Raw genomic sequence first — 115343 nt, 5'->3', positions numbered from 1 at the left:
AACCCAACAACAATAAACGCAAATCATATTGATAAACCATCTCGAAAGCCCACGTTGAGAACCCGTATTGACAATGACAGGAACTAAACGCACCGCCGTCACTTTGGTTGTAATAACAGTACTTTTGTCACTCGTCATAGGTGTGGTAGGGATTGTTAGCGTGACAGGGCTGTCTGATACGGCGGCTGAACTAAAACAGCATATTATCGTTCAGCTTCAAATACCGCTTATTCTTACTGCGTGTTTAGTAGGAGCGGCACTGTCTACAAGTGGCGCTACCTTGCAGGTGGTGCTGCGGAATCCCTTAGCAGACCCAGGAATTATTGGCATTACGAGTGGCGCAAGCTTGGTTGCTGCGCTTTTGCTACTGCTAACCCCACAATGGGCTACAGCTTATCTGCACTATTTATTGCCGTTGGGGTGTTTTATCGGTGCGTTGTTATCTACATTTATCATCTACCGCTTAGCAAGAAAACTGCTGGGTTCCTCTACGGCTGTTATTCTTGCTGGTATTGCCATCTCTACTCTTAGCGGCGCCGTTATAGCGTGGCTTTACATGTTCAGCGACGCTAATGCCCTGCGCAATCTTACTTTCTGGTTAATGGGTAGTTTGTACCAAACTAACTGGTTAATTTTGTCGGTGGGCGGCCCGTTAATCGCTGTTGCTGTCGCATTACAGCTTTATTTCGCTGGCGATTTAAACAAGCTCTATGCTGGTGAACTTGCAGCAAAAAGCAGTGGTGTGGATGTGGAGAAACTCACTGAGCGCGCACTCATTGTCTGCGCTATTGCTGTAGGCACTGCGGTGTCTATGGCAGGCTCTATTGCTTTTGTTGGCTTATTAGTACCGCATATCTTACGTTTGATCATCGGGCATAATAATCGCTATTTGTTGCCGTTAAGTGCATTAAGTGGTGCAAGCCTGCTGATGCTGGTTGCGTTAAGCTCTGAAATGACCCGTGCCATTACGCTTCCGGTGTCTATGGTAACAGCTACGTTAGGCGGTCCATTATTAATTTGGGCATTAGCAAAAGGTCAAATAAAAGGGTAGTGAAGGGGGAAATGAAATGACGACAAACAATAGTACTACCCACCAACGCCCAGTTTCGACCAGCGATGTAAAAATAAATACAAGTGGCCATGCCGCACTTGGTGTTAACACAAAGCAAAACAGCAGCAAAAATGGTGTAGGAGAAAGTCCAAGCGAAGCGGATAGCAATAGCCCAGCGAATAGCCATAACCTAGCAGATAGTCGTACCGTTTTAAGCTTACAGAATGTAAAAGTAGCATCGCGACTTTCGGTGGAAGGTTTACGTGCAAAAAAAGGCGAGTGCGTTCACATTATAGGGCCAAATGGGGCAGGGAAATCAACGCTGTTGCTTACCCTTGCGGGCCTTATTGACGCTGATGAGGGCACCGTCATGCTGCTAGGTAAACCAATGAACGATTGGTCGCTGGCAACACTTGCGAGTGTGCGCACCTTTTTAGCGCAACAAAGCGAAAGTGGTTTTCACTTGTCGGTAAAAGAGTACCTAAGCTTTTATGCAACAGCACAGCAAGATGTACTAATTCCTCCGGTTTTAGAAAAAGCACTCGAAATATCGGGTTTCTTGAACCAAATTGTCACCCAGCTTTCTGGCGGTGAGCGTCAGCGAGTAGAAATTTGTCGTTCGCTTTTGCAAATATGGCCGCAGTTAGAGCGCGGAGAGGGGGTTGTGCTTTTAGACGAGCCATTGCAAGGACTTGATATAAGACATCAATATGCACTGGCTAGTTTGGTAAAATTCCTTTGCGACAAAGGGAATACCCTACTTATGACGTCTCACGATATCGCGCTTAGTGCCAACTATTGCGATAGTTTATGGCTTATGCAAAAAGGTCGCATGGTAGCGTTCGGTAAGCCACAAGAGGTGGCCACGCAAACAAACTTAGAAAGTGTGTTTGAATGCCATTTTGCTATAAGCAAGCACGATAACTTTCTAGAAATTCAAGTTTGCGCACCTATTTCCCTAGAATAAATGTGGTAAAGTGCCCCCAGCATTTTTTTAGATTCACATTTTCACATTAGGCTGATTAGAAAAAAGCGCTACAGACGCACTGTTAAGCGCGTTACAGTCTTTTTATTCGAAGCATCTAGCTTCAATAAATATTTTCAGTAAAACGTTTGCCCTACGTTTTTTATTCAGGAGAACACCGTTGAGTAATTGGCAAGTAGACAGTTGGAGAAATAAACCTATTCTTCAGCAACCAGAGTACGACGACAAAGTACGTTTAAAAGAAGTAGAGCAAACATTAAGTTCTTATCCACCGCTTGTATTTGCTGCTGAAGCCCGTGAGCTTAGACGCCAGCTAGGTGAAGTCAGCTTGGGTAAAGGCTTTCTTTTACAAGGCGGCGACTGTGCTGAGTCGTTTGACGAATTTAATGCGCCTAAAATTCGCGATACCTTTAAAGTTATTCTTCAAATGGCCATTGTGCTTACCTTTGCTGGTCGTTGTCCGGTAACTAAGGTTGCCCGTATGGCAGGCCAGTACGCCAAGCCGCGCTCATCAGATTTCGAAACCCGCGATGGCGTGACCTTGCCAAGCTATCGTGGTGATATCATCAACAACTTCGAATTTACCGAAGCGGCCCGTCGACCAGATCCTGACCGTTTGTTGGAAGCCTACCATCGCAGTGCGTCAACACTGAATTTACTTCGCGCGTTCGCGCAAGGTGGTTTGGCCGACCTTCACGAAGTCAACCGCTGGAACATGGCGTTTGTTGAAAATAACCCGCTTAAAGAGCGTTATTCGGATATGGCTAACCGTATTCAAGATACCCTTGAGTTTATGGATGTTATTGGCATTAATGCACAAACCAGTTCTACACTGCATGAGACTTCGCTGTTTACTTCGCATGAAGCATTGCTGTTGAACTACGAACAGGCGCTAACGCGTATCGACACCCTTACCGGTAAGCCTTACGACTGTTCGGCTCACATGGTATGGATTGGCGAGCGTACGCGTCAACTAGACCACGCACACGTTGAGTTTTTCCGTGGCATTCACAACCCAATTGGTGTGAAAGTAGGGCCAAGCATGCAAGAAGACGAGCTTATTCGTTTGATTGATGCGCTTAACCCGCTAAACGATCCAGGTCGTTTAACGCTAATTACGCGTATGGGCGCCGATAATTTAGCCGACAATTTGCCACGCTTATTGCGTAAAGTGAAAGCTGAAGGCAGACACGTAGTGTGGAGCTCTGACCCGATGCACGGCAACACGTTCTCGGCATCTAGCGGCTATAAAACCCGTAACTTCGATGCAATTTTGAAAGAAATTAAGCAGTTCTTCCAAGCTCACGAAGCAGAAGGTACTCACGCAGGTGGTATTCACCTTGAAATGACCGGTCAGCACGTAACGGAGTGTACAGGCGGTGCTTATGAAATTAGCGATGAAGACTTAGCGCAAGCCTACAAAACGCAATGCGACCCGCGCTTAAATGCAGACCAAGTACTTGAAATGGCATTCTTGGTGGCTGATCATTTGCGTAATGCTTAAAGTGACCAACATCGCATTGGCAAGTTGAAGAAACGGCATCATTGGGATGCCGTTTTTTTTACCTAAATTTTACGCGTATATTTGAGGTTAGGTTGATATGCTCATTGTGTTGAAGTAAACACGATTGACCTATGACCCAATTTAAACACGGTTTCTATACACTCTTTATTATGGCTGTGGCTATTTTAGGGTGTTTAGCACTTAGCAACTGGTTACTGCCGCTTGGCGGTATTTTGCTCATTCTACAGCTTGCGTGTGCCATTGTGGCGTTAACGACCTCAAGGTTTTACGGCTTGCTTGCAGGGGTAGCCGGAGCACTGAGCTTTAATTATTTTTTCACCGAGCCTTTGCACTCATTTCAAATTGCAGAAGTTGAAGACAGCATAAATTTTGTCGTTTTCATCATTGTAGCCATCCTCATTAGCGAGCTTGCTGTCTACGTTAATTCTCAACAACATGCACTACAGGTTGTTAAAACACAATCTAGTGTCCTGCGATCTGTGTCCCACGATTTGCGTACGCCGCTCTCTACCATTATCGGTTCTGTTGAAACCTATATGACATATCAAGACAAGCTTGATGACATTGAGAGACAGGCACTGTTAAAAGGGGTTCACGATGAAGGTAAACGCCTTTATGTTTACGTTGAGAACCTGCTTCAAGCCACACGAATTGAGCATAACGCGTTAGCGCTAAATTTAACCCATGTAAACCTGACTGCCTTTTTAGCTAACCTTGAAAGTCGTATTAACAGTGGACGACTAAAAGTGATCAACAACAGTGACAGTCGCGGTATAACTGTGTCTGAATCACTGTTTGAACAAGCTTTATTTAACGTAATTGATAATGCCCTTAAATTCAGCGATGACAGTGTATTGCTGATGGTTAGCCACTCTGATGGAGAGTTTAAGTTTCAAATAGCCGATAAAGGCGAAGGGATCAGCGATGAACAGCTACAAGCGCCAATACAGCTTTTTCAAACCAGTCGTCGCAGCGATAGTGGAAAAGGCGGCATTGGCTTAGGGCTAAGCGTAGCAGCAGGTATAGTTCACGCCCATAGTGGTGCTATCAAGCTGTCGAATACCACACCAGGCCTTCTCGTCAGTATTACAATTCCAAAAAGGGATTAGCGCAATGAGCCACACCATTCTACTTGTTGAAGATGATGCGAATATTCGTCAGATGCTGAGCATTGCGCTAGGTGCAGAAGGCTACCTTTGTGTTGAAGCTGCTTCGGTTCGAGAAGCTCTGTCATTGTTTAATCAGCACCGTCCTGACCTTGTCATACTCGATTTAGGGTTACCTGATGGTGAGGGGAGTGAAGTACTTAAACGCATAAGAGAATCTAGTCGCCTGCCAGTGCTCGTGTTGTCTGCAAGAGATCAGGAGTTAGACAAAGTCGACTTGTTGTCCCGGGGGGCCAATGACTATGTTAGCAAGCCTTTTGGGATCAGAGAGCTTGTCACCCGGGTGAAAGTACTGCTAAGAGACTTCAATCCTGTGGTTGAGCCCACAACGCCCACACGACAGATTGGCAAGATAGCATTGGATATTACCGAGCGACGGCTGCTCGTTGAAGGCGAAGTTATCGCGCTGGCCCCAAAAGAAGTTCAGCTTCTTGACGAGCTCACAAAACAGCCTGGGGCGTTTGTTAGTCAGCAAGAATTGTTAAGAAGAATATGGGGTCTGCATCACAGTGAAGATACCCACTACATCCGCGTTCTTGTAAGACAGCTAAGAAAGAAGATAGATCCGTTCGAGAAAGATTTAATAGAGACAATGCCTAAACAAGGCTACCGAATAGTGGTTGATAAACCGGAGGCTAATTAATGTCGCACTTTAGTGTAATTGGGCTTGGCAAGTTTGGCTTAACGGCCAGTTTAGAGTTAATTCATATGGGACACACCGTTACAGGAATTGACCAAAGTGAAAAGCTGGTTGAACAGTATGCAGGTGAGTTTACACAGTGCGTTGTGTGTGATGCCAGTGATGAGCGTGCACTCAAGGAATTAAACTTGTGTCAGAGCGAAGCCGTGCTTGTTGCTATTGGCGAGGATATGCAAGCTAGCTTACTGTGTACGTTGGCACTAAAAAACTTGGGCGTAGCCAATATTTGGGTGAAAGCTAATAGCTCTGCTCACCACGCTATTTTATCCAAGCTGGGTGTGTCGAAAATTATTCATCCTGAAGAAGAGATGGGAGCAAGGGTGGCGCAAGCGCTTAACTACCCAATGGTTAATGACTACTTGGGTATAGGGCACGGCGTTTATATCGTTGATGTCATTTTGTCTGATCACTTTTCTTCACAGCGCTTAAAAGACGTGCTGTCCGTCGGTAAGGGGCAAGTCTCTTGTTTGTTAGTTAAGCGAGGTCACCAGCTACATCATAATCCATCATTAGACTTTGAAGTTACTTCGAAAGATACCGTTATTCTCTGCGGCCATAGAGAGAACCTTGTTAAAATAGCGCCCAGGCTAGCACAATGAACAGATGGGATCCTGGCTACAGACCGATAGAGCGCTCGCCTAAAGGTATCAATAAAATTCAGGTAGGGCCGCCTCTTATTCTCTCCCTAAGCTTTGTGGCGGTGATTTTCTTAGGCACCGTTATCTTAAAATTACCAATGATGACTCATGAGCCCATCTCGTGGATCCAAAGCCTATTTACTTCCACATCGGCGGTGACAGTAACGGGTCTTGTGGTAGTCGATACCGGATCTGTTTTTACAACTGCTGGACAAGCGGTGATTGCGGTTTTAATTCAGCTGGGGGGCTTAGGGTTGATGACGTTTGCCATCGTCACGCTCATTGCCTTAGGAAGTAAAATAAGTTTCTTGCAGCAATCGGCAGTGAAGGAGGCGTTTAATCAAACAGATTTATCAACGCTTGTATCTACAGCAAAGTCGGTACTGATTTTTGCATTCTTCGTTGAGTTTGTGGGTTTTTGTATTCTGTCGGCCTACTGGATGCAGGAAAAAGGAGTAAGTGAAGCGTTATTTCACGCGTTTTTTTACACCATCTCTGCGTTCAACAACGCAGGATTTGCACTTAGTGGGGATAGTCTTTCCGCCTATGTGGGAGACCCGATTATCAACATCACTATTTCTGCATTATTTATTATTGGTGGTCTCGGGTTTTCCGTTTGGATAGAGCTTCATAAAAAGCGCAGATGGCAACGTATCTCTGTGTATGCCAAGACAATGATATTGGGTACGCTAATTGTCAATGTAACCGCCTTTTTGCTTATCTTTGTTATTGAAAGTGATAATCCTGCAACCTTGGCGAACCTCGATACTCAAAGCGCATTATGGGCATCATGGTTTCAAGCTGTTACTCCAAGAACTGCCGGATTTAATACGCTGGATATAGCGTCGTTAGAAGATCCAACGACAGCATTAATGTTGTTGCTAATGTTTATCGGCGGGGGCTCAATGAGTACCGCAAGCGGTATAAAACTGATGACTTTCATCGTTTTGATCATTGCCGCATACAACTATATTCAGCGGGGAGCTGCGCCACGACTCTTTGGCAGAACAATTTCAAATGACACTATCAGCAAAGCGCTAGCGCTTACGATGATTTCCATAGGTATTACGTGGATAGCTATTTTTCTTTTATTAATGTCAGAAAAAGCTGACTTTTTGGATATCGTGTTCGAAGCGGTTTCTGCTCTTGGGACCGTGGGTCTTTCCAGAGGGCTAACTGGCGAGCTGTCAAACAGTGGTGAGTGGATCATTATCTTACTGATGTACGCGGGTAGATTAGGGCCTTTGACATTGGCTTATTTTATTGCCAGCCCTCGAATAAGCCGCATTAAATACCCAGAAGCTAAACTAGCAATTGGTTAACCTGCAAAAATAGCGGCTCGTTCATCTTCACTTAAAATACCGACGAAGATGGTTTCTCTTCTTAAGTTGGCTGTGCGCTCGTCGTCAGCCAAAAGAAGCGCCTTAAATACGTCTGGTTGATGGCGAGCCTCAATTATTCCTTTCCAAAGGAGGTAGCTTCCATAGCGCATCATTTTGTTGTGATAACGGGTTTCTAATGTTTTTTCGACTTCTTCGAATAGTTCTGGTTGCAACATCAGTTTTTCGGCAATGGCATTATGTATTTTTTTGATGCGTTCGTTTACGTCACTTCGACGTTGCTTTCTGGGTCTTGCTAACATAAATCTTCGTGTGGTTAGAGTTTACTCATTTTGCCATTAGGGGACGGTGAGTCCCCTTGTGATTGCTAGTCATCATTTAATAGCGGTTCTACAACAGACTCTAAGCCGTTTAGCTTAATTTCATACATTAAAGCGAGCTGTTCACCAAGCTTGTTTTCTGGAAAGCCTTGCTTGTGAAACCAGACCAAATAGGGTTCAGGTAAATGAAATAGGCGTCTTCCAGCGTATTTGCCAAAGGGCATCACTTGGTTAATAGCGGCTTTAATAAGCGTTGGGTCCATTTACTGATTACCTTTTGTCTTGGGATTTTCGTTGAGGTCTTCATCTTCACGTTGTTGTGCTTGCCATAGTGCTGCGTATTCACCACCTTGCTCAAGCAAATAAGTGTGTGTCCCTTCCTCTACAATGGTACCGTTTTTAAGTACAAGGATCTTGTCGGCATCAACAATTGTGGACAGTCTATGGGCGATGACTAAGCTGGTGTGTCCCTTTGCAGCGTCGCGAAGGGCCGCTAATATCGCACGTTCTGACGTGCTGTCTAACGAGCTGGTGGCTTCATCAAAAATCATGATTGGCGCGCCTTTAAGTAAGGCCCTTGCGATAGAAACGCGCTGCTTTTCGCCACCAGAAAGTTTTAGGCCTCGCTCACCTACCGTTGTGTCTAGCTTTTCAGGTAGGCTTTCTACAAATGCTTCAAGATGCGCGAGTTTGATAACTTGCTTAATGTCTTCATCGCTGGCGTCAGGGTTACCGTAGCGAATGTTCTCCAGCAAGGTAGTGTTAAACAGCACCGTATCCTGAGGGACAATGCCGATATGTGAACGCAGACTTTGTTGCGTAACCGATGTGATGTCTTTTCCATTTATCGTGATGTCGCCCTGTTGAGGCTCATAAAACCGAAAGAGTAGTTTCATCAGCGTTGATTTTCCCGCGCCGCTTTCACCCACTACCGCTACTTTTGAGCCTGGCGGTACATCAAAGCTTAAGCCGTTAAGTATTTGTCGTTTCTCAGTATATGCAAAATGGACATTGTTAAATCGCAGTGCGGGGTTCGCACAGGTTAATTCCGTAGCGTCGTGGGCATCTTTTATGGCCGGAGTTTGGGCGAGAAGGTCAAACAGTTTATCGATATTCGCAAGGCTCCCTCGAATTTCACGGTACACAAACCCCAAGAAGTTTAAGGGCATAAAAATTTGCATGGTGAAGGCGTTTATCAATACAAAGTCACCTATGGTCATCTCGCCATTCATGACGCCAAAGGCAGCGTTTGCCATCATAGATGTCATGGCGATAGCGATAATGGCAGCTTGGCCGCCATTCAATGCAAATAGTGACAAGCGGTTTTTTCTTCGTGCCTTTTCCCATGCAGCTAAATCCGTGTCGTAGCGATTGGCTTCAAAGGATTCGTTGTTAAAGTATTTAACGGTTTCAAAATTTAGCAGGCTGTCTACCGCCCTAGAATTGGTGGTCGAGTCTGCTTCATTCATCTGAGTAACAAAGCGAGTGCGCCAATCCGTGGCTTTCATCGAAAAGCCAATGTAAGCCACCACGCTAACTACAATAATTAACGCGAAAGATACGCCAAACTGAAACAAGAGTAAGCCTACAACAAGAGTGATCTCTAACAGGGTAGGAACAATATTAAACACCATAAAACGCATGAGGAAGCTTACGCCGTTGGTACCGCGCTCTATATCTCGTGACAATCCGCCTGTGCGTCGATTTAAATGAAAGCCCAAGTCTAAGTTGTGCAAATGTTTGAAGACTTTTAGTCCAAGGCGGCGCATGGCACGCTCTGTAACCCGACCAAATAGCGTGTCGCGTACTTCGCCGAGCAAAACATTCAGTAAACGCAGTGTTCCGTAGGCAACGATAAGGCTGATAGGTACCGCTAATGCAAGCGTGGTTAGGTCGCCATTTAAGCTATCGACGGTGTATTTCAATACATAGGGTAGGCCGATGCTGGCAAGCTTTGCTGCTACTAGGCACAGTAGAGCAAGAAATACACGGTGCTTGAACTCTAGGAGATAAGGCCAAAGCTGTGAGAGAACGTGCCATTTAACAGGTTCGTCGACATTGGTAGGAAAACGGTTTTTTCTCATTTTATAGTGTGCTTTATTATTGTGTTTACAGTGTTAGGAACGCGCTGATTCAAAAAATCGCTTTTCGTAAACGTTGTAATAGATATTGAGCTAACCTGCTCGTGTAGGGCGATTTTCGCTTTTTGAAGTACGTTTTGAAATAGGCTAGAGATTAAAATGGTCTTATTTATAGCGATGAATGTGTTTAATTTTGGTTTCACCGCGCGTACACTAGAGGTAGTTTAATTTAGTTACCTTGTTATTTACTCAATGTTTTACTGGCTTATGTTAGATTGAGAAAGTCGTGAATTGAATGACTAAGCAGCACAGGATTAAGGAGTTAGTTTGTTAGAAGATAGTTTCGGTAGACAGTTTCATTATTTACGTTTGTCAGTGACCGAAGCGTGCAACTTTCGTTGTCAGTACTGTTTGCCAGACGGATATGAAGGCCCGACGAGCGATCAGTTTATGACGCTAAACGAGATTGATACCTTGCTCAAAGCGTTCGCTAAGCTAGGTACGTCGAAAGTGCGCCTAACAGGCGGCGAACCAACGCTGCGAAGAGACTTTCTTGATATTTTACAGCTAACAAGTAATACGCCTGGTATCGAACGTGTAGCGATGACAACACACGGAGCGCGAATGGAAAAGTTTGCGCATCAGTGGAAAGTAGCAGGGTTACACCAAGTAAATGTAAGTATTGACAGTTTAGATCCCCGTCAGTTTGCCGCTATAACAGGACAAGACAAGCTTAAAGCTGTACTTCGAGGGTTAGACGCAGCGATTGATGCCGGCTTAGACGTGAAAGTGAACTCTGTCTTACTCAACGATTTTTCAGATAGCCGTCTACATAGGTTTCTTGCTTGGCTAAAAGATATGCCAGTAACGCTCCGGTTTATAGAGCTAATGGAGACAGGCGACTTAAATCAGTTTTTCAATAAGCAACATCAAAGTGGTACGCCGCTAAAAAGTTCGTTGTTAGACATGGGCTGGCAGCCCTTGTTGCGTAGAAAAGATGCGGGGCCAGCGCAAGAGTTTTACCACCCTGACTATGCCGGTAAAATTGGCTTAATCATGCCTTACAGCAAAGATTTTTGTAAAACTTGTAATCGACTACGTGTTTCTGCCCCAGGAAAGCTTCACCTATGCTTGTTTAGTGAAAATGGGATAGACATGAGACATCTTCTTGCCACTGGAAATGTGGATGAAGTGGTCGCTTTTTTACAAGATGTGCTGGGTCAAAAACACGAAACACACTATTTGCATGAAGGTAAAACAGGGGCAACCAAGCACCTTGCCATGCTGGGAGGCTAGTTAATTGGCTCTACGTTAAAGGAAAATGTAGGCAAAATAAATACATCGAATAAGTTTGGTTTGTTGTAAAAATGAGCTATATTACAGCGGTGTAAGTATATTAAAAATAATAACGATAAAGGAAGTATATGCATATCAAGGACAGTGCGCGTCTTTCCTACCACTATATCACCGAACAAGACGCAGACTTTTTATGGGAGCTCGATCAAGATGAGCTTGTCATGAAATATATCAACGGTGGCAAGAAGTCTTCTAAGGAAGATATTCGGGAAATCTTTGTTCCTCGTTTCCAAGCCTATTCCAATCCAGCTCTAGGGTGGGGACTGTGGCGCGTGGAAACGCTAGTCGAAAAGGAAAGCATTGGTTGGATTTTAGTTCGCCCCTTTGGCTTTTTTACTCAACACCCCGAAAGTGACAATATGGAACTAGGGTGGCGTTTTAAGCGCCATACGTGGGGCAAGGGCTACGCAACAGAGGCTGCGGAGTCTGTTAAAGAAGCGCTGTATGATATAGGTGTTGAAAAATTCTCTGCTATTGCTAACCCGCAAAATAGTGCGTCTATCAATATTATGAAAAAGCTAGGAATGACGTTTAGTCACGAGCTCGAGTATAAAGACAAACTCTATCACGAGACAGTAGTCGTCTACTCTAATTAAGTAAGCGTATTGGTATAAGAAGGGCGAGGGGAATAACTGACGTTATCATTCGCTCTTTAGAATGCTTTTCACGTTCTCGTAGCGAGAATACTGATCTTCTGACAAAGCTGCCGACTCGAGTGTTTCTCTGCATTTTTTGATGGCCGAAAGGGTGTCGGGAAGCATAGGCGCGTTAGCTTTTCGGGCCCTTACTATTGCTTGAAGGTAGTTAAGCGCAATAGAGGGATTTTTAGGCATAACGCGGAACGCTTGAGCAAATGTTGTGTAAGACTGTTCTAAATTACCTCGTTTATACTGCGCAACGGCGGTGTTGTTAAGTATTTTAGGGCTTAGCGTAATCGCCTCTTTTTCTTCTTTCTCTTGTTTTAAGTAGGTGGCCATGAGGTTTAATTCATCGTTCTCCTCATCCTGCCTTGATGAAATGGCGTCTAAGATCGCAAGGGACTCTTTCTTCATTCCTACTTCATGAAGGGCTTTGGCTCTATCAAGCAAGGCTTCTGTGGAGTGGTGTTGGGCATGATCTGTGTGAAAATCTGACAACAGCATTTGTGCTTTCACTGTGTCGTCTTTCAAATAATGAAGACGCGCGTCAATCACCGTCAGCTCATCGTTTAAGGCTGCTTTCGGGTGAGCCTTTTTCAACTGTCGCAAATACTCATTAGTTTGTTTAACTATGTTGTTTACGTGTTCGGGCTCAGATGTCATAGCAAAATCAACGCCCGCTCTTGCGGCAGTTAAATAAATATCTGGCTTGTCATGGATAGAGTCTTTCGCGTAGCGGACCACCTTTTTAGCGCTGTTAAACTGACTTTCGTAATCATGGGTGATCCGCGCCAAATTTATCGCTAACTTATGTCTAGCAATGTTTTGAGGTGAGATATTGCACGCCAGCGATGTACACTCCAGCGCGTCGTCAAAAGCTGACTGCTTAATTTGTAGTTTGGCGAGTAAGTCATAGGCCTCAAGCGCAGAGTCAGGTCGCATTGCTAACTGGATAACTTCTCTTTCGGCATCGTCCAATTCATTGAGCGCCAACAGACTCTTCGCGATCCCCATTTTTGCCCAGCTAAAATCTTGAACGTTAATTATCGATTCAAAGAAGGCTACGGCTTCTTGAAACCTTTCTGTGATAATCAACAAATCGCCTTTAATCTTCATCGCTAGCGGAAAGTGTTCGGCTTGCTCAGGCTGCAATAGAAAGAACTCAACCTCGGCCAGGGCTTTTTCGTAGTCCTTTTTATCCATGAATGAATAGATATTCTTTAGCGCTTTTTTCCTTGATAAAACCCTGGAAAGTCGCCTGTCTAACTCGTTAACCGAAAAGGGCTTAGCGATAAACTCATCCGGCTGTAACTCTATGATGGCGTGTACGACTTCTGCTGAGGTATCTGCACTGGTGAAGATGAATGCGCTGGTGAGGGGTAGTGATTGAGTTTCGTTTAGTTGCTCAAGTAAAAAATAACCGCCTTGTTCAGAGCGCAAATTATAAGAGCAGATAATGGCGTCATAATCATGTTCTTGCAGTGCGGAAAGGGCATGAGAGGGCCTATCAACATAGTTCATGTTCTTGAAACCTAACTGCTCAAGTGCATAGTGCATATGGCTTTTCGCCAGCACCTGGTTTTCAGCAATTAACAACTTAGTATTTCTAGCTAAGTGTAGTTTCATCAATTAGTAGCCTCTGAAACATGAGAACCCTTATTTTTCTTACCATATCACGGTAAGTACACCTTAAGTATAGTTCTTTATGGAGACTATCGCATAATGGAAGCTGCTCGTAGCTGAATTTCAGTACTGGTTATTGATAATGATTGCTGGATTTGGTGTAGGAGTAGCCAAAATGCTTTAACGTGACAACGACTAAGACATAGTTAGATTGTTGTGTTTGTAAAGATTGATATATTGAGAGGGATGGTGGACGCTACTGGGCTTGAACCAGTGACCCTCGCCTTGTAAGGGCGATGCTCTCCCAACTGAGCTAAGCGTCCGTATTTTTGATTTCACTGTTTAACCACGGTGAGGAAGTGGTGGACGCTACTGGGCTTGAACCAGTGACCCTCGCCTTGTAAGGGCGATGCTCTCCCAACTGAGCTAAGCGTCCATATTTTTGATTTCACTATTTAACCACGGTGAGGATGTGGTGGACGCTACTGGGCTTGAACCAGTGACCCTCGCCTTGTAAGGGCGATGCTCTCCCAACTGAGCTAAGCGTCCATATTTTTGATTTCACTATTTAACCACGGTGAAGAAGTGGTGGACGCTACTGGGCTTGAACCAGTGACCCTCGCCTTGTAAGGGCGATGCTCTCCCAACTGAGCTAAGCGTCCATATTTCTTTAAAGCTTGCCTAAGCAAGTGGGGCGGTATTATAGAGTCGGTTCCGTTAGTGTCAACAATAAAATTAAAGAAAAATGACTGTGTGCCCGAATTTTAGACACTCTGGCTGCATCTTAACTAAATTGATGAAAAGAACAGCGTTTTTAATCGCGTTTTTAATCCATCGATAGACAAAAACTGCAGCGTGGGTTTACACGAAAAAGCTGGAGCTTGGGTGGACAGACACTCGCTTCTTACTAAGAGTTGAAATAGAGGTTGGCTGGAATTGAAGTGGACAGTCACTTATTTACCACAAACATATAATTAAATTGGCCTCGCACAATGGGGCTTCGCACAATGGACACACACTCATTTTTTAAAAGAAGAAGTGGCAAACAAGGACAAAGTGCAAGCGCACAATGGAGCACAATGGACACCCACTTATTTTTTCGTAGCTTAACGCTAGTAAAACTAACCAAATAAAAGTGGTGCTTACTTTATTCTTGAAGTATCAATTGAATTACCAAGTGGACAGTTACTTATAAAACACGCAACGAAAAAACAAAGGAGAGAAGGAGAAAGGACAGACACTCACGTAAACCTGATAAAGTGCGTGCAGTATCTTCTTATTCAAAGTACCTGGTCTTTTCGGACACCCACTTACTTTTTTGAATCTATTATCGGTTCAGTCACTCTCTGATCGTTGGACTTATCTGAGTGTGTGTCCACTTCAGCAAGAAATGAATTTTGAAAAAGTGGGCTTCAACAATAAGTGTCTGTCCACTTTATAGCTCACTTTCTTCGTACCATCTAAACTACTTCAAAAGATTTCTTTTTCCTTCTATTCTTATCTTACTTTTGAAGTCGCGCTTACACTGGTAGAATGCGCCCAACTTTAGAAATACATTAACAATAGAGAGTGACCATGTCGGTTGTTACACGATTTGCACCCAGCCCAACAGGCTATCTTCACGTTGGCGGCGCACGAACTGCGCTTTATTCTTGGCTTCTTGCTAAAAGCAAAGGCGGCGAGTTTGTTCTTCGTATTGAAGATACAGATATCGAGCGTTCAACTGAAGAAGCAAAGCAGGCCATTCTAGACGGAATGCAATGGTTAGGTTTAACGTGGGATACGGGGCCAATCTATCAGACTGAGCGGTTCGATAGATATAAAGAACTTATTCAGCAGCTTTTGGATGAAGGTAAAGCGTATAAATGCTTTATGAGCTCTGAAGAGTTAGATGCGATTCGTGAAGCGCAAAAAGAACGTGGTGAGAAGCCTCGCTACCCAGGTACGTGGAGAGACAGAACTGATCATCCAGAAGGTCAGCCTTTTGTTATCCGCTTCAAAAACCCTCTAGAAGGTAAAGTGGTGATAAATGATCACGTGCGTGGAAAAATCGAGATTAGCAATACTGAGCTAGACGATCTTATTATTCAGCGCTCTGACGGTACCCCTACATATAACTTCTGTGTAGTTGTTGATGATTGGGACATGGGTATTACTCACGTAGTTCGTGGTGAAGACCATATTAATAACACGCCACGTCAAATCAATATTCTTGAAGCGCTTGGTGCACCTGTTCCAGAATATGCTCACGTTTCTATGATTTTGGGTGATGACGGCAAGAAGTTATCTAAGCGTCATGGCGCTGTAAGCGTGATGCAATATCGCGATGATGGTTTCCTACCGCAAGCTGTGCTTAATTACCTTGTTAGGTTGGGGTGGTCTCACGGCGACCAAGAAATTTTCTCAGTTGATGAAATGATTGAGAAATTCAGTTTAGATGCCATTGGGCAATCTGCATCGGCATTTAACACAGAAAAGCTAATCTGGTTGAATCAACACTACATTAAGACATTACCAGCAAGTGAAGTTGCGTCACACGCTAAATGGCACTTTGAAGAGTTGAATGTTGATTTAACGACAGGCCCAGCGCTTGAATCTATAATTGCTATTCAGGCCGATAGAGTAAAAACGCTAAAAGAGTTAGCTGAGATTTCTACGTACTTTTATCAAGACTATGAAGATTTTGATGCGAACGCAGCAAAAAAACACCTTCGCCCAGTAGCTCGCGGCCCATTAGAGCTTGCTAAAGATAAATTAATGGCAATTGAAGAGTGGAACCCAGAAAATATTCAGGCTGCTATAAATAGTACAGCCGAAGAATTGGAAGTGGGCATGGGGAAAGTAGGTATGCCGCTACGTGTAGCTGTGACAGGTGGTGGTAATTCACCGTCGTTAGATATCACGTTGAATCTTATCTCAAAAGAGAAAATTGGCGAGAGAATCGACAAAGCGCTTACTTTTATAGCAAACAGAGAAAATTCATAAAAAAAGCGTTGACATGACAGGGGGGGATGCCTAGAATGCGCCCCGCTGTCACGGAACAGTCACACAAAATGACTGGTACCATGATGGGGCCATAGCTCAGCTGGGAGAGCGCCTGCATGGCATGCAGGAGGTCGGCGGTTCGATCCCGCCTGGCTCCACCAAGTCACATTGAGATGTGGTTTGATATAGGCTGAAGTTGTTAACGCAGCTTCGGACTGAAAATTCGAAAACTTAGTTTCGAAGAAAGAATTCAGTCCCCTTCGTCTAGAGGCCTAGGACACCGCCCTTTCACGGCGGTAACAGGGGTTCGAATCCCCTAGGGGACGCCATTTTATCGCGTCACAGTCGATTAAAACTGTGAAATAGGCTGGAGTTGATTAATCAACTTCTGACTGAAAGTTTCGGTAAGGAAAGGTCGCTCAGTTCGCTGGCTCACTTCGCCTTACTGAAAATCTCGAAAGCGGTGCTTTCGACAGAAGATTTTCAGTCCCCTTCGTCTAGAGGCCTAGGACACCGCCCTTTCACGGCGGTAACAGGGGTTCGAATCCCCTAGGGGACGCCATTTTATCGCGTCGCAGTCGATTAAAACTGTGAAATAGGCTGGAGTTGATTATTCAACTTCTGACTGAAAGTTTCGGTAGGGTAAGGTCGCTCAGTTCGCTGACTCACTTTTCCTAACTGAAAATCTCGAAAGCGTTACTTTCGAAAGAAAATTTTCAGTCCCCTTCGTCTAGAGGCCTAGGACACCGCCCTTTCACGGCGGTAACAGGGGTTCGAATCCCCTAGGGGACGCCATTTTATCGCGTCACAGTCGATTAAAACTGTGAAATAGGCTGGAGTTGATTATTCAACTTCTGACTGAAAGTTTCGGTAAGGAAAAGTCGCTCAGTTCGCTAGCTCACTTTGCCTTACTGAAAATCTCGAAAGCGGTGCTTTTGAAAGAAGATTTCAGTCCCCTTCGTCTAGAGGCCTAGGACACCGCCCTTTCACGGCGGTAACAGGGGTTCGAATCCCCTAGGGGACGCCATATCGAAAAAACCAGCCATTCGGCTGGTTTTTTTGTTTCTGGCTTAAAACTTTGTGGACAGACACTGCAATTAAATCTGTAAGCAAATAAATGCAAAGCCATCTTAAGAAAGCTTCAGTGGACAGACACTCTTCTTTCCCTCTTTAAACCATCTACCTAGACATACACCGATCATTTTCATCGGAATTTGCAATTCTTACAAAAGAGGCGTCAACACCTTCGCGCAAGTACTTTTCAGAGGTTCAATGCGTAAAGAACTCATGTCACAACCCTTTAAGAAACTTTTGTGTGATAGATACGTGAGCTTGTTGAACTGTTATGATCTAAAAAATACAAAAGAGGTGTTATATGCAGAATTATCCAATTGGAACTCCTGGTGAGCCGTGGGGCGAAGAAGAAAAAGCCCAATGGAAAGCACAGCAGACTGTGAAAAGAAGCTATCAGGAAGAAGTACTTAATAAACTCTTCAACATTATCCCTGAAGGCTTTGAGTTAAAGCAGTATGGCGCACTTCCTTATGATACAGCGCGTTACCCACTATATGTTGTCACTCCCAAGAGTTTTGACGCTGAAAAGCCGTCTGCACTCGTTACGGGCGGAGTTCATGGTTACGAAACCAGCGGTGTGCAAGGAGCGCTTCAATTTATTGAAACCAAGTTGGCTCAGTACGCGGAGCAAGTAAATATAGTTGTGGTGCCATGTGTAAGTCCCTGGGGATACGAGTCGATAAATCGATGGAACCCAATGGCATTAGATCCGAATCGCTCGTTTTTCAGTGATTCTCCTGCACCTGAGTCTGCTCAGCTTATGCAATTAGTATCTGATTTAGCGTTATCTCTTACGCTTCATATTGATTTGCACGAAACGACAGACACGGACAATAGTGAGTTTAGACCAGCACTAGCTGCACGGGATGGGGTGAGCCATGATAACTGGAACATTCCAGATGGTTTCTATACGGTTGCTAATACTCCAAGCCCCCAAATAGAGTTTCAAAAAGCAGTTATTGAGGCTGTGAAAAAAGTAACGCATATCGCACCGGCCGATGAAAACGGAAAGATTATAGGTGCAGATGTGGTGAGTGAAGGTGTAATTTGCTATGACAAGAAGTCGTTGTACCTTTGTGGAGGTATGACAGATGCTAAGTACGTCACAACCACAGAAGTCTATCCCGATAGCGATAATGCGACACCCGAGAATTGCAATGATGCTCAGGTGGCCGCAATTTGCGCTGCACTCGATTATTTAAATTAGACGCTTGAACGTTTAGACGTCTAGATGTATATTTGAGCCTCTTTTTTAGGAGGCTCTTTGTGTTTACTTATTCTGCGGTTATTTACGACGGTAAAAAGCAAAATTTAGTGAGGTATGACTGTGGGACAGACACTGAGTTTTCCTCATATCTTGAATCGCGCTTTGGTTGTCATGTCTGTTTGTGGTCCAATAAAGAGCTATCAGAAACTACAATGGCAGCTATCGCAGCTTCGCGAGTAAAGAGTAAAAAAGACGGTCTGGATAAAACAGAAGCTTTATGAACTTAATTTCCCCCTGTGTAGCCTTGTGCAAATTAACCGAAGAAGACATTTGCATTGGGTGTAAACGTACGATTGAAGAAATCATTAATTGGCGGACATACACCGATAATCAAAAGAAGGGCGTATTCACTCGCCTTGAAAATTTAGAAAAGGAAGCCGCTACCCAGTTACAGCCTCGTAAATAGGCTAAGTGCGAATTTCTATCAAAATTTCTCTACAAACGGACAGACACACAAGTTTTTCTATTCGTATAGAATTAGAAGCCTGCATCACTCCCACATGAAGTAAAGTGTCTAGAGGACAGACACTTACTAAATTTAAACAGTTGCAATTTAAAACCACCTTAAATAGACAGTCACAGAAGTTGAAAAACTAAGCATCAAAGCCTGGCTGATATAAGTGCTTTTTGCTAAACTCCCGCGCCAATTTTATGTTCTATTAATCTGAGACGTTTGCAATGAAAGTAATGCTTGCCCCTATGGAGGGCGTTGTCGACCACTTAATGAGAGATATGCTCACTCGCGTGGGTGGTTTCGATCAGTGCGTTACTGAATTTGTAAGAGTGGTCGATCAAAAGTTACCAAAGAAAACGTTTTATAGACTTTGCCCTGAGCTTCACAATGGCGGCAAAACTCCGGCAGGTGTGCCTGTCCGAGTTCAATTATTAGGACAACATCCACAGTGGCTTGCAGAGAATGCACAAACAGCGATAGAGCTGGGCTCTCCTGGTGTTGACCTAAATTTTGGTTGCCCTGCCAAAACAGTTAATAAAAGTAAGGGCGGGGCGGTTTTGTTGAAAGAAACCCAAACCCTTTATGACATTGTGAAAGCTGTAAGGGACGCTGTTCCTGCAGAAATCCCAGTTTCAGCCAAAATCAGACTAGGTTTTGAAGACAAATCTTTAGCTATCGAGAATGCTATAGCTATCACTGAAGCGGGCGCTTCTGAGCTCGTTGTTCATGCGCGGACCAAAACGGAGGGATATAAACCACCGGCTTATTGGGACTGGATAGCGAAGATAAAGCAACACACCGATATTCCACTTGTTGCAAATGGTGAAATTTGGAACGCTGAAGACGCTAAGCGATGTCAGAGCCAATCAGAGTGTACCAACCTTATGATTGGACGAGGTGCATTGGCAATGCCTAATTTGGCGCTGAGTATTAAAGAGGGTGTAGCACCTATGCCATGGTCTGAACTGGCTGCTTTGCTGATTCAGTACTCTGGCTACGAAATTTTTGGTGATAAGGGCAAATATTACCCCAACCGAATTAAGCAATGGTGCGGCTATCTGAAAAGACAATACCCTGAAGCTGAAGTTCTGTTCAATGACATAAGGCGCCTAACGAAATCTCAGGACATTGTTGATGTGCTTGCACGCCAAGCCGGTATTTAGCCAAGTACTTTTGCAATAGTGTTAGAGGTTCACGACAGATACCTTTGAGCATTTGCAACGTTTGGGCGACATGCCCTTTGGCAGCATTTGGCGAAATTCTCCATCATCTCGGGGCAACCGACAGGCCCAGTAAAAAGTGTTTCAAAATTACTAGTTACTAGCTGCCAGTTCTCTTTTGTCATTCCAAGCTTACTTAGCAAGCGGTTGGGAAGCTTTGGGACTTTGCAGGTATCGTTATTACTCTCTGCATTCATCGTATCAGTGATAAGCTGCAAATAATCGGTAAATGCGAAGGGCAACGGCACGGTGTTCTTGTGGTGACTATCGCTAAAGGGCATCAAAAACTTAGGCGTTTTATTCGAGCATTTGGCATTCAACCGATATTGGATACTAGTATGGTGAGAGTTGCTTAGCGTCGTCGCTATTTTTGCTCGAATGGGATTTAAATCGACGTAAGCCATTACACTGGCCAGTGCTTTCTCATCGAGTATAGCTTGTGACCTAAACCTTCTTTCCCAGAAATAGCCCTTACATTCATCTTCTTTGTTAGCTCTTCGAGCAATATATTCATTGAGCATACGCATAAACCAGCTGATGCTTTGAAGTCGCTCTCGATATATAACAGATAGTGATTTTAATTCTGCTAGCTCATCCAACGTTACAGAATCAAAATTTTCTAAATATCGCTGCACTACGGGCGGGCATTTATAGAACATCCTCCACCGAAGCAAGACCTCATCCATCGTCCAGCCTTCAGCTCTGCCTTTTGCTATATGCAAGACCACATGAATGTGATTGTGCATAACAGCGTAGGCGCATAAGTCGATGGCAAAAGCTTGAGAAAGCTTATGGAGCCTGTCTTGAATCCACTTCCTTCTATGCTCGTAGTTAATGCCAGTGCGAGCATCGCGACCACAAAGGTAAGATTGCCTCACACAGCGAGAAATGCAGTGGTAATAAGGCGTGACATCGGTGTTTATTTGCTTGTAACGAGGTAGAGGCATATCCGTATCCCATAGTTATTTAGTAACATTATGAGATTTACGGCGTCAATTTTAAGTGGTCTTTGGGACAGTTTTAGGGACGGTTATTTTTGCTGAGTGCTCTTTCGATCAAATCTCAGAACTGACAATCGTGGACAGACACTCGAATTTCATAACGGATAGACGTCAATCGTTAGGTCAATTTGACCCAAAAGAAAAAGGACAGACACCCTTATTCACCGGGTGTCTGTCCCTAACAATTTAATTTAAAGGGCAAGTTATACAAACACGTCAACCCTAGAACCCACACGCCCATCGTTAGCGCTTGAGGTCTGCTGTGTGCTCTGGGGCTGAGTCTCGCGACTTTCTTGCACATTACGGGGCTCAACCTGTTGAGTAGGTCGCTGTGGCGATTCTAAGACAGTGGAAACAGGAGACGAATTAACAGAAGAAACGTCCATAAACAAACCTCGCATTTAAAAAATCACTTGATAAGATTAGCACAATTATTGAGCGATAAGAATTAAACTTCTTAAGTGTCTGTCCATAAAATTAGCGATCAAAGGCTGTGCCTCAGCATTGGGATGAATACCATCGTTTTGCATTAAGTCCTTATTTAGCGCTATTTCTTGAAGGAAAAATGGAATTTTTTGAACGTCCTGAGCTTCCGCTACTTTATTGAAGTTTTGAGTAAACATCTGCGTATAGCGCTTGCCATAATTAGAAGGAATTTGCATTTCTTGCAGAAACACTACGGCATTACTCTCCTTCGCAACGGTTACCAGAGAGTCTAAATTATCCTTAATCTTACCGATATTGTGCCCCTGAAGGCCGTCATTACCACCCAGTTCAATCAATACATGGGTAGGATTGTGTTGCTCTAATAAACGAGGAAATCGCGCTAAACCACCGTCAGTGGTCTCTCCGCTTACCGCAGCATTTACAATATCAATCGGAATGTTGTCGTCTTGCCACATCTTTTGTAACAAACTGACCCAACCCTCATGTTGCTGTAATCCATAGGCCGCGGATAAACTGTCACCTAAGATAAGTAAAACCGCATTTTCGCTTGTGTCGCTCTGCTCAGCTTGATCTGATAGCGCTTGAAAGGGTATTAAAAGAATAAGTAAAAAAGCGAACAAATAACGAAATTTAACAAACACGAATTGATGACCTCTTATGATAAAAGCTAATGCTGTAACCAAAGTAGTGGATACGAGTGAAGGTTCACTGCAGATCCTTCGTCCTATTTCTTTTGAAGTCAAGTCTGGTGAGTCCGTTGCCATTATTGGCGCGTCAGGCTCGGGTAAGTCAACCCTTTTGGGCTTGTTGGCAGGGCTTGACCAAGTTACAGAAGGGGAAATTTTCTTAGATGGCGAAGCTCTTCACAGCATGAATGAAGAAGAGCGCGCAATTTTAAGAGGAAATAAAGTAGGCTTCATTTTCCAAAGCTTTATGTTAGTTCAAAGCTTAACAGCCTTGGAAAACGTGATGCTACCGGCAGAAATTGCAGGGCTTGATAACCCAAAGGCACTAGCTTTGGATATTCTAGAGCAGGTCGGATTGAAACATCGCGCACATCACTTCCCTAATCAGTTGTCGGGGGGCGAGCAACAGCGCGTTGCCATAGCGCGAGCATTTATTACCTCTCCCAAAATACTTTTCGCCGATGAGCCTACCGGCAATCTTGACGCCAAAAATAGTGAAAAAATCGAAGCGCTGTTGTTCGAGATGAATAGAGAAAAAGGCACAACTCTCGTACTCGTAACTCATGATAACGAGCTTGCGGAACATTGTGACAGGCAACTCACTATGAATGCTGGCGAATTAGTTGAAACAACTGGCGCGAACACAATGAATAAGAAAGAGGCGGTTTAGATGTCGACGTCTTTTAATTTAGCTTGGCGGCTTTTCAAGCATGAGGCTAGACGTGGTGAACTGACCATCATATTGCTGGCCATTGTGCTATCTGTGGCAGCCGTTTTGTCGCTGTCACTTTTCAGTGAGCGTTTACAGGGAGCGCTCAAGTCTCGTTCTGCGGAATTCATTGCAGCAGATGCTCAACTTCGCTCAGACGATCCTATAAATGAGGAATGGTTGGCTAGAGCCCAAGAAGAGGGCCTTGAGACTGCAAAGCAGGTGGCAACACGTTCAATGGTATTTAAAGGGGACGAGATGTCGCTTGTTGATTTACGAGCTGTGAATGACGCTTATCCACTGAAAGGGACAGTCAATATTACCGACCAGCCTTTTGGAGAAAAACGCAAAACTGCAGAATTACCTCAGTCTGGGGAAGCATGGGTACAGTCTCGGCTTTTTCAGAGCTTGGGGCTTTCTATTGGCGATAGTATCGAAATTGGTGATGGAACTTTTACCGTCACCCATGTATTGGTAGATATTCCCGATGCTGGCTTTAGCGTGTTTAATACTGACCCTATTGCGCTAATTAACTTAAACGACTTGGAAAAAACTGCGATAACCGGACCAGGGAGTCGCGCTCGTTATGTGGGCTTTTTTGCCGGTGATGCGGGTGATATAGAAAGTTTCAATACCTGGTTATTACCCCAATTAAATGATGACCTACATTCGTGGCGGACAGTCGAAGATGACGAGTCAGCGATAGGGCGTTCTGTCGCAAGTGCTGAGCGCTATTTTCTGTTAGCGAGTTTGTTGGCAATAGTATTAGCGGCCGTTTCCATTGCCGTTGCAGCTCAGCGTTATGCTCAACGTCACTTTGATCCCGTAGCAATAATGAAGACCTTGGGGGCAACAAGCAGCACCATTCGAAAAGTCTATTTGTTCCAAATTTTATTTATCACTGGGCTTGGTATTTTTATTGGCCTCGTTATAGGTTTTATCGGTCAGCAAGTGGTGGTTTCACTTGTAGCGGACAGAGTGGATGTATCTCTTGACGTGTGGCATTGGCGGCCGCTTTTAATCGCCGTTGCTACAGGCGCTACGTGTGCATTGCTCTTTTCCTTATATCCGCTTTTGCAGCTATTTTCAGTTCCCCCGCTTCGCGTATTAAGAAAGGACATATCAGCGAATTTACGTTCCAGAAGCATTCAGTTCGTGGCATCAGGTGGTGCGATATTTTTATTGATGTGGATGTATAGCCGCGATTTAAAAATTAGCGCTATTCTTTTCGTTTCCGGCGCTGCGTTGGTGCTCGGATTACTTGGTGCTACGTATATCTTAATTGCAGTAGGTCGCAAGCTGGGCAGTGGAAGAATGGGGGCGTGGCAGTTGGCATGGGCACGTATTAAGCGACGTGCAATGGACAACAGCGTGCAGCTTATTAGCTTTTCCGTCACCATTATGTTGCTTTTAGTGGTGCTGGTAATGCGCAACGATATGGTTTCACAATGGCGCTCGCAATTGCCAGAAGGTACACCCAATTATTTCTTAATTAACATTACGCCAGACATCCAACCAGAATTGGACAGACACTTCGCTGACAATGGCTTAAAAATTGAAGAGTTTTATCCTGTCATTCGAGGCCGATTTGTTTCGGTAAATGGAGAAGGGGTAAACACCGAGGTTTCTAAAGAAGATGAGCCGAATCGAGAAGGCCGAAGAGGTTTAGGCAGAGAAGCAAACCTAACTTGGAGCAACACGCTTCAAAAAGAAAACGAGGTCATTGACGGGAACTGGCATGGCGATGAGAATAAGCAATACAGCGAAGGATGGTTCCCGGTTTCCGTTGAAGAAGGCGTTGCAGAAAGGTTGAATATTAAAATGGGCGATCGGCTTACTTTTAATGTGGGAAGCGAGATTGTCGAAACGAAAGTAACGAGTATTCGTACTGTGAATTGGCAGACTATGCAGCCTAACTTTTTCTTCGTTATTCACCCTGAGGCAATGGCCGCATTTAGCCCAACTTATATTACTAGTTTCTACCTTCCTACCGAGAGAAAGGCAGAGTTAACTAACCTACTTAAACCGTTTGCATCAATAACTATGTTCGACGTTGATGCTCGAATTAATCAGTTGCGAGAGATTGTGGATCAGGTGTCTGTTGCCGTTGAATTTATTTTGGTGCTGGTATTGTTAGCGGGCAGTCTGGTATTGATTGCACAAGTACAGGCGAGTATGGATGAACGCAGACAGGAAATAGCCATACTTCGGACGCTAGGTGCAAAGGGGGCGTTGATAAGAAAAAGTGTTATTTTTGAGTTTGTTATCATTGGTGTAGTAGCAGGCTTTATGGCAGCAATGGCCAATGAGTTGAGCCTTTATTTACTTCAAACCTCTGTATTCCAAATGGAAGCAAGCTTACACCCAGAATACTGGGCAATAGCGCCAAGCGTTGGCGCTGTCGTTGTAGGCATATTAGGTGCGTTTGGATGCTGGCGTTTGCTTACACTTAATACCAGTCAGATGCTGCGGAATATGGTTTAGGTATTGTTGCGTTAGTTTAAAATGCGCTTTAATACAAAACGGACAGACGCTCGGTCAAGTGCCGTTTAGATTAAGGGCAGTGGACAGTCACTCAATTCAAATGAGTGTCTGTCCACTGTGCATTTCACAGCAAAGTTCACTAATTACAAAAGAATGGTTTTCGCGAAGAGTTTGAGAAGTGCTCTGGTTTGATAGTAAATAGATGTTTTTGAGGTTTGTAACTAAGCAAAGTGCCTCGCGATAATGTTGTGCAATAAATGTGGACACACACTTGCTTAGCAATTCAAGTGACTGTCCACAAGGCACATACACAAGGCACATAACGAATTTCAGTAATTCAACTATGCGCGATATATTTCTCTTAGCGCTTCGTCGATAGAAGGGAAGTCAAAACTGAAACCGGCGGTAGTGAGCTTTTGAGGAATGACTCTTTGCCCTTCAAGTATCATCGTCGATGATTCGCCCATGGCTACTTTCATAACAAAGCCCGGGACATTGAACAGGCAAGGTCGGTTAAGTGATTTTGCGAGCGCTTTAGAGAACTCCTTGTTCGTCACTGGTTCCGGTGCCGTTAAATTAAATGCACCAGAACATGCACTATTCTCGAGCAAGAACGAGATAGCACGCACCATATCTTGTAAGTGGATCCAGGCCAAATACTGACTACCACTCCCAAGTGTACCTCCGGCCCCCAATTTAAACGGTAGTGCCATTTTCCCTAACGCTCCGCCTTTTTCGGTGAGAACTACACCAGTTCGAAGCGTTACGACACGTGTCTTAGCTTGATCTACACTTTGGGCAATAGTCTCCCATTTAGCGCACAGTTCATGGGTGAACTCGTTATGAGGAGGAGTTTCTTCAGTTACAAGCTTGTCTCCTTGATTGCCGTAGTAACCAATCGCGGAGCCCGATAAGAAAACAGGCGGAGGCCCATCACAACTATTTATTTTTGAGACTAGCTCAGAAGTGATGTCCCAGCGGCTATTGCAAATTATTTTCTTTTGAGTGTCTGTCCAGCGCTTATCGGCGATAGGCTCACCAGCTAAATTAATTACTGCGTCGAAACTTTCAAAATTTTCTATCGAAGAAACGTTCTCGACGATTTTGACGTTATCCCCCAATTTGCTCTTTGCTTTTGTAAAGTCGCGAGAAATCACCGTAAATTCATGTTCTCGAGAATATTGACGAATAAATTCGCTTCCTATCAGCCCTGTTCCACCGGTCAAAAGAATGTTCACAATTAGCTCCTCGAGGTATGACCTTATCCCGTCTTATTGCAAGATAGTGTCAGGGACACGGAATCAGAAAATCTAAGGGCATGTGGCTTATCGACCTCAACCTCAGCGTAGCGCACCGAAGAATGTTCTGCGGCAATGCTTAGCACATCGGCGGTAAGTTTTTCCAGAAGAGAAAAACGGTTGTCTTCTACAAGCTTGATGATTGCCTTTGTAATCGTTTTATAGTTAAGCGCATCACTCATATCGTCGGTGTTCGTCGCTTTTTCAGCGTCGTAATCAATTTTCACGTTAACAACAACGTCCTGCTTGTTTTTTATTTCATCTTCATTGATGCCAATGTATGTGCGTAGTCTTAGGTTTTTAATTTTAATAGTGGCAAGATTAAAGTTCATTGAAGTCTCTTGTTTGTAGTTGTTTATAAGTCGTTGTAAAGTGTTGTCGTTTCAGTCAGGAATGTAGCACAAAATGTCAATGGAACTACGCTCGCCAACAGCAAAAATTTTAATCGTTTTAGCATGTTTAGTAGTGGTAATGGCTGGTATTAAAGCCGCCAGTACGATCATGGTACCGTTTTTTCTCTCTATTTTTATAGCGATCGCGTGTAGCCCAATAATACGTTGGACTTCGAAATTTGGCGTGCCTAAATGGCTCTCTATAACTTTTGTTATACTGCTTATCGTTGTTTTTGGTTTTCTTTTAGCTGGCTTAGTTGGCCAGTCTATGACCGAGTTTCGAGAAAATTTGCCAGAATATAGAAGTAAGCTTGATACAGAGTTTGCCTGGGTTGTGTCCAAATTGGCTGAATTTAATATTCACATCAATAGAGAGTTAATCGCTTCGCACCTTGATCCAGCAACGGCTATGTCTGTAGCAACAAATTTCATCAGCGGAATGGGCGGCGTACTTTCAAACCTTTTCCTTATTCTTCTTACTGTCATTTTTATGCTTTTTGAAGCAGACAGTATTCCACGCCGGTTGCATATTGCCCTTGCCGATCCTGGAATGAAACTAAAGCATATCGACAGATTTATTCGTTCTGTGAACAGTTACTTAGCGATAAAAACTGTGGTCAGTTTAGGAACAGGTCTGATTATTGGTATTTGGCTGTATGTGATGGGAGTAGATCATTTCATGCTTTGGGCTGTGTTGGCTTTCATGCTCAACTTTATTCCTAACATTGGCTCAATTATCGCTGCTGTGCCCGCAGTATTGATAGCCTTTGTTCAACTTGGCCCTGCCTCGGCAGGTTTCGCAGCGCTTGGCTTTGTGCTTGTTAATACCATCATGGGTAATATAGTGGAACCTCGATTGATGGGTAAGGGCATGGGGCTCTCTACGCTCGTAGTATTCCTTTCGTTAATATTTTGGGGGTGGCTGCTAGGCACCGTTGGAATGTTGCTATCAGTTCCGTTAACCATGGTGGTAAAAATAGCTCTAGAGTCTCGCGAGGAGAGCAAGTGGCTTGCAGTGCTGTTATCGAGTGAAGGTGAGAAGTCTGCGTCGTAACTTAGTGGAAGTAGAAAGTGGACAGACACCTGTTTGAAAGTCGATAGTGGACAGACACTCAATCGATTTAAAAAAAACTCTCATTGGTCTCTAGCTAAACAGTCAATTGAGAATGTGTCAGTCCCCCCAAACTTTTGTGCAAGATTAAGTGTGTGTCCGCTTTCCATACGCCCCAACTTTTGTAGGAACTCAAGTGTCTGTTCACTCTCATATTTGAGCAATTGAAAGCTCAAGGATTTAACGGTCATGCACAAACTTCGTTGTACTTTTTAAAGCACTATTCGTGATTGGGAAATTGAATAACGATACGTGCACCGCCAAGCGAACTGTCCTCGATGAGCATTCTGCCTTCGTAGATTGAAACTAAATCGGCCGCCAACGCCATGCCTATTCCGTGGCCTTCTGTATAGGTATCAAGTCGAGTTCCTCGCTCTAACAAAAGCACCTTTTTGTCGTCAGGAATACCAGGGCCGTCGTCTTCTACTTTAATTGTTAGCCAACCAGCACGCTTCGACGCTGATACGATAATTCTATTGGTCGCTGCTTTGCATGCATTGTCTAGAAGGTTGCCACATAGTTCCATGAAGTCGGTCTCGTCTCCTTTAAACTGAGTATCCTCATCCAGTTCAAACTCTATAGTAAGGGCTTTATCTTGGTAGACCTTGTCCATTGCATCGGCAAGCTTGTGCAAAATGGGTAGTATATAGATAGCTTGTTGCCAGCTAGATTTTCCAGCACTCGCTCTTTTCAACTGGCGTTTAATGATTCGGTCAATTTGCTGTAATGCTTCGTTTACCCCAGTAGGTAAATCGCTAGTGCCCGATGCTACTGCCAAAGGCGTTTTCAAACTATGTGCTAAGTCTCCTAAACTGTTTTTATATCTCGCCCTTTGGGCGGCCTCAGTTTGAAGCAAACCATTAATGGATTGTTTTAAGGAATCGAATTCAACGGGATAGCGTGATTCTAACTGGCGTTTATGTCCACTTGAGGCTTGTGAAATTTCGTCAATTAACTTCCTAACAGGAAGAAGTACTAGGCTAATCCCGATAATAATAAAAATTAGGAGCGCTATACAGAGCGTGAAAATCCACTGCCACGTCGTGTCTAAGAACGTATTCCGCTCTGCTTCAAAAAGTGCTTTATTGTTAAATATATAAAACCGAACAGGCTCGAAGTCTCTACTTGAAGCAAATTCTGCTGTGAAGGCATATACAAAAAACTGGGAATCTTCTTCAAACTTAGGTGTATGAGAATCCAGAAATAACTCGTTACCGACTGCAACGTCTATCTCAGGTGGTGAAAAGGTATATTCAAGAGCTGAGGCTGACTGCCAAATTACTTCGTCTCGAAACACAATCACGCCAAGATAACCTGATCCCGGAAGGTTTAACTGCTCTTCGTATAAAATTTCAGGCATATAGGGCAGGTCGCCATCTAACTCGAAAGCCGATAACAGACCTAAGTTCATCAACCTAAGCTCACTCATCTTGGCTTGCGTAAGGCTATCAGTATATGCCTCGTCTAAAATGACAACAGTAAACGGCGCAAATAACGCTAGAAGAACAATCGCTAGAAAGATACTCCGAAGACGTAGCGACAATTGCCTCATAAACTTCTATTTATCCTATAGCCTCTACCTCGAAGGGTTTCGATTGGCTTTAACTCACCGGTTGGGTCCAGCTTTTTCCGCAGTCTTCCCACGAAAACCTCTATGACATTACTATCTAAATCGAAATCTTGGTCATAAATGTGCTCGGTTAGCTCTGTTTTTGAGATGACCTTTTGCGGATTAAGCATAAGGTACTCCATGACTTTGTATTCGTAAGCTGTTAGATCCAAAGCTTGACCGTTTAACGATAGTTCTTCACTAACGGTATCCAGCGAGATAGGGCCGAACTGAATGGTTGGGTTCGCTTGTCCAGAAGCTCGTCGAATTAGTGCTTTTGTTCGAGCAAGTAACTCTTCGTTATGAAAGGGTTTGGTGAGGTAGTCATCGGCTCCGGCATCAAGGCCTTCCACTTTCTCTTGCCACCTATCTCTAGCAGTTAAAATGAGTATAGGGCAGGAAATATCAGCTTGACGGGCTTTTCGTATAACCTCAAATCCGTCTAGCTTTGGCATGCCGATGTCGACGATAGCCAGGTCATAGCTATATTCTTTAATGAGAAAAAGCGCGTGCTCACCATTATCTGCGAGGTCTACGCTATAGCCATTTTGCTGAAGGAGCGCATCAAGCTGGGTTAATAATCTGCTATCGTCTTCGGCTACGAGGATACGCATGTTAGTCCTTATCTTTATTTGTTTTTACCTTGCCTGAGCGTTTGTCTACATCTACTGATACTACTCGCCCTGACTTTTTAAGTACTTTTACCCGGTAGTTTTTTGAGGTCTGTTCAACTTTTAAGACGCGTCCATTTACAGCAACGCGAGCACGCTCAGCAGCTTCGCTTTTTGATATATCGCCGCCAGAGTCTTGAAACGCCAAAGCTGGCGCTGTGTTAGACAAAGCTAACACTAAACAAACTACTGCAACACGAAGCGATAATTTCATACAACCTCACAATTATTATCCCACTCAGGCCAAACTACAGATAAGTATAACTTGGTTAACTGAACCCATTCTGAACTAGGTTTAGTCTACCTTGCGGAGCAAAAGCTGTATATAAGCCTTAAGTAAATGGCATTTACGAAAGAGCAAATATTGTGGACAGACACTTAGTTGCTAAGAGGCCGGAAGTCAAAATGAGAGTGTCTGTCCACAAGTCTATTTCTAAGCTTCAAAGTGGCGCATATATTTAAGTGCTCTCGTTAGTAAGTCATATTGAGTAATCTTTACTCTTATTTTGAAAAAGTGTCTGTCCACTTTGTTGATTGTTATTAAGGGGGACCAATGTTTATTGTGCAAACGAGTGACTGTCCACGGTTTTTGTAAATTAGTTCTCAACGCTCATATGGATGTATGAGTGTGTGTCCAAAGCTGTATCTAACTAGTGTGTAGTGAAGAGCTTACGTTTCTCAATAACTCTTTTGGCAGCTGAGCGGGATGATATTGATTTTTTTGGCATGCCACGTGCGAGGCATAAGCTTCAGATGAATCAATAAAATGAAAATAAGGCGTTTAGTTCAACTACCCCATTCAATAGTAACGTCGGACAGACACTTATTTTCAACAAGGAGGAGCTATGTCTAGCGATATTAAGAAAACAATGTGGAAAGCAATGTCAGATAGTCCAAAAGTAATGGTAAGTCTGGTAGGCGAGGATATGCATGCCGAGCCTATGTACGCCCAACTTGATAAAGACGCTGATAGCGAGTTTTGGTTTTACACTAGTCGAGACAACCGCATTGCTAAAGGTGGAAAAGCCATGGTTCATTTTGCATCCAAAGGTCATGATGTATTTGCTTGTATCCGAGGCAACCTCACTGTTGAATCACGTAAAGAGGTGATTGATAAATACTGGTCTAATCCAGTAGAAGCATGGTTCGAGAAAGGTAAAGATGATCCTTCTTTATTAATGCTTCGCTTCGAACTTATAGATGCAGAAGTGTGGGATGCAGACCCTTCACTCAAAGGCATGTTTAAAATGCTTACTGGTAAAACGGTAAAGCCAGAAGAGATGGGTGAACACGAAAAGGTCGATCTTTAAACGCAGTATAATGGGCCAATTTTATGACGAAGCTTTGAGGCGCTGGGACACTTACTCAGAGGAGCGAGTGTCTGTCCACAAGGGATTGGTTATTACGGTTGTTGGCTGATTATTAAGTGACTGCCCATTATCAACCAAAGGAAGCTTGGCAAACAATTACGAGTGCGTGTCCTCATTAGTCTAGCAATTGAGTGTCTGTCCACACTAGTTTAATGAATAAGTGTTAGCTTTGTTACTGTTGAAGCAACAAAAAAGCCCCTTAAAACCGGAGCTATTCGCTCTTAAGGGGCTTTCGCTATTTATCGCTGTTTACTATGTAGCGTTTAGCTAAAATTTAAGGCAAAACCTTTTTATAAGGTTTAACTACAACACTTTCGTAAACACCCGCTTCGATGTACGGGTCGGCTTCTGCCCATGCTTGAGCAGCTTCTAGTGAATCAAACTCTGCGACTACTAGCGAGCCAGTAAATCCGGCCGGACCTGGGTCTGGACTACCTACAGCAGGGAAAGGGCCAGCCATAACTAAACGGCCCGCATCTTTTAATGCATTCAGGCGTTCAAGGTGAGCAGGTCGCGCCGCTAGGCGTTTTTCTAGACTGTCCGCCACATCGGTTGCACAAATCATATATAGCATACGTTTATCCTTTTGCCGTAGCGGATTTCATGCTTTCAACAAAGCTGCCGAGCTCGCTTAGCATTTTGTGACTGTCCGATAAATTGGCTGCGATAATATTCACTGTCGCCGAGCCTGAAATTGCGCCAGCGGCACCTGCGTCAATAGCAGATTTAACCTGTTCAGGTGTAGAAATACCAAAACCTAACAATGCTGGTGCTGCTTTGTGTTTGTTCAAGCGCTCAATAAGCTCTGAAGCAGGCACGTTTGCGGCAGTTTCTGCGCCAGTAACGCCCGCACGACCCAGCAAATACGTGTAACCTTTCGAGTATTCCCCGATTTTTTCCATGGTTTCGTCAGTAGCATTAGGTGGTGCAATCAGAATTTGTGAAATGCCAGTGGCTTCGGCTGCTTTTTGAAAAGGTGCCGCTTCGCGAATAGGAACGTCAGCGACCAAAATTGAGTCAACGCCTGCCTCTTGCGCTTTATTGTAAAAATTTTCGATGCCTTGGGCCATTACTAAGTTGCTGTACAGAAGCAAGCCGATAGGCACATTAGGATATTTTGCGCGAACACGTGAAATAACACCCAAGCAATCTGCTACCGTCACCTTATTACTTAACGCGCGAATGGCAGAAGCTTGTATTGTGGGGCCATCAGCGATGGGGTCAGAGTAAGGTATACCTAACTCAAGTGCGTCTGCACCGCTTTCTACTAGCTGGCAAATAATGGCTTCAGATTGCGCTAAATCTGGGTCACCCACCATTACAAAAGGTACGAAAGCGCCTTGGTTCTTTTCATCAAGGCCTGCAAACATCTGTGCATATCTATCCATTATAAATCGTCCCCTAAAATATTGATAACGTGCGCTAAATCTTTGTCGCCACGACCTGATAAGTTAACTACGATGATGGTTTCTTCTTCCGCTTCATCTGCCATATTAAGCGCGTGCGCTAAGGCATGCGACGATTCAAGGGCAGGAATAATACCTTCTTTCCTTGCAAGCAATTGAAATGCGTTCAGAGCTTCTTCGTCGGTAGCGGCCACGTATTCCGCTCGGCCAATGTCGTGAAGATAGGCATGCTGAGGGCCAACAGCAGGGTAGTCGAGACCAGCAGATACTGAGTAGCTCTCTTCAATCTGGCCTTCTTTGTCTTGCATGATGAAGGTGTAAGCGCCGTGAAGAATACCTTTTGTACCCGTCACGATAGTTGCGCCGTGCTCTTTGGTGTGCACACCTTTACCCGCAGGCTCAACGCCAATTAGGCGTACAGATGGCTCATCAATAAAGTCTGCAAACATACCGATAGCATTTGAGCCTCCGCCCACACATGCTACTACTGCGTCAGGTAAGCGACCTTCTTTTTCCATAATTTGTGCACGAGTTTCTTCACCAATCATACGGTGATATTCACGAACAATAGTCGGGAACGGGTGTGGGCCCGCGGCTGTGCCTAACAAATAGTGCGCTTTATCATAGTTTGCCGACCAGTCGCGCATGGCTTCGTTTACGGCATCTTTAAGCGTACCAGAACCGGCATTTACAGGAATAACCTCTGCGCCCATAAGCTTCATACGGAACACGTTTGGCGCTTGACGCTCAACATCTTTCGCACCCATATAAATACGTGCTTTTAGCCCCAACAATGCACATGCTAACGCGGTTGCAACACCATGTTGGCCTGCGCCTGTTTCGGCGATCACTTCTTTTTTACCCATGCGTTTGGTAAGTAGCGCTTGGCCCAACACCTGGTTAGTTTTGTGTGCACCACCGTGTAGTAAGTCTTCACGCTTTAGGTATAACTTTACCTTTGGGTTACTTACCAGATTGCGAGTTAACGTCATTGACGTTGGGCGACCGGCGTAGTCTTTTAACAGAGATAAAAACTCTTCGTTAAATGTCGGGTCGTCCTTGGCATCCAAAAATGCTTTTTCCAGCTGGTCTAGCGCTGGAATAAGTAGCTCGGGCACGTACATGCCACCAAATTCACCAAATTTTGTATCTAACTGGTTCATTACGTTGTCCTGTATTTAAATTAGTAACGGCGGCAAATGGCAAAAAGCGCGTCGAGTTTTTCTTCGCTTTTCACACCGGGGGCGGTTTCTACGCCTGAATTCACATCAATAGCACCACAGCCGGTTGCAATAGCTTCTGCAACATTCTGGGCGTTAATACCGCCAGCAAGCACTAATTTATGCTTCGCTTCGATATCGGTTAATAGCTGCCAGTTGAACGCTTCGCCTGTACCGCCTTTGGCATCACCCACTTGGCAATCCAGAAGAACACGGCTTACAAGGCTATTTTTTAAGTGTCTGTCCACTGCGTCTGGTAGTGCGCCAGAAGAGGTTGCTTTAACACCTTCGACTTTCCAAATTTCACAACCTTCTGGAAGCTTGGCAGCAAGCGCTGAAATGTAGGTGTCATGTTCGCTGCCGTGAAGCTGCACGGCAAAAAGGTTGAGCGAGGCGGCGAGCGATGCCACTTCATCAATGTCGTGATTAACGAACACACCAACAAAAGCACCGTCAATGCTCTGCGTTATAGTCAAAGCCTGTGCTTCGCTCACACAGCGTGGCGATTTTTCAGCGAAGATAAGCCCGCCAAAGCTAGCGCCTTTATCAAACGCCATTTGCGCTTGTTCGGGGTTGGTAAGCCCGCACACTTTAACTGCACCATTCACTAACGTTTTCACAGCGCGCGGTAGGTCAGACTCTGCCATTAACGCACTGCCCACCAAAAAGCCTTGGGATACAGGCGCTAAACGAAGCACGTCTTGGTGTGTGTATATGCCCGACTCTGAAATAACCACGTAGTCGTGCGTGGCTTTTTCAAGCATGGGCACAAGGCGTTCGGTGGTCGCTAAATCGGTAGAAAGGTCGCGTAAGTTGCGATTATTGATACCAATGATGTTGGCTTCAAGGGCAATAGCGCGCTCTATTTCTTCTTCATTACTTACTTCGGTAAGAATGTCTAATGACAGAGCATTGGCAACGCTTGCCAACTCGCGATATTCGTCATCATTTAGCACACTAAGCATTAATAGCACTGCGTCGGCATTATAGTGACGGGCTAGATACACTTGATAGGTATCAACGAAGAAATCTTTGTTAAGCACAGGCTGAGCAACACGCTCAGTAACATAAGCTAAGTACTCAAATTTACCTTGGAAGTACTTCTCGTCTGTCAGCACAGAAATACCGGCAGCATAAGGCGTGTAAGCCGCTAAGATCTCGTCTAAATCGAAATGCTCTCGAATAAGGCCTTTTGAAGGCGATGCTTTTTTGCATTCGAAGATAAAGCCTGCGTTTGGCTCACTAAGTGCGGCAAATAAACTCTTTTCGGAAGGAACTAGATTCGTCTTGAAGCTTTCCAGCGGCAGTGCATCTTTGCGTGCGGCCACTTCTTCTCGTTTGTCTGCAACAATTTTCTCAAGCACATTAGCCATTCGTGCTTACCTCCTGAGTAATTTTGGCAACCTTCGTTAATAACTGCATGGGTAACCCTTCGGCCATAGCGTTCATCGCCATTTCAGCCCCTTCTTTGAAGGTTGAGGCTTTGCCGGTTACTTTCAACAGTGCCCCGCAGTTCATGGCGATAGCGGCACGGTGCGCCTCTTTACCTTCGCCGTTTAGCGCTGCTTCAACAAATTGTCTGTTTTCTTCAGGTTCACCGCCCTCAATCGCAGAAAGAGGATAATGAGGTAAACCGAAGTCTTCGGCGGTAACGGTAAGCTTGCGAATATCGCCATGCTCAAGGTCGTAAATCATTGATTCGCCGTGAAGCGCCAGTTCATCCAAGCCATCGCCATGCACTATCATTGCGCGGTGTTGGCCAAGCAGCATAAGGGTTTTTGCGTAAGGTTCAAGCAGTTCAGGAGAGTATACGCCGAAAACGCCATGAGTTGGACCCGCCGGGTTTGCCAGCGGCCCCAGTATATTAAATAAGGTTCTGGTCTTCATCGCAGCGCGCACGGGGGCTGCGTGGCGCATACCGGCGTGATAAACCGGTGCAAAAAGAAATGTGAAATTTGCTTCATCTAAGCACTTGCGGGATGTTTCTGGGCTAATTTCCAAATTAAGACCAAACTGGCGAAACAAATCAGCAGAGCCAGACTTACTCGATACACTGCGATTACCGTGTTTCGCCACCTTCACGCCACAAGATGCGGCAACTACACCGGCTGCACTGGAAATATTAATGGTGTTGTGGCCATCTCCGCCTGTACCAACGATATCTGCAAACTCATAAGAAGGTGTGGGAAAGGGCAGTGCATTGGCAACCATGGCACTCGCTGCACCCGCAATTTCGCTGGGTGATTCTTTTTTCATTTTCAGCGCAGTCAGCACTGAAGCAATCATCACTTCGCTTTGCTCACCGTGCATGATGCTGTTGAATAAGCTGTATGCTTCGGTTTGCGACAGTGATTCTCGCAACATAATTTGTTCTAGTAGAGGGCCTGCGTTAAGCATGGTTCGCTCCCTGTAACGTTAAATAGTCAATACTTTGCTTTAACAGCAAACTGCCGTGGGCTGTTAAAATAGATTCTGGGTGAAATTGGAAACCCAACATGCGATCTTCGCTGTTGTAAACTGCCATTACGGCCTCACTGCCGTCATCGTTTATTGTAGATGCGCAAACAGTAAGGTTTTCAGGCAATGAATGTGCCACTAAAGAGTGGTAGCGTGCTACATGTAAGGGCTGCTGTAAGCCTTTGAACATAGCGTCTTCAGAATGAGTAATGGCAGAAGATTTGCCGTGCATAACTTGGCTGGCGCGACCTACGGTGCCGCCGTAATGCTCAACAATAGCTTGATGGCCTAAACAAATACCAATTACGGGGAACACGCCGTGTACTTTTTTAAGTAGCTCAGGCATACAGCCAGCTTCACTTGGTGCACCTGGGCCTGGCGACAGCATAAGAAGCACTGGGCCTTTCGTTGCTTGTTCCTGCATTCTTTCAAACAGAGCATTTGCTGAAACCGTGTTGCGATAGACTTTAATGTCTAGGTTTAAGGTGCGCAGTTCGTCCACAAGGTTGTAGGTAAATGAGTCTACATTGTCGAGCAAAAATAGGGTGGTCACTTGCTGATTCATGCGTTGCCTCCTTCATTTAATGCAACGTTGATACTTTCAGCTTCTTCTTGTAGCGCTGCTTTTACTGCACCAATTACCGCTTGTGCCTTAGCGCGGGTTTCATCAGCTTCAGCTTGTGGAACCGAGTCATATACTACACCTGCACCCGCTTGAATATAAGCCGTGCCGTTTTTCACAAACGCTGAGCGAATGACAATACAAGTGTCCATTTCGCCTTGACCATTCAAGTAGCCAACCGCGCCGCCATAACTGCCGCGGCGTTTTTTCTCTACTTCGCGAATTAACGTCGCTGCGCTTACTTTTGGTGCGCCAACTAGAGTGCCCATATTCATGCAGGCTTGATAAGCGTGCAGTGGATCTAAGTCGTCACGTAGCTGGCCAACCACGCGTGACACCAAGTGCATCACGTGAGAGTAACGGTCAACTTTTAGCAAGTCTTTCACATAGCGCGTACCTGGGCGACTCACTTTTGCCACATCGTTTCGGGCAAGGTCAACCAGCATAATGTGCTCAGACTTTTCTTTGGTGTCTTCGCGAAGGTTAAGCTCAATACGGCTGTCTAAATCTCTGTCGATACTGCCATCAGGGCGCTTGCCACGTGGACGGGTACCGGCAATCGGGTAGATTTCTACTTGATTACTTTCTCTTTCGTATTTAAGCGCTGACTCAGGAGAGGCGCCAAATATGCTAAAAGCGGCATCTTGCATGTAAAACATGTAAGGGCTTGGGTTTGATTCTTTAAGTTTAGCGTAAGCAAGTAGCGGCGACGGGCAGGGGAGAGAGAATGTGCGCGAGGGCACAACCTGAAAAATGTCGCCGGCTAAAATGTGCTGTTTTAAGTCCAGCACATGGTTGCAAAACTGTTCATCGCTTAAATCAACACTCACTTCAACGCTTGGGTCAAAAGAAGAAAGTGACTGTCCGTTTTCGGTTTCGTTTGGGCTTTCTGAGTTGGAAACGAGTGACTGTCCGCTTTGAGCTTCACTTTCTACATCAGTAATTCTTGCTGTCTTTACACCCAGTAGCACGGGCTTGGCAGGCATATCGTGTAGCTGCTGATGAATTGCTTCTAAGCGCTGAGCAATGGCAAAGTATTGCTGGGCAACGTCTTGTCCACTAAAAACACTGCCAATTAAATGTGTCTCGCGGGTTTGGTGGTCAACGGTAATTAAGGTCTCTGCCAAGTAAAACACAAAGTCTGGACAGTCATTTTCACCTTCTGCAACATCGGGTAGTTTTTCAAAGCCTGCTAGCATGTCGTAGGCAAATACACCGCCTAAGAAAACCGCGTGGGGATGTTGGCGGATTGGTGTAATCTTATTGATAACAATGCGAAGCGCGTCCATTACGCTTGCGGCCTTTAAGCGGCTGTCTTCGTCAAGTTCACCGTCAGCCTCATCACACACCAACGTAATTGAAGTGTCTGTCCTTTCTTTGATGTGTAGGCCGTCAGGGGCGTGGTCAACAAATAAAGGTAACACTGAAGCGCCGTTGCCTGTCAGTGCTTTCACTTCAACGCAGTTGCCCCGGCATTCCATGCGCAGTGCTGCGTCAACCATTAACAAGCTTTGTAAATCGTCTTTAGAATCAATTTCTGCCGACTCTAAAAGCAATGCGTTATTTTTATTGCCACAAAGGTGGGCAAACGCGGCAAGTGGATCATCGACATAGTGTCCCACCTGCTCAATTGTCTCTACCTTACCTGGAGAAATCCCCAGTTCCGCTAAACTCATTTTTGCTACTCTCCAACTGCAAAAAGACAAAAAAAAGGCCCGTATAAACGGGCCTTTATGTGTATTCATTCACGCACTACAGTGCACACCGCCCGTTAAGTTAGGGAGTGCCACCACCAAGCTGCAACTGTCATTGCTGTTGAAATATTGTATGAATGCATGAATTACTCGTTGTTTTTCCAAACTTCAATAGGATTTGAAGCGGTTAGTACGTATACTTTGTGTGTATAGAAGAAAACAAATTGCCGTTTGTGTCAACCTAAAATTTGCATAAGACATTGAAAATAGATCTACACAGTCATACAAAATTCTCTGATGGCCACCTAACGCCAGAAGAATTAATCCTTCGCGCACACACCATGCAGGTGGATGCGCTTGCCGTTACCGACCACGATACCGTAGCCGGTTTGGAAGAAGCACATGCTACCCAATCGAAGCAAAAACGTGCTTTAACCATTATTGATGGTGTTGAAATTTCCACCACTTGGCACAGTTTCGATATCCATATAGTTGGATTAAATGTGGACAGACACTGCCCAACGTTTCTTGAGCGGCTGCAAGGCCAGTCTCAAACCCGAGAAGCCCGAGCTGAAAAAATTGCTGATAAGCTCGAAAAGTGTGGGTTTGAAGGTGTTCTAACGCGAGCAAAAGCGCTAGCGGGCGTTGGCCAGGTGACACGGGCGCACTTTGCGCGCGTATTAGTAAACAACTACGGTGTGCCAAGTATGGACGCCGCGTTTAAGAAGTATCTTGGCAAAGGCAAACGAGCTGCAGTTAAAGCAGAGTGGCCAAGTATCGAAACGGCTATCGAGTGGATACACGATGCAGGTGGACAAGCAGTACTGGCTCATCCTGCTCATTATGATATGACAGCGAAGTGGCTACGGCGTTTGGTGGCCTTGTTCGAACAAGCCGGTGGCGACGCCATTGAAACCGCATTCCCAGGTATCAATAAAACCAAACAAGAGCTTATTAATGAGCTTGCACAAACCCATCATTTACTAGCATCGGCGGGCTCTGATTTTCACTTTCCGTCTCGTTGGACTGAGCTGGGTAAGAACCTCGGCATTAGCAGTAAGCTCACACCCGTATGGCATAATTGGAAACAATTTGAAGGGCAGATGGCCGAGAGCTAAGGAAATCTAATTTGCAACGCTCTCGGTATAAATGGGCAAGGTAAGGCAAATGGTTCACGTACGGTTGATGAGCGCTAAAGCTAATTAAAATGCCGAGAGTTGGTTGGTAAAAAGCTTAAAAGCGAGTTTTACCCACGAGCTTAACCAGTAAGCTTTACGAGTGGACAGACACTGGCCTCGTTGGCAAAGTAGTATCGTTCTGCGCGTTTAAGAAAAGGAAGTAATTATGAGTCAATTTTTCTATGTGCACCCCGACAACCCGCAAAAGCGTCTAATTAGTCAGGCTTGTGAGTTAATTCGAGAGGGAGCAGTGGTGGTGTATCCGACAGACTCAGGCTACGCCATAGGTTGCCAAATGGAAGACAAAAAGGCGCTTGAGCAGTTGTGTCGTATTCGTCAAATCGATAAAGATCACAACTTTACCTTAATGTGTCGAGACATGTCTGAGCTATCAATTTACGCAAAGGTAGACAACACGGCGTTCAGGCAAATTAAAAACAATACGCCGGGGCGTTACACCTTCGTCTTGAAAGCGACCCGCGAAGTACCAAAGCGTTTGCAAAACCCTAAACGTAAAACCATAGGAATTCGTGTGCCCGACAACGCCATTGCACTTGCATTATTGGAAGAACTGGGCGAGCCGTTGATGTCTACGTCTTTGATTTTGCCAGGCAATACCATGGCTGAATCAGACCCAGATGTCATTCGAGACAACTTAGAAAAGCAAGTAGGGCTTATTATTCATGGTGGTTACATTGGTGAGCAGCCTACTACCGTGGTTGATTTGTCGGAAGACACGCCAGTAATTGTGCGACATGGCACGGGCGATCCGTCTCCCTTTGAGTAACTTTCGTTAGGCTGACTTTTTGAAAAGATAGTTTTAAATAGGTTATTTTAAATAGCTTCTTTTGCTAGTTGCAGGTGGGAGTTATAGTAGGAAACCGTAAGCTAAGTTTGTAAGGCCTGTAGCGCTTCGGTTTGCAGCGAAGCACTACAGGCCCTCGCGTGAACGCGTAAATAATAATATCAATAATCGCCGCTTTGTTAGCGCGTAAAAACGGTTGTGGAACTGTGTCAGAGCTTGTTGAAGACAATAATAACGATAATGACGCCTCTGTTGAGACGAGGCTTTCGACACCTGTTCAGCAGCCGTTGCCACTTGCGTTTATTAATGGCGAAGCGCTAATTGAAAAGCCTGAAGATCTCTTCATTCCCCCCGATGCCCTAGAGGTCATATTAGAAACCTTCGAAGGGCCGCTCGACTTACTGCTTTATCTGATTAGAAAACAAAAGTTTGATATCACCACACTGCCCATCGCTGATGTTACCAAGCAGTATATGGAATATGTGGATGCCATGATGTCGCTAAAATTGGAGCTGGCGGCAGAGTACTTGCTGATGGCAGCCATATTGGCAGAAATTAAGTCCAGGCTTCTACTACCTAAACGCAGTGACGATTCCGACGAAGAAGAAGACCCGCGCGCAGAGCTTATTCGCCGATTAAAAGAATACGAGCTGGTAAAGCAAGCGGCAGAAGATTTAGATATTCAGCCTAGACTTGAACGGGATATTTTCACCACTCACGTTGAACTAAGTGAGAATGTGGCGCCAATTCGCATTGAGCCCGATGTGTCTTTAGCTGAAATTGTATTGGCGTTCAGTGCGGCCATGAAGCGCGCTGAAGCGTTTGAACACCATACCATTGCACGGGAAGCACTGAGCACGCGAGAGCGCATGTCGCTCATCTTGTCGTTACTCACAACAACAGAATATACGCCACTTGAACGCCTATTTACGGTTGAAGAAGGTAAAGCTGGGGTAGTGGTTTGCTTCTTAGCAATTTTAGAATTAGTAAAAGAACAGCTAATTTTATGCATTCAGGCAGGTCCTTATGCAAAAATTCATGTAAAATTAGGTGCCCATGAAGAAAATTAACACGGCGCAGCTTAAACAATTGGTAGAGGCAGCAATATTTGTTGCTGATAAGCCTATTTCAAAGCAGCATTTAAAAGAAACGGTACTCAATGAATTTACCGTCGCTGATAGAACCTTGAGTAAGGTGATTAACGAGCTAAAGTTAGACTATCAGCCAAGAGGCATTCAGCTGGTGGAAGTAGCTAGTGGCTATCGCTTTCAATCGTTAGATGCGTTAAGCCCGTGGTTAAGCAAATTGTGGCAGGAAAATGCGCCAAAGTATTCTAGAGCAATGCTCGAAACCTTGGCACTCATTGCCTATCGTCAACCTATAACCCGCGGAGAAATAGAGCAGGTCAGGGGCGTGGCGGTAAGCAGTAATATTATAAAGACACTCACAGAACGAGACTGGGTAAAGGTAGTAGGTCACAAAGAAGTGCCTGGGCGACCAGCGCTTTATGCAACTACCAAAGGCTTCTTAGACTATTTTTCGATGACGTCGTTGAGCGATTTGCCCAATGCCGACGTTTTCGAAAACATGGCTGAAAGTATTGCGTCAGACTCGCCGCTTAAGGTGTTAAATGAGGCACCGTCTGAATAGACCGTGCGACCGTAAACAAGCAATTAAAGAGTGAAAACCCATGACTGAAAAGTTGCAAAAAGTACTGGCTAACCAAGGGCTAGGCTCGCGACGAGAAATGGAACGTTGGATTGAAGAAGGCCGAGTATCGGTCGATGGCACCAAAGCAACATTAGGAGATAGAGTCGATCACACTGCACAAATTCGTGTTGATGGTCATTTGCTATCTCGTCAAACAGAACAGCCAATCTGCCGCGTGTTGATGTACAACAAACCCGAAGGTGAATTGTGTAGTCGTCACGACCCAGAAGGTCGCGATACGGTTTTTGACCGTCTTCCCGCTATTCGACTAGGGCGTTGGATCACAGTGGGTCGTCTAGACATGAACACCAGTGGCCTGCTGTTATTCACCAACGATGGTGAATTGGCAAACCGCCTAATGCACCCAAAATGTGAAGTAGAGCGCGAATACGCAGTGCGTGTATTTGGTGAAGTTACGGGTAAAACGCTACATACGCTCCAAAAGGGTGTGGAGCTGGAAGACGGTGAAGCAAAGTTCCTGACAATTTCAGGTGCGCCTACGCCGCAGCATGCTGAAGATGAAAGCATGAACCGTTGGTATAATGTGACCTTGAAAGAGGGGCGTAACCGTGAAGTGCGTCGTCTTTGGGAGTCGCAAGGCGTGCAGGTAAGCCGTTTGATCCGTGTTAAATATGGCCCAATCGAGCTACAAAAGCGTTTACCGCAAGGTGCGTGGGTAGAACTAGGGTTAGAAGACGTGAACGCGCTTCGTAGCCATGTTCAATTGCCGGATGAAACGCAAACTATGGTCAACGTACGCCAGGGTAAACTTGACCACGCGCGCTTAAGTCGCATGCGTCGCTCGGTTAAAAAGCATAAAGTGCGTAAGCAACAAGGCTTAAATAAACGAGCTGGACGTCCCGCCAAACGTAAGTAATACTTAATTTATTCTTCACGTGTAAGTGATTACTCAAAGCCGCAAGCGTTCGCTAGCGGCTTTTTTATTTCAGTGACGTGCATTCTTCAACTTAATCACTAGGTTTGTCCCCCATTTAATTCTGATTTCAGTCACGATGATTACGATCTTCTTTCTAAGCGATGGCGTAGCAAAGTGTGAAGCTGCTACGTCAGGTACGGTAAGACCAAAACGGAAAAGGAGAAAGTAATGAAAGAGATGCCTCAGTTAGGAATGGGAACGTTTCGGTTGAAAGGTGACGAGGCCCGTGAGTCAGTCAGTAAAGCGCTAGAGGTTGGTTTCAGACACATTGATACCGCACAATTTTATGACAACGAAGCACAAGTTGGTGATGCCATAAAAACCAGCGGCCTTGATAGAAGCGAACTGTTTGTCACCACCAAGGTGTGGCACGAGTCATTGGGCGATGCTTATTTTATTCCAAGTGTTCACGAAAGCTTAGAAAAGCTGAAGCTAGAATATGTTGATTTGCTTCTTATCCATTGGCCATATCCTGGCAATGATATTTCACTCGAAAGTTACTTAGGCAATCTTGCGAAGGCGAAAGAGCAAGGGCTTACTCGTCATATTGGGGTGTCTAATTTCACTATTGATTTGTTAGATAAGGCCGAAAAGGTTCTTGGTAAAGGCGAGATTTACACCAACCAAATTGAAATCCATCCTTTCATGCAAAATAAGAAAGTTGTTGAAGCGTGTAAGGAAAAAGGCATAAAAGCGACTGCATATATGCCATTTGCGGTAGGAAAAGTAATGAAGGACGAAACTTTATTGCGAATAGCGCAAAACCACGATGCGACGCCTGCGCAAGTTGTTCTGGCGTGGATGGAGAAACGTCACATTTACGCAATCCCTTCATCAACCAGTAAAGTACACTTGGCGGAGAATTTAGCTTACGGTGGTGTACATTTAACTGATTCAGAGCTCGCGCTTATTGATGATCTTGATAACGGCGACCGAATTGTAAACCCAGATTTTGCTCCAGACTGGGATTAACGATTTATAGAGCGCGTTTGTCTTTAGACTACTAACGGGATAGCGTTTAATTTTACCTAGCTCTGTGTACTAGGCTAAAAACAGGGGCCGCCTTTGAGGTACTAATGGCGGCCCTTGAAGAGTCTTTGAATTACCGGTTCAGATTAAATCGATAGATGTGACTTGGTATGGACTCGTGTAAAGGTGTTTTTTAAGACATGTGATACCGAAAACATCACATGCTCTATTCGGCTTGCTCTATTTCTTTGATGACTTTGGCGGGGTTACCACCTATGACCACATTGTCGCCAAAAGACTTAGTTACCACCGCGCCAGAGGCCACAACCACATTGTCTCCCAACGTTACGCCAGGGTTTATGACCGCCATACCACCAATCCAGCAATTATCGCCAATAGTAATGGGCTTGGCGAACTCGATGCCGGTTGCCCTTTGTACAGGATCTAATGGGTGCGTAGCGGTGTACAAACCGACTTGAGGCGCAATCATGCAGTTATCACCTATCGTGACCTTCGCTGCATCTAAAATCACACAATTGAAGTTAGCGAAAAAATTTTCGCCTACGTGAATATTTTCGCCGTAATCACATTTGAATGAAGACTCGATGTAAAGCCTTTTTCCAGTACTACCAAACAGCTCTTTTAGTAGTCTTGTACGCTTTTTGTGGTCACTTTGACAAGTTGTGTTGAGCTCGTCTAATTGCATACGACATTGCTTGCGCAATGCCGATAATGTTTTGTCTGACGGAAAGTATAAATCGCCAGCAAGCATCTTTTCTTGTTCAGTCATGCATTTCCAGAATGTTAGCTTAAATGATTAAGCTGATAAGTTACTGCGCACCACTGTAGCTTACAATGACTTTTTGCTTAAGTTCGTCGCTTTCAATATCTAAGTTAACAGGACGGTGCAAAACAATGTTGCCGTCCACAGTAACCGATGCACTAATCGATAGGATAGGTTTGTTGTCTGATTTCTTGCCCCAAGCGCTTTCACTTTCCTTATATACGATATCGCCTAAAACGTGAGAAGAGCCAGACAAAGTAATATCGCCGTTGAGTGTTTTGATGTGTTTTTCAATGGTTGTATCAACGGCTGTTATGTCTCCATTCACTGTTTCAACGCTACCGCCAATTGTACTTTGCGTAGGAAGCGTAACATTTCCATTCACGGTCTCTACACCCTTAAGCACATTGAGGTGTGAAGCTGCACTTACATCGCCATTTACAATATCGATATTTCGGACAGACACATGGCTACCCATTTCAAGATTTCCGTTAACGATGCTGACTTCATCCGCGCCACCATGATCGCTAATTTCCACATTGCCATTAACAGAAGAAATATCGCCAGCGTGCTTCCCTTCAGCTATGTCAATATTGCCCAGAATAGAACTGAAATCGCTGCCTTCTAATGCACTAGCGTCTCCAACATGGATAACGCAGCCAGTAAGCAAAGAGGCTGAAAGCAACATAGCTGCACTAGCAATTATAGACTTTTTCATATTCTTATATCCTTGATTATTTTATAAATACTTAATAACACGCTTTAACGGTATTAATATCAAACACAAATTTTGTTGTGTATTTATAAAATACGTTTCACGTATCATGCCACTCTTAAAAAGTATTTTAAATCAAAAGGTTAGTTTAATGTGCCAAAGGGGGGAGACTGGCTCAATGGTGTAATGACTAATTTTATAGTTTCATCTGCCACCGGATGGCGAATTTGACCATTTTGTGCCACATGGCTCTAAGCTCAGAAGGGATTTCAGAAGGGGACAGACACTCGCTTGAAGAAATTATTTAAAGAAATGGACAGACACTCATTGTGAATACATCTTTTTGGTTACAAGCTGCTTTTTTGAGTGTGTGTCCGAGAAGTACAGGTAGCTATTTGAGTGTGTGTCCAACGAGTACAGGCAAGGTTTTAGCCTATGCGAGTGTCTGTCCTCGAATTTTAATAGTATGTTGGTATATGTGGTTTTTACTTTTTAGTGAGGTTAGGTGGCGATGATAAAGATTTATCACAACCCAGAGTGCGGCACGTCTAGGAATGTACTGGCGGTGATCAAGGCCGCTGGGTATGAGGTGCAGGTTATTGAGTATTTACGTGTTGGGTGGGAACGTGAACAACTAATTTATTTGTTGAATGCAGCTAACCTTAACCCTCGACAAGCGCTTCGCACAACAAAGTCTCCTGCTGCTGAATTAGGGCTACTTGATGAAACAGTGAGTAACGAAATCATCTTTGAATTGATGCTGGAACATCCCGTTTTAGTGAATAGGCCTATTGTTTGCATTCCCGAAGGTGAACACGAAAAAGCAGTTTCTTTACCTCTTGGGAGAGTTGAAGGTAATTCCTATTCGAATAACGCAAAAGAAACAGTGAAATTATGCCGGCCAAGTGAAGCTGTACTGGATATTTTGCCTGTATGGCCACAAGGCCCTTTTGCTAAAGAAGACGGCACACCACTTATAGACCAAGATGGTAAACGAGTAATTTAAACGGAGTAGTTTATGCAGGACAAGTACACGCAATTAAATAAGGCTAAAAGGCTTGCATTGGCCTGTTTGATTTTTGCCGCAAGTGTATTTGTTTTAACGGTTTTACTTCCCAAGTTTTATCCAAACTTGCAAGGAGCATGGTGGTTGGGGCTTATTAAGATGGCCAGTGAGGCGGCGCTCATCGGTGGTCTAGCTGACTGGTTTGCAGTGACAGCATTATTTAAGCCAATTCCAGCGAAGTACCCCATTCCGCACACCAATATCGTGGCTAGTAACAAGTCTGTTATTGCTAATAACCTGTCATTGTTCGTTAAGGAAAAGTTCTTTCATCCTGAAGCAATAGAGAAGCTAATTCGGGACAGCGACCCTGCTAAGGGCGCGGGAAGGTGGTTGTCACAGGATAGAAACGCTACCCGTTTAAGTCGCTTTCTATGCGATGCTTTTGCAGGCGTTCTTCGCGTGCTCGATGACAAACCTGTGAAATCGTTTATCGCTAAAACCGCACAGAAGGGCATTAACCAACTTGATCTTAGGCAATTGATGGCAACCTCGTTAAGCGCCGTTACGAAAGAGCGCCAGCATCAGGTAGTGCTTGATAGGGTGTTAGGGAAATTGGCCTCACTGCTTGCAGAGCCAGAAACCCAAATCTACATAGCAGATACGTTAGTAGTCTGGCTAAAAACCGAATACAGTCGTATTGAAAAGCTATTGCCGTCTAGTTGGCTAAGCGAGCAGGGGGCACTCATAGCTGTTAAAGCGGTTTCAAGTATTTTGGAAGATGTATACGAAGATGAGCATCACCCCATTCGCCATGCATTTGATGAGCAAGTACAAGAATTCCTCTACGAACTACAGCACAGCCCGTTAATGGAGAAAAAGGTAAACAGCTATCGGGAAAAAATTATTAATGACCCAGCGTTAAACGCGTATGTTCAGCAATCATGGGCCAAGTTTCATCAATGGCTTTTAACGTCTCTTGAACAGCAAAATGGTAAAGCAGAAACAAAGGTGTCGAGCCTTTTAAACGATTTGGGTACCACGTTAACGCAAGACAGTGAGCTAGCAAAAGCGTTCAATAAGCACATTGGAGAAGCGGCTAAATATATGGCGCCTGAGTTGGCTGAATTTCTAACCCGTCACATTTGCGACACCATCAATAGTTGGGATGAACGTGAAATGGCTGAGCAGGTAGAGTTGAATATTGGCCGCGATCTTCAAAAAGTTCGCATAAACGGCACGATCGTAGGCGGGTTGATAGGTGCAATATTGTTTGGCATAGAGGCACTGCTTGGCCTCTAGTCATTTATTTAAGCAAGTCGCATTAGCTGGTGTGGTATGAATAGCTTGAGTGTCGCTGTTAATCAGTGCTAAAACGCAAACTATAAAGCAACCATTTCAACGCTTTCTATTGGCAACAAGTCTTAAAAAAGTCTACTTCGCCGTTAGTGCAAATACCAAATTATCAGCGTCTACTTTGCCTTTCAAACCGCCTTCAAGCACCGAGCGCTCTAACCTTTGAATGTTGTAGTCCGCTGAATAAAGAGCGTCGACGGTTTTTTCGTTTACGCTAAAGGGAGGGCCGGCCATTTCATTCTGGTCATACTCGAAAGAAATGATTAGCTGGGGGGCGCATTGAGTAATGGCCATTAAATGCGCAGCATATTGCTCGCGGAGCGGGCTAGGCAGCGCGACTAAAGCGGCTCTATCATAAATGCCCGTAACGTCACCTAAGTCGCTTGATGTAAGTTTAAAGATATCACCTACGTAAATGGTTAAACCGTCTTTAGCGTAAATTTTACCGTTGGAAGTAGTGGTAACAGTAGGCTCTACACCTAGCTCTTCAAACAGCTGTATAATAGCCACTTCGCTTAGCTCAGCACCAACCACTTCACAACCCTTGGAGAGTAACCAACCAATATCTCGGGTCTTTCCACATAGTGGTACAAAAATGCGCTTTAAAGATGTGCTAGGACTATCGTCGCCAAACAGAAAAGACGCATACTTTACCAGAAGTGCATTCCCTTCAGGTTCGTGAAATCCAATCTCGTTCTTTTGCCATTTACTGTGCCAAAAACTATGTTCCATATAAACCTCAAGTAAGTAAGCGATATATCTCTAAAAAAACAGACGTTTTTATGAAGGGTATTAGAAACAAAAAAGGTAGCGAGAAACGCTACCTTTTAAACAAAATTAGTTATCAAGCGGTGTATTGAAGTCTTCAGATAACTCGAAGTCACCTTCAACCGTTGTCACTTTGTTGTCTACAAAGTTAATCACCATTTGCTTTTGAAAATCTTCACCACGCTTTTTCATACCGCGCTTCATATCGTAAACGTAGTACCAAGTGTCATCGTCGAATGAGTCTTGAACAACAGGGTTACCTAGTACATAAATAACTTGTTCTTTTGTCATTCCAACGCGCAGCTTTTCCACATCTCTTTGATCAAGGAAGTTACCTTGAGGAACGTCGATTCGATAAATCCAGTTCGAGCAAGCGGTTGATGTTAGTGTGATACCAAGAATTACTAATAGGTGTTGCAACTTCATGCGTTAATTTGTCCAGTATTGCCTTTGTTAGTGTCATTGAACTTCGCTAAAGCGAATTTCGAGACTGTTTTATTGCAAGCGCGAAGGCATGCTACATTGACAACTATGACCAATCAACTGCATTTTAGTTCGATGCTGCGCTTTTAAGCAGTTCTTTTGCATTCGCTAGCGCCGACTTGGTTACTTTATCACCGGCTAATAGTCTTGCAAGCTCATCGATCCTGTCTTGCTTCGTCAACGCCAACATCTGGGTTTCAGTACTTTCCCCGTCGGTAAGCTTGGTAACAAACAATTGATTATGTGCCTGTGCCGCTACTTGAGGTAGATGGGTAACACACATTACTTGCGATTGTTTACCTAATTTACGTAAAAGCCCGCCAACGATTGATGCTGTTGGGCCGCTAATGCCCGTATCGACTTCATCGAAAATCATAGTAGGGGTAGCGTGATGGCCGCTCGCGATAACCTGAATAGCCAGTCCTATACGAGAAAGTTCACCACCTGATACGACTTTTTCTAATTTGTCTGCATCTTGACCAGGGTTGGTAGACACTTTAAATTCTACGGTATCTAGACCTGTGCTCACCGGCTTCTTAAGTTCGTCGTATTGAATCTGAATATCCACTTTTGCGTGGGGCATATTCATTTGGCGAATTTGCACTTCAATATCTTCGCTTAGCTTACCAGCAGCACGTTGCCTGCTCTCAGAAAGCGCTTTGGTCGCGGTTAAATACGTTGCTCGTGCTTCTTCTACTTCGCCTTCAAGCGTACCTAACAGTGTTTCCTGTTCCGATAAAGCATTGAATTCGGCGGCTAGCTCTTGGTGATGCTGATAAAGTCCCTCTGGCATCACAGTATGTTTACGGGCAAGTTCCATCGCCTTCGCATAGCGCGCCTCAACTTGCTGTAAGCGAAGTGGATCGATCTCTAAGTGATCGCAGTAGCTACGTAGCTCTCCTGCCGCTTCTTCTACTTGAATTGCTGCATCATTAAGCATTGCAATGATTGGCGTTAAAGTAGCGTCGTGCGCCTCTAGTTCGCCTAAACGTTCAATACTGCTTTGTATTACTGACAATGCGTTGCCTTCATCGCTTTCATATAAATTGTATACGCTGGTCTGTGCTTGCTCTAAAAGGCTTTGCCCGTTACTCAGGCGTTTGTGCTCTATTTCTAACTCTTCAAATTCACCCTCTTCAATGGCGAATTCATCAAGTTCTTGAACCTGATAAGTTAACAGCTGAATTCTGTCTTCGCGCTGCTGGGCTTGTTCTTGAAGCGCCTTTAACGTGCGCTGCTTATCACGCCAAAGAGAGTAGGTTTCTCTAACCTCCACTAATATGTCGTTGTGCTTAGCGTAACCATCGACTAATTCCCTTTGATGGTCTTCTTTCAGCAACTGTAGGTGAGTATTTTGACCGTGAATGGCCAACAAAAACTGGCCTAAGCCTTTTAACTGCTGAAGTGAGGCGGGAATACCGTTGATAAAAGCTTTTGAACGGCCTTCCTTTGAAATAACTCTGCGAATAAAGCAGCTATTCTCATCTTCATCTGAGGTGAGCTCATGTTCATCGAGGAAGGCTTTAGCTAATACATTGCCGTTTAGAGAAAAGTGAGCAATGATCTCCGCTTTTGCGCTGCCTTTTCGCACCGCATTTGCGTCGGCGCGCTCGCCTAAGCACAAACTTAAAGCATCAATGGCGATGGATTTACCAGCACCGGTTTCGCCGGTTATAGCAGTCAACCCGTTTTCCAGTTGAACCGATAATTGTTTTACAACAGCAAAATTTGAAATAGAAAGATGCGCTAACATAACCACACTCGAAAAAAGTTGAACATGATGATATATACAGTAACTGATAATATATACAGTATTTTTTCTGTGTAAAGTTAAGTCGTAAATATTTTACTTAAAAATTAAAGTGGATTGTGAAAAGTTTAAAGAAATCAATATTGTATAGAGCGTTTAAAAAGGAGTGGTTATGAGTAACCCATTAATAATAGGCTGCGCTAGATGCGTTCGTTACAGTGGTTATACAGTAGTAAATTAGCTCAATGCTAAGTAGCTGAATAACTCAAAAGCAAGCGGTAAACAATTCCACAACGCAGTAGAGAACCTTATAGCAAAAAGGAGAGCGTAAGCTCTCCTTAAAATTCAATTTCAATTAAATAGCAGGTAGTCCGAATGACTATGTGGTTTACCAGCAATTATACATTATTGCTGTAGCTCACCGCTGCCAGACTCAATGTGCGCGCGCACAAACCACTGGAACTGTTCTAAATCTGCAAGTTGGCCGGTAATCATATCTTCCGATACTGGGTCAATTTCACCTAAAAGCTCTAACGCTTTTCTATGGTCACCATTTACACCGTCATATACGGCATCCAGCGCCTTAAGGTGGTCAAGTACTAAACCTTTACCCAATTCATAATCGTTCCAGCTGCGACCTTCAACAATGGCTTTTGGTGTACCTTTCGGTACGCCACCTAACGTGGCAATTCGCTCTGCAATTGTGTCGGTCATTTCGCGTACCGCATCTACCTGCGGGTCCAACATTTCATGCACACCGATAAAATTTGGTCCTACTACATTCCAATGAATGTGCTTCAACGTTAACTGTAAATCTAATAGTGCAACCAATCGCTGATCCAATACCTTGATTGTTCTGGCAGCTGCATCGTTATCCATTCCAGGGGCTGTAAATTTGATATTGGTGTTACTCATGATATCTCCTATTGAATGCAAATAAGTCAGCGGGATGCGAAACATCATTTAGGCCAAATAACAAAGGCCTTGTGCTGACGACTTGAAGTAATAGGTGCAACAGGTATGCCGAAGTCTTATATTTCTATAAGTCTTGGTTTTCGTTAAGGAAATTAGAGAAGATTAAAAAATCTTTATTTTTCAAGCCTGTAGCAATCAAGAAAATGCTACAGGCTTATGTAATAAATGCACATGGAATCGACTAAATGGAGCAGGGAGGTTAGTAAAGCTTACTACCCCAACCTAACTTTTTACGAAGTACATTGAAGTAGCTGTAGCCCTTAGGGTGAACAAGATGAAGCTTGTCTACGCTTTTGTTTATTCGAATTTCATCACCAGGTAGCACCGGCAGAACAATATGGCTATCGCAACTCACTTGTAGCGAGTCACTATTAACCTTTGATACTTTCATCGATACCTGACTGTCAGCATCAACAACGATTGGACGGCTGCTCAGTGTGTGAGGAAACATGGGGACCAACGTAAGTGCATCTAGCTTAGGCATAATAATCGGTCCGCCCGCTGATAAAGAGTAAGCCGTTGAACCTGTGGGTGTGGCTACTATTAATCCGTCGCTGCGCTGACTGAATACAAATTGCTCATCGATGTAAATTTCAAATTCCATCATATGGGCAACTTTTCCGTGGTGAAGCACCACTTCGTTTACAGCAGAGTTGTTACTTTTAAGCTTTTCGTGTCGATAAACTTCTACTTCAAGTAAGAAGCGCTCTTCTACTACGCATTCACCGTTAAAGATAAGGTCAAGTTGTTGAACAATATCATCGGGGTGGATATCAGTTAAAAAGCCTAGGTTTCCGCGGTTTACACCGACAACGTGAATGTCAAAGCGAGCGAGCACACGTGCTGCACCAAGCATGCTGCCATCGCCACCTACCACCACAGCAAGATCGGCTTCTTTGCCAATAGTAACAAGGTTACAGGCGGTAAAGTTCTCTGTTTCAAGCTCTTCAGCAATACTTTCCTCAACCAATAGTTTGCATCCTTTAGCCAACAAATATTCGGCAAGAATGTTTAAGCTGTCATGAGTTGCAGCGTGCTGAGGTTTTCCAATTAAAGCAACGGTTTGATAGGGCATGGAATGCTAATGTCCTTTCATTTCCAATGGTTGGACATTAGCACAGGTTTTTTGCAAAAGAAAAGCGTAAAACGGCACACAGCGCAAGGTTTAGCGATCTTCTAACCGATTATAGTCGAGAAGACCGCCTTCAATAGGATAGCGCTCGCTAGACCATTGCATTAATTTATCACTAAACGCCCAAAAATTAGGGTTGGTTCGGCGCATGCCAATATCGTCGAGCAGGGCTTTGTAATCGGCTTCGCTTTTAATGGATTTAAGCTTCTCAATCGAAGACGTTATCTCTGAGGCATTGATATACCAGAATGCGTCAGGGTAACTGCCCAACAAACCATGAACTAGCGTGATTGAATCTTTAGAAGGCTCCCGGTTTTCCTCTTCTTCAAATAGGCTATTTACATTGTAATGCGCGCTATTTCTAAGGGCAGTGAACACATCAATGTTGTCTGGGTTTTTGTCGTCTTGAATCACAATCATGGTAGTTTCAGGCATCAACGTCGCTTGTTGAGCAGGAAGCGAATCTAAGCGCTCTAATGCTTCGAACTGTTCAGCTGATAGCAAACGTTTATTGTAGGTTGAGGCATTCGGTTGAACTTTAGCCAAGTATTGCGATAACAATTGATAAAGTTCTTGTTGAGGATTATCTGTTTCGAACGCTATGCCAGAAGGTTGTTCGAAACTGTTGATATCACCTTCCAAATAATCGGTAAGTTCAGGGCTTGCGTTTTGATACCAATCGTCAAGAAGGTCATGGCGGGTAGTTGGAGGAAGTAGATTAAGGAAGTTCGATTCACCTTCCATGCGCAAGAAATCCATGTACAAACGGGTCAATAACTGATGGCCATAATTGCCGTAAACATCAAAGCCAGCCACAAGCAAATAGTGAATGCGCTCTAACAAGGCATAGTCAATCACCCATGCTGTTTTAGTGGGCTGGCCAACCATCCCTTTAACAACTGTGGCATTATCGAAATGACGAAATACGGTTAAGCTGGCATTGGTATTATCGCCGTCGCCATCCCATATACTCGACACGCTTAAATGCTCTTCATTTTTGAATTCATTGTCCAAAAAGGTGGTTCTTGCACGCATATATTCGCCTTGGCGCTTTGCGTATTTAACCCAGTTTACCGCAAGGGCTGAGCTATCTTTTTCAGCGGGAAGGTGGAGGTTTTCTTTTTGAGAAGCGTAAAAAGCATTTACTTTTTCAGATGCTGCAATGTCTGGGTCGACAAAGAACACCCAGAATCGATCGTTAATGACGTTAAGCGCGACTTGTCCTCTGCACACGGGACCTTTGATATAACCCATAATGGTGTTTTGCGCGCGCTCAAGCATAAATCGATAACGACTTTCTACTGGCAATAAGGTAAAGGCCGTTAATGGGTTGGCCGCCACTTGGGGTTTGTATGATGGCAATGTTTCTACAGAAAATTCTGCGTCGACAAACCACGATTGCCATTTATCCATCAGTGTTTTATTAATGGCGTACGCTTGATGTGTTTTACTCACGATAGTTGAATGCACTGGCTGTAGACGATAGTAAACGCGCTCGACCTCCGGATCGTCGAAGGGTCTGCGAGTAGCAATAATATCTAACGCTTGTCCGGGTGGTGTGCGCGAGCGCACTAGCTTAAAAAACTGAGGCGTTTTACCTTTTTCTGAAATATCTTCGAAATAGAGGTGAGACGTAAACAAGTGTTCGTAAATATAACGTGCGGAAAGCTGCATCTTGTTGCTATCCCCATTAAGCCACACTTCCAAACCAGTTATGTTCTCATTCAGTTCTTGTGAGAGCGCTTTGGGTAAAGGTAACGGCGCACCATGGTTTAACCACTGAATGAGTGTAGAGTGCTCTGCATCCGACAGGGCTGGCAGTGCGTAGGGCATGCCTCCCAGGGGCTGGCCTGCTATGTACCCGCCCATTTCATCTATTGTTGGGCATTGGTTTTGTCGATTTAAGCTTATATCGAAATTGTCACCTAAATGAGCGGTGTTGGGCAAAGGGTGCTGTTTTTTTAGCAAAAGCATTTGCGCTAGCACCGAAGATTGGGCCGGCGAAGCGTTAGGTTTTTCTTTCGATTCGAGCACGTCGAAAAAGCCACGCTCTCGCCATGCGTCTACGTTGTGGGCGTCGAGAAACATTCTATTGGGTTGGGCAGCGGTGAGTCGTGTCCCTTCATAGACTTTTTCTTTGTTAGCACCTCTGGCTATACCCTCTGGAGATGACATCTTTAGTTGGCATGGCGCATCGTAACAGGCGTGGCAGACAACACAGCGCTGCGTTAGTACTGGGTTTACTTGTGTGTCAAAGAAATTGTCGGGCAAATTCTCCATGGCGGGCATGACGTTGTTTGATGAAAGTAAAGGAGCGTCAGGTTTCGGCCATTGCCATATCGCTATAGCGATAATTGCTATAAGCAACGAAATCATACCGAGTTTCTTCATAATCGTAGTCCACAGAAAAGTTCTAATCAGTTTATCACTCATTTCACGTACGGTGATGTTAATAATTAACCATTAACTCTTGGCAATGGAAACAACCACGCATTTGTATGTATTTGGAGGAAAGCTGGAGAGGTAGTGGGGCGGTAACATTATTTTTACATTGTCATTGCTTTGGGCGTTGTACTAGGTATGCTGATGAAAAGAATTCGCAGCGAGGGAAACATGTCTCATCAAATTATTCTGCCAAGAGTGATGCACATAGGGAAAGGGGCGAGTCAGCGGGTTGCTGAAACGCTAAAAGGACTCAACTGCCATAAACCTTTACTGGTTACCGATAAGGTAATGGTTGAGTTGGGATATAGTGCTGCCATAGTACAGGTGCTGGAAGAGGCAGGAATAAGCGCCGATGTATTTTCAGATACGGTGCCAGAGCCCACGGTGAGGTCTATTTATCGCGGTGTGGATGCGTTCAAAACCCACGCTTATGACAGCATCATTGCTTTAGGTGGTGGAAGCCCCATCGATAGCGCAAAAGCCATCGCTATTTTGGGTAAGCACGGCGGCGAAATGCGAGACTACAAATTCCCGCGGGTTGTAGATGAAGCGGGACTGCCGATCATTGCTATTCCCACAACAGCGGGAACGGGCTCAGAAGCAACGCGATTTACCATTATCACCGACGAAGATACCACAGAAAAAATGCTGTGTGTTGGTTTAGGGTTTATGCCAACGGCAGCCTTGGTCGATTATTCATTAACGCAAAGTTTGCCTGCCCGCGTGACAGCCGATACAGGCATTGATGCGCTTACTCACGCTATTGAAGCGTTTGTTAGCCGCAAAGCCAATCTTTACAGTGATGCACAGGCGTTATCAGCCATGGCGTTAATTGCGCCTAATCTACGCACTGTATTTGCAGACCCAACAAATGAAACGGCGAGAGAATCAATGATGCTGGGCTCAACGCTCGCGGGCATTGCTTTTTCAAACGCCTCAGTGGCCCTTGTTCATGGAATGAGTCGACCCATTGGCGCTGCTTTTCATGTGCCCCACGGCTTGTCGAACGCCATGTTGTTGCCTGCTGTCACCGCCTTTTCTATTCCTAGTGCCTCTGTGCGTTATGCTCAATGCGCTCGCGCTATGGGTGTTGCTACCCAAAGTGATTCAGATGAGGTGGCGAATCAAAAGCTTATCAACGAACTAAAAGCACTGAATGCTGATTTGCAGGTACCTACGCCTGCCGACTTCGGTATTGATAAAGAGGCATTTTTTGCAGCGACGTCAACAATGGCAGAACAAGCTCTGGCATCAGGTTCTCCCGGTAATAATCCACGTGTACCTACCATTGAAGAAATGGTTGCCATCTACGTATCTCTTTGGGAATAACGTTTTTGCGAAAACATTAGACGAAAAAAGACTGCTCATTGCAGTCTTTTTTATGTGAAAAGAAATATTCTTTAAAAAACTAAGCGTTAAATCGCTTACGGGTTATCTAGCCGTCCAGCCCCCATCAAGTACCATAGTTTGCCCTGTTATATTGCGGGCACTGGGCGACATTAAGAAGCTTGCGGTATCTGCAAGTTCTTCAACGCTAACAAATTGCTTTTTAGGCATGGGTTCTAACATTATTTTTGTTATTACCTCTTCCTCGGTAAGGTTATTTTCTTTTGCTTGTGCTGCAATTTGTTTCTCCACCAATGGTGTTTTCACATAGGCGGGGCAAAGGGTATTGATAGTTACATCGCAATCTCCTGTTTCAAGAGCGATAGTTTTGGCAAACCCTAACAGCCCATGCTTCGCCGCTACATAAGCAGACTTATAGGGCGAGGCTACCAACGAGTGAATAGATCCTACATTGATAATGCGCCCGTAATTTTGCTTACGCATGGCAGGTAAAAACGCTTGGGTTAACAGAGCAGGGCCAACAAGCATAATATTTATAAGCTGCTGCCACTTATCTGCAGGGAAGTCCTCGATGCGCGAAACGTGCTGAATACCGGCATTGTTTATAAGCACATCAACGGTATGTTTCCCTAGTACCTCAGGTAGCGCCGCGACTTGTTCTGCATTGCATACGTCTACCGCTACTGCGCTGGCCGATCCGTCTAAATGCGCAAGTCGAGTCACAGCCTCTTTTGCTGCCTGTTCGTTTATGTCGGCGATGATCACATGATGCCCTTGTTTCATCATTGACTCAGCAATGCCAAAGCCAATGCCGCTTGCTCCACCCGTGATAAATATTGTGCGCTTAGTCATTGTTACTTCCGTTGGATTTATTTAGTGAAGGTGCACTATTTAATGAAAACAGCAGCTGTTTTACTGCGTTTATTTGTGCGCCGTTCGTGTTGGCGTAATTGCCAGAGGCATAGCCCCACCAATCCCAACAGCCTTGTGGATTTAACGGCATGAATAACGACTTCTTAGTTTGCGGATAAAGCACAACAATATGGTTGTCATCAGCCCATTCATTCAGCCCTGTTTGGGTAGTGTAGGCATCGCCTACGGCATCGGCATACTGGTTACAGCCGTGGAAACTAATATGGGCTCTGCATGGCTCGCCTTGTGCACAGCTTTCAGGCACATACACAAAGCCTTCACTTGCTAATGTTTTGGCATCGTCACCCGCTATTTTTTGCTGGTCAATTGAATGAATTTGCCCTGACAGTGACTCGTCAGGTGTCGAAACATTTTCAATAAGATGAGAGAGCATGGCACCTGCTGCATCGTAGTCGCAGTTCCCAATGAAGGGGCTTTCTGACTTCATGCAGTTAACCCCATTGTTTCGGGTAGGAAAAAGGTGTGCCATCGGCTTGTCATTGATATAGGCAATATTTTGTGTGTCTGTCCACAATTTGTATTGCTCAAATAATAAATCGCTCACTGGTGCAATCACTCTGGTGTCTTGCGTACCGTGGAAAAGCCAGACTTTTGCGTCTTTCATATTGGAAAGCGACGCAATTTTTCCTTCAGTTTCATACTGTTTGGCTTTTTCATTCAGCGCTTCAAGGTTAATTTCTCCCTCTACCTTATTCACGCACTGTGCCAGGGCAGTGGTTATATCACCTTGTGCACAGAAGTACGGGCCACCAGCAATAACGCCAACGCCTTTTACCCAGTCGCTGTGTGCTAACTGAAATTGTGTTGCCATGTAACCGCCTGACGATAAGCCAGATACGGTAACGTTCTTTAAATCAATGGTGAGTGAAGGGAGCGCGTCTTGCGCAGATGACTCGTTACCGAATACCGGTACACTAACGGCAAGTGCGCTTAATACAGACAGACAAAGCGCGTGGCGTAAAAAGGGGGTAGATTTCATCATTGCATTGCTGCCTTATCATTTTCTAAAAATTGGCGAATAGCCTGAGCCTGAGCGGATACATTCGTCACGCCTTCTAAATGACCTAATTTGCCATTTAGCGTAATCAATGTGCTGTCGTTATTCATTGCAGTTAAACCTTGGTGTGCACTTTGCGATAAGTAGGGCATAAGAAGCAAATCAGTTTGAGCTGGAATAAACAGCGTTTTCGCCTTTATCGACGCCAGCCCTTGCTCAAGATTACCTTGATGTCCAGCAACGAAGAGCTGGCAAGCTCGAACCAAATATAAAAGGTGGTTTGCGTCCATAGATTTTGCCCGGGTCTTCGCTCGCTCACGTAGCCAGTTCACAATACTGTGTGATTGACGTATGTCATTAAGCGGCGCCGACTCAACATTTTTATACCCTAACGTGTTGCCGGTTTGGTTGAAAAAAGAAGGGGTAAGGGCATTTTGCGTAATTAACATGAGCGAGGCAGCTAAGCCATTAAGAGGGGCTTGCTCTTTGGAATAAGCGCCGTTGTTCCAGTTTTTATCTAGAGTGATTGGCGTTGCCCAGTGTTCCAATGCCGCGGTAGTCCATGCATCGCTTTGACCTGCGCCGATAACTGAAATCATACGTTCAACCCAGCCTGGGTAAGCGCTCGCCCAATCGATAGCTTGCATAGAGCCCATAGAAGGCCCAATAACCGCATACAGTTTGCTAATACCTAAACTTTCGAGAAGTGCTTTTTGAACATTGACAAAATCACGTATTGTCACGACGGGAAAGTCTAAGCCATAGGGTTTACCTGTATCTGGATTTATTGACGTAGGACCGGTTGTAATAACGTGCGGGTCGTAAGCATTTAGATTGGCCAGCGTATCAACGCTTATTACATAAAAGCGGTCTGTATCAATCGCCTTGCCGGGGCCGATAATACTATCCCAGTAGCCTGGCGCTGGATCGTTTTCATCGTACTTTCCAGCGGCATGAGAAGATCCAGAAAAATAGTGGGTAATCAGTATAACGTTACTCTTAGCATCATTTAGTGTTCCGTACGCCTCCCAGCCAACTTTTACGTTTTTAATTTGTTTACCACCAAAGGTTGTGAAATGAGGCATTTCAAAAACGCGTTTTTCTACCATCAGCGAAGCGCTTGGCAAGGAAGAAACGGGCTCAGAAGTAGGTGCTTTTGAAGAACTGAGCGATGGCGATGTATCGTCGGATTCGCCAGCAATGCCCTGGCAATGTACCGTCAACATTAGTGTGGCAAATAATCCCACCAAGGAGCGCTGCTTTTTAACTAAATACACCTCAACCAAATTTGCTAATGCTAACTGTTTCTGCACTCGTTGTGAGCTGAGCTGTTTCAATAGCTTATTGATGCCTTTGCTCTTACTCCACACTAGCGTGGAAGCAAGCGTCTTTTTCCAATTCATACTTTCTTATCCCTTTCTCTGGCCGCATTTTTAGATGGCAATGTTTTGCTAGAGTGACTTATATATCGTGCGGCCTTAGGCCATATCGTTGGCTTTGACTAATGCTACATAATGCTAAACAGGCCAATGGCCATGGCAAGGCCAATAACTGGCACCACAACTGTTAGCGCACCAACCGCCCAGTAGGCAGCCTGATGGGTTTCGTTACAAATGGCGCGTATGGTAGTAACCACATAGCCATTGTGAGGTAACGAATCTAATGCGCCTGATGATATAGACACAATTCTATGTAGCTGTTCTGGCTCTACGCCTTGGTCAAGGTAATGCGGAGCCACCAAGGGTAAGGCAATGGCTTGTCCGCCAGATGCACTTCCTGTTAATCCTGCAATCACGCTTACGGCAATGGCGGCACCAATAAGCTCGTTACCAGGAATTTGGGTCATAAGCGCTACTGTTGTTTGAAACGCTTCGGTGTTTTTTGCTATAGAGCCAAAACCTACAACAGCGGCGGTGTTACCTATGGCGATCAATGCGCCGGTGGTACCCGCATTTATGGCAACCGGTAAACTGTGAAAATGTTTGTAGTTAATCGCCAGCAAACACAGTACGCCGCCGCCTAACGCCAGAATAAGTGCAAGCTGAGCGAGTTCTTCATGGAATAGAAACGAAATGACTAACACCACGACTAACGGCACAATTCCGGTAAGCGGGTGGGGTAGCGCTCTGTCTCGCACTTCAGGGTCGCTTGCTCTGGCTTCAAACACCTCGCCGTTATTAACGGCTTTTCTGATCATCTTAGCAAGCCACCAGTAACCGAAGCATGCCATGAATATGGCGACGACAAGGCTAACTTCCCACGCGGCAAAAGGGGAGGTACCCAAATACTTTATAGGGATCCAGTTTTGGATTTCTGGCGAGCCCGCGGAGGTCATCGTAAATGTTACCGACCCGAATGCCATGGCAGCAGGTATGAAGCGACGGGGTAGGTTGGCATCTTTAAACAAACTCACCGCCATAGGGTAAACAGAAAACGCTACCACAAACACGCTTACACCACCGTAGGTCAAAATAGCGCAAGCTAGCACAACAGCTAATACGGCACGCTTGTAACCAATTTTGGTGATAATCCAGCGAGAAACAGCATCTGCTGCTCCTGTGTCTTCCATGAATTTACCGAATAACGCACCAAGTAAAAACATGAAAAACCAAGAGGCGATAAAGCCAGAGAAACCACTCATATAGGTTTGAACGAAGTTTACGTCGCCGGTGAAGACGCCGATATTATTGGTAATGGCAACTACAAGCGCACACAAAGGTGCAGCAATAAAGAGGTTCATTCCGCGTATTGTCAAAACAATAAGCAACAACAGACCGCCTACTAAGCCAATCATACTTAACATAGTTATTATTCCTTAAAAAATCTGTGACCGCAGATGATCCGAAACAGTTAAGTCGATTTAAGATTTGCTTACAGTCAAAACCACAAAGTGTATACAAATCAGATAAAAAGCGTTCATAACAGACATAAAGTTTGACGTTACTTTTATCAAAATCCCATAGTACGATGGTACTACATACTATTAACAATTAATTAACTAAAGTGATTTTGACCGTAGGCAATACATCCGGCAGTGACCAGAACTTAGAACAACAAGGACTCACTATGTCTCAATCAATACACACAAATGGCTTGGTTTCACCCTACCAACCACATTCAGCCGCTGTTAGCACAGAAGAATGCAAAAGCGATTCAGTTAAGCCCCCCATGCACAGCCTATGTGCCCTAGCGGTGGCTAGCGTTTTAAGCACAGCGCCAGTATTTGCTCAGGATAGTCAAGCTGATGCCGATGCCGAAGCGCAAAAAGGAAAATTAGAACGCATTGAGGTGACAGCGCGAAAAACTGTAGAGTCGCTACAGGAAACGCCGGTAGCTATCACGTCTATTGGTGCGGTTGAACTTGGCGAAAAAGGGATTAGCGTGCTGACTGAAGTGCAGCAGTTTTCGCCCAACACTACGCTACAAACCAGTCGCGGTACCAATTCCACCCTGACGGCATTTATTCGCGGATTGGGTCAGCAAGACCCGCTTTGGGGCTATGAACCAGGCGTGGGTATTTATGTTGACGATGTTTATATTGCTCGCCCACAAGGGGCCGTACTTGATTTGTTAGACGTACAGCGTATTGAGGTGTTACGTGGCCCGCAGGGTACGCTTTACGGAAAGAATACTATTGGTGGCGCGGTTAAATACGTTACGAAAGAAATGACCGGCGATACACAGATGAACGTTGAAGCTACGGTAGGTAGTTACAGTCAGCGTGATATCAAAGTGACAGGTCAAATACCATTGATTGAAGACACGGTGTATCTAGGCGTGGGTTATGCCAACTTAAACCGCGACGGCTTCGGCGAATATCTGGTAAGCGCGTTGCCCAATCAAGATAAAGAGAATTATAACAAAGATCTCTGGGCAGCCCGTGTAACGCTAGAAGTTCACCCGAGTGAAGACTTGTTTTTCCGTATTGGATGGGATAAGACCGAAGACACATCAAATGCGAAAGGCGGCTACCGTTTAATACCAAGTATGTTAACTGATGCGCCCGTGCCTGATTCGGTTTTCGATTCTTACACCAGCTTACCTACATGGAATAAAGTCGAGTTAGAAGGCTATAACTGGCTGGCACGATACAGAGTGAATGATGATTTAGAGCTTAAATATATTGGTTCGCATAGAGAGAGCTATTCACCTACCAACATTGATTTTGATAATACACCCTTGCCTATTTTTGATGTGCCGGCAGAGTACGACGACAGTAATGATACTCACGAGATTCAAGCGAATTATACCGGGAACGCGCTTAGCGTAGTGTCAGGACTCTATTTTTACGATGGAGAGAGTTGCGGTAATTTTGATGCCATTTTAGGTGTGTTAGGTCAATCGCTTGGTGCCTCAGGGTTGACGCGGGAAGTGACGGGTTGTAATAACTCAGAAAGCTGGGCTGCCTATGCGCAGATGAACTATGACGTAACCGATAAGCTATCGCTTTCGCTTGGTGCCCGATACACCGATGAAGAAAAGACCGCGTTTGTAAATAACGGTCTGGTATTCGCCAATGTTTATCCTTATACCGACTGGATTGATGGGTACGTGCGTCCCGACGGACAATTAGTGCCTCAAGTACTTGGGACAGACACCGATGGCGATGAAGTGTTAGACGCGCCAGCGGTAGAGAGTTGGTCGCGCTTTACCCCGCGAGTGGGCGTGGAGTATCAAATGGACCGCGATACCATGTTCTTCGCGAGCTATTCACAAGGCTTCAAATCGGGCACGTTTAACCCTCGTGCTCAGACTAACGAGCCTGGTGTTGAACCAGAAGTCGTTGACAGCTTCGAAGTGGGTGTGAAGAGTGACTTAACCGACGCACTTCGTATGAATATCACATTGTTCTCTTACGACCACAAAGATCGTCAGTATATTGGTGTAGAAGGGGATTTGTCTGATCCAACAGCCCTCGACCAGCGACTGCGCAATGCTGCAGAAACGGCTGCAAAAGGCGCCGAGTTGGAGATGACGTGGGTAGCCACGGATAACCTTCAGTTTGACGTTGCTTACGGTTATATTGACTTTGAGATTAAGAAAAACAATGCAATCCCTCCGTTGATTGGTCTAGCAAGTACGCCAGAGAATACCTTTAATCTTAATGCCAACTACCTACTAGAAACGAGTTTCGGGGATATTACTTTCAACGCCAACTACTACTATCGCGATGATTATCTTATCTTTGAAACCAGCGATCTTATTCAACAAGATGCCTATGGTATGGTGAACTTAAGCGCGCGCTGGGAAAGCGTTGAAGGCGACTGGTATGCTGGACTACACGTCAAAAACCTGACCGATGAAGAGTATCTGGTTGGTGGTTATGACTTTGTCACGCAAGACGATGAAGGTAACTTTGGTCCGGGCCTTGGTGGCGATACGACACTTATCGGTTATTACGGTGACCCACGTACAGTTCACCTTACGGTAGGTTATCGATTCTAAACGGTATGTTCTGAAGAAGACCAGCAACACGTTTCACGCCTAGGCCATTGCGCTTAGGCGTGCTGACGTTTGCTCGACCTCTTTCGATTGTGTTGGCCGGCGGATATGTCGAGTAGTGAAGGGCGTGGTGCAGACCCTTACCCAATTACAGATACGCAATAACAGATACGCCAATAAGATTAACCTTTTTTTACCGGCGTGGTAGTATGTTGATTAACAAGGTAGTTACAAGTTGATAGCATTATGTCTGTGAAAATCTTGATTGCTGACGATCACCCTCTGTTCAGGGCTGCGATGTGCCATGCGTTAGCTAGTGTGGAGCATATCGAACTTGTAGAAACCTCCACGTTCCCCGATACGCTCACTAGTCTTGAAGAAAATGACGACATCGATCTGCTTTTCTTAGATCTCACTATGCCAGGCAATGAAGGGTTAAATGGCCTTGCTGAGGTACATGCGCTCTATCCTGATGTACTTGTTGTCGTTATTACCGCACAAGAAGAGCCTGATGTTATGGCAAAATCGTTTGCGTTAGGCGCAAGCGGCTTTATACCCAAATCAGCTTCGGTCGATTGCATTATTGACGCGGTAAATACGGTGTTAGACGGTGAAACTTGGATCCCGCCTTCAGTTCACAATGCATCAGCTACGATGCCAAATGCCACTGCATCGAATGCGAATGGCCACTCTGGCCAAGATGATTTCACAAATCGATTAAAGCAACTTACCCCTCACCAACTTAAAGTGTTGCGAATGGTATCAGACGGCTTGCTTAACAAGCAGATTGCTTACGAACTGGCCATTTCTGAGTCCACCGTTAAACAGCATGTATCTGCAGTATTGAGAAAGCTTGGTGTTATTAACAGAACCAAGGCTGGCATCGCGTTCAAAAATGCAATGCATTTAAGTTGAGCACAGTACAAAACAAGAAGTAAGCCGAGACAGCTCATATTTTTTTGAGAAGGAGTGCGCGGTTAGTCACCCGTACTTGCCTTGTTTCCTTTTTGAAAAGGCATTTTTACAATGCAGCTCGTCGTGTTCAATCGATCTCCTTACATTCCTGTGATAGCGCAAAAGTAAAAAGTATTTTGATGCAAACCCACTACCAAAAGAAGATGAAATATTTATTGCCGTACTACAAATGCGATCACGAGTTCTCTATTAAACAAGCGATTGCTTTAGCAGTCGCTTAAGTGCCGCAGGCTTTAAGGGTTTTGGCAGGTAGCTAAATTGTTGCTCCGCTGCTTCTTCTCTTATGTCGTTACTTCTGTTGGCAGTGACTAGAATCTTTAAGGCAAAACTCACGTTATTTTCAGAAAGAATCGCTGCAACGTCAAAACCGGTTTCGCCATAATTTAGGTGATAATCGGCGACGAGCACATCAAAGTGTTCTTGTGAAATACTCGACACTTCTGCTCCGCCCGCTATCAATGTTGTACTCCCTCCCCAATCTCTCAGTAAGGTACACATTGCATTTGCCACTTGCTCGTCATTTTCTACAAGTAGAAAACGGGTGTCTTTTAAAAATGCATTGTTGTTTTTATTCGCTGAGTCTAAAGAGGGCATTTGATGGGAGTGCGAGGAGACAGGGCGAGAACGGCTGTCTAATGCGCTTTTTTGAACGCTTACTGAATTATTTGGCGCACTTGCTGAGTTCTTCGTTAATACCGAGTTATTACAAGGGGAGTCAACATGATTAGTGTTACTTACGTGCGCGGTGAGTATCGAGGCTTCGCTTTGAAATGCTCTAGATACAGCCACACTGAAGCAGCTTCCTTTATTTGGCGATGAAGTCAGTCCGACTTCATGACCGAGTAGTCGACATATCTTATCTACAATAGTCAGGCCTAATCCAATTCCTTCGCCTTTGTTGTTACTCTCTAGCTGGTGGAACTCACTAAATATTTCATGCTGTTGGTGATCGGCGATACCTAGTCCGGTATCGTAAACACAAAGCTTTATAACCTGCTCGGTATTTGTGACTCTTGTGCGTCTCACGCCCACCAAAATACTGCCTTTTGCGGTATAGCGGACTGCGTTGGACAGCAAGTTTTGAAGCACCCGTCGCAGTAGTACTTTGTCCGAGTACACCATAACTTTGGTCGGTACATACCTGAGCTCAATACCTTTTTGCTTTGCAATGACACTAAATTCCTGCACTAACGAAGACAACATATCACTGACTGGAAATTCAGTCTTTTGAGGGGTAAGTACGCCAGCGTCTAATTTCGTCATATCAAGAAGCATTGAAAGTAAGCTCTGCGCATTGTCCAAAGAATTTACCACGCCTTCAGATAGTGTGGCCAGTTCACTGCCTTGCGTCTTTTTGCTGAGCATGCTGGCAAATAATGTTGCGGCGTTGAAGGGTTGCATGAGATCGTGCCCAGCCGCGGCCAGAAATTTGGTTTTGCTCTCGTTAGCTTTGTCAGCGCGTTGTTTGGCTTCTTCTAATTCTGCTGTACGTTGCGCAACCCTTGCCTCCAAGTCTTCTTTTGCACTTTCTAATTCTTTTTGAATTGCTATGTATTCAGTGATATCGCTATAGGTAGTCACGTAGCCGCCACCAGGCAGAGGCGCGCCATTAAGTTCTATCACTTTTCCGTCAGGCTGTTTGCGAATATGTTTATGACGGGTGCCTTCCAGCATGTAGCTAACGCGCTTTTCGATAGATGAGGGGCTAAACAACCCTCGGTTTGCGTTGTAGCTAAGTATATCGGTAATGGGCATGCCCGCTTTTAGAAATCCTTTAGGGTAGGCAAATAATTCCACGTAACGTTCGTTCCACGCCAGTAGCTGCAGTTTGTCATCAAGCACACTTATGCCTTGCTCAATGTTTTGCACTGACGATTGAAGTACTTCGTGGTTAAACTGAAATGACTGAGAAGCTTCTTCTACCCAGTCAACCAGTTCTGGAAAGCTATCGCTGCCTGTATCTGCTATGGCACCCAGTAATATACGAGCACTAGGTGCTCCTACTTGTGCAGCAAGCAACTTATTTACCCTGTCGATAAGCGCCTGACTGGCATAACCACTGCTAGCGGCGCGATTGACGTCAACTGATAGCTGCTTAACCAGTTGAGAGTGCGTGGCACTTTCGAGCACACGTTCGGTGAGTGCAATTAAGTCCCTCACTTTTACCAGTAAACGAGGTGTGTCGTGATTTGTGAGGAGCGTATCATTTGGCTTCATGCCACGTCTTGATGTAATCAATGCAACCGTAATGAATGTTAGGCAATTAGCCAATAAGGAAAAGGCAAAGCCCAAACCAAGCGCTTGGTCAGTGGGTGCTGGGTTGAAATAATAACTCGACAGTAAGCTTGGGTAGAGGAGGAATGCTGCCCAACATGTGAACCCTACCAATAAGGCGCAAATAGCGGCAGCTTTGTTGCTTTTCGGCCAGTAAAGACCAAACATAAGTGCAGGCATGCACTGTGCTAATAATGCAATAGCAATCACCCCGCTTTTAACCAGAGGTGCAGCCTGACTTATATTCAAGTGATACCAGAGCGCAATGCTAAGTACGACCACAACGGTAATACGACGTATAGACAGTATTTTGTTTGGCTGCATTGAACGGTTGGGCGAAGTCTTTAGTCGCGCTTTTAGCCAAAGTGGCGTGACAACATTGTTCGAGATCATTATTCCCAGCGCCAAGGTTGCAACAATCACCATGCTGGTGGTTGCAGAAAGACCTCCTATGAAAGCAAATGACGACAGCGCGATATTTTCAGCATATAAAGGTAGGGCAAGCACATACGCATCAGAGCTCGTATCCGCTGGCAGCAGCATTTTTCCTGCAAGTGCAATAGGAATAATAAAAAGGGTCATGCCAAATAAATAGAGGGGAAATAGCCACCTTGCTGTTCTAAGCTCCCCCTCACCGTTCTGCTCAACGAAGTTCATATGAAACTGTCGTGGCAAAACGAACATAGAGCAAACGCCCAAAACAACATGTGATACATAAACCCAGGGTGCGCTATCAGCATAAATGACTTCTCGAGCACTGGCATTTGAGGCGGCGTTAGACACCAAATCCAACACACCATCAAACAGATAGAAGCAAACGAAAACACCTATAGCGCACAGGGCAACAAGCTTTATAACCGATTCAAACGCTATAGTAAGTAGCAGACCGGGGTGTTTGTCGGTCAAGTTGAGTGTACGGGTACCGAAGATAATGGCAAATAATGCGAGCAAGATAGCTACGTAGATACTTAACCATGGCGTGCTTGTATGCGCGTCGTCAGTCAACAAATTTATTGATTTCGTAATGGCGTCTAACTGCAGGGCGATGTAGGGCACTACACCGAAAAAACACAGTAAAGTGATAAGCGCGGCAATCAAGTGGGAGTGCTGGTATTTAAGTGAGATGAGGTCTGCTAAAGAGCTGATGTTGTGTTGTTGACACAGTCTGCTTATATGAAGCACCACAGGAAACGCAAATGCCATAGTCAGCATAATCCCTAAATAAGTAGGGATAACTGCCCAGCCATATTGTGCTGCTTGAGAGGTAGTGCCGAAAAATGCCCAAGATGTACAATGCACGCCCAATCCAAGGCTGTACAATATTGGGTGTTGCCGGTTGTCACGTAAACGCTTATCGCCCCAAAATGCTAAAGCGAAAAGCGCGAGGAGATAACAACCAACAATAGTGCCAACCGTCCAGATACTTAGCATAGATATTCCGTCTCGTAGCGCTCGATGAGTTGAAATGGTAGTAGTGCGCTTTTCTCTGGAAATTACATTAACACGGTTTTTACACTCGTCACAGGTTCACGGAACAGGGCAGTAGATATTGGAGCTCTCCGGGCAAACAATAGGTTTAATGGCGGGGGGATATGCACCGCATTTGAGCCGAAGTGAATATACCTGGGTTGAGCTTGGCGTTAGCGAATTGACATGAGTACGTTAGTCTCATTTCCCTACTTATAAATTTTTTAGCATTACATCCACAAAAATATTGTGGATACCCTTGAACACCTTAAATCTAGCCCCATAACTAAGCGCAACAGACTTATTCCCAATAATTTTAACGTTATTGGGCAATGCCTAATTAAGAAAAACGTTTGGAGGTAGGCATGAGCGATAATCGCGACGTGCAGGCAGAACAAGAAAATACAGTTGATCAAACTGTACAAAATGCTGAAGAAGCGCAAGTAGAAGCGTCACAAGCAGAAGGCGTAGAGCTTGATGAAAATGCACAACGCATTTACGAGCTAGAAACGGCACTTTCTGAGGCGCAAGCCACAATCAAAGAGCAGCAAGATGGCGTGCTTCGCGCGCGCGCAGACGCTGACAATGCACGTCGTCGTGCAGAAGGTGAAGTAGAAAAGGCGCGTAAATTTGCTCTTGAACGCTTTGCTGGCGAATTGCTTCCGGTTATCGATAACCTAGAACGTGCGATCGAAATGACCGATGGCGACAATGAAGCAGTTAAGCCGCTTTTAGAAGGTGTGGAAATGACCCACAAAACTTTCTTAAGCACTATTGAGAAATTTGGATTAAGCCTTATTGATCCGCAGGGTGAAGCCTTTAACCCTGATTTGCATCAGGCAATGTCGATGCAAGAAAGTGCAGACCACGAGCCAAATACAGTGATGGCTGTGATGCAGAAAGGTTATCAGATTAATGGTCGTTTGCTACGCCCTGCCATGGTTATGGTATCGCGTGCACCAAGCGGCGGTGTGGATACGCAAGCGTAAGTTACGCTTTTTGCGACAAACACACAAAAATGTCAGTTTTTTTACTGGCATCTATTGAAAAGACGGGGAATAACCCCACTAAAAGTACAGTATTAAGAAAATCATTCGGAGACACAAAATGGGTAGAATCATTGGTATCGATTTAGGTACAACGAATTCATGTGTCGCAGTTCTAGACGGCGACAAACCTCGCGTAATTGAAAACGCGGAAGGCGATCGTACAACCCCTTCAATCATCGCTTACACAAACGATGGTGAAACATTAGTTGGTCAGTCTGCAAAGCGTCAGGCGGTAACTAACCCGACTAACACATTATTCGCAATTAAGCGTCTAATTGGTCGTCGCTTCCAAGATAAAGAAGTACAGCGCGACATCGACATCATGCCTTTCAAAATAGTAGGTGCTGATAACGGTGATGCGTGGGTAGAAGCAAAAGGCGAAAAAATGGCGCCTCCTCAGGTTTCTGCTGAAGTACTTAAGAAAATGAAGAAGACCGCTGAAGACTATCTTGGCGAAGAAGTAACTGGCGCAGTTATCACTGTTCCTGCTTACTTCAACGATTCTCAGCGTCAAGCAACTAAAGACGCGGGTCGCATCGCTGGTCTTGAAGTTAAGCGTATTATCAACGAGCCAACTGCTGCTGCTCTTGCCTACGGCATGGACAAAAAGCAAGGCGACAACGTTGTTGCAGTATACGACTTAGGTGGTGGTACGTTCGATATCTCTATCATCGAAATCGATGAAGTAGACGGCGAACACACGTTTGAAGTACTAGCAACTAATGGTGATACTCACCTTGGTGGTGAAGACTTTGATAACCGTGTTATCAACTACCTAGTTGAAGAGTTTAAGAAAGACCAAGGCATCGACCTTCGTAAAGATCCGCTTGCTATGCAGCGTCTTAAAGAAGCGGGTGAAAAAGCGAAGATTGAGCTTTCTTCTTCTCAACAGACCGAAGTTAACCTGCCATACATCACTGCAGATGCAACAGGTCCTAAGCACTTAGCTATTAAGCTTACTCGTGCAAAACTTGAGTCTTTGGTTGAAGACCTAGTTAAGAATTCACTTGAGCCGCTTAAGAAGGCACTAGCTGATTCAGATCTTTCTGTAGGCGACATCAACGACATCATCCTAGTTGGTGGTCAAACTCGTATGCCGCTAGTACAGAAGTACGTGACTGAATTCTTTGGCAAAGAGCCACGTAAAGACGTAAACCCTGACGAAGCAGTTGCAGTAGGCGCAGCAATTCAAGGTGGCGTACTGTCAGGTGACGTTAAAGACGTACTACTTCTAGACGTTACACCTCTGTCTCTAGGTATCGAGACTATGGGTGGCGTGATGACTGTGCTTATCGAGAAGAACACGACAATTCCAACGAAGAAGTCGCAAACGTTCTCAACTGCTGAAGACAACCAGTCTGCGGTAACAGTACACGTACTACAGGGTGAGCGTAAGCAATCAAGTGGCAACAAGTCTCTTGGTCAGTTCAACCTAGAAGGTATTCGTCCAGCAGCACGCGGTGTACCGCAAATCGAAGTAACATTCGATCTTGATGCTGACGGTATCCTACACGTGTCTGCGAAAGACAAAGACACAGGTAAAGAGCAGAAGATCACTATCAAAGCCTCTTCAGGCCTAAGCGATGAAGAAGTAGAAAAAATGGTAGCTGACGCGGAAGCGAATAAAGAGTCTGATAAGAAGTTTGAAGAGCTGATTCAAGCGCGTAACCAAGCTGACGGTATGGTTCACGCCACACGTAAACAGCTTGAAGAAGTTGGCGATGCACTAAGTGCAGAAGACAAAGCGCCAATCGAAGAAGCACTTTCAGCACTTGAAACTGCAGTTAAAGGCGAAGACAAAGCGGACATCGAAGCGAAAACGCAAGAGCTTATCCAAGCATCTAGCAAGCTGATGGAAGCGGCGCAAGCTCAGCAAGCTGCAGCCGGTGGCGCAGAAGGTGCAGAGCAGCAAGCATCTTCTGGTAAAGCAGACGATGACGTTGTTGACGCTGAATTCGAAGAAGTGAAAGACGACGACAAGAAGTAAACTGTTGTGTCAGGCCCGTTACTTAGCATGTTAGCGGGCCGTGTAAGCAGTTCAGGCGCAGCAGGAATTTCTTGTTGCGCCTTTGTTGTGTAAATGACTTGGCTTTATTGAATGTGTGTTCAGGTTATTTTCACAACAGTCAGATGTAGATTCGATGAGCATAAAATGCTTATCGACAAAAAGTAGGATATGTAAACGATATGTCGAAACGAGACTACTACGAAGTACTCGGGGTAGATAAAAGCGCAGGCGAACGCGAAATTAAAAAGGCGTATAAGAAGCTGGCGATGAAATATCACCCTGACCGTACGCAAGGCGATAAAGGCCTGGAAGATAAATTTAAAGAAATCCAGGAAGCCTACGAAATTCTGTCAGATTCGCAGAAACGTGCAGCATACGACCAATATGGCCACGCGGGAGTAGATCCTAACCGTGGTGGCGGTGGCTTCGGTGGTGGTGCCGATTTCGGCGATATTTTTGGTGATGTATTTGGTGATATCTTCGGCGGTGGCCGAGGAGGTCGTCAATCTCGCGCACGTCAAGGTTCAGACCTTCGCTACAACTTAGAGCTAACGCTTGAAGAAGCGGTTCGTGGCAAGAGCGTAGATATTCGCGTACCAACTTTGGTCGAGTGTGAAGTCTGTGATGGTTCTGGTGCCAAGAAAGGCTCTTCACCTAAGACCTGTCCAACCTGTCACGGCAATGGCCAAGTTCAAATGCGCCAAGGTTTCTTTGCTGTTCAGCAGACTTGCCCAACGTGTTCGGGCAAAGGCAAGATCATTGAAGATCCTTGTAACAGCTGTCATGGCCACGGTCGTAAAGAAAAGACTAAGACCCTTAACGTTAAAATTCCAGCTGGCGTAGATACCGGTGATCGTATTCGTCTATCAGGCGAAGGTGAAGCTGGAGAGAACGGTGCACCTCCAGGTGATTTATACGTTCAGGTCCACGTACGTGAGCACGATATCTTTAAGCGCGATGGCAACAATTTGTACTGTGAAGTACCGTTGAGCTTCACTACGGCAGCCCTTGGCGGCGAGCTAGAAGTGCCAACGCTAGATGGGAAAGTAAAACTGAAAATCAGCCCTGAAACGCAGACTGGCCGAATGTTCCGTCTACGTGGTAAAGGTGTTAAATCAGTGCGAAGCGGTGCCATGGGCGACTTAATGTGTAAGGTTGTGGTCGAAACACCTGTAAACTTATCATCTCGCCAAAAAGAACTACTTCAAGAGCTTGAAGAGTCGATGGGTAAAGCGTCAAGTAAGCATAGCCCGAAAGCGCAAGGCTTCTTTGACGGCGTTAAAAAGTTCTTTGACGACTTAACGAACTAATTGCTTAGTAGTACATACTTCATTTGAAAGCCCTCAGTTGAGGGCTTTTTTATTTTTGAAAGGCACTTAAACGCGCTCTTATGAGTGGCCAATTATCCATGCAGATTGGTATTTGTAATAGAAAGTGCTCACTTTAAGAAGGAAAGGGGGAGTTAGTCTTTTCTTTACTTACTTTTACCGCTAAAAATCTTGCGCATCATCCGACTATTCGTCACGATAACCCAAGTATCGGGACTTTTAGCTTGTTGATTACAAGGCTTAAAAGCCCGTTTGAGACCAATGAATAATATTTACCTAACAAGGGAACAGGCATGAAATTTTCAAGTAAATTGCTACTGAGCGCTGCCACGGCAGGCGCAATCTTATCAGGCTCGGTATTAGCTGCTGACGTGACAGAAGCAACGTCAGAAAAACACGCGGGAGCTGCAACACAATATCGCCAGGCCGTTTTTCAGTTAGTACGCAGTAACATGGGACCGTTAGGTGGCATGGCAAAAGGTGCTCTACCATTTGACGAAAGCGTTATGGAAACAAATGCCGTACGTCTAGAACAACTTGCTGACATGATGGGCGATTATTTATCAGTTGATACCCGTAAGTTTGACGTTGAAACTGGCGCAAAAGATGAAATTTGGGAAAATTTCTCAGATGTAGAAAAGAAAGTGATGGCACTTAAAACGGCAGCGCAAGGGCTTCAAGCAGCTGTTAAAGCGGGTGATGAAAGCGCGTACAGAGGTGCAATCGGTAAAATTGGTGCAAGCTGTAAATCATGCCATGACGACTATAAGAAGGACTAGCCCAAGCTTGTTTTTCAACACGTGAAAGCGCTCTAATATCGGGTCAGTAAGAATGTGCCTATTACATTTTACTGACCCAAAACCTCGATTAATACTTCGATGTGTTAATTAGTATTTTATAATTAAATCATATAGATAAATTGAGAATGGCGCTGAAGCGCAGACTCGCAACCTTCCTCAAACAGCAGTGTACTTTTTCGTCCAGGGCTTTGTAGGTAATAAGCATCAGGCATCGCCACACACTTAGCCACCTCAGAAATTGACTTCATTATAGCCTTGTAGAACGTGTCTACGAGAGTACATCGTTAAGACCCATACGCTGTGGTATATTCGTAAGTGCTTAACAACAGATTTTTAATATGGAGATAAGATGCGACCCTCGCTAACGTATGTAGGTACACTGGACGATGTTGTAGAGCGTTTTCCTTGGCAATTCGACGCTGATATAAACTACTTTAATCAATTGCTAGTGAGGAAGGCTATATTAGGAGAGAAGATATTTATCAATGATGGGTATTTACTTAATAATAGTGCGGCAAGGCAAGCTATTCTAAACCCCAGTTGTTCTCCGCTCACGTCACTAATTGAGCAAGGTTTTGTAAGGATCTTATCGCGGAACGCCGATTTAGTCTCCTTACCAGAGAAAATGGCGGATCAAGGTGTTGCCAGTTTCAACGTTTTGAAAAATTCTGCCGAATGGCCAAGTTTGAAGCGAGAATTACGTAAGTGGCAGCCACTGTTAGAAGAAACGGACAATTTTATACCTTGGCCAGAAAAACACATCAGTCATGGCTTTGATCAAATGATCATGCGGTTGGCTGAACGCACACCAGAAGACTTATCAATTGGCAGTGTCAGTCATGACCAGTGGCGACGAGTGTTTGATTTGTATGAACAATCAAATCGATACGACAAAGAGGCTACCCGAACCCGTTGGGAGTCTGCGGTCACTGAGTGCTTAGCTGATGACCATCAAGGGCGTCTAGCTATGATGCACCTGGCCTGTGAGGCGTATCACGACAATTTCGGTGTTTGCTTGGGCAGCCAGACGTCTTTGTCGAAACAGCAAATTTTGGTCGAAACACGGTTTAGCTCAGCGTTTGCTGATTTATCCAAAGTAGATCAAGAGTTACAAATGCAGCACGTTTCAATACCCGGATTGCGTGTACCGCAAAATATATCAATGAATAGCGGGCCAAAATGGGCGGAACTAGTATCTCCGTTTAGCGATGTCGGCAAACAGTTGAGAGCATACCGTCAAGCTCAAGATGACTATTTTTCTGGGCAAGGTACAGAAGAGTGTTTAACTGCTGAGGCTCGTGCCTATTCGAAGCAGTTGTCATCGTTGTTTGGTGAAAAGCAATCGGAATCTGCAGTTGCGAGGGTCGCTATTGGCGTAGGCTTTTTCGCTGCGGGTCTTATGGCGGCGGGTCCAGAAGTAGCGGCAGTCCTTTGGCTGACAGAAAATTACTTGTATCCGACAATAACGCGTAAATTCAAGTTGCGTGACCGTGAATTTTTTAGCAAGAATACAGCCCTTCCCACGCAAACTGTTTCTAGCGCGCTAAGCTCAGTAGTGTTAGATCCTGTTCAGATAAAAGAGCTCGCAAGTACTATCCCGGATTTCAAATAGTTAATTCGTAATAATAAGAACTTTCCGCGGGTTCGAAACGTTTCAATGGGTTTTTGCTGGAAATTTGTACAATTCTTGGCTATGTTAAACACTCAGGCTTGGCGATAATTTTCTTCGACTGAAGGTACGCGTTTAGGTACCCAATCTTCGCAGGTCCTGCTTTTAAAAAATATAAAACAGCTCGTAGACAACTGAAACAGCAAAACTTGTAAAGCGCTTAAAACCACGACACAACTTTTCATCCTTTTATTGTCGTGCTGCTATCGTTTGTGCTGAATTCGAAGAGATATCAAAAGGTTTGCTTAGATGGATTTACGCAGTGAACGCATGTTGTCAACCATGCGCACAACACAGCAAAACATTTCTGTGTTGCTCAATGAAAGTCGAACGAAAACAGAGGCTCTGTGTATATTACTTGCCTCGGTAAACCCTAGCAATGGAAGAGCAACGGTATTATCTTGCGACGTAAACCACCTATCATTAGAAGCCGAGAGTGTTGTTTTTCCTTCACATGTATTGCTCATGCTCCCGCTTACACCTTTGAGCGCTCCAATACCTTGCAAAGATTTTATCTTTCCCCCTTCACTCGAACATTATGCTGATAGCTATGTAGTAGTTGCTACCGTGCGAGATATGCAAAATGAAGTAATGGGTGTTGTTCTCACTTTTGTACGCCACAGTGTATTGAGCCCTCTACAACATACATTGATAGATATTACGCGCCAAAAAGTAGAGCTTAGTTACCAATATGAGCTGGCGCGTCATCCCTATTCAGACAAGTTATCCGAACAGCTTGCCTTGTTAGAAGAGGTGAGTTCAATTTCTAAAGTGGGCGCGTGGGAGATTGACAGATTCACAGGCGTACTTTCTCTGACTGAGGTGATGAAAGCCTTATTAGGCTTACCTCGTGTAAAAAGCGTCGGCATTAATGAAGTGCTCGATATGCTTACCTCGAGTGATAGAAGAGACTTAAAGCAGCGCGTTTTTAAAGCGCTTAAAGAAGATAGAGAGTTCGTAAAGCACTTTGAATTTCACGACAAGCAAGGTCGCAGAAAAAGTATAAAACTAACCGTGTTCTTACAGGTTCAGCGAGGAAATGCTAGCGGAATTAAATTAACCCGGCTTTATGGCGCAGTGCAGGATGAAACGGAAATACAGCGTCTATCGGATTCACAACATAACTACACAGATTATCTGACCAGTTTATTGAATAATGTGGATAGCGTGGTGTTAAGCATAGATGAACATGGCACTATTCTAACTGCAAATGAACGCGTTTATTCTGTATTAGGCTTTGAGCCCGAAGAGCTGATTGGCCAAGATATAAAATTAATATCAACCAAGGTGCAAAATACCGATGCGCCTTCTTGTTTCATAAACATACCAGCGGGTTTAGCATGGTGTAGCGAAAATGGCTCGGTAAACGAATGTCTTCGCCATAAAAATGGTAAACGTATTGCCTGTGAAGTTAATTTGTCGAAATGCTCTGTACATAATCAACAATTAATTATCGCCTCAGTGCGCGATATCACTAATCAAAACCACGAAATTGAGCATTACAAACAACTCGCTTTAATCGATACGGTGACAGGTCTTCCGAACTTACACCAATTTGAGCGATACCTTGGCGATAAAGCTCATGACGACAAGTCATCTAAACCATTTGCCACGTTTATGCGCGTTGCTATCTGTAACATAAAAGAGTACGAAAATGCGTTTGGGGAGCCAACGATAGACTATATTCTGAGAATTTTGGCCAGTCGCTTCATTCGCATATTCGAGATTAACAAGCGCAATTCAGCCAGTATATTCAAATGTGAGAGAGGTGCTTTTTATATTCATCTTCATCAATATTTTAGTGAAGAAGCACAGTCTCTAAATGCTGCACACGATTGCGCTATTCTTATCCACGATCACGTGCTAGCGCCAATAACCCTGCACAACAGCCTCTTAAATATTGAAACGCAAACCATAAGTTGCACGGTTCCAACGAAGCATTTTTCGTTTAAAAAGATAAAAGAACTATTGTCGAGAAAACCTTTAAGAGAGGTAAAAAATACTTCTACTTTTAAGTCGGAGCACGAGTATTTTCATGTTAATGCAAGTGATATCGAGCGGTACAATTACATTAAACACTCTCTGAGCAGGGCTATTTCTAACAACGAGTTATATATTGAGCTTCAACCTCAATACGATGCAACGCAGAACGTTATAAGTTCAGAGGTGTTGTTAAGGTGGAAGCATCCTCATATGGGTACAGTAAGCCCTTCTGAATTCATTCCTATTGCCGAAGAGAATGATTTTATTGCTGAACTCGGGCTGTGGGTGTGTAACGAAGCATGCGGGTTACTTAGTGAATTCCAGTCAAAGAAAATTAACACTAAGTTGTCTGTTAATATCAGTGCAAAGCACTTAGCGCGAGCTGATTTTGTGAGTAAATTCGTCGCAATAGTAAATAAGTGGCGCGTGTCACACAAAAATTTAACTCTAGAGCTCACTGAAGGTGCATTGATAAGAGGGGTGAGCGTTATTCAACGTCGCGTTAGAGAATTAGCGGAACAAGGGTTTAGTTTGTCTATCGACGATTTTGGTCTTGGTGACTCAAATTTAAATTATCTTCAAGATTTGCCAATTACCGAACTGAAAGTAGACAGGGTATTTGTCGAAGCGATGGAAGGCTCGCAGCAAAAAACATTATTGGTTACAAGTATTTGCAACATGGCCAAAGCGTTACACATAAATACCGTAGCTGAGGGAATAGAGACAACGGGTCAATTAGATCAAGCTAAGGCATGTGGTTGCGGAGCATTTCAGGGATATTACTTGGATAAACCCATGAGTGTAGATGATTGGAAAAGTAAAATTAGTGAGAAGCAATATAAAGAGGGTAGTTAACCTTACGCAGTCGAGGGCTTATTCAAGTATGCGTTGAAACAACCGCTTCGATACCTCTTGTTATCAAATAGGGAAGTAAAGTTTAAATTTATGTAAATCAATTTGTTAGTCGATCTACGCCTGAAGTCTTATTAGTAGATGTCATGTAACTATCGTAGGGTGAAGATAAACCCTACTCAGGACATGGTTATGACTTATAAAGATGAATATATTGCCTCGACCCAGCACCCGGATGAGTTTTGGTTAGAACAAGCACAAAAGCTAGCGTGGTTTCAACCTCCTCAAAAAGGATGCCAACCTACAGATAATGGTTACTTCGACTGGTTTAGGGGAGGGCAGCTTAACACTAGCTATTTAGCGCTTGATCATCACGTAAAAAATGGTCGTGGCGATAAAACCGCGCTTATTTATGACTCACCTGTTACACAAACCACTCAGCACTTTACTTACAAAGAGCTATTAAACCGTGTTGCCGAGTTCGCAGGCGGCTTATCTCGCTTGGGTGTGACGAAAGGCGACCGCGTGATTATCTACATGCCCATGATCCCGCAAGCAGTGATCGCGATGCTTGCTTGCGCTCGTTTGGGAGCTGTGCACTCTGTGGTGTTTGGTGGCTTTGCCGCAAATGAGCTTGCAGTACGAATAGATGACGCAAAACCGGTAGTTATTGTTACTGCGTCATGTGGCATTGAAGGCAATAAAGTTCTACCGTACAAACCTCTTGTTGATGAAGCAATATCATTGGCAGAGCACAAACCACAGGCATGCGTGTTGTATCAACGCCCTCAGCTAATTGCTGAGTTAAATGAAGCAACTGACCACGATTGGCTTTCTCTGGTTGAAGCTAGCGTGTCAGCTTCTCCTGTTGCCGTCGATGCAACTGACCCGCTTTATGTTCTTTATACTTCAGGTACAACCGGTAAACCCAAGGGGGTCGTTCGAGATAATGGCGGGCACGCGGTTGCTCTTCATTATTCAATGGGCGCGATTTACGGTATTAGTGAGGACGATATTTTCTGGGCTGCATCGGATGTTGGTTGGGTGGTCGGTCATTCATATATTGTCTATGGCCCGCTCATAAAAGGCGCAACGACGGTACTGTACGAAGGAAAGCCTATTGGCACTCCTGATGCCGGTGCATTTTGGCGTATGATAGAGTCTCACAAAGTGAATGTGCTTTTTGCAGCTCCAACAGCATTTAGAGCGATACGAAAAGCGGACCCTGATGCTGAGTTTTTATCTAAATACAATACGTCGAGCTTGCGTACCTTATTTATGGCGGGTGAACGTCTAGATCCGCCAACATATTTCTGGGCGAGCGAGAAGGTTGGTGTTCCCGTTATCGACCATTGGTGGCAAACCGAAACTGGCTGGCCAATTTGTTCAAACCCGATGGGGCTTGAACCATTGGCCACGAAACCCGGTTCATCAAGCGTGCCTACGCCTGGATTTAACGTAAAGGTATTGCAAGGTGCTGATGAACAGCAAGTAACCGGTGAAAAAGGCGCTATTGCTATCAAGTTACCGCTTCCCCCAGGTTGTTTGACAACGATTTGGCAAGACCATCAACGGTTTGTTGATGGCTATTTACGAGAATTTGAAGGGTATTACAGCACCGGAGATAACGGGTACGTAGATGAAGATGGCTACGTATTTATTATGGGTCGCACCGACGATGTCATAAACGTTGCCGGGCACCGGTTATCTACCGGTGAAATGGAAGAAGTGCTTGCAGGACATCCTGCCATTGCTGAATGTAGTGTAATAGGCATCCATGATGCACTGAAAGGGCAATTGCCAGTTGGATTGGTACTGCTAAAAGACGGCGTTACCGTTGATGAACAGGCACTTGAGCAAGATTTGGTTCAACGGGTTCGAGATAAAATCGGGCCAGTGGCGTGCTTTAAGCGAGCCATCGTCGTCAATCGTTTACCCAAAACCCGGTCAGGTAAAATACTCCGCAAACTGCTGCGTCAAATTGCAGCCAATGAATCTGTTGCCGTACCCTCAACCATCGATGATCCGTCAAGCGTAAGTGAGATTGAGACGCTCATGCGAGAGAAGGGCTTGGTCAACAAGCCCACGGCTGTTTAGCTAGTAGTAATATTCATCTGCCTGTGGAGCTGGCGGGTATACTTCAATAGCCACATATACAGCTGCTGCGGCGATGAGCGCCACAACAAAAGCACGAAGAATTCGCGAGTCAGTAATACCTGCTGTTGCTGACTCCTTATTGCCATGCACCATGGCAGGAACCAATTTTTGCTTCTTATACACGCTGTAAAATATTACCGCGCCTATATGAAGTGCGATAACGTAAAGTAACACATCAAAGGCAAGGTGATGCAGAGTGTTCATTAGCGCTAGTGTTTCTTCTCCGGCTAACTGGCGATAGGGACCGTCTAAGAAAATATCATCGGTCATGAACAATCCCGATACCGCTTGTATGGTAAGCAACACTAGCATAACGACGACAAACCATCCGCCTAAAGGGTTGTGGCCAATAGCGGGTTCGGACTGCCTATTAAATAAGGTTTTTATATAATTGAAAACCTTTCTGGGACCAGTAATAAAGCTACTGAACTTCGCGTGTTGCGTACCAACAAATCCCCAGATTATGCGGAAAACGATAAGGAATAAGGTGAAGTATCCAATGTAAAAGTGCCATTGCACTTTGTTTTCAAGCCATTCAACTGTTGCATATTGCGCTAAAAGGCTCGCTACAATAAGCCAGTGAAAAAGCCGGGTGGGAATATCCCATATAAGAGTTTTTTGCATAGTAAATTTAGTTGGGTTGTATTCTGACTTATCCACACTTGCCGTTCAGCGGTGACGAATAAGTGCTCGGTCATCTGTTAATTGCCATAGCGTCGCTTAACTTACTCTATAAAACAAGTAGGCCCAACGGCAGAAAACCTCTGTTTGTCTTAGTGTTGCAATTAGGACATGTTGATCTTTGCATCAAAAATGCGCAGTAACGCTCAACATGTCCTAAGCATCGTGTACTGAATTTTTTTACATCCGAGCTTGAAGTTTTGGCAAAGAACTATGCAGATTGGTAGTAGTTAAATCTTACCGATTCCTTGTTATGCCTATTTAATATGAATCTCACATTGCAATAGTGACGGCATTTGGCAAAATGCCTCACAGTTGAAGGTTTATAAAAGTGTAAAACGAAAAAATGAAAGTAGGATTATTTGGCGCCAACGGGCGTATGGGACGGGTTTTAGTTGAAGCGCTAGATTTAAGTGACGATGCACAACTTAGCGTGGCAACGGTACGCGATGATTCACCTTGGGTTGGACTAAATGTGGGCGAACTTGCGGGCATTGGCAAAAAAGACGTTGATTGTACTGCGCTATCAGATTTAAGTGGTAATGATGCAGATGTAATGATCGATTTCACCCTGCCTTCGGTTATTGAAAGTAATCTTACGTGGTGCGTTAAAAATAAAATGCCTGTTGTTATTGGAACTACTGGATTAAACGATTCACAGTTAGCGGCACTCGACGAAGCAGCAAAGCATATACCTATCGTATTTGCGGCTAATTACAGTGTGGGCGTAAATTTAATGCTTTCCCTGGTTCGACAAGCTGCAAGTGTGCTGGGTGAAACGGCTGACATCGAAATAACAGAAGCACATCACAGATTTAAACAAGACGCGCCTTCTGGTACAGCCATGGCCATTGGTGAAGCCATTGCTGACGAATTGGGCCGTGATTTAAAAACCTGCGCTGTATACGGCAGAGAAGGAAAAGAGCCTGAACGCGACCAAGGTACTATTGGCTTCGCAACAATTCGAGCCGGAGACATTGTCGGTGAACACACAGCCTTATTTGCAGATATTGGTGAGCGCCTGGAGATTACGCACAAGGCATCAAGTCGACTTACTTTTGCGAAAGGTGCAGTGCATGCAGCAAAGTGGTTGTATGGAAAAGAACCTGGTCTATACTCCATGGTTGATGTACTGGATTTAAAGCTATAGGCGTTTTTATGCCAGCATGCTGTAGCTAAATTAGCAGGCGAGCTTGAGGGCGTTATCAAAGTGTTAAACTAAAGTTGCACTTTAAATGAGCAATAAGCCGTACTTTCGGTGGTTCTGCGCAAAAATGGTGGTATAAGCGGTATTTTAGTAAATTATTACAAATAAATTTGCCATTTTCGGTCAGTGATGTATACTCGCCGGAATTTGCCAGAATTTCGTATTCTGAGGCCGCCAAAATGGCTGAAGAGTGCGGTTTTATTAGCTGCAAAGATCGTAAAACGGGATGTATTGTTATCAATAACTCCCGTTTTTTGTGGGGTTTGTGCAGAAAACTGCACAAACACATAGTTATCCTTAATCTGGAGGTTGACTTGGCTAATTCTGCCCTTTTGGTGTTAGAGGATGGTTCTGTTTTTAAAGGTACGGCGATAGGCGCTACAGGCTCCGCCGTTGGGGAAGTCGTTTTTAATACTTCCATGACCGGCTATCAAGAAATTCTCACCGACCCATCCTACGCTGAACAACTCATCACCCTTACTTATCCACACATTGGCAACACCGGCACTAACGAAGAAGACGTCGAAGCAGATAAAATCTGGTCGAAAGGTCTAATCATCCGTGACCTACCTCTTGTTGCTAGTAACTTTCGTCAACAGCAAACTTTGTCTGAATACCTTAAAGCGAAAGGCGTTGTGGGTATTGCCGACATTGATACACGTCGCTTAACGCGTATCTTGCGAGACAAAGGTGCACAAAACGGCTGCATTATTTGCTCTGATGAATTAGACGAGTCTAGCGCACTAGCGCAAGCAAAAGCTTTCCCTGGCCTTAAAGGCATGGATTTGGCAAAAGTAGTAAGTATTACTGAGCCAAAAACATGGACAGAAGGCAGTTGGGAACTTGGTAAAGGTTATGTAACACCAAGCGAGTTCAAATATCACGTTGTTGCTTTTGACTACGGTGTTAAAAATAATATTCTTCGCATGCTAGCTGACCGCGGTTGTAAAGTTACGTTAGTACCAGCGCAAACGCCTGCTGAAGACGTACTAGCCATGAATCCTGATGGTGTATTTTTGTCAAATGGCCCGGGCGACCCAGAGCCGTGTGACTACGCAGTAACCGCAATCAAAACTATCGTCGAAACCGGTACGCCTGTATTTGGTATTTGTCTTGGTCACCAGCTACTTGCTATAGCAAGTGGTGCGAAGACAGTGAAGATGAAGTTTGGTCACCACGGTGCAAACCACCCGGTTAAAGACCTTAAGCGCAATGTAGTTATGATCACTAGCCAAAACCACGGTTTTGCAGTTGATGAGTCTAGCTTGCCAGATAACCTAGAAGTAACTCACATTTCGTTGTTCGACAAGTCGCTGCAGGGTATTCACCGCACCGACAAGCCTGCGTTCAGCTTCCAGGGTCACCCTGAAGCCAGCCCAGGTCCTCATGAAGCGGCACCGTTATTCGACCACTTCATCGAACTTATTGAACAACACAAGCAGTAGGAATTAGCCCGCTATGCCAAAACGTACCGACATACAAAGTATTCTTATCATTGGTGCTGGCCCTATTGTTATCGGCCAGGCTTGTGAATTCGATTATTCAGGCGCGCAAGCGTGTAAAGCCCTTCGAGAAGAAGGCTACCGTGTTATTTTGGTTAACTCTAACCCAGCAACCATTATGACCGACCCAGAAATGGCAGATGCGACTTATATCGAGCCTATTCACTGGGAAGTAGTTCGCAAGATCATTGAAAAAGAACGTCCAGATGCCATCTTACCTACAATGGGTGGACAAACTGCGCTTAACTGTGCGCTAGAGCTAGACAAGCACGGCGTACTTGAAGAGTTCGGTTGTGAGCTCATCGGTGCAACGGCAGATGCAATCGATAAAGCAGAAAACCGCGAGCGCTTTGACAAAGCAATGAAAAACATCGGCCTTGAATGTCCACGTGCGGAAATCGCGCACAGCATGGATGAAGCGCACGATGTACTAAGCCGCATCGGCTTCCCTTGTATCATTCGTCCGTCTTTCACCATGGGTGGAACCGGCGGCGGTATCGCGTACAACATTGATGAATTTAATGAAATTTGTCACCGTGGCTTAGACCTTTCTCCTACCAACGAGCTTCTTATCGATGAATCGTTGCTAGGTTGGAAAGAGTACGAAATGGAAGTAGTACGCGATAAAGCAGATAACTGCATTATTGTATGTACTATCGAAAACTTCGACCCTATGGGCGTGCATACCGGTGACTCAATCACCGTTGCTCCAGCACAAACCCTGACTGACAAAGAATTCCAGCTAATGCGTAATGCAGCAATGGCTGTACTGCGTGAAATTGGCGTTGAAACCGGCGGTTCAAACGTACAGTTCGGTGTAGACCCGAAAACTGGCCGTATGGTTATCATCGAGATGAACCCGCGTGTATCGCGTTCATCAGCGCTTGCGTCTAAAGCAACAGGTTTCCCAATTGCGAAAGTAGCAGCGAAACTTGCGGTAGGTTACACGCTAGATGAATTAGCAAATGACATTACAGGTGGCTTAACGCCGGCCTCTTTCGAGCCGTCTATCGACTACGTAGTGACTAAGATCCCACGCTTTAACTTTGAGAAGTTTGCCGGTGCTAACGACCGTCTGACTACCCAAATGAAGTCTGTAGGTGAAGTGATGGCCATTGGCCGTAACCAGCAAGAATCACTGCAAAAAGCCCTTCGCGGTCTTGAAGTTGGTGCGACAGGCCTTAATCCAATGGTTGACCTTGAAGACCCTGAATCACGCAATAAAGTGGTTTATGAACTTCGTCAACCTGGTGCAGAGCGTATTTGGTACATCGGTGATGCATTCCGTATGGGCATGACGGTTGAAGAGGTGTTTAACCTTACTTGTATCGACCGCTGGTATCTTGTACAGCTTGAGGACCTTATTCTTCTTGAAGCAAAAGTAGCTGAGCTTGGTTTACCAGGTATTGATGCTGACTTCATGCGCGCACTTAAGCGTAAAGGTTTCTCTGATGCGCGTCTTGCTGAGCTAACCAAAGTGGCAGAAAGCGATATTCGTGAAACCCGTCGTGACTTTGGTATTTCTCCTGTCTACAAGCGTGTAGATACTTGTGCAGCAGAATTCTCTACCAGTACAGCTTACATGTACTCAACGTATGACGAAGAGTGTGAAGCAGCGCCAACTGACAAAGACAAGATCATGGTTTTGGGCGGCGGTCCAAACCGAATTGGTCAAGGTATTGAGTTCGACTACTGCTGTGTTCACGCGGCGCTTTCAATGCGTGAAGACGGTTACGAGACCATTATGGTTAACTGTAACCCTGAGACAGTATCTACCGACTACGACACATCAGACCGTCTGTACTTCGAGCCAGTAACGCTGGAAGACGTACTTGAAATCGTTGCTAAAGAGCAGCCAAAAGGGGTTATCGTGCAGTATGGTGGCCAAACGCCACTTAAACTTGCCCGTGCGCTAGAAGCAGCCGGTGTACCGGTTATTGGTACGTCGCCAGAAGCGATTGACCGTGCTGAAGACCGTGAGCGCTTCCAGCAAATGGTGAACAAGCTTAACCTTAAGCAGCCTGCAAATGCCACCGTAACAAACGTTGAGCAAGCGCTAACTATGGCTGAAGAAATTGGCTTCCCACTGGTTGTTCGCCCAAGCTACGTGCTAGGTGGTCGTGCGATGGAAATCGTCTATGACATCAAAGACCTTAAGCGCTACCTAAACGAAGCGGTTAAAGTGTCTAACGACGCGCCAGTATTGCTAGACCGTTTCTTAGATGATGCTATTGAAGTTGATATCGACGCTATTTGCGACGGTAAAGACGTAGTGATTGGCGGCATCATGGAACACATTGAACAAGCGGGTGTTCACTCTGGTGACTCTGCGTGTTCATTACCTCCACACTCGCTTTCAAAAGAGATTCAAGATGTCATGCGCGAGCAAGTTAAAGCCATGGCGCTTGAACTTGGCGTAGTCGGTCTGATGAACACACAGTTTGCGATCAAAGATGGTGAAGTATACCTAATCGAGGTTAACCCTCGTGCAGCTCGTACCGTTCCATTTGTTTCTAAGGCTACGGGGGTTCCTCTTGCTAAAGTTGCCGCACGTGTAATGGCTGGCGTGAGCCTAGCCGAGCAGGGCGTAACAGAAGAAGTGATCCCACCTTTCTACTCTGTGAAAGAGGTGGTGCTTCCATTTGCTAAGTTCCAAGGTGTTGACCCACTGCTAGGCCCAGAGATGCGCTCTACGGGTGAAGTAATGGGCGTTGGCGATACCTTCGAAGAAGCCTATGCTAAAGCTAACTTAGGTGCGGGTGCGCCACTACCTAAGCAAGGTAAAGCGCTTATTTCAGTACGTGATACCGACAAGCCTCGTATGATTGCTTTGGCAAAAGCGTTGGTTGAAGCGGGCTTCAGCATTGAAGCTACCCGCGGTACAGCTACCGAGCTTTATGATGCAGGCATCATGAGCACTGTGGTTAATAAGATGTCTGAAGGCCGCCCTAATATTGTTGATGCAATCAAAAACGGAGAATACGCGTATTTGATTAATACAACAGAAGGTCGCCAAGCCATCACCGACTCAGTGTACATTCGCCGTGAAGCTCTGGTAAACAAGGTGACCTACACCACGACAATGAACGCTGCGTTTGCAACTATTCGTGCTAAGTCTGCTGATGACCGCAATAAAGTGGCGTCAGTTCAAGAACTACACGCTAGGCTGAAACACTAATGACATACGCTAGGATACGAGGTATCCTAGCAATATTACATTTGTGTGAACGAATAAAAAGTGCGCCTTCGCGGCGCACTTTTCTGTTTAAATTACTAGCTAAGCGAGACGGTATTCATGAGTCAGTATCCAATGACAGCGCGCGGCGCTCAAATGCTGCGTGACGAATTAAATGAACTAAAAACAAAAACACGCCCACGTATTATCGAGTCAATTGCCGAAGCACGTGAGCATGGTGACTTAAAAGAAAATGCTGAATATCACGCAGCCCGAGAACAGCAAAGCTTCTGTGAAGGCCGCATTCAAGATATTGAAGGCAAGCTATCAAATGCACAGATTATCGACGTTACCAAAATGGAAAATACGGGTAAGGTTATTTTCGGTACTACCGTAACCATTCTAAACGTCGATACCGATGAAGAAACCACCTACCGTATTGTTGGTGATGATGAAGCTGATATTAAGAACAACTTGATTTCGGTTAATTCACCTATCGCTCGTGGTCTAATAGGCAAAGAGCTTGATGACATGGTAACGATTCAAACGCCAGCCGGCGCAGTTGAAGTTGAAATCATCGAAGTAGAATATATCTAACTACGCAAGCCAGCAGAGTCCTTCTGCTGGCTATATCCACTCCCATACTTTTTAATTATTCTCTGCTTTTCTCATACACTAGCTCATTTATTGATATTTTTTTTATCAGTTACTATGCCTTTTCGATACGGTGCAGAGAGATTCACGTAAGTAATCATTGCTCAATCATCTTACACTAAGTATGATTTTTCCTTTTGTTTTCGAAAGGATGCATCATGGCTTATGATTTTGGTTCTCAGACGCTAGGGATAAAGAACCCATTTAAGACAGAAGGAGCGCTTAGAACACTGGGTGGTGTCTTAACGCTATTGTTAGCGGTTTACGTTGTTTTCACAGTGCCGGCAATATTTGAAGCTAACAAGGTGAAAGGCTATACCTTGCTAGCGGTTGGTTTTGTTTTAGTAGTATCGGGAATACGCCATACGGCGGTCGGTATCCTTCAACTTATGCGCTTTTTTGTAGGTAGAACGGTTCCCACTTCACTGGCCTACAACTTCTCAAAATCTGAACAAGATGCTGCTCAGGCAGAGCAAAAATCTCTGCTTTACTCGAAAGAGTCACTGCACTCTATGCTTATGGGAAGACGAAATACTACCTTTGAGGAGCCAAAAGGCTGGCTCGCTCGGCTAGTTCACAGCATTTTTCCTAAGCTTGTTTTTTTACCTTACCCGCTACGCCATCTTGCCCAAGAAATTTTAGCCATGGGGGCGACACTCATCGTGGGCTTAGTTACCTACGCCATCGTCTATTTTTTAGTAAGTAATGGCTTTGCAGGTGAAGTCGCAAAAATTGTCGTTATGCCTGTTCTTTCTTTGGTATTGCTTATCTATTTTGTTGCCAACTGGACCTCTACGGCAAAGGGCATCCATAACGAAGGAAACTCGCAACTTGCTAAAGCGGGAGGGTTGTCAATTGGTGTAATCATTGGATTAGCACTAGTCGTTCCTCTTGGTGCGGGTGTGTTTCTCGATGGTGTGGTGGGAAGTAATATCAATGAACTTAAAACCTGGTCTGAAGAACACGCTTTTTTTAGCGCTTGGCTGAACTTTGTATACCTTTTCATCTGTATCGGCGTGGTGATAGGTCTTGTATTTCCATTACTTAAAAAGCGCATGGATTTAGTGACACCACAAACTGAAGTCAGCGAATTTCGAGCAAACATGCAAGAGTCTGTTCATCCCAATGAGATTTTTATCAATATAGAAAACATCGTGCTTGCCAACCGTCGTTACAAGGAAGTCCCAAACAGAATATACGCAGACTTTGTTCCTAAGCTTAAAGAGCAGGCTGAAGGGAAGGGTAGTTTCGAAGGGGAATTACTGATAGAAACTCAGCCAACCCTCAGTGAGGGGTTAGCATTACCCAAAGGGGCTAAGGTAGCGTTGAGCGCTATTGCGCAAGTTGCCGTCGTTGTTGCCGCGGTATTGTTTTACTCATCTGGCGTACAGCTTGCTGAGCTACTACATCTGGTTATCAGTATTGGTGTAAATAACAGCGCACTGTTGAACAATGCTTTTTCTATGGTCAATAATTTGCTCATGCTGATATTCGCTTGGCTTACTTTCAGAGCGGCAGGAAGTATTTTAAACAACGCGTCTCACATGTTTTGGGGCGAGCTGAACTTTAACTCTTTGCTTATGTACATGAAAACCGAAGGCACGTATACCGAGTCTAGAGTTTCAACAGGTATGGCAATTCACGATTCTACACGGTCTGAAAATGTCGTAGTTAGAAGCAGTATCACACCGTGGATCATTACTAGTCGAATTAACACTTCTATATTCGCCACTAGCGGTATGAACAATCTGGAAGCCCCGCGCTTTGTAATGGGAATGAACAAAAACGACGGAGAATTGAAGGAAATCGTCGACGAAATTAAAGCATTCTTACGCGGTAGAGAGACCATCGCTTCAATCACTAATGAATCAGACTTAGCCAATGCAAGTACCATTCATCAAGTTAATCAACAAACCCGAGCGTTTAACAAAAACCCTGACGATCGCCTAACACTTAAAGAGACGGAAGAAAGTGCAGGTTTTCTTCGAAACGAAAAAGACAGTGAGTGAGGAGTGAGGCATGGCTGATATTAAAACACTAGATACAAAAGTTGTGTACGAAAACAAATGGCTTCGCGTAAGAGAAGACAAAATACAACGCAGCAGTGGAAACGAAGGCATTTACGGCGTGGTGGAAAAGCCTGACTTCGCTATTATTTTGCCGATAGAAGGCGATACGGTTTACATGGTTGAGCAATATCGCTATACCATAAAAGAGCGCCAGCTTGAGTTGCCTCAAGGTGCATGGGAAAGTAACCCTGATGTCGACCCTGTTGAATTGGCGAAAGGTGAACTTAAAGAAGAGACTGGCTTAACTGCAGATTCAATGGAATATGTGGGATTTCAATATTTAGCATACGGTTTTTGTAATCAGGGTTATCACATTTATGTAGCTAAAGGCCTCACCCAAGGCGCACAAAAACTCGATGTCGAGGAAGAAGACTTGCGCGTTGTTTCACTCTCCTTAAATGAGTTAAAGGAGAAAATAAAACGTGGAGAAATCAAGGACGCAAGCACCTGTAACGCAGTGGGGTTAGCCATGCTTAAGGGGATTATCTAAACACCCTGTTACAATTTGCTGACTGTTTTTTTCTTTCTGAGAAGCTAGGGTTTACAGTTTATAACTAAAAATCATTTATAAAGAGATATTTATGGCGTTCAAAGGAAGTTTTTCCATTACTCAATGGGACGAAGACACACTTAGTGAAAGATCAGAGGGAATTAAGGTATCTCACGCTAGTATTAAGCAGGTGTATTCTGGTGAAATGAGTGGCGAATCTAATGTCGAGTTTTTGATGTCTTATCAATCTCAGATGTCTGCCAAATTTACCGGGTTTGAAACCTTCGTTGGCGTAGTAAACGGTATGCGCGGCACGGTTACTTTTCAGCATGCCGGTAAGTTTGAGAATGGAGTTGCAAGCAGCGAATTTATATCAATTGAAGGGTCTGCTACAGGTGAACTGACGGGGAAAAGCCTTCGAGGTAACTTTAAGTCTGGTGAATCGGGTAAAGCTGATTACGCCATTGAAATCGACAACGCTTGAGTAATGGGTAAGCGCCAACTAAAAGCGATTTTTTTAAGCCCAAAAAAAACGGCGCCGAAAGGCGCCGCTAAAAGTTGGGAAACAAACCAAGAAACTAACTATTAATTTTCAATTAAACGAGAACCAATCTCTATTTGACGAGGCTTCTTGGCTTCAGGAATGACTCGCTCCATATCGATGTGTAACAGACCGTTTTCCATATCTGCAGCTAGCACTTTTACATGGTCGCCAAGTTGGAATTTACGCTCAAAGTTACGCTCTGAAATGCCCTTGTGTAAGAACTTACGCTCTTTGCTTTCTTTATCGTCCGCTTCCGTTTTCTTCGTGCCCGTAATCGTCAACGTGTTTTCTTCAACCTGAATAGAAACGTCGTCTTTACTAAAGCCGGCAATGGCCATGGTTACACGATACTTGTCATCGCCAAGTAACTCTATGTTATACGGCGGGTAGGTACTTTGCTTCTCAGCACGAGATGCTGCATCAATTAAAGACGCTAGGTGATCAGAACCAATGAATGAACGGTAAAGTGGAGATAGATCGATAGTACGCATAGTCATATCCTCAAAATTAAGCAATATGTTAAAAGTCTAAATGCCCCGACTCTGCGGCGGCGGTTTTGTCGACCTGACCTTTCAGCGCCGACAAAACATATATAGGAATGGCCCAAATACTTTTCAAGAAAGAAAATGCATATTTTTTCCAAAAAACTTGGGTTTAATTTTAAGTCTATGTATTTATTGGTTTTATTTGTTTCTTTTTTTTACGGCATGAAATGAATCGCGTGCTTTTCAATAAATATTGAGAAAAAACCTCACATACAATAAGTGTATGCGATGTTTTTTATAAAACATTTAGCAATTGTTTAACCAATCCGGTTGTTTATAAATGCTACAATTTGGTTAAGCAAAATGTCTTACCACTTTTATTTGTAAATTTAAAAAATGAAGAAAGAAGTTATAGTTTTAAATTGCGGCAGTTCGTCCGTAAAGTTCGCGATAATTGACGCTGACACTGGAGAGGCTGGACTGTCTGGTATTGCTGAAGCACTAGGTAATAGTGATGCTAGTTTGTCTTACAAGTTAAACGGCAAAAAAGAAAAACGCGCACTACCTGAAAAAGCTGGCCATACCGAAGCGTTAAGCGCAATTTCAGAAGTTATCGCTAGTACGGGCGTTAAGCCTATCGCAATAGGGCATCGTGTTGTTCATGGTGGTGAAAAGTTTAAGCAGGCTGCACTTGTCGATGATAGCGTACTAAAAGCAATTGAAGATTATGCAAGCATGGCTCCGCTTCATAATATGGCGAACCTAAAGGGGATCGTCACGGCGCAAGAGGCTTACCCTGACCTGCCTCACGTAGTCGTATTTGATACTTCTTTCTTTCAAACCTTACCCCAAAAAGCCTTTATTTATGCTTTACCCATGTCGCTTTATCGCGAGCACGGCATAAGACGCTACGGATTCCATGGAACCAGTCACAAGTTCATACTTGATAGCATGGCAAAAATTCTTGAGAAGCCGGTTTCAGATACCAGCATTATCAGTGCCCACCTAGGCAATGGCTGCAGTGTGTCGGCTATAGAAAAAGGTGTGGCGGTAGACACAAGCCTTGGCTTTATTCCTCTTGAAGGCTTAGTTATGGGCACTCGCTGTGGTGACTTAGATCCGAGTCTACCGGGAACGCTGCAGAAGAAGCTTGGCAAAACCGCAGATGAGATAAGTGATTTACTGAACAAACAGTCTGGATTACTTGGTATCTCAGAGCTGAGTAACGACTGTCGAACCCTTGAAGATGCGGCGCTTGAAGGTCACGAAGGTGCATTATTGGCCATTGAAATTTTTTGCTATCGCTTAGCTAAATACATCGCGGGTTATATGGTAGCCGTACCCACGTTAGACGCTATTGTATTTACAGGCGGAATAGGGGAGAACTCATCGCTTATTCGTGAGACAACTATGGGGTATTTCGCCCACTTTGGAATTAGCTTAGATGAGCAAAGAAATACCGACGCGCGATTTGGTCAAGGTGGAAAGATTACCGCTGATACCGCGTCAACGGCAGTTTATGTTGTGCCTACAAATGAAGAATGGGTGATAGCCGCAGAAGCTGCAACCTTCGCGTAAACTATATAAGCAACGCCAACGCGTTAGCAAAAGCAGGAGTAACTATGTCTCGCAGAATTATGTTGATCCCCGTAGGCACCAGTGTCGGCCTAACTACGGTCAGCATGGGCCTTGTTCGTGCTATCGAGGAACAAGGCATAAAGCTCAATTTCTTTAAGCCCGTTGCACAGCCACGCAAAGGCGATAACGGCGAAGAGCGCTCTACAGCAATTATTGCGCACCATGCCAGTGTGTCGCCCATCACGCCTTTCGAGCTTGAATACGTAGAGCGAATGATCAGTAACGACAGCACCGATGAGCTCTTAGAGGAGATCATCGAGCGGTTTGAAGAAAGCAGTGTTCAAGAGGCTGTTACTGTTATTGAAGGATTGGTGACAACTCGCCATCACCCTTATGCAGAGCGCCTGAATTTAGAAATTAGTCGGGCACTTGATGCCGACATCGTTTTCGTGGCTGTGCCGGGAAATGAGTCGACCACGGATATCAATCATCGCCTCGAAATCGTTGTAGACACCTATGGCGGTCACAAAAGTCAAAAAGTAGTGGGCTGTATCTTCAATAAGGTTAACGCGCCTTTTGATGAACATGGTCGCTTACGCGCTGATATTGGCGCAATAGAAGCCCCTGAGCACGACGAAGAGCGAACCCAAGCGTTACGTGATTTGCCTATTTTCAAAAAGGGCTTGAGTCTACTTGGCACAATTGACTGGAGTGCTGATTTAGTATCTCCTCGCGCCACCGACGTAGCGAAGCATCTTAACGCTAGCTTGTTAAACGAAGGCGAGCTGGCTGAGCGGCGTTTAAGTAGTGTCACGTTTTGCGCGCGAGAAATTCACAACATGACGCACACCTTAAAGCCGGGGGCGCTACTTGTAATGTCGGGTGATCGCGGCGATGTTTTTGTGTCGTGCTGTTTAGCTGCATTAAACGGCACAAAGCTAGGCGCGCTCTTGCTTACTGGCGGCTATCAGCCGGATGAAAACATTATGGCGTTGTGTAGCCAGGCCATGGAAACGGGCTTACCGGTTATGCTGGTAAATTCCAATACGTGGCAAACAGCACAAGCACTTCACGCTTTTAATCAGGAAGTACCTGTAGATGACAGTAAACGCATTGAAAAGGTGATGGTTCACACTGCGGAAAGTTTAGACGCAAGTTGGGTAAATTCACTTACCCAAAAAGTGTCGCGCCAGAAAAAACTCTCTCCATCAGCGTTTCGTTTTTACCTAACAAACCGTGCAAGGCAGGTAAATAAACGCATTGTGCTTCCTGAAGGAAACGAGCCAAGAACCGTGGTGGCGGCTTCTATTTGTGCCAAACGGGGTCTTGCTCGTCCTGTATTGCTAGGCGATGAAACTGAGATTAGGCGGGTAGCAGAACAGCAAGGTGTTGTACTGAGCGAAGGCGTTGAGATTCTCTCGCCGTCGGCCATTAAAAAAGACTATGTTGAGAGCTTAGTGGCGCTACGCGGCCATAAAGGTGTGACGGAAGTGGTTGCCCAAGAGTTGTTAGAAGATAACGTAACTCTGGGCACGATGATGCTTCAGCAAGATGACGTGGATGGATTAGTGTCAGGTGCAGTAAATACAACTGCGAACACTATTCGCCCAGCGCTCCAGTTGATAAAGACCGCTGAAAACGCGTCGTTGGTGTCGTCAGTATTTTTTATGCTGTTGCCTGACCAAGTTTTGGTTTACGGCGACTGTGCAATTAACCCAGATCCCAACGCTCAACAGCTCGCTGATATTGCTATTCAATCTGCGGAATCTGCACAAATGTTTGGCATTGAGCCGCGGGTTGCGATGATTAGCTACAGCACTGGTTCGTCAGGTGCAGGAAGCGATGTAGAAAAGGTGAGAGAAGCGACCAAAATTGCGCAAAGCCTTCGCTCTGATTTACTTATTGATGGTCCACTTCAATACGATGCAGCGGCTATCGAAAGTGTGGGCAAGAGCAAGGCACCAAATAGCCCTGTTGCTGGTAAGGCAAACGTGTTTGTTTTTCCTGACCTCAATACCGGAAATACCACTTACAAAGCGGTACAGCGTAGCTTCGATCTAGTGTGTATTGGCCCAATGCTGCAAGGCATGCGAAAGCCCGTTAACGATTTAAGTCGCGGTGCATTGGTTGACGATATTGTATTTACCATCGCACTTACTGCTATTCAGGCGGCAGGTAACGTTTAACAGGGTAGACTACCTATCTGTTGTAAGGTAGTTGCTGCTAACAAAAACGGCGCTACTTCAAATGAAGTTAGCGCCGTTTTTTATTTCTTAGTCTGATGCAGTGTGATGTATTGCTAAGCTATTAACCTTGCGTAGCGACTATCCTCTGCTATGCTCCGTGCAGCAAGCTGCAATCTATGAACTACAAGCTAAAGATTTTCCTTTAGCGGCCATTCATCACATCGCGTACTGCTTCACAATTTGTCCATCTTTCATAACAAAGCCCACTTTTTCCATAAGGCTCATATCATCTAGTGGGTTGCCGGGCACTGCGACGATATCTGCCAGCTTACCTTTTTCCAAACTTCCAAGGGTAGCTTCTTGTTTCAGTAAGCGGGCAGGGTTAATAGTAGCAGCTTGAATAGCCTGAATGGGGGTCATACCGAACTTCACCATCCGGGCAAACTGCTTAGGATTATCACCGTGAGGGTAAACCCCGGCATCGGAACCAAATACCATATTTACACCAGCTTTAACTGCCTTCTCAAAGTTTTCGCGCTGAGTTTTACCAACAATACGCTCTTTATTCAGGCTTTCTTCTAGAATACCGGCTTTCTCTCCTTCACCCAGAATATATTCAGTTACGTAAATATCCATAGAGAAGTAAGTACCGTTCTTTTTCGCTAAATCTATCGCTTCGTCATCAAGCAAACTTACGTGTTCTACTGAATCTACACCCGCTTTAATGGCTGCTTTAATGCCATTAGTGCCATGAGCATGAGTCGCTACTGTCAAACCACGCAAATGGGCCTCATCAATGAGGGCTTTCATTTCTTCGAATGTGTATTGCTGTGCACCTACTTTTGTGCCTTTAGACAAAACGCCACCTGTAGCGCAGAATTTGATCACGGTAGCGCCGTACTTAATATTTCGACGTACTTTTTTGCGTACTTCCCACGGGCCATCGGCAACACCTTCGCTATAATTGTCATACTCATAGGGCAAAAGATTGCTGTCACAATGGCCGCCAGTTACGCCTAGGCTTGGCCCAGCTACAAACATGCGCGGTCCCACTACGTCGCCCGCGTTGATGGCATCTCTTAACGCAACATCAGCAAAACCAGGTGCACCCACATTACGCACAGTGGTAAAACCTGCATCTAACGTTGCTTTAGCGTGTTTAACGCCAGTAATAGCCGCGCGGGGCAGTGATACTTCTAAACGCTTGTACCCGTGTCGAGTTGCATCAGTGGTTAAGTGTACGTGCATATCCATTAACCCAGGCATTAGCGTGGCATTGCCTAAATCAATACGTGTTGCTTCGTTTGGAACTGTCAGGTCTTTAAGGCGACCAGATGCAGTAATTATATTGTCCGTTACAATAACAGCCGCCTGTTTGACGACTTTCCCGTTAGCAACGTCAATCATGCGATCTGCAGTAATTACCGTTGTCTCTGCGAAAACAGCAGTAGAGCAAACAATGGCAGTGATAGAAAAGGTGAGTAGTTTTTTTGAAAAAAGAGAAACCCAGTTCACAAGTATTTCCTTAATTAGCACACATTGAACTTTGCAAAAAACAAGTTCAACATGTCCTACATCGAGTTAGTATTATTATTGAATGACTATTGTGTCGGTACCTTTAATTTTTACAGATCATCTCTGTCTTCGTCTAAGAAGTAACGCACTAACAAATAGCAAAATAACTATAAACCAAACACCTAGCTCTTGAAGATGGTAATACGGTGTAAACCCTCTGGTTGCGACAACTGGCGCCGAAATATTACCTGCCATGAATTGAGGTAGCCGAGCAGTTATTTCGCCTCTGTGGTCTATAAAAGCCGTAATGCCATTATTTGTCGCTCTAACGACAGGGCGGCCTAACTCAAGGGCGCGCATTTGCGCTATCTGCAAATGCTGAGCAGGCCCATGTGAGTGACCAAACCACGCATCATTACTCACGGTTATGATCATGTCGGTATTTTCATATACATTTGCCATCACTTGATGAGGAAACGCAATTTCAAAACAGATAGCGGGGGCTAGGTGAATGCCGTTAGCTTCAAGGTTTGCCTGTTGATAGTCACCTCGAGAGAATGATGACATAGGTAAATCGAATAGGGGAGCAAGCGGGCGAAGCCAGTCTTCAAAAGGTACGAATTCGCCTACGGGCAATAGATGATGTTTCGAAAATCGGTTGTTGTGGAAATATTGATAGTCGGGATAAGCGGCATCTGGTGTACGTTTACCTAGCACAATTAGGTTGTTCCACGCTTCATCAGTTTCCCAGTTGTAATTAACAATACCCGTAATAAGTGCCGTGTTCTCTTGAAAGGCTCTTTCGTTAACTTTAGCAAGATAAGGTTGGGCTAATGGCTCAAGCTTGGGAACCGCGGCTTCAGGCCAAATGATGAGGTCGTTATCCCATAAGCTTTCAGTTAATTTCCAATAGGTGTCCATGGTTGGACCATCTTGCTCTGGCACCCATCGCAGACTTTGCGCGATGTTGCCTTGAGCCATGCCTACTGAGTAGGTTTTTTGGGGGGCAACCCAAGTATGTTGTTTAAGAAGGTAGCCACTGGTAAATAAGCACAGCGCCACTAGCACTGCGTTGGCGAAAGTTCGCTTATTGTGTATCAACGCAAATAGCGTAGCGCTGATAACGATAAGCGCGCTTATTCCCGTTTCTCCGATGATTGGCGCAAAGCCTGAAAGAGGGCTCTCTAATTGACTATACCCTATAGATAACCATGGAAAGCCGGTTAGCATCCAGCTTCGTAACCACTCAGCCGCAACCCAGAAAAGAGGTAACGCCATTGGCCACAAGTGGGGAGAGAAGTACTTGGCGGTTAACTTGGTGGCAAGCGCAGGATAAAGCGATAAGTAACCACATAGCAACGCCATAATGCCAATAGATGCCGCAATGGGAAGCCCGCCAAAGTCGGCAATACTCACATGAACCCAGCTTATACCCGCTCCAAACCATCCTGCACCGAACAGCCATCCGGCTAAAAATGGGCGATGTTTGAGCTTTATCACCTGACGTATAGCAATTGCAAGCGCAGGAATAGTTAAAAGCCACATGTTAAAAGGAGCGAAAGCTAGCGTTAAACTTGCGCCGCTTAACAAAAGGAGTAGGTGGGGAGTAAACCGTTTCAGCATAGGAGTCATCTGATCGTGGTTAATAGAGTTGTTACGTCAACATAGGGTGAGCACGAATAAAATCATGCTGCCCTATGCTGAAACAGGCGTAGTTTGCGTTACTTCACTATTCGAGCGAAGGCACTGAAACCTTAAGTTGGATAAGTCGGCGCTTATCAGAGTTAGTCACTTTAAATTGAATGTCGCCAATGGTGATTTCGTCATTGGTTTCAGGCATATGACCAAACGCTTTCAGCACAATACCGCCAATAGTGTCGGCTTCTTCTTCGCTAAACTTGGTTTCAAAAAACTCGTTAAAATCGTCAACCGGCGTTAAGGCTTTAACAGAGTATGTTGATTTATTTAACGGGCGAATATCATCGGTACCATCTTCTTCCGTATCGTATTCGTCTTCAATTTCACCCACGATAATTTCAAGGATATCTTCAATCGTGACTAGACCAGACACACCGCCATATTCATCTACAACAATGGCCATGTGGTAGCGTTGCTGGCGGAACTCTTTAAGCAGAACGTCCACGCGTTTGCTTTCTGGGACAATAACCGCAGGGCGCAGAATATCGCGAAGGTTGAATTCTTTTTCCGCGTTAAATGCAAAAGCTAAAAGATCTTTTGCTAACAGAATACCTTCGATGTGGTCTTTATCTTCGCTGATAACGGGGAAACGGGAGTGAGCAGATTCAAGCATTACAGGTAAAAACTCTTCTACCTTTTGCTCTACATCGATGGTGGTCATTTGAGCGCGAGGGATCATGATATCCCTTACTCGCATTTCATTTACCCCAATAACCCCTTCAATCATTTCGCGGGTTTGTGGGTCTATGATTTCGTTCTGTTCAGCATCAGTAATAACCGATACTAACTCTTCTTTACTTCTCGGCTCGCCAGAAATTGAATTTTTTAGTTTATCTAACCAACTCTTGCCTGATGAGCCGTTGGTAGAGTGAGGATTATCGTCGCTCATAATGTCCGTTTAATTGTTAGTTCAACGCCAACGTTAAAATGGTTCTCGCTGGTCGTCAATGTTTTATTGTTATTAAGTGTTAAAGTACTTAACTAACAATGGTTTATATTGAATTTTTAATCAATAGATTCGTAAGGATTAGCAATGCCAAGGTGCGCAAGAATATCAATTTCCTTGCTTTCCATTTCCTCAGCTTCCGCATCATCAATATGGTCGTAACCCATTAAATGCAATAGCCCGTGAACAGTCATGTGCGCGTAGTGGTTGCTTACGTCTTTATGCTGTTCTTCGGCTTCTCGACTAATAACGGGGGCACAAATAACCAGGTCACCTAAAAGGTTTATTTCTATACCTGGAGGCGCTTCAAACGGAAAAGATAAAACATTTGTGGGTTTATCTTTTCCTCGGTATTCATGGTTAAGGCTTTGACTTTCGACTTCGTCAGTAAAGCGAATGGTCACTTCTTGCTCAGCTAACCCTTCGTAATTGAGCACGGCGTTAGCCCAAAGCTCAAGTTCCGAAGGTGAGGGAATGGCCGACAAAATGGCCTCGTCACCTTCAAACGCTTGCTGTACATCAATAATGGCACTCACGATGCGTTGTCGTCTTTCGTTTGCGTGGCATTATCGTCTTGAGAAGCCTGTTCACGTTGAAGTCGCAATGCTTCTTCTTTACGTGCTTTGCGAAGACGCTCTTGTTCAGCATCGTGCACTTCATAGGCTCTTACGATGCGCGCAACCACAGGGTGGCGGACCACGTCTTCAGCGTTAAAGAAGTTGAAAGAAATGTCATCCACTTCACTTAACACTTCAATAGCATGACGAAGACCTGATTTTGCACCGCGAGGTAAGTCTACCTGCGTGATGTCACCGGTGATCACCGCTTTTGAATTGAAGCCAATACGGGTTAAGAACATTTTCATTTGCTCTACCGTGGTGTTTTGACTTTCATCCAGGATAATAAAGGCATCGTTCAGCGTTCGACCGCGCATATAGGCCAGCGGTGCAACTTCAATGACGTTGCGTTCCATAAGCTTTTCTACTTTCTCGAAGCCCAACATTTCAAATAGGGCGTCGTAAAGCGGACGAAGGTACGGGTCAACTTTTTGTGAAAGGTCGCCGGGCAAGAAACCGAGCTTTTCACCCGCTTCTACCGCCGGGCGGGTAAGCAAGATGCGGCGAATTTCTTGTCGCTCAAGCGCGTCCACAGCAGCAGCGACGGCTAGGTAGGTTTTACCCGTACCAGCAGGTCCAATACCAAAAGTAATATCGTGGTTTACAATGTTCGCCACATATTGCGCTTGGTTAGGGTTACGCGGCTTAATCACACCGCGCTTGGTCTTAATATTCACTTCTTTGCCGTAGCCGCCTGTTGCGTCTTTTTCAATAACACGGGCTTCTTGAATGGCAAGATGAACTTGTTCCGCTTCTAGCTCGGGAATACGGCCCTTAATAGGCTGAGTTTCTATATAAAGAAGCTTAAGTAATTCGCTGGCACTTTTTATTTGCTGCGGTTCACCCAACACCTTGAATGCGTTATTTCGGTAGGTAATTTCTACCCCTAACCTGCGCTCAATTTGTTTAATGTTGTCATCAAAGGGGCCACATAAACTCGACAAACGTTTGCTATCTGCCGGTTCTAATTCAAATTCGTTACTAACCAATGTACTCAAGCTACTTTTTTCCTCGCTATAAAATGTATTTAGGCTGGGTTAAATTGACCCACGCCAAGCTCATCGGGCAAATCTGCCTGATGCTTTGCCATGATAGATTGGGGCGAAACGGCAACACGCAAGCCCATTTCGCTCTCTCTGCGCACAACTTCACCACGTAATGAGTTAGTGAATACGTCAGTGATGTTTACATCAACGAATTCGCCAATCATGTCTGGTGTGCCTTCGAAGTTCACTACACGGTTATTTTCAGTACGTCCCGAAAGCTCCATTGGGTTTTTCTTTGACGGACCTTCAACCAATATTCGTTGCTCTGTGCCAACCATGTGACGAGCAATACGAAGAGCCTGTTGCGTAATACGCTGCTGTAGTAGGTGAAGACGTTGCTTCTTAGTTTCTTCACTTACGTCATCTACTGCGTCGGCAGCAGGCGTACCCGGGCGAGCACTGTAAATAAAGCTGAAGCTAAGGTCGTAATCGACTGCCTGAATCAAATCCATGGTGGCTTCAAAGTCGGCATCTGTTTCACCTGGGAAACCAATAATGAAGTCACTCGACAAACTAATGTTCGGGCGAATTTTCTTCAGCTTACGCATTTTAGACTTGTATTCGATTGCTGTATGGCCACGCTTCATCAAGTTCAATATACGGTCAGAGCCGCTTTGAACAGGCAAGTGTAGGTGGTCTACTAACTCCGGAATAGACGCGTATGCTTCTATAATGTCATCAGTAAATTCAACCGGGTGTGAGGTGGTGTAACGAATTCTGTCGATACCGTCTATGGCCGCTACCAATTCAAGCAGCTCAGAGAAACGACAAATTGTACCGTCGTAATTTTCACCGCGATACGCGTTAACGTTTTGACCTAGAAGATTGACTTCACGCACGCCTTGACCTGCAAGCTGAGCGATTTCAAGCAACACGTCGTCAACGGGACGGCTTACTTCTTCACCACGGGTGTAAGGCACAACACAGAATGTGCAGTATTTTGAACAGCCTTCCATGATTGAAACGAACGCCGTTGGACCTTCAGCACGTGGCTCAGGCAAACGGTCGAATTTTTCAATTTCCGGGAAGCTTACGTCAATGACTGACTTTGCGCCGCCCTGAAGCTGATTGATCATTTCAGGCAAGCGGTGCAGTGTTTGTGGACCGAATACCAAGTCTACGAACGGTGCACGCTGACGAATAGTATCGCCTTCTTGAGAGGCTACACAGCCGCCCACACCGATAATAAGTTCAGGTTTATCTTGCTTAAGTGTTTTCCAACGTCCCAGCTGGTGGAACACCTTTTCCTGTGCTTTTTCACGAATTGAGCATGTGTTAAGCAAAATAACATCGGCTTCTTCAGCACTTTCTGCAGCACTGTAGCCATGCGTTGAGTCTAGTAAGTCTGCCATTTTCTCCGAGTCGTACTCGTTCATTTGGCAGCCCCAGGTTTTGATATACAGCTTTTTAGTCATAACAACTATTCGATAACCTGTTAGTGTTCCTGTAAGTGAGAGCAGTTTCACCGTTGTTTAGAAAAGGTGGCTGCCAGAATGTTATTTTACGTAAGGCGCTTAAATCACCACGTAAAAAACACGGATAATGTCAGTTACAGGGAGATGTTCAAAATAGCCGCATATTTTACCTGTAATGCAAGCATATTCCCAGTATCTTGAGACGATTCGTTAAGAATTGATCTAGGGCAAGCCAGTTCTACGTTTTACTTCACAGCGCTTTGTGTTTTAAGACATAATGCAAGTGCGTGTTTTAAGGAGAGTAAATGGTCGATTTTTGTATAAATGGCGGCGGTATGGTAGGTGCTGCACTTGCGTTGGGACTTGCTCAGCAGCAGTTTAAGGTAGCAGTGATAGAGCCGTATCTACCAGCACCTTTTAACGCTGAGAAGGGGCCCGACTTAAGGGTTTCAGCCATCAGCGAAGCATCGGTAACGCTGTTAAAAGCCCTTGGTGCTTGGGAGCACATAGCCGCCATGCGTGTTAAACCTTACACAGGCCTAAGCGTGTGGGACGACCCAGCCCATCGAACAGACTTTACCGCACAAAGTATCGACATGCCCCAACTAGGCTTTTTTGTGGAAAACCGATTGTTGCAGCTGGGGTGCCACCACGCATTAAAGCAGTTTGACAATGTTGAGCTCATTACCGGACAAATGGTGCAAGATATTCAATTAACGAATACGGCTAAGGTCAGCCTTTCGAATGGCAGAACCATTGAAGCGAGCTGGCTTGTTGGCGCAGATGGCGCAAACTCTCAGGTGAGAAAGGCGGCGGGCATTGGCACTACAGGTTGGCAATATTCGCAGCAGGCGATGGGGATCACTATAAAGATGGAGAACGCCGTTGAACCTGTAACCTGGCAGCAGTTTACATCGAGCGGCCCTAAAGCCTTTTTACCTATGTTTGATAACTTCGCTTCGCTAGTTTGGTACGACTCGCCTGACGAACTCAAACGGATTAAAAGTTTAAAAGCGAACCAACTTGAAAGTGAAATTCTTAAAACGTTTCCAGATGAATTGACCAGAAATGGCAATAGCTTTTCAGTTATTGATAAAGCGATTTTTCCACTCACGCGTGCTCATGCTAATCACTATGTGAAAGGCTGTTGTGCGTTAGTTGGTGATGCAGCACACACCATTAATCCGCTTGCCGGACAGGGTGTTAATTTAGGTTTTAAAGATGTAGAAACCTTTCTTTCTGTGTGTGCTGAATTCAAGCCATTCGGTAGCGACAACGCATTGTTGCTAACCGAGCAAGTATTTTCTCAAAGGCTTATCAGCAATTATGAAAAGCCACGAAAGCGAGATAATTTGGTGATGATGACGGCAATGGATGGGTTTTATACCTTGTTTAGCAATGACGTTGCCCCCATAAAATGGATAAGAAACCAGCTTCTTTCTGTGGCGCAGCGCATAGAGCCTGCTAAACAAGAAGTGCTCAAATATGCGATAGGGTTACGATAATGGAAGTGTTAATTTTACTGGCGGTGTTATTTGGTGCGCTAGCATTGATTATACCGCTAATAGAACGCTCTAAAATGCGAATCAGTAATGAGGATGCTGCGAAATGGGCTAAGTGGATTTGGCCCTTAATGGGGATTTTGCTTATCGCCCAGTTGTTGCGGTTACTGTTCTCTTAGCTACTGCTTAGGTTTAAAAAGTCACAAAATCTAGCCACTTGCCGAACTCAAATCAATTCACTTTTTCAAAGGTTCAAAGGAATGACCGTACAATTTTCGCAAGGGTTCTCCAATCAATGTCCGTGGGTTAATCTAAAAGGCTATAGCCTTTATTATATTTGGCAAGGGCATCCAGCAGACGAAGGCGAAAAACACTTTTATCAGTTGAAGAGTAAACCTGACCCTGAAAAGGTTGAGGTGATGTCTGCCTGCTGGGATGGCTATGCAGGCAGTTACCAGTTAAGTGCTGAAGGAAGCCTTATTCTCACTCGGTTTCATTACTTCCTCCCCAACGGATTGGGGGAGTCCGATGCCTTACTTGAGGAGTTACACGGCGACTTTTACTTAGAATTTAGAACCCACTTTGAAGGCGATCAGCTATATGTACCGTTTGCTGATGGTAAAGTGACTGTTGACCAGGAACAGTGGGTTGAGGTAAAGCGAGCCTACGTTAATCTGAAAACGGACAAAAATGGTTTTTCCACTTGGTTTAAACGGTTCAATCCGAACCGCTTATTTAAGTAAACCAGGGCCCATCCAACTGGTTTTACGGCAATTTTCATAAATGTGCTGCTTCAGTTTTTGTAAGCCTTCATCTACATTAATGTGTTTGTTGTGGCCATTGGCCTTTCAAATCGATAATGACTTTGTCTATCATCTTAATAGTTGTTTGATTATCGTCTCGCAGTAAGGCAAACGCTCGTAAGCCAACGAACTGATTTTGAAGCCACTCTGCGGCTGTTGACGTTGGCGTATGTTCAGGCAGCTCACCTTTTTCGATACAGGCTTCAATAATATTTCTAAAACCAGCCTTAAGGGTTTGCATGCTCTCAAGTACAGCTTTTTTGGCAATATCACCAATGAGTTCTAATTCTGCAATAGACTTAACCAACAAGCACTGGCGCATGTAGCGTTGCTCGTCGGGGCCAGTTAATGCTGTTTCAAAAAAGTGGTAAAGAGCGTCTAAAGGTGATTGAGCTTCTGTGACTTGCTTTAAACGTTTTGCACTGTTGTCTGCATAATGCTCAACAACAAGTTTGAATAAACCTTCTTTGCTTTGAAAACGCGCATAAATACTACCCGGACGCATATCCAATGCCTGCTGAATATCACGCATGCCAGCCGCCTGAAAGCCTCGTTGCCAAAAAAGCGTAGTGGCTTTTTCTATAATCTCATCGTGGTCATATTTCATCGCTGCATACCTTATACGTGAATATTTTGAACATATGTTCAATTATCGCTTGAACGATCGTTCAAGTAAACCTATTATTATTGGCATACGAGTTGTGAGTAGCGCAAAGCGTTGCTTGCAGTTTTTGATCACATCAATAGGAGAGTGACATGAGCGATTTTACTTTACACACGAAAGAGAGTGCGCCAGAAGCAGCGAAGCCTTTACTTGATAATTCGCAAGCAGCATTTGGAATGATTCCAAATCTACATGCAGTAATGGCAGAAGCGCCGACTTTGCTTGAAGGCTATCAAGTGCTGCATAAACTAGCGCAAGAAACATCGTTCAATGCAGAAGAGTTAACGGTGGTTTGGCAGGCAGTGAATGTAGAGCACGCGTGTCATTACTGCGTTCCAGCGCATACGGGTATTGCTAAGAGTATGAAAGTGCGCGATGACCTGATTGAAGAGTTGCGAAACGATGAAACACTGTCTGACAGCAAATTGAATACGCTTAAAGAAACTGTGCTGGCTGTAACTCGCGGGCGAGGGAATGTTGATAATGCCCAGCTTGACGCATTTTACAGTGCTGGATACAAGCATCAGCAATTGTTAGAAATCATACTTATATTGGCGCAAAAAGTGATGAGTAATTATACCAATCATTTGGCCGATACGCCTGTTGACGAACCTTTCAAAAAATTTGATTGGTCGCCTAAATAATCATTTGATAGCTCTTTTAAAACGGAAGCAAGGCTTCCGTTTTTTGTTTCTGGCTTAAACGCTTGCGAGCAATCTCGCAAAAACTGAATAGCAGTAGGCTACACAGTGTGTAGATAAAAAGCGCAAACAGCTTTTTTCTATTCCTATTCAAAATACGACTATTAAGACGCTAAGGGCAGCTGCGGGCTTAATTCTTCTACGGTTTCCATTGCAACTAACTCTTCGTATCCCTTTTGCTGCAACAGTGTTTTCAAATCGTCGCAATTACTGCATTTATTTTGTTTAGCGATCGCCACTGCTTCGATGAAACACGATAGGTGAGTTATAGATTGTGCTTGTGTCATGGTCTACTTCACTTTTGATTTTACGTAAGTTCGTTATTTCCATTTTTATTGGAATTACTTTGGCTTAGCCTGAAGTCACTAATGTGACGCTAGCATTACGCTTTTATGAAAAATAAGGGTGAAAAGTTCAAAATACCTTGAAACGTATATACATAGGCTATACATTTTGTATTCGAATAATGTGGTAGTACTTGCAGATTCTCATTGAACGACATACTGCACGTATTGATATTTGCAAGGATTTAAGGTGTCTGAAAAAAACAATAAAAAGAAGAAAAAGAATAGTCAGATGATTATTCGAATCAATGACGAAGAGCGTGCCCAGTTTATCGCGTTATGCGAAGACCTAGACACTTCTGCTGCTCGTGAAGTTAGACACTTTATTCGAGAATTTATTGCCAAACACGGCGATCAATAGCGGCTTTGCTAAACGTTATGTGAGTGAAGCGAACACTACAAATAAAGATAAGGATTTACATCATGGCTAAGAAAAAAGAGTTAAAAAAAGCGATTAAAGCAACTAAGGCGAAAATTTCTAAGCAAGAAGGAAAGCTGAAAAAGCTTAAGAAGAAGCTTAAAAAAGCATAAGCGCCTATTTGGCACTCATTAGTGCAAATTTAGTATGAAAAGCGCTCTGAACGGGGCGCTTTTTCGGTTTCACGTACTCTAGTCCAAATTACCTTTTGTGAAGGTGGCACCTTCCTACCGCCTCTTACCACCAGTGCAATAGATGATTCCGTCGCTTCATCTTCAAAATTCCGCCTGTCGTCGATATTAAGGATTTATTACAACTTTAGTATTGTGCGAGCGAATCTTTTTGTGATTTACTCAGCCTTCAAGCACCGCGTGCTTTTCATCTCTAATAATAATAAGTCTGATCAGACAATCTGGCGTTTAGCAGTACCCCAACAACAGAAAGAAGATATTGTATTTCAACGCGTTTTTGATTCACGAAATACAAAACTACACACTTCGAAAAGTAAAATTTAAAAGAATTCAGGAACAACACAATGCAACAGGCAAAATTTAACGCTTCTGCTTTCAAGCTTTCCCTCATTGCTTCTGCAATTGCAGGAATGGCTTTTTCCTCTTCGTCAGTGCTTGCACAGGAGCAAGCTTCTGTTGATGAGCAAGATGTTGAGCAAATCCAAATTGTAGGTTCACGTCGCGTTGGTCGCACCATCAATGACTCCCCTGTACCTATCGACATTATCGATGCTTCATCTATAGAAGCAACGGGGCTCACTGAAACCAACATGATCTTAAACCAGTTACTGCCTAGCTTTAACTTCCCTCAGCCATCTATTACCGATGGCACCGACCACGTACGACCAGCACAGCTGCGTGGTTTAGCACCAGACCACACGCTGGTATTAGTTAATGGTAAGCGTCGTCATACCTCTGCGCTTCTTAATTTAAATGGTTCGGTGGGGCGTGGCTCTTCAGCGGTAGATTTAAACGCTATCCCGGCTAATGCTATTAAGCGTATTGAGGTGTTGCGTGACGGTGCTGCGGCTCAGTACGGCTCAGACGCCATTGCCGGTGTTATAAATATTGTTTTGAAAGATGCTGCCGAAGGCGGTGAAGTGTCGGCAACGTATGGTGCTAACGTTACAACAATGGACGGTGTGCCTAACCTTGAAGGTGTGAGTGTTGGCGCTGACGGTAATTTAGCATTCGCTGAAGGAAGCGACAGAGACGTAACCGATGGACAAACCTTTACCCTTCGCGGCAACGTAGGCTTCGAATGGGGAGACGACGGCTTTGTTAACGTATCAGGTGAATACCGCGACCGTGGACAGGCGAACCGTTCGGACTACGACCAGCGAGAAAACTATGCGCGAGACGCGGACGGCAACCTAGACCCTCGTGAGCTTACGGTCAACCGCTACAATCACGTTTACGGAAATGGTGAGGTAGAAGATTACGCCTTGTTCATAAACGCGGGTAAAGCCCTTACTGATAGCGTTGAGTTTTATACTACCGCAGGCTACAGCACTCGTGATTCGGTAGGCGGAGGCTTTTACCGTCGAGCTCAAGATTCACGAAACGTAGTTGAAATTTATCCAGACGGATTCCTACCTTCTATTCAAACTGACATAACCGATATGTCGCTGCTTGCTGGTATTAAGGGCTATGGCGATGTGTGGAATTACGACTTGTCCGTAACACATGGTGGTAATGAGCTTGAGTATGGTGTTATCAACACCCTAAACACGTCTTTAGGTCCAACGAGTCAAACTGAGTTTGACGCGGGTACGCTAGAATACAACACCACAATTGTGAATGCTGACGCGTCACGTTTGGTAGATACCGGGTATTTCTACAGCGAAATGAACTTCGCCATGGGCGCAGAATATCGTCATGAGAGCTATGAAATAACTGCAGGTGAAGAAGGGTCTTACATACAAGGTACGTTTGGACCTGGCGGCGTGGTGACTGACCCGGTAGACGGCCCGTTTGGTGCTGCTGGTTCGCAAGTATTCCCAGGCTTTACACCAGAATCTGCAGGTGAAAACAGCCGTCATAACTATAGCTTCTATGTGGATGTAGAAGCTGACGTTGTAGAAAACTGGAACGTAGCAGTGGCAGGGCGCTATGAAGATTATTCTGACTTCGGCAGCACGTTTAACTGGAAAATGTCTCACCGTGTAACCCTGAGTGATGCATTTGCACTTCGAGCGTCAGTATCAACCGGCTTTAGAGCACCATCGCTACAACAGCAATTCTTCACCTCAATCGCGACGGTATTTGTTGATGGCGAGCCAACAGAGACGGGCACATTTGCGCCGTCAAGTGATGTTGCGCAAGCGCTGGGCAGCCCAGGCCTTGATGCAGAAGAATCGAATAACTACAGCGCAGGTTTTACCTACTCGCCAACCGCCGATTTCAACCTGACAGTAGACTTTTACCGCATTGATATTGACGATCGTATCGTGCTGTCTAACAACCTATCAGGTGAGGGTATAGAAGCATTACTTGCGGGTACGGGAGCTAATCAGGCACGATTCTTCTTAAATGCGATAGATTCGCGTACGGAAGGTGTTGATATTGTTTCTACCTATACGCTTAATACGTCAGATTATGGTGCGTTTAACTTTAACGCAGGTGCCAACTTTAACGATAACGAAGTAACAAGTGTTATCGATGCACCTGAGGTTTTGCAAAATGCAGGCTTCGACCAGGCTAACTTGTTCGATGATGTTGAACTACGTCGCTTCGAAACGGCTTCGCCTGACAGCAAACTTAACTTAGGTGTTACGTGGAATTATGACCGCTACACAACAACCTTACGCACTACTCGTTATGGTGAAGTGGAAGACCCATCGTCAGTTGAAGCACGCAATGAAATCATTCCATCAGAGTGGATCACAGACCTAGATGTTCGCATTGCGTTAACGGAAGAACTTACCGTTTCTGTTGGTGCTAACAATTTGTTTGATGTGTACCCAGAAACAACCCGTGAACTTGTGGATGATGTAACCACGTTCTCGCGCTTATTCCCGTATTCAGGCTTTTCGCCTTACGGTTTTACAGGCCGTTTTGTTTACGGAAAAGTCTCGTATAGCTTTTAATTAGCATCGGTTCTTGAGTGCTGAAAGCCAGTTGATTAATAATCAACTGGCTTTTTTGTACCTGTTACTTATTCATTTTTCTCAAAGGTAACCGCACAGCGATGTTCGTTTAAAAGCGCAAAGTCTTCTTTGGGAATAAAAGCGTCGTAATCACGTTGCAGCTTAACTTGTGCTTCTTTGCGAATTTTACTGCGGCGTATAGCCGTTACGAAATTGCGCATTTCATGGTGAGTAGATAACTCTAGCTCAGGGACTGAAACAGGTGTGCCGCTGTCATCTTTGGCAACCATGGTAAAAAAGCTGTTGTTGGTATGTTTGACCTCGTTGGTTTTGATATTTTCCGTAGTAACTTTTATCCCTACTACCAAGGATGTGTTTCCGACATAATGAACGGTAGCGTCGAGGTGAAGTAAGTCACCCACTTCAACAGGCTGTAAAAACTCGACGCCATCAACGGTAACGGTTACACAATAGGCCCCTGCGTGTTTACTTGCGCAGGCATAGGCGACTTTATCCATTAACGATAAAATGACACCTCCATGCACCTTACCGCCAAAATTTGCAAAAGATGGCACCATTAATTCAGTCAGTCTTGTTCTTGAAAAAGCGACATTACGTGCAGTCATAAACAACCTTTAATCTTAAGCCCTTGAAAAGCGCCGAATAAGCGTTCATATCAGTATTAGATTTACCCTACCACAAATTTTAAGGAATGGTTTTGGCACAAACGCATTTTTATCAACCAAAAGAAGGTCATGGCTTGGCTCACGATCCGTTTAACGCGATCATCGCACCGCGCCCAATCGGATGGATCTCTACAAAATCAAAAACGGGAGTGTTAAACCTTGCTCCTTACAGTTTTTTCAATGCGTTGAACTATACGCCGCCAATTATCGGCTTTTCAGTAGTAGGCAGTAAGAAAGATTCACTGGTAAACGTGCAGGAAACGGGTGAGTTTTGCTGGAATCTTGTATCGGAAGATTTGATTGATGCGATGAACACGACGAGTAAACCTCTGGCACCTGAAGAAAGTGAATTTGACCATGCAGGGCTTCAAACTGTAGAAAGTGAAGTGGTAAGCGTTCCCCGCGTAAAAGCGAGTAAGGTGAGCATGGAATGTAAGCTAACTGATGTGGTACAGCTTAAATCGGCCTCAGGTGAGTCGGTGGACAGTTGGTTTATTATGGGCGAAGTCGTGGGTGTACACATTGATAAGTCGCTTATAGAAAACGGCGTTTACAGCACGCTGAAAAGTGCGCCAGTTACCCGTGGTGGCGGGCGAGGCGATTATTACACTATTTCCCGAGATAACTTTTTCGAAATGCTAAGACCAGAGTAACGGTCTTTAATAAAACAGTGACAACGCGTCAATATTAACCGGTGACCTAAATGCTTAATATGAACTTTGATGAACGCCTAGCGATCAATACGCAAATGCAAGAGTGGCAAGCGTCACCGTCTTCTACGGTATGGCGTAAACCCTTAGAGCGTGAAGCAAAAGAGTCAGGTCATACAACTAGCGTTGTAAAGTACGAAGCAGGAGCGAGTTTTAAGCAGCACAGTCATCCCTATGGTGAAGAAATTCTGGTGCTTGAAGGTGTGTTTTCCGATGAACACGGTGATTACCCTGCAGGCACTTACTTGCGCAATCCTCCAGGCAGTAAGCACAGCCCGTTCAGTAAAGAAGGCTGTGTTATTTTAGTGAAGCTGAATCAGTTTGATAAGCGCGATTTGAGTGAAGTACGGGTAAATACAAATAAAGCACAATGGCTGCAAGGGCAGGGCGGTTTACAAGTGATGCCGCTCCACAACTTTGAGCACGAACATGTGGCGCTAGTTAAGTGGCCCGTGGGTGAGATATTCAAGCCTCACAAGCATTTCGGAGGTGAAGAAATTTTTGTGCTATCGGGTACATTTAAAGACGAACATGGTGCATACCCAAAAGGCACATGGTTGCGCAATCCTCATATGAGTCAGCATCATCCTTACGTGGATGAGGAAACAATAATATGGGTGAAGACAGGGCATTTGCCAGTAGCGTTGTAGGCCGCCATTTCATTTGTTGCAGGTAAATCAAAACCAGTGTTTTACTTGCGGTCAATTGCTACAAACGAAAAAGGCTAACCCGAGGTTAGCCTTTCTTTTGTCAAAACTTACTTTAATCTTAATTAGTTAACGTTAGCGTGATAACACCTAATTTTAAAACACTAACCTAGTAAAAGCCGGACTTAATCCCAAATACCATCTTCTGACTTACCCTGTATTTCACAGTCGCCCGCTTTGTATTCCATGTTTGCGCCACTGTCTTTTTTCTTAAAGTAGTCTTTGCTGATAGACACAATGGTAGGGGTCATCCATACAATAGCAATGATGTTTATCACCGTCATTAGGCCCAACGCCATATCGGCCATGGCCCATACCTGAGGTAGTGCCGCCTGTGCGCCCCAATAAATCATGCCTAAATAACCAATAGTGTAAACTGCACGGCCTATTTTGTTATCTAGCTTGAACATGTGCAGGTTACTTTCGCCATAAGCGTAGTTTGCTACTACAGATGTGAATGCAAATAAGCTGATGGCGGCTGCCACAAAGTCAGTACCGCCTTCGCCTAGGTGACTGCTCATCGCATCTTGGGTTAGGCGTATGCCTTCCATTTGATCAGAGCTTGAACCGCCAGCAAGTAAAATGATGAAGGCAGTAGACGTACATAGCACGAGTGTATCTAAGAAAACGCCTAGCATCTGAATGTAACCCTGTGATACAGGATGATTAGGGTTTGGCACAGCACTCGCCGCAGCGTGCGGTACAGAGCCGCTACCTGCTTCGTTTGAATACAGTCCGCGCTGAATACCATTTTTAATGGCCGCACCGAGTGCACCAGCGCCAGCTTCCTGCAAGCCAAATGCTGATTTAACGATATCGAGCAGCATGGCTGGCAGTTCGGAAATATTAATGAAGGTAATAGCCAAAGCCACAAGCACGTAGCCTATTCCCATAAAGGGCACCACAAACTCGGCAAAGCGCGCAATGCTTTTAAGGCCTCCCACGACGATTAAGGCTGCCAGTGCAATAATGGCTAGGCCTACATATTCTGTGGGGAAAGAGTACGCATTGTTTAATGCATCGGTAATAGTATTGGCTTGAACGGCGCTAAAGACAAAGCCGTAGCCAAAGAACAAACATAGAGAAAATGCGACTGCAAGCCAGGTTTTGTTCAAACCCTGCTTGATATAATAAGCGGGACCGCCACGGAACTCGCCGTTTTCGTCACGGACTTTATATAGCTGACCTAGTACACTTTCGGCAAAGCCAGTGGCCATACCTAAAAGGGCAATCATCCACATCCAAAAAATAGCGCCAGCACCGCCTAGAGATATAGCAACCGCGACGCCAGCTAAGTTACCCGTGCCTACACGAGCCGATAAGCTGGTACACAAAGCTTGGAATGAACTTATCCCATCCTTAGTAGAAGTGTTACTGCTCTTTAGTAGGCTGAACATATGGCCGAAGTGCCTAAGCTGCACACCACCAAGTTTAACGGTAAACCAGATACCACATGCAAGCAGCATAATGATAAGTACCTGACCGTCTCCCCAAAGAATATTGTTAACTAATGAAACGAATTCGTTTATCACGCACTTTCCTTCGTTATTGTTTTAATTATTGCTCGGCGTGTAGAAATGAACTGAACATGACAGGTGCGTTGTCAGAACAAACGCTTCGGCTTAAGCAAACTTGTATTTGCTAAACCTTGGAATAAGCCGAGCTATATCGATAAAAAACCAATACTAGCACGACAATTAAATGATTGGACAATGAAAACGTGCTGAAACTATGACGTTTTATGCTCGCATAAAGCAAATTTATTCATTCATGGGGGAGAAGAACGCATTTGCTGAACAAAACGAGAGTACAAACAAAAAAACCGCTCAAAAGAGCGGCTTTTTCAAGAATATGGCTGGGGTAACAGGACTCGAACCTATGAATGGCGGGATCAAAACCCGCTGCCTTACCAACTTGGCTATACCCCAATATTGGTGCGGAAGGAGAGACTTGAACTCTCACGCCGTGAAGCACTGGAACCTAAATCCAGCGTGTCTACCAATTCCACC

Annotated in this window: 99 protein-coding genes and 10 tRNA genes (1 of these 109 running past the window's edge); 59 read left to right on the top strand and 50 right to left on the bottom strand. The window is 44.7% G+C overall.

Features of this window, described 5'->3' with window-relative positions; genetic code table 11:
- The 8 genes from QME20_RS03145 to QME20_RS03110 form a co-directional block, all read left to right on the top strand.
- Positions 1-16: the end of a low molecular weight protein-tyrosine-phosphatase gene (locus tag QME20_RS03145; RefSeq protein ID WP_014948910.1), read on the top strand. Its footprint begins 461 nt before the window's first position; 16 of the gene's 477 nt are visible here — the last part of the coding sequence; the start codon falls outside the window, past its left edge; it ends in the stop codon at positions 14-16.
- 57 nt (positions 17-73) lie between these two features.
- Positions 74-1051, top strand: a complete 978-nt coding sequence (locus QME20_RS03140) for an iron chelate uptake ABC transporter family permease subunit (protein ID WP_281715438.1) — start codon at positions 74-76, stop codon at positions 1049-1051.
- 16 nt (positions 1052-1067) lie between these two features.
- Positions 1068-2018 (top strand): ABC transporter ATP-binding protein, encoded by a 951-nt coding sequence (locus tag QME20_RS03135; RefSeq protein WP_202940847.1) that lies wholly within the window; start codon positions 1068-1070, stop codon positions 2016-2018.
- Between the two features lie 178 nt (positions 2019-2196).
- Positions 2197-3540 (top strand): 3-deoxy-7-phosphoheptulonate synthase class II, encoded by a 1344-nt coding sequence (locus QME20_RS03130; RefSeq protein ID WP_014978802.1) that lies wholly within the window; start codon positions 2197-2199, stop codon positions 3538-3540.
- A 131-nt stretch (positions 3541-3671) separates the two neighbouring features.
- Positions 3672-4670 (top strand): DUF4118 domain-containing protein, encoded by a 999-nt coding sequence (locus QME20_RS03125; RefSeq protein ID WP_156078139.1) that lies wholly within the window; start codon positions 3672-3674, stop codon positions 4668-4670.
- Positions 4671-4674: 4 nt separating this feature from the next.
- The gene (locus tag QME20_RS03120) at positions 4675-5370 is read left to right on the top strand and encodes a response regulator transcription factor (RefSeq protein WP_239259133.1); all 696 of its coding nucleotides are present in this window, start codon (positions 4675-4677) and stop codon (positions 5368-5370) included.
- The gene (locus QME20_RS03115) at positions 5370-6026 is read left to right on the top strand and encodes a TrkA family potassium uptake protein (RefSeq protein WP_014948916.1); all 657 of its coding nucleotides are present in this window, start codon (positions 5370-5372) and stop codon (positions 6024-6026) included. The genes QME20_RS03120 and QME20_RS03115 overlap by 1 nt, the downstream gene beginning before the upstream one ends.
- Positions 6023-7387: a TrkH family potassium uptake protein gene (locus QME20_RS03110; protein WP_239259135.1), complete on the top strand. Its 1365-nt coding sequence runs from the start codon at positions 6023-6025 to the stop codon at positions 7385-7387. The genes QME20_RS03115 and QME20_RS03110 overlap by 4 nt, the downstream gene beginning before the upstream one ends.
- On the opposite strand, the gene QME20_RS03105 is transcribed toward QME20_RS03110, so the two are convergent.
- The 3 genes from QME20_RS03105 to QME20_RS03095 form a co-directional block, all read right to left on the bottom strand.
- Positions 7384-7707, bottom strand: a complete 324-nt coding sequence (locus QME20_RS03105) for a hypothetical protein (protein ID WP_281715437.1) — start codon at positions 7705-7707, stop codon at positions 7384-7386. The two genes, QME20_RS03110 and QME20_RS03105, sit on opposite strands and share 4 nt — an antisense overlap.
- 65 nt (positions 7708-7772) lie before the next feature.
- Entirely contained in the window at positions 7773-7988 is a 216-nt protein-coding gene (locus tag QME20_RS03100) for a DUF3820 family protein (protein WP_014948919.1), read from the bottom strand.
- On the bottom strand, positions 7989-9809 hold the full coding sequence (locus QME20_RS03095; RefSeq protein ID WP_281715436.1) for an ABC transporter ATP-binding protein/permease: 1821 nt from the start codon (positions 9807-9809) through the stop codon (positions 7989-7991). It abuts the gene before it with no gap.
- A 324-nt stretch (positions 9810-10133) separates the two neighbouring features.
- Here QME20_RS03095 and moaA point away from each other — a divergent pair, with 324 nt between their 5' ends.
- Together moaA and QME20_RS03085 are read left to right on the top strand one after the other, a co-directional pair.
- Positions 10134-11102 carry a GTP 3',8-cyclase MoaA gene (moaA, locus tag QME20_RS03090; RefSeq protein WP_049585912.1) on the top strand — a complete coding sequence of 323 codons (969 nt, stop codon included), beginning with the start codon at positions 10134-10136 and terminating at the stop codon, positions 11100-11102.
- 128 nt (positions 11103-11230) lie between these two features.
- Positions 11231-11758, top strand: coding sequence for a GNAT family N-acetyltransferase (locus tag QME20_RS03085; RefSeq protein WP_014948922.1), 528 nt, complete (start codon positions 11231-11233; stop codon positions 11756-11758).
- Positions 11759-11803: 45 nt separating this feature from the next.
- Here QME20_RS03085 and QME20_RS03080 read toward each other — a convergent pair whose 3' ends face one another.
- The 5 genes from QME20_RS03080 to QME20_RS03060 form a co-directional block, all read right to left on the bottom strand.
- Positions 11804-13426: a response regulator gene (locus QME20_RS03080; protein WP_281715435.1), complete on the bottom strand. Its 1623-nt coding sequence runs from the start codon at positions 13424-13426 to the stop codon at positions 11804-11806.
- A gap of 244 nt (positions 13427-13670) precedes the next feature.
- Positions 13671-13746: transfer RNA gene (locus QME20_RS03075), tRNA-Val, on the bottom strand.
- Between the two features lie 37 nt (positions 13747-13783).
- Positions 13784-13859 (bottom strand) — tRNA-Val (locus QME20_RS03070).
- A 37-nt stretch (positions 13860-13896) separates the two neighbouring features.
- A tRNA-Val gene (locus tag QME20_RS03065) sits at positions 13897-13972 on the bottom strand.
- 37 nt (positions 13973-14009) lie between these two features.
- Positions 14010-14085, bottom strand: a tRNA-Val gene (locus QME20_RS03060).
- 913 nt (positions 14086-14998) lie between these two features.
- Between QME20_RS03060 and gltX the strand changes: the two genes are divergently transcribed.
- The 10 genes from gltX (at position 14999) to QME20_RS03010 (ending at position 20366) form a co-directional block, all read left to right on the top strand.
- Positions 14999-16408 (top strand): glutamate--tRNA ligase, encoded by a 1410-nt coding sequence (gene gltX, locus QME20_RS03055; RefSeq protein ID WP_014948924.1) that lies wholly within the window; start codon positions 14999-15001, stop codon positions 16406-16408.
- A gap of 85 nt (positions 16409-16493) precedes the next feature.
- Positions 16494-16569, top strand: a tRNA-Ala gene (locus QME20_RS03050).
- A 92-nt stretch (positions 16570-16661) separates the two neighbouring features.
- Positions 16662-16737 (top strand) — tRNA-Glu (locus tag QME20_RS03045).
- 157 nt (positions 16738-16894) lie between these two features.
- Positions 16895-16970: transfer RNA gene (locus tag QME20_RS03040), tRNA-Glu, on the top strand.
- A 157-nt stretch (positions 16971-17127) separates the two neighbouring features.
- A tRNA-Glu gene (locus QME20_RS03035) sits at positions 17128-17203 on the top strand.
- A gap of 156 nt (positions 17204-17359) precedes the next feature.
- A tRNA-Glu gene (locus tag QME20_RS03030) sits at positions 17360-17435 on the top strand.
- A gap of 348 nt (positions 17436-17783) precedes the next feature.
- Positions 17784-18689, top strand: a complete 906-nt coding sequence (locus QME20_RS03025; RefSeq protein WP_281715434.1) for a M14 family metallocarboxypeptidase — start codon at positions 17784-17786, stop codon at positions 18687-18689.
- Positions 18690-18748: 59 nt separating this feature from the next.
- Positions 18749-18970 carry a hypothetical protein gene (locus QME20_RS03020; protein WP_049586856.1) on the top strand — a complete coding sequence of 74 codons (222 nt, stop codon included), beginning with the start codon at positions 18749-18751 and terminating at the stop codon, positions 18968-18970.
- A complete protein-coding gene (locus QME20_RS03015; RefSeq protein ID WP_281715433.1) occupies positions 18967-19155 on the top strand; it encodes a DUF1289 domain-containing protein in 189 nt (62 codons plus the stop codon). Before QME20_RS03020 ends, QME20_RS03015 begins: the two co-directional genes overlap by 4 nt.
- Before the next feature lie 272 nt (positions 19156-19427).
- Positions 19428-20366, top strand: coding sequence for a tRNA-dihydrouridine synthase (locus QME20_RS03010; protein WP_281715432.1), 939 nt, complete (start codon positions 19428-19430; stop codon positions 20364-20366).
- 29 nt (positions 20367-20395) lie between these two features.
- Here the strand turns inward: QME20_RS03010 and QME20_RS03005 are convergent, their stop codons facing one another.
- The 3 genes from QME20_RS03005 to QME20_RS02995 all read right to left on the bottom strand — a co-directional run bounded on the left by QME20_RS03005 (position 20396) and on the right by QME20_RS02995 (position 22512).
- The gene (locus QME20_RS03005; RefSeq protein WP_281715431.1) at positions 20396-21370 is read right to left on the bottom strand and encodes a transposase; all 975 of its coding nucleotides are present in this window, start codon (positions 21368-21370) and stop codon (positions 20396-20398) included.
- 257 nt (positions 21371-21627) lie between these two features.
- Complete coding sequence (locus QME20_RS03000) at positions 21628-21810, bottom strand: hypothetical protein (RefSeq protein ID WP_080589178.1); 183 nt, start codon at positions 21808-21810, stop codon at positions 21628-21630.
- Positions 21811-21855: 45 nt separating this feature from the next.
- The gene (locus tag QME20_RS02995; protein WP_281715430.1) at positions 21856-22512 is read right to left on the bottom strand and encodes an arylesterase; all 657 of its coding nucleotides are present in this window, start codon (positions 22510-22512) and stop codon (positions 21856-21858) included.
- Positions 22513-22528: 16 nt separating this feature from the next.
- Between QME20_RS02995 and QME20_RS02990 the strand changes: the two genes are divergently transcribed.
- Both QME20_RS02990 and QME20_RS02985 read left to right on the top strand, forming a co-directional pair.
- Complete coding sequence (locus QME20_RS02990) at positions 22529-23227, top strand: ABC transporter ATP-binding protein (RefSeq protein WP_039225748.1); 699 nt, start codon at positions 22529-22531, stop codon at positions 23225-23227.
- On the top strand, positions 23228-25750 hold the full coding sequence (locus tag QME20_RS02985) for an FtsX-like permease family protein (protein WP_281715429.1): 2523 nt from the start codon (positions 23228-23230) through the stop codon (positions 25748-25750).
- A gap of 341 nt (positions 25751-26091) precedes the next feature.
- On the opposite strand, the gene QME20_RS02980 is transcribed toward QME20_RS02985, so the two are convergent.
- On the bottom strand, positions 26092-26988 hold the full coding sequence (locus QME20_RS02980) for a TIGR01777 family oxidoreductase (RefSeq protein WP_281715428.1): 897 nt from the start codon (positions 26986-26988) through the stop codon (positions 26092-26094).
- A gap of 23 nt (positions 26989-27011) precedes the next feature.
- Positions 27012-27380, bottom strand: a complete 369-nt coding sequence (gene folX / locus QME20_RS02975; RefSeq protein WP_012517852.1) for a dihydroneopterin triphosphate 2'-epimerase — start codon at positions 27378-27380, stop codon at positions 27012-27014.
- Between the two features lie 73 nt (positions 27381-27453).
- On the opposite strand from folX, the gene QME20_RS02970 reads away from it, so the two are divergent.
- Complete coding sequence (locus QME20_RS02970) at positions 27454-28494, top strand: AI-2E family transporter (RefSeq protein WP_281715427.1); 1041 nt, start codon at positions 27454-27456, stop codon at positions 28492-28494.
- Between the two features lie 277 nt (positions 28495-28771).
- Here QME20_RS02970 and QME20_RS02965 read toward each other — a convergent pair whose 3' ends face one another.
- The 3 genes from QME20_RS02965 to QME20_RS02955 are packed head-to-tail and all read right to left on the bottom strand — an operon-like array spanning position 28772 to position 31045.
- On the bottom strand, positions 28772-30103 hold the full coding sequence (locus QME20_RS02965; protein WP_281715426.1) for an ATP-binding protein: 1332 nt from the start codon (positions 30101-30103) through the stop codon (positions 28772-28774).
- The gene (locus QME20_RS02960) at positions 30100-30774 is read right to left on the bottom strand and encodes a response regulator transcription factor (protein WP_014948936.1); all 675 of its coding nucleotides are present in this window, start codon (positions 30772-30774) and stop codon (positions 30100-30102) included. Before QME20_RS02960 ends, QME20_RS02965 begins: the two co-directional genes overlap by 4 nt.
- A 1-nt stretch (position 30775) precedes the next feature.
- On the bottom strand, positions 30776-31045 hold the full coding sequence (locus QME20_RS02955) for a PepSY domain-containing protein (RefSeq protein WP_014948937.1): 270 nt from the start codon (positions 31043-31045) through the stop codon (positions 30776-30778).
- A 631-nt stretch (positions 31046-31676) separates the two neighbouring features.
- On the opposite strand from QME20_RS02955, the gene QME20_RS02950 reads away from it, so the two are divergent.
- Positions 31677-32141 (top strand): pyridoxamine 5'-phosphate oxidase family protein, encoded by a 465-nt coding sequence (locus QME20_RS02950; RefSeq protein WP_039230397.1) that lies wholly within the window; start codon positions 31677-31679, stop codon positions 32139-32141.
- A 334-nt stretch (positions 32142-32475) separates the two neighbouring features.
- On the opposite strand, the gene QME20_RS02945 is transcribed toward QME20_RS02950, so the two are convergent.
- From QME20_RS02945 to QME20_RS02915, 7 genes are read right to left on the bottom strand one after another with little or no spacing between them, the layout of a single operon-like run.
- Positions 32476-32775: a YciI family protein gene (locus tag QME20_RS02945; RefSeq protein WP_281715425.1), complete on the bottom strand. Its 300-nt coding sequence runs from the start codon at positions 32773-32775 to the stop codon at positions 32476-32478.
- A 4-nt stretch (positions 32776-32779) separates the two neighbouring features.
- Positions 32780-33589, bottom strand: coding sequence for a tryptophan synthase subunit alpha (trpA, locus tag QME20_RS02940; protein ID WP_156078149.1), 810 nt, complete (start codon positions 33587-33589; stop codon positions 32780-32782).
- The gene (trpB, locus tag QME20_RS02935) at positions 33589-34770 is read right to left on the bottom strand and encodes a tryptophan synthase subunit beta (protein WP_281715424.1); all 1182 of its coding nucleotides are present in this window, start codon (positions 34768-34770) and stop codon (positions 33589-33591) included. Before trpB ends, trpA begins: the two co-directional genes overlap by 1 nt.
- 20 nt (positions 34771-34790) lie before the next feature.
- The gene (gene trpCF / locus QME20_RS02930; RefSeq protein ID WP_281715423.1) at positions 34791-36200 is read right to left on the bottom strand and encodes a bifunctional indole-3-glycerol-phosphate synthase TrpC/phosphoribosylanthranilate isomerase TrpF; all 1410 of its coding nucleotides are present in this window, start codon (positions 36198-36200) and stop codon (positions 34791-34793) included.
- Positions 36193-37224: an anthranilate phosphoribosyltransferase gene (trpD, locus tag QME20_RS02925; RefSeq protein WP_014948943.1), complete on the bottom strand. Its 1032-nt coding sequence runs from the start codon at positions 37222-37224 to the stop codon at positions 36193-36195. Before trpD ends, trpCF begins: the two co-directional genes overlap by 8 nt.
- Complete coding sequence (locus QME20_RS02920) at positions 37217-37849, bottom strand: aminodeoxychorismate/anthranilate synthase component II (protein ID WP_101563971.1); 633 nt, start codon at positions 37847-37849, stop codon at positions 37217-37219. The genes trpD and QME20_RS02920 overlap by 8 nt, the downstream gene beginning before the upstream one ends.
- Positions 37846-39582, bottom strand: coding sequence for an anthranilate synthase component 1 (locus QME20_RS02915; protein WP_281715422.1), 1737 nt, complete (start codon positions 39580-39582; stop codon positions 37846-37848). The genes QME20_RS02920 and QME20_RS02915 overlap by 4 nt, the downstream gene beginning before the upstream one ends.
- 278 nt (positions 39583-39860) lie before the next feature.
- On the opposite strand from QME20_RS02915, the gene QME20_RS02910 reads away from it, so the two are divergent.
- From QME20_RS02910 to dkgB, 6 genes are all read left to right on the top strand, one after another.
- Positions 39861-40718, top strand: a complete 858-nt coding sequence (locus tag QME20_RS02910; protein WP_281715421.1) for a PHP domain-containing protein — start codon at positions 39861-39863, stop codon at positions 40716-40718.
- A gap of 226 nt (positions 40719-40944) precedes the next feature.
- Positions 40945-41565: an L-threonylcarbamoyladenylate synthase gene (locus QME20_RS02905; RefSeq protein ID WP_014948946.1), complete on the top strand. Its 621-nt coding sequence runs from the start codon at positions 40945-40947 to the stop codon at positions 41563-41565.
- Between the two features lie 224 nt (positions 41566-41789).
- Entirely contained in the window at positions 41790-42653 is an 864-nt protein-coding gene (locus QME20_RS02900; RefSeq protein WP_281715420.1) for a segregation/condensation protein A, read from the top strand.
- Entirely contained in the window at positions 42640-43233 is a 594-nt protein-coding gene (scpB, locus tag QME20_RS02895; RefSeq protein WP_281715419.1) for an SMC-Scp complex subunit ScpB, read from the top strand. Before QME20_RS02900 ends, scpB begins: the two co-directional genes overlap by 14 nt.
- 40 nt (positions 43234-43273) lie before the next feature.
- Positions 43274-44170: a 23S rRNA pseudouridine(2605) synthase RluB gene (rluB, locus tag QME20_RS02890; protein ID WP_014948949.1), complete on the top strand. Its 897-nt coding sequence runs from the start codon at positions 43274-43276 to the stop codon at positions 44168-44170.
- 228 nt (positions 44171-44398) lie between these two features.
- On the top strand, positions 44399-45202 hold the full coding sequence (gene dkgB / locus QME20_RS02885) for a 2,5-didehydrogluconate reductase DkgB (RefSeq protein ID WP_281715418.1): 804 nt from the start codon (positions 44399-44401) through the stop codon (positions 45200-45202).
- Positions 45203-45425: 223 nt separating this feature from the next.
- Here dkgB and QME20_RS02880 read toward each other — a convergent pair whose 3' ends face one another.
- Positions 45426-45989, bottom strand: a complete 564-nt coding sequence (locus tag QME20_RS02880) for a sugar O-acetyltransferase (protein ID WP_039230376.1) — start codon at positions 45987-45989, stop codon at positions 45426-45428.
- A gap of 40 nt (positions 45990-46029) precedes the next feature.
- Positions 46030-46701 carry a hypothetical protein gene (locus QME20_RS02875; protein WP_281715417.1) on the bottom strand — a complete coding sequence of 224 codons (672 nt, stop codon included), beginning with the start codon at positions 46699-46701 and terminating at the stop codon, positions 46030-46032.
- A gap of 508 nt (positions 46702-47209) precedes the next feature.
- Here QME20_RS02875 and QME20_RS02870 point away from each other — a divergent pair.
- Entirely contained in the window at positions 47210-47704 is a 495-nt protein-coding gene (locus QME20_RS02870) for an arsenate reductase family protein (RefSeq protein WP_281715416.1), read from the top strand.
- Positions 47705-47716: 12 nt separating this feature from the next.
- Positions 47717-49003: a DUF445 family protein gene (locus tag QME20_RS02865; protein WP_281715415.1), complete on the top strand. Its 1287-nt coding sequence runs from the start codon at positions 47717-47719 to the stop codon at positions 49001-49003.
- Between the two features lie 132 nt (positions 49004-49135).
- On the opposite strand, the gene tmpT is transcribed toward QME20_RS02865, so the two are convergent.
- The 6 genes from tmpT to QME20_RS02835 form a co-directional block, all read right to left on the bottom strand.
- The gene (gene tmpT / locus QME20_RS02860) at positions 49136-49789 is read right to left on the bottom strand and encodes a thiopurine S-methyltransferase (RefSeq protein ID WP_049586815.1); all 654 of its coding nucleotides are present in this window, start codon (positions 49787-49789) and stop codon (positions 49136-49138) included.
- A 105-nt stretch (positions 49790-49894) separates the two neighbouring features.
- Positions 49895-50251 (bottom strand): outer membrane protein assembly factor BamE, encoded by a 357-nt coding sequence (gene bamE / locus QME20_RS02855; protein WP_012517879.1) that lies wholly within the window; start codon positions 50249-50251, stop codon positions 49895-49897.
- A gap of 124 nt (positions 50252-50375) precedes the next feature.
- Positions 50376-52061, bottom strand: a complete 1686-nt coding sequence (recN, locus tag QME20_RS02850) for a DNA repair protein RecN (protein WP_281715414.1) — start codon at positions 52059-52061, stop codon at positions 50376-50378.
- A gap of 402 nt (positions 52062-52463) precedes the next feature.
- Positions 52464-52973 carry a DNA starvation/stationary phase protection protein Dps gene (gene dps / locus QME20_RS02845; protein ID WP_281715413.1) on the bottom strand — a complete coding sequence of 170 codons (510 nt, stop codon included), beginning with the start codon at positions 52971-52973 and terminating at the stop codon, positions 52464-52466.
- Positions 52974-53232: 259 nt separating this feature from the next.
- A complete protein-coding gene (gene nadK, locus QME20_RS02840) occupies positions 53233-54108 on the bottom strand; it encodes an NAD(+) kinase (protein ID WP_281715412.1) in 876 nt (291 codons plus the stop codon).
- A gap of 90 nt (positions 54109-54198) precedes the next feature.
- A complete protein-coding gene (locus tag QME20_RS02835) occupies positions 54199-56541 on the bottom strand; it encodes a fatty acid cis/trans isomerase (RefSeq protein WP_281715478.1) in 2343 nt (780 codons plus the stop codon).
- Between the two features lie 210 nt (positions 56542-56751).
- Here QME20_RS02835 and QME20_RS02830 point away from each other — a divergent pair, with 210 nt between their 5' ends.
- Positions 56752-57939: an iron-containing alcohol dehydrogenase gene (locus QME20_RS02830; RefSeq protein ID WP_281715411.1), complete on the top strand. Its 1188-nt coding sequence runs from the start codon at positions 56752-56754 to the stop codon at positions 57937-57939.
- Positions 57940-58041: 102 nt separating this feature from the next.
- On the opposite strand, the gene QME20_RS02825 is transcribed toward QME20_RS02830, so the two are convergent.
- The 4 genes from QME20_RS02825 to QME20_RS02810 form a co-directional block, all read right to left on the bottom strand.
- Positions 58042-58809, bottom strand: a complete 768-nt coding sequence (locus tag QME20_RS02825; RefSeq protein WP_039225604.1) for a 3-hydroxybutyrate dehydrogenase — start codon at positions 58807-58809, stop codon at positions 58042-58044.
- On the bottom strand, positions 58802-59872 hold the full coding sequence (locus tag QME20_RS02820) for a PHB depolymerase family esterase (RefSeq protein WP_281715410.1): 1071 nt from the start codon (positions 59870-59872) through the stop codon (positions 58802-58804). Before QME20_RS02820 ends, QME20_RS02825 begins: the two co-directional genes overlap by 8 nt.
- A complete protein-coding gene (locus QME20_RS02815) occupies positions 59869-61290 on the bottom strand; it encodes a homoserine O-acetyltransferase (protein ID WP_281715409.1) in 1422 nt (473 codons plus the stop codon). Before QME20_RS02815 ends, QME20_RS02820 begins: the two co-directional genes overlap by 4 nt.
- 104 nt (positions 61291-61394) lie before the next feature.
- The gene (locus QME20_RS02810) at positions 61395-62690 is read right to left on the bottom strand and encodes an SLC13 family permease (RefSeq protein ID WP_014976110.1); all 1296 of its coding nucleotides are present in this window, start codon (positions 62688-62690) and stop codon (positions 61395-61397) included.
- Between the two features lie 263 nt (positions 62691-62953).
- Between QME20_RS02810 and QME20_RS02805 the strand changes: the two genes are divergently transcribed.
- Both QME20_RS02805 and QME20_RS02800 read left to right on the top strand, forming a co-directional pair.
- Entirely contained in the window at positions 62954-65332 is a 2379-nt protein-coding gene (locus QME20_RS02805; protein ID WP_281715408.1) for a TonB-dependent receptor, read from the top strand.
- Positions 65333-65575: 243 nt separating this feature from the next.
- A complete protein-coding gene (locus QME20_RS02800) occupies positions 65576-66244 on the top strand; it encodes a response regulator transcription factor (protein WP_014948967.1) in 669 nt (222 codons plus the stop codon).
- A gap of 249 nt (positions 66245-66493) precedes the next feature.
- Here the strand turns inward: QME20_RS02800 and QME20_RS02795 are convergent, their stop codons facing one another.
- Positions 66494-70009: a PAS-domain containing protein gene (locus QME20_RS02795; RefSeq protein WP_281715407.1), complete on the bottom strand. Its 3516-nt coding sequence runs from the start codon at positions 70007-70009 to the stop codon at positions 66494-66496.
- Between the two features lie 401 nt (positions 70010-70410).
- Between QME20_RS02795 and grpE the strand changes: the two genes are divergently transcribed.
- The 4 genes from grpE to QME20_RS02775 all read left to right on the top strand — a co-directional run bounded on the left by grpE (position 70411) and on the right by QME20_RS02775 (position 75209).
- Entirely contained in the window at positions 70411-71034 is a 624-nt protein-coding gene (gene grpE / locus QME20_RS02790; protein ID WP_061485368.1) for a nucleotide exchange factor GrpE, read from the top strand.
- 118 nt (positions 71035-71152) lie between these two features.
- Positions 71153-73081, top strand: a complete 1929-nt coding sequence (gene dnaK / locus QME20_RS02785; RefSeq protein ID WP_061094681.1) for a molecular chaperone DnaK — start codon at positions 71153-71155, stop codon at positions 73079-73081.
- A gap of 200 nt (positions 73082-73281) precedes the next feature.
- Complete coding sequence (gene dnaJ, locus QME20_RS02780) at positions 73282-74412, top strand: molecular chaperone DnaJ (RefSeq protein ID WP_014948973.1); 1131 nt, start codon at positions 73282-73284, stop codon at positions 74410-74412.
- 311 nt (positions 74413-74723) lie between these two features.
- Positions 74724-75209 carry a cytochrome c gene (locus QME20_RS02775; protein ID WP_014948974.1) on the top strand — a complete coding sequence of 162 codons (486 nt, stop codon included), beginning with the start codon at positions 74724-74726 and terminating at the stop codon, positions 75207-75209.
- Positions 75210-75331: 122 nt separating this feature from the next.
- Here QME20_RS02775 and QME20_RS02770 read toward each other — a convergent pair whose 3' ends face one another.
- Entirely contained in the window at positions 75332-75478 is a 147-nt protein-coding gene (locus tag QME20_RS02770) for a hypothetical protein (RefSeq protein WP_156080641.1), read from the bottom strand.
- A 101-nt stretch (positions 75479-75579) separates the two neighbouring features.
- Here QME20_RS02770 and QME20_RS02765 point away from each other — a divergent pair, with 101 nt between their 5' ends.
- The 3 genes from QME20_RS02765 to QME20_RS02755 all read left to right on the top strand — a co-directional run bounded on the left by QME20_RS02765 (position 75580) and on the right by QME20_RS02755 (position 81831).
- On the top strand, positions 75580-76842 hold the full coding sequence (locus tag QME20_RS02765; RefSeq protein WP_281715406.1) for a hypothetical protein: 1263 nt from the start codon (positions 75580-75582) through the stop codon (positions 76840-76842).
- Positions 76843-77148: 306 nt separating this feature from the next.
- Positions 77149-79737, top strand: coding sequence for a bifunctional diguanylate cyclase/phosphodiesterase (locus QME20_RS02760; protein ID WP_281715405.1), 2589 nt, complete (start codon positions 77149-77151; stop codon positions 79735-79737).
- Between the two features lie 189 nt (positions 79738-79926).
- Positions 79927-81831, top strand: a complete 1905-nt coding sequence (locus QME20_RS02755) for a propionyl-CoA synthetase (RefSeq protein WP_281715404.1) — start codon at positions 79927-79929, stop codon at positions 81829-81831.
- Here QME20_RS02755 and QME20_RS02750 read toward each other — a convergent pair whose 3' ends face one another.
- A complete protein-coding gene (locus QME20_RS02750) occupies positions 81832-82515 on the bottom strand; it encodes a cytochrome b/b6 domain-containing protein (protein WP_044583832.1) in 684 nt (227 codons plus the stop codon). It lies immediately after the preceding gene.
- 403 nt (positions 82516-82918) lie between these two features.
- Between QME20_RS02750 and dapB the strand changes: the two genes are divergently transcribed.
- The 7 genes from dapB to QME20_RS02715 all read left to right on the top strand — a co-directional run bounded on the left by dapB (position 82919) and on the right by QME20_RS02715 (position 92153).
- Entirely contained in the window at positions 82919-83722 is an 804-nt protein-coding gene (gene dapB, locus QME20_RS02745) for a 4-hydroxy-tetrahydrodipicolinate reductase (protein WP_014976121.1), read from the top strand.
- A gap of 371 nt (positions 83723-84093) precedes the next feature.
- Positions 84094-85224: a glutamine-hydrolyzing carbamoyl-phosphate synthase small subunit gene (carA, locus tag QME20_RS02740; protein WP_014948979.1), complete on the top strand. Its 1131-nt coding sequence runs from the start codon at positions 84094-84096 to the stop codon at positions 85222-85224.
- A 13-nt stretch (positions 85225-85237) separates the two neighbouring features.
- Positions 85238-88459: a carbamoyl-phosphate synthase large subunit gene (gene carB / locus QME20_RS02735; RefSeq protein ID WP_281715403.1), complete on the top strand. Its 3222-nt coding sequence runs from the start codon at positions 85238-85240 to the stop codon at positions 88457-88459.
- 117 nt (positions 88460-88576) lie between these two features.
- On the top strand, positions 88577-89053 hold the full coding sequence (gene greA, locus QME20_RS02730; RefSeq protein ID WP_014948981.1) for a transcription elongation factor GreA: 477 nt from the start codon (positions 88577-88579) through the stop codon (positions 89051-89053).
- Between the two features lie 215 nt (positions 89054-89268).
- Positions 89269-91119, top strand: a complete 1851-nt coding sequence (locus QME20_RS02725) for a hypothetical protein (RefSeq protein WP_281715402.1) — start codon at positions 89269-89271, stop codon at positions 91117-91119.
- 10 nt (positions 91120-91129) lie between these two features.
- Positions 91130-91669, top strand: coding sequence for an NUDIX hydrolase (locus QME20_RS02720; protein WP_014976126.1), 540 nt, complete (start codon positions 91130-91132; stop codon positions 91667-91669).
- A 91-nt stretch (positions 91670-91760) separates the two neighbouring features.
- Positions 91761-92153 (top strand): DUF3224 domain-containing protein, encoded by a 393-nt coding sequence (locus tag QME20_RS02715; RefSeq protein WP_039230296.1) that lies wholly within the window; start codon positions 91761-91763, stop codon positions 92151-92153.
- 101 nt (positions 92154-92254) lie between these two features.
- Here the strand turns inward: QME20_RS02715 and QME20_RS02710 are convergent, their stop codons facing one another.
- Positions 92255-92704, bottom strand: coding sequence for an Hsp20 family protein (locus tag QME20_RS02710; RefSeq protein ID WP_014976128.1), 450 nt, complete (start codon positions 92702-92704; stop codon positions 92255-92257).
- Positions 92705-93094: 390 nt separating this feature from the next.
- On the opposite strand from QME20_RS02710, the gene QME20_RS02705 reads away from it, so the two are divergent.
- Both QME20_RS02705 and pta read left to right on the top strand, forming a co-directional pair.
- Positions 93095-94276 carry an acetate kinase gene (locus QME20_RS02705; RefSeq protein ID WP_014948987.1) on the top strand — a complete coding sequence of 394 codons (1182 nt, stop codon included), beginning with the start codon at positions 93095-93097 and terminating at the stop codon, positions 94274-94276.
- Positions 94277-94320: 44 nt separating this feature from the next.
- On the top strand, positions 94321-96462 hold the full coding sequence (gene pta / locus QME20_RS02700; RefSeq protein ID WP_281715401.1) for a phosphate acetyltransferase: 2142 nt from the start codon (positions 94321-94323) through the stop codon (positions 96460-96462).
- 216 nt (positions 96463-96678) lie between these two features.
- Here pta and QME20_RS02695 read toward each other — a convergent pair whose 3' ends face one another.
- From QME20_RS02695 to miaB, 6 genes are all read right to left on the bottom strand, one after another.
- Positions 96679-97977, bottom strand: a complete 1299-nt coding sequence (locus tag QME20_RS02695; protein WP_281715400.1) for an amidohydrolase family protein — start codon at positions 97975-97977, stop codon at positions 96679-96681.
- A 117-nt stretch (positions 97978-98094) separates the two neighbouring features.
- Positions 98095-99600 (bottom strand): apolipoprotein N-acyltransferase, encoded by a 1506-nt coding sequence (gene lnt / locus QME20_RS02690; protein ID WP_281715399.1) that lies wholly within the window; start codon positions 99598-99600, stop codon positions 98095-98097.
- 106 nt (positions 99601-99706) lie between these two features.
- The gene (corC, locus tag QME20_RS02685; RefSeq protein WP_014948991.1) at positions 99707-100564 is read right to left on the bottom strand and encodes a CNNM family magnesium/cobalt transport protein CorC; all 858 of its coding nucleotides are present in this window, start codon (positions 100562-100564) and stop codon (positions 99707-99709) included.
- Between the two features lie 116 nt (positions 100565-100680).
- The gene (ybeY, locus tag QME20_RS02680; RefSeq protein ID WP_281715398.1) at positions 100681-101157 is read right to left on the bottom strand and encodes an rRNA maturation RNase YbeY; all 477 of its coding nucleotides are present in this window, start codon (positions 101155-101157) and stop codon (positions 100681-100683) included.
- Positions 101154-102236: a PhoH family protein gene (locus tag QME20_RS02675; protein WP_039216249.1), complete on the bottom strand. Its 1083-nt coding sequence runs from the start codon at positions 102234-102236 to the stop codon at positions 101154-101156. The genes ybeY and QME20_RS02675 overlap by 4 nt, the downstream gene beginning before the upstream one ends.
- A 29-nt stretch (positions 102237-102265) precedes the next feature.
- Entirely contained in the window at positions 102266-103699 is a 1434-nt protein-coding gene (miaB, locus tag QME20_RS02670; protein WP_014948994.1) for a tRNA (N6-isopentenyl adenosine(37)-C2)-methylthiotransferase MiaB, read from the bottom strand.
- 305 nt (positions 103700-104004) lie between these two features.
- On the opposite strand from miaB, the gene QME20_RS02665 reads away from it, so the two are divergent.
- The 3 genes from QME20_RS02665 to QME20_RS02655 all read left to right on the top strand — a co-directional run bounded on the left by QME20_RS02665 (position 104005) and on the right by QME20_RS02655 (position 105944).
- A complete protein-coding gene (locus tag QME20_RS02665) occupies positions 104005-105204 on the top strand; it encodes an FAD-dependent monooxygenase (RefSeq protein WP_281715397.1) in 1200 nt (399 codons plus the stop codon).
- Positions 105204-105380 (top strand): hypothetical protein, encoded by a 177-nt coding sequence (locus QME20_RS02660; RefSeq protein ID WP_014948996.1) that lies wholly within the window; start codon positions 105204-105206, stop codon positions 105378-105380. Before QME20_RS02665 ends, QME20_RS02660 begins: the two co-directional genes overlap by 1 nt.
- Before the next feature lie 81 nt (positions 105381-105461).
- On the top strand, positions 105462-105944 hold the full coding sequence (locus tag QME20_RS02655) for a hypothetical protein (protein WP_281715396.1): 483 nt from the start codon (positions 105462-105464) through the stop codon (positions 105942-105944).
- Positions 105945-106020: 76 nt separating this feature from the next.
- Here QME20_RS02655 and QME20_RS02650 read toward each other — a convergent pair whose 3' ends face one another.
- Positions 106021-106611 carry a TetR/AcrR family transcriptional regulator gene (locus QME20_RS02650; RefSeq protein WP_281715395.1) on the bottom strand — a complete coding sequence of 197 codons (591 nt, stop codon included), beginning with the start codon at positions 106609-106611 and terminating at the stop codon, positions 106021-106023.
- A gap of 149 nt (positions 106612-106760) precedes the next feature.
- Here QME20_RS02650 and QME20_RS02645 point away from each other — a divergent pair, with 149 nt between their 5' ends.
- The gene (locus QME20_RS02645) at positions 106761-107312 is read left to right on the top strand and encodes a carboxymuconolactone decarboxylase family protein (RefSeq protein WP_014948999.1); all 552 of its coding nucleotides are present in this window, start codon (positions 106761-106763) and stop codon (positions 107310-107312) included.
- A 161-nt stretch (positions 107313-107473) separates the two neighbouring features.
- Here the strand turns inward: QME20_RS02645 and QME20_RS02640 are convergent, their stop codons facing one another.
- Positions 107474-107656: a hypothetical protein gene (locus QME20_RS02640; RefSeq protein WP_039216244.1), complete on the bottom strand. Its 183-nt coding sequence runs from the start codon at positions 107654-107656 to the stop codon at positions 107474-107476.
- A gap of 247 nt (positions 107657-107903) precedes the next feature.
- On the opposite strand from QME20_RS02640, the gene QME20_RS02635 reads away from it, so the two are divergent.
- Together QME20_RS02635 and QME20_RS02630 are read left to right on the top strand one after the other, a co-directional pair.
- Positions 107904-108074 (top strand): hypothetical protein, encoded by a 171-nt coding sequence (locus tag QME20_RS02635; protein ID WP_014949001.1) that lies wholly within the window; start codon positions 107904-107906, stop codon positions 108072-108074.
- Positions 108075-108666: 592 nt separating this feature from the next.
- Entirely contained in the window at positions 108667-111231 is a 2565-nt protein-coding gene (locus tag QME20_RS02630; protein ID WP_281715394.1) for a TonB-dependent receptor, read from the top strand.
- A 68-nt stretch (positions 111232-111299) separates the two neighbouring features.
- On the opposite strand, the gene QME20_RS02625 is transcribed toward QME20_RS02630, so the two are convergent.
- A complete protein-coding gene (locus QME20_RS02625; RefSeq protein ID WP_014949004.1) occupies positions 111300-111857 on the bottom strand; it encodes an acyl-CoA thioesterase in 558 nt (185 codons plus the stop codon).
- Positions 111858-111949: 92 nt separating this feature from the next.
- On the opposite strand from QME20_RS02625, the gene QME20_RS02620 reads away from it, so the two are divergent.
- Positions 111950-112570 (top strand): flavin reductase family protein, encoded by a 621-nt coding sequence (locus QME20_RS02620; RefSeq protein ID WP_014978883.1) that lies wholly within the window; start codon positions 111950-111952, stop codon positions 112568-112570.
- A gap of 50 nt (positions 112571-112620) precedes the next feature.
- Positions 112621-113277 (top strand): cupin domain-containing protein, encoded by a 657-nt coding sequence (locus QME20_RS02615; protein ID WP_014978884.1) that lies wholly within the window; start codon positions 112621-112623, stop codon positions 113275-113277.
- Between the two features lie 182 nt (positions 113278-113459).
- Here the strand turns inward: QME20_RS02615 and QME20_RS02610 are convergent, their stop codons facing one another.
- Complete coding sequence (locus QME20_RS02610) at positions 113460-114866, bottom strand: alanine/glycine:cation symporter family protein (RefSeq protein WP_281715393.1); 1407 nt, start codon at positions 114864-114866, stop codon at positions 113460-113462.
- Between the two features lie 320 nt (positions 114867-115186).
- Positions 115187-115262: transfer RNA gene (locus tag QME20_RS02605), tRNA-Gln, on the bottom strand.
- Positions 115263-115343: the final 81 nt, after the last annotated feature.

This window comes from Alteromonas sp. CyTr2, from assembly GCF_947311905.1.
Lineage (GTDB): Bacteria > Pseudomonadota > Gammaproteobacteria > Enterobacterales > Alteromonadaceae > Alteromonas > Alteromonas macleodii.
This window is presented reverse-complemented; position numbering and strand designations above follow the sequence as displayed.

Excerpts from the sequence above, each read along its gene's own strand:
- pta (WP_281715401.1), top strand. The coding sequence starts at position 94,321 with ATGTCTCGCAGAATTATGTTGATCCCCGTAGGCACCAGTGTCGGCCTA.
- QME20_RS02955 (WP_014948937.1), bottom strand. The coding sequence starts at position 31,045 with ATGAAATTATCGCTTCGTGTTGCAGTAGTTTGTTTAGTGTTAGCTTTG.
- QME20_RS03135 (WP_202940847.1), top strand. The coding sequence starts at position 1,068 with ATGACGACAAACAATAGTACTACCCACCAACGCCCAGTTTCGACCAGC.
- QME20_RS03110 (WP_239259135.1), top strand. The coding sequence starts at position 6,023 with ATGAACAGATGGGATCCTGGCTACAGACCGATAGAGCGCTCGCCTAAA.
- QME20_RS02835 (WP_281715478.1), bottom strand. The coding sequence starts at position 56,541 with ATGATTTCGTTGCTTATAGCAATTATCGCTATAGCGATATGGCAATGG.
- QME20_RS03100 (WP_014948919.1), bottom strand. The coding sequence starts at position 7,988 with ATGGACCCAACGCTTATTAAAGCCGCTATTAACCAAGTGATGCCCTTT.
- miaB (WP_014948994.1), bottom strand. The coding sequence starts at position 103,699 with ATGACTAAAAAGCTGTATATCAAAACCTGGGGCTGCCAAATGAACGAG.
- dnaJ (WP_014948973.1), top strand. The coding sequence starts at position 73,282 with ATGTCGAAACGAGACTACTACGAAGTACTCGGGGTAGATAAAAGCGCA.
- QME20_RS03000 (WP_080589178.1), bottom strand. The coding sequence starts at position 21,810 with ATGGACGTTTCTTCTGTTAATTCGTCTCCTGTTTCCACTGTCTTAGAA.
- QME20_RS02950 (WP_039230397.1), top strand. The coding sequence starts at position 31,677 with ATGTCTAGCGATATTAAGAAAACAATGTGGAAAGCAATGTCAGATAGT.
- QME20_RS03080 (WP_281715435.1), bottom strand. The coding sequence starts at position 13,426 with ATGAAACTACACTTAGCTAGAAATACTAAGTTGTTAATTGCTGAAAAC.
- QME20_RS02875 (WP_281715417.1), bottom strand. The coding sequence starts at position 46,701 with ATGAAAAAGTCTATAATTGCTAGTGCAGCTATGTTGCTTTCAGCCTCT.
- QME20_RS02665 (WP_281715397.1), top strand. The coding sequence starts at position 104,005 with ATGGTCGATTTTTGTATAAATGGCGGCGGTATGGTAGGTGCTGCACTT.
- QME20_RS02800 (WP_014948967.1), top strand. The coding sequence starts at position 65,576 with ATGTCTGTGAAAATCTTGATTGCTGACGATCACCCTCTGTTCAGGGCT.
- QME20_RS03125 (WP_156078139.1), top strand. The coding sequence starts at position 3,672 with ATGACCCAATTTAAACACGGTTTCTATACACTCTTTATTATGGCTGTG.
- QME20_RS02660 (WP_014948996.1), top strand. The coding sequence starts at position 105,204 with ATGGAAGTGTTAATTTTACTGGCGGTGTTATTTGGTGCGCTAGCATTG.
- trpB (WP_281715424.1), bottom strand. The coding sequence starts at position 34,770 with ATGAACCAGTTAGATACAAAATTTGGTGAATTTGGTGGCATGTACGTG.
- QME20_RS02655 (WP_281715396.1), top strand. The coding sequence starts at position 105,462 with ATGACCGTACAATTTTCGCAAGGGTTCTCCAATCAATGTCCGTGGGTT.
- dkgB (WP_281715418.1), top strand. The coding sequence starts at position 44,399 with ATGAAAGAGATGCCTCAGTTAGGAATGGGAACGTTTCGGTTGAAAGGT.
- QME20_RS02805 (WP_281715408.1), top strand. The coding sequence starts at position 62,954 with ATGTCTCAATCAATACACACAAATGGCTTGGTTTCACCCTACCAACCA.
- QME20_RS03140 (WP_281715438.1), top strand. The coding sequence starts at position 74 with ATGACAGGAACTAAACGCACCGCCGTCACTTTGGTTGTAATAACAGTA.
- QME20_RS03095 (WP_281715436.1), bottom strand. The coding sequence starts at position 9,809 with ATGAGAAAAAACCGTTTTCCTACCAATGTCGACGAACCTGTTAAATGG.
- QME20_RS02715 (WP_039230296.1), top strand. The coding sequence starts at position 91,761 with ATGGCGTTCAAAGGAAGTTTTTCCATTACTCAATGGGACGAAGACACA.
- carB (WP_281715403.1), top strand. The coding sequence starts at position 85,238 with ATGCCAAAACGTACCGACATACAAAGTATTCTTATCATTGGTGCTGGC.
- QME20_RS03120 (WP_239259133.1), top strand. The coding sequence starts at position 4,675 with ATGAGCCACACCATTCTACTTGTTGAAGATGATGCGAATATTCGTCAG.
- QME20_RS02985 (WP_281715429.1), top strand. The coding sequence starts at position 23,228 with ATGTCGACGTCTTTTAATTTAGCTTGGCGGCTTTTCAAGCATGAGGCT.
- grpE (WP_061485368.1), top strand. The coding sequence starts at position 70,411 with ATGAGCGATAATCGCGACGTGCAGGCAGAACAAGAAAATACAGTTGAT.
- QME20_RS02645 (WP_014948999.1), top strand. The coding sequence starts at position 106,761 with ATGAGCGATTTTACTTTACACACGAAAGAGAGTGCGCCAGAAGCAGCG.
- rluB (WP_014948949.1), top strand. The coding sequence starts at position 43,274 with ATGACTGAAAAGTTGCAAAAAGTACTGGCTAACCAAGGGCTAGGCTCG.
- QME20_RS02640 (WP_039216244.1), bottom strand. The coding sequence starts at position 107,656 with ATGACACAAGCACAATCTATAACTCACCTATCGTGTTTCATCGAAGCA.
- QME20_RS02795 (WP_281715407.1), bottom strand. The coding sequence starts at position 70,009 with ATGCTAAGTATCTGGACGGTTGGCACTATTGTTGGTTGTTATCTCCTC.
- corC (WP_014948991.1), bottom strand. The coding sequence starts at position 100,564 with ATGAGCGACGATAATCCTCACTCTACCAACGGCTCATCAGGCAAGAGT.
- QME20_RS02710 (WP_014976128.1), bottom strand. The coding sequence starts at position 92,704 with ATGCGTACTATCGATCTATCTCCACTTTACCGTTCATTCATTGGTTCT.
- QME20_RS02905 (WP_014948946.1), top strand. The coding sequence starts at position 40,945 with ATGAGTCAATTTTTCTATGTGCACCCCGACAACCCGCAAAAGCGTCTA.
- QME20_RS02870 (WP_281715416.1), top strand. The coding sequence starts at position 47,210 with ATGATAAAGATTTATCACAACCCAGAGTGCGGCACGTCTAGGAATGTA.
- QME20_RS02915 (WP_281715422.1), bottom strand. The coding sequence starts at position 39,582 with ATGAGTTTAGCGGAACTGGGGATTTCTCCAGGTAAGGTAGAGACAATT.
- QME20_RS02760 (WP_281715405.1), top strand. The coding sequence starts at position 77,149 with ATGGATTTACGCAGTGAACGCATGTTGTCAACCATGCGCACAACACAG.
- QME20_RS02965 (WP_281715426.1), bottom strand. The coding sequence starts at position 30,103 with ATGAGGCAATTGTCGCTACGTCTTCGGAGTATCTTTCTAGCGATTGTT.
- QME20_RS03085 (WP_014948922.1), top strand. The coding sequence starts at position 11,231 with ATGCATATCAAGGACAGTGCGCGTCTTTCCTACCACTATATCACCGAA.
- QME20_RS02880 (WP_039230376.1), bottom strand. The coding sequence starts at position 45,989 with ATGACTGAACAAGAAAAGATGCTTGCTGGCGATTTATACTTTCCGTCA.
- recN (WP_281715414.1), bottom strand. The coding sequence starts at position 52,061 with ATGTTAGCGCATCTTTCTATTTCAAATTTTGCTGTTGTAAAACAATTA.
- QME20_RS02815 (WP_281715409.1), bottom strand. The coding sequence starts at position 61,290 with ATGAATTGGAAAAAGACGCTTGCTTCCACGCTAGTGTGGAGTAAGAGC.
- QME20_RS02945 (WP_281715425.1), bottom strand. The coding sequence starts at position 32,775 with ATGCTATATATGATTTGTGCAACCGATGTGGCGGACAGTCTAGAAAAA.
- folX (WP_012517852.1), bottom strand. The coding sequence starts at position 27,380 with ATGAACTTTAATCTTGCCACTATTAAAATTAAAAACCTAAGACTACGC.
- QME20_RS02810 (WP_014976110.1), bottom strand. The coding sequence starts at position 62,690 with ATGTTAAGTATGATTGGCTTAGTAGGCGGTCTGTTGTTGCTTATTGTT.
- bamE (WP_012517879.1), bottom strand. The coding sequence starts at position 50,251 with ATGAAGTTGCAACACCTATTAGTAATTCTTGGTATCACACTAACATCA.
- QME20_RS02615 (WP_014978884.1), top strand. The coding sequence starts at position 112,621 with ATGCTTAATATGAACTTTGATGAACGCCTAGCGATCAATACGCAAATG.
- nadK (WP_281715412.1), bottom strand. The coding sequence starts at position 54,108 with ATGCCCTATCAAACCGTTGCTTTAATTGGAAAACCTCAGCACGCTGCA.
- QME20_RS03005 (WP_281715431.1), bottom strand. The coding sequence starts at position 21,370 with ATGCCTCTACCTCGTTACAAGCAAATAAACACCGATGTCACGCCTTAT.
- QME20_RS02960 (WP_014948936.1), bottom strand. The coding sequence starts at position 30,774 with ATGCGTATCCTCGTAGCCGAAGACGATAGCAGATTATTAACCCAGCTT.
- QME20_RS02970 (WP_281715427.1), top strand. The coding sequence starts at position 27,454 with ATGTCAATGGAACTACGCTCGCCAACAGCAAAAATTTTAATCGTTTTA.
- trpD (WP_014948943.1), bottom strand. The coding sequence starts at position 37,224 with ATGCTTAACGCAGGCCCTCTACTAGAACAAATTATGTTGCGAGAATCA.
- QME20_RS02765 (WP_281715406.1), top strand. The coding sequence starts at position 75,580 with ATGCGACCCTCGCTAACGTATGTAGGTACACTGGACGATGTTGTAGAG.
- dapB (WP_014976121.1), top strand. The coding sequence starts at position 82,919 with ATGAAAGTAGGATTATTTGGCGCCAACGGGCGTATGGGACGGGTTTTA.
- QME20_RS02825 (WP_039225604.1), bottom strand. The coding sequence starts at position 58,809 with ATGACTAAGCGCACAATATTTATCACGGGTGGAGCAAGCGGCATTGGC.
- QME20_RS02990 (WP_039225748.1), top strand. The coding sequence starts at position 22,529 with ATGATAAAAGCTAATGCTGTAACCAAAGTAGTGGATACGAGTGAAGGT.
- QME20_RS02705 (WP_014948987.1), top strand. The coding sequence starts at position 93,095 with ATGAAGAAAGAAGTTATAGTTTTAAATTGCGGCAGTTCGTCCGTAAAG.
- QME20_RS02770 (WP_156080641.1), bottom strand. The coding sequence starts at position 75,478 with ATGAAGTCAATTTCTGAGGTGGCTAAGTGTGTGGCGATGCCTGATGCT.
- QME20_RS02830 (WP_281715411.1), top strand. The coding sequence starts at position 56,752 with ATGAAAAGAATTCGCAGCGAGGGAAACATGTCTCATCAAATTATTCTG.
- QME20_RS03015 (WP_281715433.1), top strand. The coding sequence starts at position 18,967 with ATGAACTTAATTTCCCCCTGTGTAGCCTTGTGCAAATTAACCGAAGAA.
- QME20_RS03025 (WP_281715434.1), top strand. The coding sequence starts at position 17,784 with ATGCAGAATTATCCAATTGGAACTCCTGGTGAGCCGTGGGGCGAAGAA.
- QME20_RS02920 (WP_101563971.1), bottom strand. The coding sequence starts at position 37,849 with ATGAATCAGCAAGTGACCACCCTATTTTTGCTCGACAATGTAGACTCA.
- trpCF (WP_281715423.1), bottom strand. The coding sequence starts at position 36,200 with ATGGCTAATGTGCTTGAGAAAATTGTTGCAGACAAACGAGAAGAAGTG.
- QME20_RS02630 (WP_281715394.1), top strand. The coding sequence starts at position 108,667 with ATGCAACAGGCAAAATTTAACGCTTCTGCTTTCAAGCTTTCCCTCATT.
- QME20_RS03115 (WP_014948916.1), top strand. The coding sequence starts at position 5,370 with ATGTCGCACTTTAGTGTAATTGGGCTTGGCAAGTTTGGCTTAACGGCC.
- QME20_RS02720 (WP_014976126.1), top strand. The coding sequence starts at position 91,130 with ATGGCTGATATTAAAACACTAGATACAAAAGTTGTGTACGAAAACAAA.
- QME20_RS02650 (WP_281715395.1), bottom strand. The coding sequence starts at position 106,611 with ATGAAATATGACCACGATGAGATTATAGAAAAAGCCACTACGCTTTTT.
- QME20_RS02725 (WP_281715402.1), top strand. The coding sequence starts at position 89,269 with ATGGCTTATGATTTTGGTTCTCAGACGCTAGGGATAAAGAACCCATTT.
- QME20_RS02625 (WP_014949004.1), bottom strand. The coding sequence starts at position 111,857 with ATGACTGCACGTAATGTCGCTTTTTCAAGAACAAGACTGACTGAATTA.
- greA (WP_014948981.1), top strand. The coding sequence starts at position 88,577 with ATGAGTCAGTATCCAATGACAGCGCGCGGCGCTCAAATGCTGCGTGAC.
- lnt (WP_281715399.1), bottom strand. The coding sequence starts at position 99,600 with ATGCTGAAACGGTTTACTCCCCACCTACTCCTTTTGTTAAGCGGCGCA.
- trpA (WP_156078149.1), bottom strand. The coding sequence starts at position 33,589 with ATGGATAGATATGCACAGATGTTTGCAGGCCTTGATGAAAAGAACCAA.
- dnaK (WP_061094681.1), top strand. The coding sequence starts at position 71,153 with ATGGGTAGAATCATTGGTATCGATTTAGGTACAACGAATTCATGTGTC.
- QME20_RS03105 (WP_281715437.1), bottom strand. The coding sequence starts at position 7,707 with ATGTTAGCAAGACCCAGAAAGCAACGTCGAAGTGACGTAAACGAACGC.
- QME20_RS02865 (WP_281715415.1), top strand. The coding sequence starts at position 47,717 with ATGCAGGACAAGTACACGCAATTAAATAAGGCTAAAAGGCTTGCATTG.
- scpB (WP_281715419.1), top strand. The coding sequence starts at position 42,640 with ATGAAGAAAATTAACACGGCGCAGCTTAAACAATTGGTAGAGGCAGCA.
- QME20_RS02750 (WP_044583832.1), bottom strand. The coding sequence starts at position 82,515 with ATGCAAAAAACTCTTATATGGGATATTCCCACCCGGCTTTTTCACTGG.
- QME20_RS02820 (WP_281715410.1), bottom strand. The coding sequence starts at position 59,872 with ATGATGAAATCTACCCCCTTTTTACGCCACGCGCTTTGTCTGTCTGTA.
- tmpT (WP_049586815.1), bottom strand. The coding sequence starts at position 49,789 with ATGGAACATAGTTTTTGGCACAGTAAATGGCAAAAGAACGAGATTGGA.
- QME20_RS02755 (WP_281715404.1), top strand. The coding sequence starts at position 79,927 with ATGACTTATAAAGATGAATATATTGCCTCGACCCAGCACCCGGATGAG.
- dps (WP_281715413.1), bottom strand. The coding sequence starts at position 52,973 with ATGAGTAACACCAATATCAAATTTACAGCCCCTGGAATGGATAACGAT.
- QME20_RS02775 (WP_014948974.1), top strand. The coding sequence starts at position 74,724 with ATGAAATTTTCAAGTAAATTGCTACTGAGCGCTGCCACGGCAGGCGCA.
- QME20_RS03010 (WP_281715432.1), top strand. The coding sequence starts at position 19,428 with ATGAAAGTAATGCTTGCCCCTATGGAGGGCGTTGTCGACCACTTAATG.
- gltX (WP_014948924.1), top strand. The coding sequence starts at position 14,999 with ATGTCGGTTGTTACACGATTTGCACCCAGCCCAACAGGCTATCTTCAC.